The sequence below is a fragment of the Anaerofustis sp. LCP19S3_F7 genome (genome assembly GCF_052119445.1).
GTDB lineage: Bacteria > Bacillota > Clostridia > Eubacteriales > Anaerofustaceae > Anaerofustis > Anaerofustis butyriciformans.
Genome location: NZ_JBQKFF010000006.1, coordinates 1 through 113106, shown reverse-complemented (window position 1 = coordinate 113106; position 113106 = coordinate 1). Strand labels below are relative to the sequence as shown.

General features: G+C 29.8%; 128 protein-coding genes, 9 tRNA genes, 1 pseudogene, 1 riboswitch and 1 other annotated feature. Of the genes and pseudogenes, 94 read left to right on the top strand and 44 right to left on the bottom strand.

The window, feature by feature from the left end:
• Window positions 1-279 precede the first annotated feature (279 nt).
• The 4 genes from ACTQYZ_RS07530 (at window position 280) to ACTQYZ_RS07515 (ending at window position 3261) form a co-directional block, all read left to right on the top strand.
• The gene (locus tag ACTQYZ_RS07530) at window positions 280-1803 is read left to right on the top strand and encodes a L,D-transpeptidase family protein (protein ID WP_441022681.1); all 1524 of its coding nucleotides are present in this window, start codon (window positions 280-282) and stop codon (window positions 1801-1803) included.
• Between the two features lie 93 nt (window positions 1804-1896).
• Entirely contained in the window at window positions 1897-2070 is a 174-nt protein-coding gene (locus tag ACTQYZ_RS07525; protein ID WP_441022679.1) for a hypothetical protein, read from the top strand.
• 57 nt (window positions 2071-2127) lie between these two features.
• Window positions 2128-2595, top strand: coding sequence for a CBS domain-containing protein (locus ACTQYZ_RS07520; protein ID WP_441416324.1), 468 nt, complete (start codon window positions 2128-2130; stop codon window positions 2593-2595).
• Window positions 2596-2607: 12 nt separating this feature from the next.
• On the top strand, window positions 2608-3261 hold the full coding sequence (locus ACTQYZ_RS07515) for a trimeric intracellular cation channel family protein (RefSeq protein WP_441416323.1): 654 nt from the start codon (window positions 2608-2610) through the stop codon (window positions 3259-3261).
• A gap of 36 nt (window positions 3262-3297) precedes the next feature.
• Here the strand turns inward: ACTQYZ_RS07515 and ACTQYZ_RS07510 are convergent, their stop codons facing one another.
• A complete protein-coding gene (locus tag ACTQYZ_RS07510; protein ID WP_441022673.1) occupies window positions 3298-3756 on the bottom strand; it encodes a DUF1307 domain-containing protein in 459 nt (152 codons plus the stop codon).
• Window positions 3757-3899: 143 nt separating this feature from the next.
• Between ACTQYZ_RS07510 and ACTQYZ_RS07505 the strand changes: the two genes are divergently transcribed.
• The 11 genes from ACTQYZ_RS07505 (at window position 3900) to ACTQYZ_RS07455 (ending at window position 12234) form a co-directional block, all read left to right on the top strand.
• Window positions 3900-4286: a GntR family transcriptional regulator gene (locus ACTQYZ_RS07505; RefSeq protein ID WP_441022692.1), complete on the top strand. Its 387-nt coding sequence runs from the start codon at window positions 3900-3902 to the stop codon at window positions 4284-4286.
• A complete protein-coding gene (locus tag ACTQYZ_RS07500) occupies window positions 4273-5115 on the top strand; it encodes an ABC transporter ATP-binding protein (RefSeq protein ID WP_441416322.1) in 843 nt (280 codons plus the stop codon). The genes ACTQYZ_RS07505 and ACTQYZ_RS07500 overlap by 14 nt, the downstream gene beginning before the upstream one ends.
• A 1-nt stretch (window position 5116) precedes the next feature.
• Window positions 5117-5749: an ABC-2 transporter permease gene (locus ACTQYZ_RS07495; protein WP_441022669.1), complete on the top strand. Its 633-nt coding sequence runs from the start codon at window positions 5117-5119 to the stop codon at window positions 5747-5749.
• Window positions 5750-5857: 108 nt separating this feature from the next.
• Entirely contained in the window at window positions 5858-6397 is a 540-nt protein-coding gene (locus ACTQYZ_RS07490) for a DUF1697 domain-containing protein (RefSeq protein WP_441416321.1), read from the top strand.
• 630 nt (window positions 6398-7027) lie between these two features.
• Window positions 7028-8143 (top strand): hypothetical protein, encoded by a 1116-nt coding sequence (locus ACTQYZ_RS07485; RefSeq protein WP_441416320.1) that lies wholly within the window; start codon window positions 7028-7030, stop codon window positions 8141-8143.
• The gene (locus ACTQYZ_RS07480) at window positions 8103-9173 is read left to right on the top strand and encodes an MBG domain-containing protein (RefSeq protein WP_441416319.1); all 1071 of its coding nucleotides are present in this window, start codon (window positions 8103-8105) and stop codon (window positions 9171-9173) included. The genes ACTQYZ_RS07485 and ACTQYZ_RS07480 overlap by 41 nt, the downstream gene beginning before the upstream one ends.
• 159 nt (window positions 9174-9332) lie before the next feature.
• Window positions 9333-9539 carry a hypothetical protein gene (locus ACTQYZ_RS07475; protein WP_441022659.1) on the top strand — a complete coding sequence of 69 codons (207 nt, stop codon included), beginning with the start codon at window positions 9333-9335 and terminating at the stop codon, window positions 9537-9539.
• 321 nt (window positions 9540-9860) lie between these two features.
• Window positions 9861-10307 carry a MarR family transcriptional regulator gene (locus ACTQYZ_RS07470; RefSeq protein ID WP_441416318.1) on the top strand — a complete coding sequence of 149 codons (447 nt, stop codon included), beginning with the start codon at window positions 9861-9863 and terminating at the stop codon, window positions 10305-10307.
• Entirely contained in the window at window positions 10294-10866 is a 573-nt protein-coding gene (locus tag ACTQYZ_RS07465) for a hypothetical protein (protein ID WP_441416317.1), read from the top strand. The genes ACTQYZ_RS07470 and ACTQYZ_RS07465 overlap by 14 nt, the downstream gene beginning before the upstream one ends.
• Window positions 10867-10877: 11 nt before the next feature.
• Entirely contained in the window at window positions 10878-11372 is a 495-nt protein-coding gene (locus ACTQYZ_RS07460) for an FUSC family protein (RefSeq protein ID WP_441022653.1), read from the top strand.
• A 415-nt stretch (window positions 11373-11787) separates the two neighbouring features.
• Complete coding sequence (locus tag ACTQYZ_RS07455; RefSeq protein ID WP_441416316.1) at window positions 11788-12234, top strand: Hsp20/alpha crystallin family protein; 447 nt, start codon at window positions 11788-11790, stop codon at window positions 12232-12234.
• A gap of 11 nt (window positions 12235-12245) precedes the next feature.
• Here ACTQYZ_RS07455 and ACTQYZ_RS07450 read toward each other — a convergent pair whose 3' ends face one another.
• The 3 genes from ACTQYZ_RS07450 to ACTQYZ_RS07440 all read right to left on the bottom strand — a co-directional run bounded on the left by ACTQYZ_RS07450 (window position 12246) and on the right by ACTQYZ_RS07440 (window position 14090).
• Complete coding sequence (locus tag ACTQYZ_RS07450; RefSeq protein ID WP_441022650.1) at window positions 12246-12413, bottom strand: hypothetical protein; 168 nt, start codon at window positions 12411-12413, stop codon at window positions 12246-12248.
• Window positions 12414-12433: 20 nt separating this feature from the next.
• Window positions 12434-12661 (bottom strand): helix-turn-helix domain-containing protein, encoded by a 228-nt coding sequence (locus tag ACTQYZ_RS07445; RefSeq protein ID WP_441022648.1) that lies wholly within the window; start codon window positions 12659-12661, stop codon window positions 12434-12436.
• 145 nt (window positions 12662-12806) lie between these two features.
• Entirely contained in the window at window positions 12807-14090 is a 1284-nt protein-coding gene (locus ACTQYZ_RS07440; RefSeq protein WP_441416315.1) for an NAD(P)H-dependent oxidoreductase, read from the bottom strand.
• Window positions 14091-14293: 203 nt separating this feature from the next.
• On the opposite strand from ACTQYZ_RS07440, the gene spoIIP reads away from it, so the two are divergent.
• The 9 genes from spoIIP to ACTQYZ_RS07395 all read left to right on the top strand — a co-directional run bounded on the left by spoIIP (window position 14294) and on the right by ACTQYZ_RS07395 (window position 22364).
• On the top strand, window positions 14294-15280 hold the full coding sequence (spoIIP, locus tag ACTQYZ_RS07435) for a stage II sporulation protein P (protein WP_441022645.1): 987 nt from the start codon (window positions 14294-14296) through the stop codon (window positions 15278-15280).
• Between the two features lies 1 nt (window position 15281).
• Window positions 15282-15518 (top strand): hypothetical protein, encoded by a 237-nt coding sequence (locus tag ACTQYZ_RS07430; protein ID WP_441416314.1) that lies wholly within the window; start codon window positions 15282-15284, stop codon window positions 15516-15518.
• Window positions 15519-15637: 119 nt separating this feature from the next.
• A complete protein-coding gene (locus ACTQYZ_RS07425) occupies window positions 15638-16282 on the top strand; it encodes a redox-sensing transcriptional repressor Rex (protein ID WP_441022641.1) in 645 nt (214 codons plus the stop codon).
• 174 nt (window positions 16283-16456) lie between these two features.
• Window positions 16457-17638: an acetyl-CoA C-acetyltransferase gene (locus ACTQYZ_RS07420; RefSeq protein ID WP_329384639.1), complete on the top strand. Its 1182-nt coding sequence runs from the start codon at window positions 16457-16459 to the stop codon at window positions 17636-17638.
• Window positions 17639-17668: 30 nt separating this feature from the next.
• On the top strand, window positions 17669-18439 hold the full coding sequence (locus tag ACTQYZ_RS07415; RefSeq protein ID WP_138268743.1) for an enoyl-CoA hydratase-related protein: 771 nt from the start codon (window positions 17669-17671) through the stop codon (window positions 18437-18439).
• 66 nt (window positions 18440-18505) lie between these two features.
• Window positions 18506-19342, top strand: a complete 837-nt coding sequence (locus ACTQYZ_RS07410; protein WP_138268744.1) for a 3-hydroxyacyl-CoA dehydrogenase family protein — start codon at window positions 18506-18508, stop codon at window positions 19340-19342.
• A 15-nt stretch (window positions 19343-19357) separates the two neighbouring features.
• Window positions 19358-20497: an acyl-CoA dehydrogenase gene (locus ACTQYZ_RS07405; protein ID WP_138268745.1), complete on the top strand. Its 1140-nt coding sequence runs from the start codon at window positions 19358-19360 to the stop codon at window positions 20495-20497.
• Between the two features lie 21 nt (window positions 20498-20518).
• Window positions 20519-21301 carry an electron transfer flavoprotein subunit beta/FixA family protein gene (locus ACTQYZ_RS07400; RefSeq protein WP_138268746.1) on the top strand — a complete coding sequence of 261 codons (783 nt, stop codon included), beginning with the start codon at window positions 20519-20521 and terminating at the stop codon, window positions 21299-21301.
• Between the two features lie 25 nt (window positions 21302-21326).
• Window positions 21327-22364, top strand: coding sequence for an electron transfer flavoprotein subunit alpha/FixB family protein (locus tag ACTQYZ_RS07395; protein WP_441022637.1), 1038 nt, complete (start codon window positions 21327-21329; stop codon window positions 22362-22364).
• A gap of 90 nt (window positions 22365-22454) precedes the next feature.
• On the opposite strand, the gene ACTQYZ_RS07390 is transcribed toward ACTQYZ_RS07395, so the two are convergent.
• The 3 genes from ACTQYZ_RS07390 to ACTQYZ_RS07380 all read right to left on the bottom strand — a co-directional run bounded on the left by ACTQYZ_RS07390 (window position 22455) and on the right by ACTQYZ_RS07380 (window position 26504).
• Window positions 22455-23759, bottom strand: coding sequence for an acetyl-CoA hydrolase/transferase family protein (locus tag ACTQYZ_RS07390; protein ID WP_441022635.1), 1305 nt, complete (start codon window positions 23757-23759; stop codon window positions 22455-22457).
• 49 nt (window positions 23760-23808) lie between these two features.
• Entirely contained in the window at window positions 23809-25257 is a 1449-nt protein-coding gene (locus ACTQYZ_RS07385) for a 4-hydroxyphenylacetate 3-hydroxylase family protein (RefSeq protein WP_441022633.1), read from the bottom strand.
• Between the two features lie 170 nt (window positions 25258-25427).
• Window positions 25428-26504, bottom strand: a complete 1077-nt coding sequence (locus ACTQYZ_RS07380) for a polysaccharide deacetylase family protein (RefSeq protein ID WP_441022631.1) — start codon at window positions 26502-26504, stop codon at window positions 25428-25430.
• A 73-nt stretch (window positions 26505-26577) separates the two neighbouring features.
• Between ACTQYZ_RS07380 and ACTQYZ_RS07375 the strand changes: the two genes are divergently transcribed.
• The 15 genes from ACTQYZ_RS07375 (at window position 26578) to atpD (ending at window position 37510) form a co-directional block, all read left to right on the top strand.
• Window positions 26578-27246, top strand: a complete 669-nt coding sequence (locus ACTQYZ_RS07375) for an HAD family hydrolase (protein ID WP_441022629.1) — start codon at window positions 26578-26580, stop codon at window positions 27244-27246.
• A 21-nt stretch (window positions 27247-27267) separates the two neighbouring features.
• Window positions 27268-27984: an HAD family hydrolase gene (locus tag ACTQYZ_RS07370; RefSeq protein ID WP_138268752.1), complete on the top strand. Its 717-nt coding sequence runs from the start codon at window positions 27268-27270 to the stop codon at window positions 27982-27984.
• 280 nt (window positions 27985-28264) lie between these two features.
• Window positions 28265-29287, top strand: a complete 1023-nt coding sequence (locus ACTQYZ_RS07365; protein WP_441022627.1) for an L-threonylcarbamoyladenylate synthase — start codon at window positions 28265-28267, stop codon at window positions 29285-29287.
• Between the two features lie 54 nt (window positions 29288-29341).
• Entirely contained in the window at window positions 29342-29794 is a 453-nt protein-coding gene (gene rpiB / locus ACTQYZ_RS07360) for a ribose 5-phosphate isomerase B (RefSeq protein WP_138268754.1), read from the top strand.
• Window positions 29795-29808: 14 nt separating this feature from the next.
• On the top strand, window positions 29809-30267 hold the full coding sequence (locus tag ACTQYZ_RS07355; protein ID WP_138268755.1) for a deoxycytidylate deaminase: 459 nt from the start codon (window positions 29809-29811) through the stop codon (window positions 30265-30267).
• Window positions 30254-30487, top strand: a complete 234-nt coding sequence (locus ACTQYZ_RS07350; protein WP_138268756.1) for an AtpZ/AtpI family protein — start codon at window positions 30254-30256, stop codon at window positions 30485-30487. The genes ACTQYZ_RS07355 and ACTQYZ_RS07350 overlap by 14 nt, the downstream gene beginning before the upstream one ends.
• 68 nt (window positions 30488-30555) lie before the next feature.
• The gene (locus ACTQYZ_RS07345) at window positions 30556-30963 is read left to right on the top strand and encodes an ATP synthase subunit I (RefSeq protein ID WP_171020588.1); all 408 of its coding nucleotides are present in this window, start codon (window positions 30556-30558) and stop codon (window positions 30961-30963) included.
• 21 nt (window positions 30964-30984) lie between these two features.
• Window positions 30985-31791, top strand: coding sequence for a F0F1 ATP synthase subunit A (locus tag ACTQYZ_RS07340; protein WP_441416313.1), 807 nt, complete (start codon window positions 30985-30987; stop codon window positions 31789-31791).
• A gap of 76 nt (window positions 31792-31867) precedes the next feature.
• The gene (atpE, locus tag ACTQYZ_RS07335; protein WP_441022620.1) at window positions 31868-32122 is read left to right on the top strand and encodes an ATP synthase F0 subunit C; all 255 of its coding nucleotides are present in this window, start codon (window positions 31868-31870) and stop codon (window positions 32120-32122) included.
• Window positions 32123-32158: 36 nt separating this feature from the next.
• Window positions 32159-32677 carry a F0F1 ATP synthase subunit B gene (atpF, locus tag ACTQYZ_RS07330; RefSeq protein ID WP_441022618.1) on the top strand — a complete coding sequence of 173 codons (519 nt, stop codon included), beginning with the start codon at window positions 32159-32161 and terminating at the stop codon, window positions 32675-32677.
• Entirely contained in the window at window positions 32670-33212 is a 543-nt protein-coding gene (gene atpH / locus ACTQYZ_RS07325) for an ATP synthase F1 subunit delta (RefSeq protein WP_441022616.1), read from the top strand. Before atpF ends, atpH begins: the two co-directional genes overlap by 8 nt.
• 14 nt (window positions 33213-33226) lie before the next feature.
• On the top strand, window positions 33227-34735 hold the full coding sequence (gene atpA / locus ACTQYZ_RS07320; RefSeq protein WP_441416312.1) for a F0F1 ATP synthase subunit alpha: 1509 nt from the start codon (window positions 33227-33229) through the stop codon (window positions 34733-34735).
• Between the two features lie 14 nt (window positions 34736-34749).
• A complete protein-coding gene (gene atpG / locus ACTQYZ_RS07315; RefSeq protein WP_441022612.1) occupies window positions 34750-35619 on the top strand; it encodes an ATP synthase F1 subunit gamma in 870 nt (289 codons plus the stop codon).
• Between the two features lie 12 nt (window positions 35620-35631).
• Complete coding sequence (gene atpC / locus ACTQYZ_RS07310; RefSeq protein ID WP_441022610.1) at window positions 35632-36072, top strand: ATP synthase F1 subunit epsilon; 441 nt, start codon at window positions 35632-35634, stop codon at window positions 36070-36072.
• A gap of 31 nt (window positions 36073-36103) precedes the next feature.
• Window positions 36104-37510: a F0F1 ATP synthase subunit beta gene (atpD, locus tag ACTQYZ_RS07305; protein ID WP_441416311.1), complete on the top strand. Its 1407-nt coding sequence runs from the start codon at window positions 36104-36106 to the stop codon at window positions 37508-37510.
• 96 nt (window positions 37511-37606) lie between these two features.
• On the opposite strand, the gene ACTQYZ_RS07300 is transcribed toward atpD, so the two are convergent.
• From ACTQYZ_RS07300 to ACTQYZ_RS07285, 4 genes are all read right to left on the bottom strand, one after another.
• Window positions 37607-37682 (bottom strand) — tRNA-Lys (locus ACTQYZ_RS07300).
• A gap of 81 nt (window positions 37683-37763) precedes the next feature.
• Complete coding sequence (locus tag ACTQYZ_RS07295; protein ID WP_441416310.1) at window positions 37764-38861, bottom strand: sn-glycerol-1-phosphate dehydrogenase; 1098 nt, start codon at window positions 38859-38861, stop codon at window positions 37764-37766.
• A gap of 91 nt (window positions 38862-38952) precedes the next feature.
• Entirely contained in the window at window positions 38953-39669 is a 717-nt protein-coding gene (locus ACTQYZ_RS07290; protein ID WP_441416309.1) for a GntR family transcriptional regulator, read from the bottom strand.
• Window positions 39670-39770: 101 nt separating this feature from the next.
• On the bottom strand, window positions 39771-39992 hold the full coding sequence (locus tag ACTQYZ_RS07285) for a hypothetical protein (protein ID WP_138268770.1): 222 nt from the start codon (window positions 39990-39992) through the stop codon (window positions 39771-39773).
• Window positions 39993-40179: 187 nt separating this feature from the next.
• Here ACTQYZ_RS07285 and ACTQYZ_RS07280 point away from each other — a divergent pair, with 187 nt between their 5' ends.
• The 4 genes from ACTQYZ_RS07280 to ACTQYZ_RS07265 all read left to right on the top strand — a co-directional run bounded on the left by ACTQYZ_RS07280 (window position 40180) and on the right by ACTQYZ_RS07265 (window position 43768).
• Window positions 40180-40599, top strand: a complete 420-nt coding sequence (locus tag ACTQYZ_RS07280) for a hypothetical protein (protein WP_441416308.1) — start codon at window positions 40180-40182, stop codon at window positions 40597-40599.
• A gap of 78 nt (window positions 40600-40677) precedes the next feature.
• Window positions 40678-40921: a binding site (T-box leader), on the top strand.
• A 62-nt stretch (window positions 40922-40983) separates the two neighbouring features.
• Window positions 40984-41997 carry an ABC transporter substrate-binding protein gene (locus ACTQYZ_RS07275; RefSeq protein WP_441022601.1) on the top strand — a complete coding sequence of 338 codons (1014 nt, stop codon included), beginning with the start codon at window positions 40984-40986 and terminating at the stop codon, window positions 41995-41997.
• 116 nt (window positions 41998-42113) lie between these two features.
• The gene (locus ACTQYZ_RS07270) at window positions 42114-42992 is read left to right on the top strand and encodes an ABC transporter permease (protein WP_441416307.1); all 879 of its coding nucleotides are present in this window, start codon (window positions 42114-42116) and stop codon (window positions 42990-42992) included.
• Window positions 42989-43768, top strand: coding sequence for an ABC transporter ATP-binding protein (locus ACTQYZ_RS07265; RefSeq protein WP_441416306.1), 780 nt, complete (start codon window positions 42989-42991; stop codon window positions 43766-43768). The genes ACTQYZ_RS07270 and ACTQYZ_RS07265 overlap by 4 nt, the downstream gene beginning before the upstream one ends.
• 26 nt (window positions 43769-43794) lie before the next feature.
• On the opposite strand, the gene glpK is transcribed toward ACTQYZ_RS07265, so the two are convergent.
• The 5 genes from glpK to ACTQYZ_RS07240 form a co-directional block, all read right to left on the bottom strand.
• Entirely contained in the window at window positions 43795-45291 is a 1497-nt protein-coding gene (gene glpK / locus ACTQYZ_RS07260) for a glycerol kinase GlpK (RefSeq protein ID WP_441416305.1), read from the bottom strand.
• 125 nt (window positions 45292-45416) lie between these two features.
• Window positions 45417-45776: a hypothetical protein gene (locus ACTQYZ_RS07255; protein ID WP_441416304.1), complete on the bottom strand. Its 360-nt coding sequence runs from the start codon at window positions 45774-45776 to the stop codon at window positions 45417-45419.
• 740 nt (window positions 45777-46516) lie between these two features.
• Window positions 46517-46810: a hypothetical protein gene (locus ACTQYZ_RS07250; protein WP_441022592.1), complete on the bottom strand. Its 294-nt coding sequence runs from the start codon at window positions 46808-46810 to the stop codon at window positions 46517-46519.
• A 335-nt stretch (window positions 46811-47145) separates the two neighbouring features.
• Window positions 47146-47856 (bottom strand): purine-nucleoside phosphorylase, encoded by a 711-nt coding sequence (gene deoD, locus ACTQYZ_RS07245; protein WP_441022590.1) that lies wholly within the window; start codon window positions 47854-47856, stop codon window positions 47146-47148.
• Between the two features lie 11 nt (window positions 47857-47867).
• Window positions 47868-50027 (bottom strand): RelA/SpoT family protein, encoded by a 2160-nt coding sequence (locus tag ACTQYZ_RS07240; protein WP_441416303.1) that lies wholly within the window; start codon window positions 50025-50027, stop codon window positions 47868-47870.
• Between the two features lie 203 nt (window positions 50028-50230).
• Between ACTQYZ_RS07240 and metG the strand changes: the two genes are divergently transcribed.
• The 3 genes from metG to ACTQYZ_RS07225 are packed head-to-tail and all read left to right on the top strand — an operon-like array spanning window position 50231 to window position 53682.
• The gene (gene metG / locus ACTQYZ_RS07235; protein WP_441022586.1) at window positions 50231-52186 is read left to right on the top strand and encodes a methionine--tRNA ligase; all 1956 of its coding nucleotides are present in this window, start codon (window positions 50231-50233) and stop codon (window positions 52184-52186) included.
• Window positions 52187-52191: 5 nt separating this feature from the next.
• Window positions 52192-52830 (top strand): cyclodeaminase/cyclohydrolase family protein, encoded by a 639-nt coding sequence (locus ACTQYZ_RS07230; RefSeq protein ID WP_441022584.1) that lies wholly within the window; start codon window positions 52192-52194, stop codon window positions 52828-52830.
• 3 nt (window positions 52831-52833) lie between these two features.
• Window positions 52834-53682 carry a bifunctional 5,10-methylenetetrahydrofolate dehydrogenase/5,10-methenyltetrahydrofolate cyclohydrolase gene (locus tag ACTQYZ_RS07225; protein ID WP_441416302.1) on the top strand — a complete coding sequence of 283 codons (849 nt, stop codon included), beginning with the start codon at window positions 52834-52836 and terminating at the stop codon, window positions 53680-53682.
• 13 nt (window positions 53683-53695) lie between these two features.
• Here the strand turns inward: ACTQYZ_RS07225 and ACTQYZ_RS07220 are convergent, their stop codons facing one another.
• Window positions 53696-55075: a sigma-54 interaction domain-containing protein gene (locus ACTQYZ_RS07220; RefSeq protein ID WP_441022580.1), complete on the bottom strand. Its 1380-nt coding sequence runs from the start codon at window positions 55073-55075 to the stop codon at window positions 53696-53698.
• A 132-nt stretch (window positions 55076-55207) separates the two neighbouring features.
• Between ACTQYZ_RS07220 and ACTQYZ_RS07215 the strand changes: the two genes are divergently transcribed.
• The 5 genes from ACTQYZ_RS07215 (at window position 55208) to ACTQYZ_RS07195 (ending at window position 57432) form a co-directional block, all read left to right on the top strand.
• Entirely contained in the window at window positions 55208-55498 is a 291-nt protein-coding gene (locus tag ACTQYZ_RS07215) for a NifU family protein (RefSeq protein ID WP_441416301.1), read from the top strand.
• A 1-nt stretch (window position 55499) separates the two neighbouring features.
• Window positions 55500-55766, top strand: a complete 267-nt coding sequence (locus ACTQYZ_RS07210) for a hypothetical protein (protein WP_441022578.1) — start codon at window positions 55500-55502, stop codon at window positions 55764-55766.
• A gap of 2 nt (window positions 55767-55768) precedes the next feature.
• The gene (locus ACTQYZ_RS07205) at window positions 55769-56005 is read left to right on the top strand and encodes a helix-hairpin-helix domain-containing protein (protein ID WP_441416300.1); all 237 of its coding nucleotides are present in this window, start codon (window positions 55769-55771) and stop codon (window positions 56003-56005) included.
• A 68-nt stretch (window positions 56006-56073) separates the two neighbouring features.
• Window positions 56074-56174, top strand: a riboswitch (TPP riboswitch).
• Window positions 56175-56207: 33 nt separating this feature from the next.
• Window positions 56208-56870 carry an energy-coupled thiamine transporter ThiT gene (locus ACTQYZ_RS07200; RefSeq protein ID WP_441416299.1) on the top strand — a complete coding sequence of 221 codons (663 nt, stop codon included), beginning with the start codon at window positions 56208-56210 and terminating at the stop codon, window positions 56868-56870.
• Between the two features lie 118 nt (window positions 56871-56988).
• On the top strand, window positions 56989-57432 hold the full coding sequence (locus ACTQYZ_RS07195) for a helix-turn-helix domain-containing protein (protein WP_441416298.1): 444 nt from the start codon (window positions 56989-56991) through the stop codon (window positions 57430-57432).
• Between the two features lie 10 nt (window positions 57433-57442).
• On the opposite strand, the gene ACTQYZ_RS07190 is transcribed toward ACTQYZ_RS07195, so the two are convergent.
• From ACTQYZ_RS07190 to ACTQYZ_RS07175, 4 genes are all read right to left on the bottom strand, one after another.
• A complete protein-coding gene (locus tag ACTQYZ_RS07190) occupies window positions 57443-57619 on the bottom strand; it encodes a DUF6440 family protein (protein ID WP_253229575.1) in 177 nt (58 codons plus the stop codon).
• A 2-nt stretch (window positions 57620-57621) separates the two neighbouring features.
• Window positions 57622-58965: a butyryl-CoA:acetate CoA-transferase gene (locus ACTQYZ_RS07185; protein WP_441022571.1), complete on the bottom strand. Its 1344-nt coding sequence runs from the start codon at window positions 58963-58965 to the stop codon at window positions 57622-57624.
• 91 nt (window positions 58966-59056) lie between these two features.
• Window positions 59057-59998, bottom strand: a complete 942-nt coding sequence (locus ACTQYZ_RS07180; RefSeq protein ID WP_441022569.1) for an ATP-binding protein — start codon at window positions 59996-59998, stop codon at window positions 59057-59059.
• A gap of 2 nt (window positions 59999-60000) precedes the next feature.
• Window positions 60001-60987 (bottom strand): DnaD domain protein, encoded by a 987-nt coding sequence (locus tag ACTQYZ_RS07175; RefSeq protein WP_441022567.1) that lies wholly within the window; start codon window positions 60985-60987, stop codon window positions 60001-60003.
• Window positions 60988-61081: 94 nt separating this feature from the next.
• Between ACTQYZ_RS07175 and ACTQYZ_RS07170 the strand changes: the two genes are divergently transcribed.
• The 13 genes and pseudogenes from ACTQYZ_RS07170 to ACTQYZ_RS07110 all read left to right on the top strand — a co-directional run bounded on the left by ACTQYZ_RS07170 (window position 61082) and on the right by ACTQYZ_RS07110 (window position 73238).
• Window positions 61082-62035, top strand: a complete 954-nt coding sequence (locus tag ACTQYZ_RS07170) for a 3'-5' exoribonuclease YhaM family protein (RefSeq protein ID WP_441022565.1) — start codon at window positions 61082-61084, stop codon at window positions 62033-62035.
• Between the two features lies 1 nt (window position 62036).
• Complete coding sequence (locus tag ACTQYZ_RS07165; RefSeq protein ID WP_329384756.1) at window positions 62037-62627, top strand: hypothetical protein; 591 nt, start codon at window positions 62037-62039, stop codon at window positions 62625-62627.
• 161 nt (window positions 62628-62788) lie between these two features.
• On the top strand, window positions 62789-64165 hold the full coding sequence (mnmE, locus tag ACTQYZ_RS07160; protein ID WP_441022563.1) for a tRNA uridine-5-carboxymethylaminomethyl(34) synthesis GTPase MnmE: 1377 nt from the start codon (window positions 62789-62791) through the stop codon (window positions 64163-64165).
• Window positions 64166-64173: 8 nt separating this feature from the next.
• Window positions 64174-66060, top strand: a complete 1887-nt coding sequence (mnmG, locus tag ACTQYZ_RS07155) for a tRNA uridine-5-carboxymethylaminomethyl(34) synthesis enzyme MnmG (RefSeq protein ID WP_441022561.1) — start codon at window positions 64174-64176, stop codon at window positions 66058-66060.
• A 1-nt stretch (window position 66061) separates the two neighbouring features.
• A complete protein-coding gene (locus tag ACTQYZ_RS07150; protein WP_441022559.1) occupies window positions 66062-66841 on the top strand; it encodes a ParB/RepB/Spo0J family partition protein in 780 nt (259 codons plus the stop codon).
• Window positions 66842-66967: 126 nt separating this feature from the next.
• Window positions 66968-68368, top strand: coding sequence for a polysaccharide deacetylase family protein (locus ACTQYZ_RS07145; protein WP_441416297.1), 1401 nt, complete (start codon window positions 66968-66970; stop codon window positions 68366-68368).
• A 160-nt stretch (window positions 68369-68528) separates the two neighbouring features.
• Window positions 68529-69485, top strand: a complete 957-nt coding sequence (locus ACTQYZ_RS07140) for a sugar-binding transcriptional regulator (protein ID WP_441416296.1) — start codon at window positions 68529-68531, stop codon at window positions 69483-69485.
• Between the two features lie 14 nt (window positions 69486-69499).
• A complete protein-coding gene (locus ACTQYZ_RS07135; protein ID WP_441416295.1) occupies window positions 69500-69940 on the top strand; it encodes a transcriptional regulator GutM in 441 nt (146 codons plus the stop codon).
• A 61-nt stretch (window positions 69941-70001) separates the two neighbouring features.
• Window positions 70002-70528, top strand: a pseudogene (gene srlA, locus ACTQYZ_RS07130) (PTS glucitol/sorbitol transporter subunit IIC).
• A gap of 14 nt (window positions 70529-70542) precedes the next feature.
• Complete coding sequence (gene srlE, locus ACTQYZ_RS07125; protein ID WP_441416294.1) at window positions 70543-71529, top strand: PTS glucitol/sorbitol transporter subunit IIB; 987 nt, start codon at window positions 70543-70545, stop codon at window positions 71527-71529.
• A 39-nt stretch (window positions 71530-71568) separates the two neighbouring features.
• Window positions 71569-71940 (top strand): PTS glucitol/sorbitol transporter subunit IIA, encoded by a 372-nt coding sequence (locus tag ACTQYZ_RS07120; protein ID WP_441416293.1) that lies wholly within the window; start codon window positions 71569-71571, stop codon window positions 71938-71940.
• Entirely contained in the window at window positions 71940-72377 is a 438-nt protein-coding gene (locus ACTQYZ_RS07115) for a hypothetical protein (protein WP_441416292.1), read from the top strand. The genes ACTQYZ_RS07120 and ACTQYZ_RS07115 overlap by 1 nt, the downstream gene beginning before the upstream one ends.
• A gap of 21 nt (window positions 72378-72398) precedes the next feature.
• Window positions 72399-73238: an NAD(P)H-dependent oxidoreductase gene (locus tag ACTQYZ_RS07110; protein ID WP_441416325.1), complete on the top strand. Its 840-nt coding sequence runs from the start codon at window positions 72399-72401 to the stop codon at window positions 73236-73238.
• A 400-nt stretch (window positions 73239-73638) separates the two neighbouring features.
• Here the strand turns inward: ACTQYZ_RS07110 and ACTQYZ_RS07105 are convergent, their stop codons facing one another.
• From ACTQYZ_RS07105 to ACTQYZ_RS07070, 8 genes are all read right to left on the bottom strand, one after another.
• The gene (locus ACTQYZ_RS07105) at window positions 73639-74067 is read right to left on the bottom strand and encodes a hypothetical protein (protein ID WP_441416291.1); all 429 of its coding nucleotides are present in this window, start codon (window positions 74065-74067) and stop codon (window positions 73639-73641) included.
• A gap of 98 nt (window positions 74068-74165) precedes the next feature.
• Window positions 74166-74254, bottom strand: a tRNA-Leu gene (locus ACTQYZ_RS07100).
• A gap of 11 nt (window positions 74255-74265) precedes the next feature.
• A tRNA-Cys gene (locus tag ACTQYZ_RS07095) sits at window positions 74266-74339 on the bottom strand.
• A 9-nt stretch (window positions 74340-74348) separates the two neighbouring features.
• Window positions 74349-74423: transfer RNA gene (locus tag ACTQYZ_RS07090), tRNA-Gly, on the bottom strand.
• A 6-nt stretch (window positions 74424-74429) separates the two neighbouring features.
• Window positions 74430-74505 (bottom strand) — tRNA-Phe (locus tag ACTQYZ_RS07085).
• A gap of 6 nt (window positions 74506-74511) precedes the next feature.
• Window positions 74512-74588, bottom strand: a tRNA-Asp gene (locus ACTQYZ_RS07080).
• A 24-nt stretch (window positions 74589-74612) separates the two neighbouring features.
• Window positions 74613-74688, bottom strand: a tRNA-Val gene (locus tag ACTQYZ_RS07075).
• Window positions 74689-74768: 80 nt separating this feature from the next.
• Entirely contained in the window at window positions 74769-75938 is a 1170-nt protein-coding gene (locus ACTQYZ_RS07070; RefSeq protein ID WP_441416290.1) for a polysaccharide deacetylase family protein, read from the bottom strand.
• A 345-nt stretch (window positions 75939-76283) separates the two neighbouring features.
• On the opposite strand from ACTQYZ_RS07070, the gene ACTQYZ_RS07065 reads away from it, so the two are divergent.
• From ACTQYZ_RS07065 to ACTQYZ_RS07040, 6 genes are all read left to right on the top strand, one after another.
• On the top strand, window positions 76284-77612 hold the full coding sequence (locus ACTQYZ_RS07065; RefSeq protein WP_441022543.1) for a RuBisCO large subunit C-terminal-like domain-containing protein: 1329 nt from the start codon (window positions 76284-76286) through the stop codon (window positions 77610-77612).
• Window positions 77613-77749: 137 nt separating this feature from the next.
• Complete coding sequence (locus tag ACTQYZ_RS07060; RefSeq protein WP_441416289.1) at window positions 77750-78580, top strand: GIY-YIG nuclease family protein; 831 nt, start codon at window positions 77750-77752, stop codon at window positions 78578-78580.
• 83 nt (window positions 78581-78663) lie between these two features.
• Window positions 78664-78978 carry a YlxM family DNA-binding protein gene (gene ylxM / locus ACTQYZ_RS07055; RefSeq protein WP_441022537.1) on the top strand — a complete coding sequence of 105 codons (315 nt, stop codon included), beginning with the start codon at window positions 78664-78666 and terminating at the stop codon, window positions 78976-78978.
• A gap of 10 nt (window positions 78979-78988) precedes the next feature.
• On the top strand, window positions 78989-80311 hold the full coding sequence (ffh, locus tag ACTQYZ_RS07050) for a signal recognition particle protein (RefSeq protein WP_441022535.1): 1323 nt from the start codon (window positions 78989-78991) through the stop codon (window positions 80309-80311).
• Window positions 80312-80379: 68 nt separating this feature from the next.
• Window positions 80380-80622 carry a 30S ribosomal protein S16 gene (gene rpsP, locus ACTQYZ_RS07045; RefSeq protein ID WP_138268652.1) on the top strand — a complete coding sequence of 81 codons (243 nt, stop codon included), beginning with the start codon at window positions 80380-80382 and terminating at the stop codon, window positions 80620-80622.
• 12 nt (window positions 80623-80634) lie between these two features.
• Window positions 80635-80865, top strand: a complete 231-nt coding sequence (locus tag ACTQYZ_RS07040; protein WP_138268653.1) for a KH domain-containing protein — start codon at window positions 80635-80637, stop codon at window positions 80863-80865.
• A gap of 18 nt (window positions 80866-80883) precedes the next feature.
• On the opposite strand, the gene ACTQYZ_RS07035 is transcribed toward ACTQYZ_RS07040, so the two are convergent.
• Complete coding sequence (locus ACTQYZ_RS07035) at window positions 80884-81258, bottom strand: DUF4186 domain-containing protein (RefSeq protein ID WP_441022533.1); 375 nt, start codon at window positions 81256-81258, stop codon at window positions 80884-80886.
• A 148-nt stretch (window positions 81259-81406) separates the two neighbouring features.
• Between ACTQYZ_RS07035 and ACTQYZ_RS07030 the strand changes: the two genes are divergently transcribed.
• The 5 genes from ACTQYZ_RS07030 to ACTQYZ_RS07010 all read left to right on the top strand — a co-directional run bounded on the left by ACTQYZ_RS07030 (window position 81407) and on the right by ACTQYZ_RS07010 (window position 85832).
• Entirely contained in the window at window positions 81407-81790 is a 384-nt protein-coding gene (locus ACTQYZ_RS07030; RefSeq protein WP_138268655.1) for a VOC family protein, read from the top strand.
• Between the two features lie 162 nt (window positions 81791-81952).
• Window positions 81953-82735 carry a ZIP family metal transporter gene (locus tag ACTQYZ_RS07025; protein WP_441022530.1) on the top strand — a complete coding sequence of 261 codons (783 nt, stop codon included), beginning with the start codon at window positions 81953-81955 and terminating at the stop codon, window positions 82733-82735.
• Between the two features lie 17 nt (window positions 82736-82752).
• The gene (mazG, locus tag ACTQYZ_RS07020; protein ID WP_441416288.1) at window positions 82753-84096 is read left to right on the top strand and encodes a nucleoside triphosphate pyrophosphohydrolase; all 1344 of its coding nucleotides are present in this window, start codon (window positions 82753-82755) and stop codon (window positions 84094-84096) included.
• A gap of 78 nt (window positions 84097-84174) precedes the next feature.
• On the top strand, window positions 84175-84447 hold the full coding sequence (locus tag ACTQYZ_RS07015) for an HU family DNA-binding protein (protein ID WP_329384807.1): 273 nt from the start codon (window positions 84175-84177) through the stop codon (window positions 84445-84447).
• A 104-nt stretch (window positions 84448-84551) separates the two neighbouring features.
• The gene (locus ACTQYZ_RS07010; RefSeq protein WP_441022526.1) at window positions 84552-85832 is read left to right on the top strand and encodes a hypothetical protein; all 1281 of its coding nucleotides are present in this window, start codon (window positions 84552-84554) and stop codon (window positions 85830-85832) included.
• A 26-nt stretch (window positions 85833-85858) separates the two neighbouring features.
• Here ACTQYZ_RS07010 and ACTQYZ_RS07005 read toward each other — a convergent pair whose 3' ends face one another.
• The 6 genes from ACTQYZ_RS07005 to ACTQYZ_RS06980 form a co-directional block, all read right to left on the bottom strand.
• Window positions 85859-86296, bottom strand: coding sequence for a nucleoside deaminase (locus tag ACTQYZ_RS07005; protein WP_329384813.1), 438 nt, complete (start codon window positions 86294-86296; stop codon window positions 85859-85861).
• Entirely contained in the window at window positions 86296-86775 is a 480-nt protein-coding gene (locus ACTQYZ_RS07000) for a QueT transporter family protein (RefSeq protein WP_441022523.1), read from the bottom strand. Before ACTQYZ_RS07000 ends, ACTQYZ_RS07005 begins: the two co-directional genes overlap by 1 nt.
• Window positions 86776-86975: 200 nt before the next feature.
• Window positions 86976-88805, bottom strand: a complete 1830-nt coding sequence (gene glmS / locus ACTQYZ_RS06995) for a glutamine--fructose-6-phosphate transaminase (isomerizing) (protein ID WP_441022522.1) — start codon at window positions 88803-88805, stop codon at window positions 86976-86978.
• 324 nt (window positions 88806-89129) lie between these two features.
• Window positions 89130-89516: a holo-ACP synthase gene (acpS, locus tag ACTQYZ_RS06990; RefSeq protein WP_441022520.1), complete on the bottom strand. Its 387-nt coding sequence runs from the start codon at window positions 89514-89516 to the stop codon at window positions 89130-89132.
• 68 nt (window positions 89517-89584) lie between these two features.
• Window positions 89585-89848: a 30S ribosomal protein S20 gene (gene rpsT / locus ACTQYZ_RS06985; protein WP_138268663.1), complete on the bottom strand. Its 264-nt coding sequence runs from the start codon at window positions 89846-89848 to the stop codon at window positions 89585-89587.
• A 109-nt stretch (window positions 89849-89957) separates the two neighbouring features.
• Window positions 89958-91220 carry a pyridoxal phosphate-dependent aminotransferase gene (locus ACTQYZ_RS06980; protein WP_441416287.1) on the bottom strand — a complete coding sequence of 421 codons (1263 nt, stop codon included), beginning with the start codon at window positions 91218-91220 and terminating at the stop codon, window positions 89958-89960.
• A 338-nt stretch (window positions 91221-91558) separates the two neighbouring features.
• On the opposite strand from ACTQYZ_RS06980, the gene ACTQYZ_RS06975 reads away from it, so the two are divergent.
• The 5 genes from ACTQYZ_RS06975 (at window position 91559) to ACTQYZ_RS06955 (ending at window position 96121) form a co-directional block, all read left to right on the top strand.
• Complete coding sequence (locus ACTQYZ_RS06975) at window positions 91559-92674, top strand: CobW family GTP-binding protein (protein ID WP_441416286.1); 1116 nt, start codon at window positions 91559-91561, stop codon at window positions 92672-92674.
• A gap of 13 nt (window positions 92675-92687) precedes the next feature.
• Window positions 92688-93632 carry a TIGR03943 family putative permease subunit gene (locus ACTQYZ_RS06970; protein WP_441022514.1) on the top strand — a complete coding sequence of 315 codons (945 nt, stop codon included), beginning with the start codon at window positions 92688-92690 and terminating at the stop codon, window positions 93630-93632.
• A 127-nt stretch (window positions 93633-93759) separates the two neighbouring features.
• Window positions 93760-95121 carry an endolytic transglycosylase MltG gene (gene mltG, locus ACTQYZ_RS06965; RefSeq protein WP_441416285.1) on the top strand — a complete coding sequence of 454 codons (1362 nt, stop codon included), beginning with the start codon at window positions 93760-93762 and terminating at the stop codon, window positions 95119-95121.
• A gap of 3 nt (window positions 95122-95124) precedes the next feature.
• The gene (locus tag ACTQYZ_RS06960) at window positions 95125-95766 is read left to right on the top strand and encodes an O-methyltransferase (protein WP_441022511.1); all 642 of its coding nucleotides are present in this window, start codon (window positions 95125-95127) and stop codon (window positions 95764-95766) included.
• Between the two features lie 91 nt (window positions 95767-95857).
• Window positions 95858-96121, top strand: coding sequence for an HPr family phosphocarrier protein (locus ACTQYZ_RS06955; RefSeq protein WP_138268669.1), 264 nt, complete (start codon window positions 95858-95860; stop codon window positions 96119-96121).
• 56 nt (window positions 96122-96177) lie between these two features.
• Here ACTQYZ_RS06955 and ACTQYZ_RS06950 read toward each other — a convergent pair whose 3' ends face one another.
• Window positions 96178-97308 carry a 5-methyltetrahydropteroyltriglutamate--homocysteine S-methyltransferase gene (locus tag ACTQYZ_RS06950; protein WP_441022688.1) on the bottom strand — a complete coding sequence of 377 codons (1131 nt, stop codon included), beginning with the start codon at window positions 97306-97308 and terminating at the stop codon, window positions 96178-96180.
• 89 nt (window positions 97309-97397) lie between these two features.
• Window positions 97398-98309, bottom strand: coding sequence for a LysR family transcriptional regulator (locus ACTQYZ_RS06945; RefSeq protein ID WP_441022508.1), 912 nt, complete (start codon window positions 98307-98309; stop codon window positions 97398-97400).
• A gap of 118 nt (window positions 98310-98427) precedes the next feature.
• On the opposite strand from ACTQYZ_RS06945, the gene ACTQYZ_RS06940 reads away from it, so the two are divergent.
• The 6 genes from ACTQYZ_RS06940 to ACTQYZ_RS06915 all read left to right on the top strand — a co-directional run bounded on the left by ACTQYZ_RS06940 (window position 98428) and on the right by ACTQYZ_RS06915 (window position 103754).
• Window positions 98428-99033 carry a DedA family protein gene (locus tag ACTQYZ_RS06940; protein WP_441416284.1) on the top strand — a complete coding sequence of 202 codons (606 nt, stop codon included), beginning with the start codon at window positions 98428-98430 and terminating at the stop codon, window positions 99031-99033.
• Window positions 99034-99145: 112 nt separating this feature from the next.
• Complete coding sequence (locus ACTQYZ_RS06935; protein WP_441022505.1) at window positions 99146-100681, top strand: sodium/proline symporter; 1536 nt, start codon at window positions 99146-99148, stop codon at window positions 100679-100681.
• A gap of 127 nt (window positions 100682-100808) precedes the next feature.
• Window positions 100809-101273 (top strand): transcriptional regulator NrdR, encoded by a 465-nt coding sequence (gene nrdR, locus ACTQYZ_RS06930; protein WP_441022503.1) that lies wholly within the window; start codon window positions 100809-100811, stop codon window positions 101271-101273.
• Window positions 101273-101809: an NUDIX hydrolase gene (locus tag ACTQYZ_RS06925; RefSeq protein WP_441416283.1), complete on the top strand. Its 537-nt coding sequence runs from the start codon at window positions 101273-101275 to the stop codon at window positions 101807-101809. The genes nrdR and ACTQYZ_RS06925 overlap by 1 nt, the downstream gene beginning before the upstream one ends.
• Before the next feature lie 85 nt (window positions 101810-101894).
• On the top strand, window positions 101895-102527 hold the full coding sequence (spoIIM, locus tag ACTQYZ_RS06920; protein ID WP_441416282.1) for a stage II sporulation protein M: 633 nt from the start codon (window positions 101895-101897) through the stop codon (window positions 102525-102527).
• Between the two features lie 54 nt (window positions 102528-102581).
• Window positions 102582-103754, top strand: a complete 1173-nt coding sequence (locus tag ACTQYZ_RS06915; protein WP_441022497.1) for a D-alanyl-D-alanine carboxypeptidase family protein — start codon at window positions 102582-102584, stop codon at window positions 103752-103754.
• Window positions 103755-103821: 67 nt separating this feature from the next.
• On the opposite strand, the gene ACTQYZ_RS06910 is transcribed toward ACTQYZ_RS06915, so the two are convergent.
• Window positions 103822-104703, bottom strand: coding sequence for a PHP domain-containing protein (locus tag ACTQYZ_RS06910; RefSeq protein WP_441022495.1), 882 nt, complete (start codon window positions 104701-104703; stop codon window positions 103822-103824).
• Window positions 104700-105983, bottom strand: a complete 1284-nt coding sequence (gene mtaB, locus ACTQYZ_RS06905; protein WP_441022493.1) for a tRNA (N(6)-L-threonylcarbamoyladenosine(37)-C(2))-methylthiotransferase MtaB — start codon at window positions 105981-105983, stop codon at window positions 104700-104702. Before mtaB ends, ACTQYZ_RS06910 begins: the two co-directional genes overlap by 4 nt.
• Before the next feature lie 199 nt (window positions 105984-106182).
• On the opposite strand from mtaB, the gene ACTQYZ_RS06900 reads away from it, so the two are divergent.
• Window positions 106183-107217, top strand: a complete 1035-nt coding sequence (locus ACTQYZ_RS06900; RefSeq protein ID WP_138269648.1) for an alcohol dehydrogenase catalytic domain-containing protein — start codon at window positions 106183-106185, stop codon at window positions 107215-107217.
• Window positions 107218-107264: 47 nt separating this feature from the next.
• Here ACTQYZ_RS06900 and ACTQYZ_RS06895 read toward each other — a convergent pair whose 3' ends face one another.
• The 4 genes from ACTQYZ_RS06895 to ACTQYZ_RS06880 form a co-directional block, all read right to left on the bottom strand.
• Complete coding sequence (locus ACTQYZ_RS06895; protein WP_441416281.1) at window positions 107265-107690, bottom strand: hypothetical protein; 426 nt, start codon at window positions 107688-107690, stop codon at window positions 107265-107267.
• 142 nt (window positions 107691-107832) lie between these two features.
• Window positions 107833-108405 carry a manganese catalase family protein gene (locus ACTQYZ_RS06890; protein WP_329384870.1) on the bottom strand — a complete coding sequence of 191 codons (573 nt, stop codon included), beginning with the start codon at window positions 108403-108405 and terminating at the stop codon, window positions 107833-107835.
• A complete protein-coding gene (locus ACTQYZ_RS06885) occupies window positions 108405-108734 on the bottom strand; it encodes a spore coat protein CotJB (RefSeq protein WP_138269642.1) in 330 nt (109 codons plus the stop codon). Before ACTQYZ_RS06885 ends, ACTQYZ_RS06890 begins: the two co-directional genes overlap by 1 nt.
• Window positions 108725-108922, bottom strand: a complete 198-nt coding sequence (locus ACTQYZ_RS06880) for a spore coat associated protein CotJA (RefSeq protein ID WP_441022487.1) — start codon at window positions 108920-108922, stop codon at window positions 108725-108727. The genes ACTQYZ_RS06885 and ACTQYZ_RS06880 overlap by 10 nt, the downstream gene beginning before the upstream one ends.
• Window positions 108923-109080: 158 nt before the next feature.
• Between ACTQYZ_RS06880 and ACTQYZ_RS06875 the strand changes: the two genes are divergently transcribed.
• The 7 genes from ACTQYZ_RS06875 to ACTQYZ_RS06845 all read left to right on the top strand — a co-directional run bounded on the left by ACTQYZ_RS06875 (window position 109081) and on the right by ACTQYZ_RS06845 (window position 112882).
• Window positions 109081-109677 (top strand): HD domain-containing protein, encoded by a 597-nt coding sequence (locus ACTQYZ_RS06875; RefSeq protein ID WP_441416280.1) that lies wholly within the window; start codon window positions 109081-109083, stop codon window positions 109675-109677.
• Between the two features lie 15 nt (window positions 109678-109692).
• The gene (locus ACTQYZ_RS06870; protein ID WP_441022484.1) at window positions 109693-110064 is read left to right on the top strand and encodes a RidA family protein; all 372 of its coding nucleotides are present in this window, start codon (window positions 109693-109695) and stop codon (window positions 110062-110064) included.
• 84 nt (window positions 110065-110148) lie between these two features.
• Window positions 110149-111057 (top strand): magnesium transporter CorA family protein, encoded by a 909-nt coding sequence (locus tag ACTQYZ_RS06865; protein ID WP_441022482.1) that lies wholly within the window; start codon window positions 110149-110151, stop codon window positions 111055-111057.
• Between the two features lie 12 nt (window positions 111058-111069).
• Window positions 111070-111765: a M48 family metallopeptidase gene (locus tag ACTQYZ_RS06860; RefSeq protein WP_441022480.1), complete on the top strand. Its 696-nt coding sequence runs from the start codon at window positions 111070-111072 to the stop codon at window positions 111763-111765.
• 13 nt (window positions 111766-111778) lie between these two features.
• Window positions 111779-112591 (top strand): pyrroline-5-carboxylate reductase, encoded by an 813-nt coding sequence (gene proC / locus ACTQYZ_RS06855; RefSeq protein WP_441022478.1) that lies wholly within the window; start codon window positions 111779-111781, stop codon window positions 112589-112591.
• Between the two features lie 74 nt (window positions 112592-112665).
• Window positions 112666-112754: transfer RNA gene (locus ACTQYZ_RS06850), tRNA-Ser, on the top strand.
• Between the two features lie 36 nt (window positions 112755-112790).
• A tRNA-Ser gene (locus ACTQYZ_RS06845) sits at window positions 112791-112882 on the top strand.
• Window positions 112883-113106: the final 224 nt, after the last annotated feature.

Below are 113106 nucleotides of genomic sequence, written 5' to 3'. Positions count from 1 at the left end.
GGAGGGTAGGTAGTCGCGGGGTTTTTTTTATTCCTGTGAACCTGCTTTTTAGGTTCTTTTTTTATTTCCTTGTCTTGTATTATATCTTTATCTGGTTGTATGTTACTTTACTTAAATAACTCTTGATATTTTTTATATGTTTTATTCTATTTGATTTGAATTTTTATATAATTAAATAATATGTTTATATTTTTTTATATATTTTTGATATATAAATAAATTTTTGTGTTATAATAAGTCGAATATTCATTTAAAATGTCGATATTTAAGGGTAAGTTAATGAAATTTAAGAAGAAGTATTTATTAATTTTTATAGCAATTATTTTTATTTGTTTTTATTTTGTTTTTTCAAGTTTTAAATATGAATCAAATGTTTTTCCAGATGGAATAAGCATAAACGGGGTTGACTGTTCCGGACTTACAGTAAAAGAAGCAGAAAAGAAAATAACTAAAGAATGGAATAATAAAGAATTTATTTTTAAATCACCAAATACAGCATTTAAGTTTGATATTCCTAGAACTTGGTCAACTAAAGAAATAATATCACCAAATGAACAAATTGTAAAATCTATGGAAGAAGAATTGATTTCATCTAAATCAAATGAAAAAGTACTTGGTACAATATCTGATTTTGGTTTTACATATGATATAGAAGACAATTTGAATAATATATTAAATAAAAGTAAATTTGAATTTTTCTTAATAAAAGTAGGTTTATTTAGTGATAATATTAGAATTAACATGAGTATAAGCAAAATACCTGATGAATTTAATAAAAAAATAAATTCTCTAGATATTTATAATTTAACAGGTAAAATAACAAAAACAAAAAATGCTTATATTAACTTGGAAAGTGCTAACTTTGATATAGTAAAGGAAGTTTACGGTAATAATATTGATAAAGAATTACTTACAAAAGAAATAGTAAAATATATTTCAAGTGGTAAATTTTCTATGAACTTTATTCCTGAAGATTTCTATGTTAAACCTGATATTTTATCTACAGATAAAGAGCTTTTAGAAAAGCAAAGTTATTTAAGAGAATTAGACATACCATCAATTACATATAAAATGTACTGTGGAAATGTAGAAGTAAATAAAGTTGATATTTTAAAAATGTATGGTATAAGTGAAGAAAACCTATATGATAATTTCAGTATTGGTGAATTAAAAGTTGATGAAGAAAGTGTTAAAAATTTTGTTCATGAACTTGCACAAGAATATGATACTGCTTGGTCAGATCATACTTTCAATTCAGCAAAACAAGGAAAAATAACTGTAAGCGGTGGGGATTATGGTTACTTTATAGATGAAGATAAAGAAACAGAGAAATTAATATCGGAGCTAAAGAATAAAAAAGATATCACAAGAGAACCTAAATATTCCCAAGAAGGATATAAAAATGCTAACGATATTGGAGACAGCTACGTTGAAATTGATTTAACATATCAGACATTGTGGCTATATAAAGATGGAAAACTTATTATTTCAATGCCTGTTGTAACAGGAAATATATATGCAGGACATGATACACCTCCTGGTGTTTATATATTAAAATATAAGACAATGCATGTTACTTTAAAAGGTCAAAATGCTGACGGTAGCGATTATGCTTCTCCTGTAACTTATTGGATGCCTTTTAACGGAGGTATCGGAATGCATGATGCTAATTGGAGAAGTACATTTGGCGGAGAAATTTATAAGGGTGGGGGAAGTCATGGATGTGTAAACATGCCGCCAAGTAAAGCAGGAATCGTTTATGATAACATTGAGGCAGGATATCCAATCGTTGTTCATTATTAATTTTAAAAGAGGTATTTTCAAATACCTCTTTTTTTGTTATAAATTAAGTATAATAACAAAGAAATAGTTTTATTAATATAAAAGGATAAGAAAATGAATCGTACGGAAAAATTTATACAACTTTATACTAAGCTTGAACAAATAGCAGTATTAGAATACGGCTTTCCAAAGGATGGAAAAAGTATTACAAGATTAATGAATTTAAAATGCTATAAAGATATTAGAAGAGAACTTGCGTATTGTAAGGAAATAAGAAATATTTTATAGCATAATCCTAAAATAAATAATGAGTATACCATAGAGCTAAATGAAGCAATTTTAGCCTTGTTAGAAAGTATTATAAAAAAAATAGAATTACCAAAAAAAGTTGTTGATTTTTATAAGCCAATAAGTAAAATAATAAGTGCTCATATTGGAAATAATGTAATGGAATATATGCAAAAAATGGAGCAAAATCAAATTAGTTATATACCTATTCTTGATGATAAAGGATTCGTTAGAGGAGTATTGGGAGAAAGTACGGTATTTCAATGTGTATTGGATGAAGGTATAAATGAAATAAACGAAAATACAAAATTTTATCATATAAAGAAATATTTAAGTTTGGATAACACCATAACAGGTAGTTTTATTTTTACAAATGAACATACACTAATGATTGAATTAGAAAATATACTTTATAAAGCTTATAAAAGTAACAAAAGAATAGGTGTTATATTCATTACAAAAAACGGAAAAGAAAATGAAAGGCTTATGGGGTTGATTACTCCATATGACATAATAGGTAATTAATAGGGACATAATATGGAATATACTTTTACTCAACAGCTTGTAAATATATGTGAAATTATAGGTATAATTGCATTTGCAATATCAGGTGCAATGGTGGCTATAGAAAAAGATTTAGATATTTTTGGAGTAGTTGTTCTTGGAGTAACAACAGCTCTTGGGGGAGGAGTTATTAGAGATTTGATACTTGCAATAAATCCTCCAACAATGTTCATAAGCAGTAATTATGCGGCATTGGCTGCAATATCTTCTCTTATAATTTTTTTTATTTCATATTATAAATATAAATATATACAAAAAAATAGGAAAATATTTGATAATGCTTTAAATTTTTTTGATAGTATAGGACTTGGTGTTTTTGTTGTTCTTGGAATAAACACTGCAATGTATAGTGGATATAGTGATAATAATTTTCTTATTATGTTTATAGGAGTCATAACAGGTATAGGTGGTGGAATACTTAGAGATATAATGGTTAAAGATATTCCTTTTGTTCTTAGAAAGAGAATATATGCACTTGCAGCAATACTAGGAGGCGGGGTGTATATCGTTCTTTTAAAAAATGGAATTAATTCAAATTTTTCATTGGTCATAGGTATATTGATTATAATTTTAATTAGAGTTTTATCAAAAAAATACGAATGGTCACTTCCAAGGGTAAAAAAATAAAAGGTAAGAAATTAATCTTACCTTTTTTAATTTTTGTTATTCAACTTTTTCCCATCCCATACTGTCAAATTGTTCAACTGTTTTTTCAAAAGAAAGATAATCAACATTTGTTCCTGTAACAGGAAGTAAATTTGAACTAATTAATTCTTGAAGATTTTCATTATCTAATTTAATATCAATAATTTCAGTTAAGCTATTGCTTTCTTCTTTCATTTCGTAAGTAACGCCATTTACTTTTGCAAATTTGCTTTTATAACTATCAGATGTTTGTTTTAATGTATCAATTTGAGATGATGAATAATTTGATGTGTCTATTATAGATTCTTGATGTATGTTATCTATTTTATCACCAACAGCATGAAATGTCATTTTCATTTCAACACCATTTGAAGATGTTTTATATGTTGCAGTTTGTTCTTTCCCACCGCATCCGGTTAGAGAAAATAAAGATAAAATTAACGTACATACAATAATGGCTTTAAATAGTTTTTTCATAATTTCCCTCCAAAATATTTTTATTAATATAATAATACTATATTTGAAAACGTTTTTCAATAAAAATATAATTAAGTTATTGACAAAACTGATTATACTATATATACTGTATATATACAGAAAACAGAGAAAGGATGAATGCTTTGGATATAATTATAAGTAATATAGACGATAAACCAATATATGAACAAATATATGTACAAATAAAAAACATGATTGTATCCGGTAAATTAAAAGAAGGTGATTCTCTTCCTTCTATAAGAAATTTAGCAAAAGATTTAAGAATAAGTGTTATAACCACCAAAAGAGCTTATGAAGAACTTGAAAAAGACGGATACATTTATACGGTTAAGGCAAAAGGTTCCTTTGTAAATAAAAAGAACATAAAACTAATTAAAGAAGAGAACTTAAAAAAGATTGAATTTCATATTAAAGCGATATTGGAGCTGGCAAAAATAAATGAATTAAAAATAGAAGACATCTATGAGATGTTTGATATTATTGCGGAGGATAACGATGAATGCGATTGAAGTAACAAACTTGACAAAAATGTATAGTGATTTTACTCTTGATAAAATAAGTTTTACACTTCCAATGGGATGTATAATGGGGTTTATCGGAGAAAACGGAGCCGGGAAAAGTACGACAATAAAATTACTTCTTGATGCAATTACAAGAGATGATGGAGAAATATTTATTTTAGGTAAGAATAATAAAGATAATTTTAAAGCAACCAAAGAAGATATTGGCGTTGTTCTTGATGAAGCTCACTTTCCTGAAAGTATTAACCCAAAACAGGTTAATTCCATTATGAAAAACACATATAAAAATTGGGATGAAAATACATTTTTTAATTATATGAAACAGTTTGAGTTGCCTTTAAAGAAATCTTTTAAAGATTTTTCAAGGGGAATGAGAATGAAACTTATGATTGCTGTTGCATTGAGTCATGATGCAAAATTACTTGTTTTAGACGAAGCAACAAGTGGTCTTGATCCAATAGTAAGGGATGAAATTTTAGAACTTTTTTATGAATTTACAAGAAGGGAAGACCACTCAATTTTAATTTCTTCACATATTGTTTCTGACCTTGAAAAGCTTTGTGATTATATAGCTTTTATTCATAAAGGTAAAATGTTATTTGTAGAGGAAAAAGATGTGCTTCTTGATAATTATAGAATATTAAAATGTTCAAAAGATGATTTTGAAAATGTTGATTCAGACTGTATTGTTGGACTAAGGAAATCTCCTTATGGAGTAGAAGCTTTAGTTTTAAAAGAAAAAATTAATCCTGTATTTAATTTAGAAAAGCCAACCATTGAAGATATTATTGTTTTTATGGCAAAGGAGGCAAAATAAGATGAAAGGTTTACTTTTAAAAGATATGTATGAACTTATAAAACAATGTAAATTTATTTTACTTTTTTGTGTAGTATATGTTTTTTTATCTTATACAGAAAGTGGATATTTTTTCTTAGCTTTTTCAATAATATTTTTCTCTTTACTGCCTACTACAATTATGGCGCTAGATGAGAGGAGTAAGTGGGAAAGTTATGCGATAACAATGCCTTATACAAGAAAAGAAATGGTATTAAGTAAATATATATTGTCATTAGGCGGTGTAATATTTATGTCTGTTTTATATGAACTGGTAAATATTATTATTTATTTTATAAATTCAAGTTATGCAATGAGTATTGTGGATTCTTTTAATATTATCCTTCCATTTTGTCTTATGGCGATAATAATAAGTTCAATTAATCTACCTATTAATTTTAAATTTGGTGCTGAAAAGGGAAGACTTGGAACGATTTTGATTTGTGTTATTATTGGTGCAATTGGTGGAGGACTTTTTTCTCAGTCATCAGGCAGTGTTGAATTAATAAATTATTTTATTAATATACCTTCTTTTGTGTATTTAGTTTTAATTGCTGTTTTATGGATAGTATCATATTTTATTTCGGTTAAAATATATGAAAAAAGAGCTTTATAAGAGATACTTTGGGGTATCTCTTTTTTTTAATGTGATTAATTTTATGTTATAAATTTATGTGAGAAGAATGATATAATTTTTATTAATTAAAAATAGGAGATTTATTATATGAAAAAATATATTGCCTTATTAAGAGGTGTTAATGTAAGCGGAAAAAATAAAGTGCCAATGGCAATGTTAAGAAAATATTTTGAAGAAATTGGTTTTGAAGACGTAAAAACTTATTTGAATAGTGGTAATGTGATTTTTACAAGTAATGAAGATAGCACAAAAAAAGTTAGCGAACAAATTGAGGTAATGATTAAAAATCAATTTAATTTGGATATTCCTGTTTTAGTTTTATCAAAAGAAGATCTTGTTGATATTTTACAAAATGTGCCTGAATGGTGGGGGAATGATAATAAAGAGATTTATGATAATTTAATTTTTATTATTCCACCTATGACTTTTGATGATATTTATGAAAAGATTGGACAGCCTAAGAGAGGATTAGAAAAAATTCAAAATTACAAAAATGTCATCTTTTGGTCTTTTGTTCGTAAAGATTATCAAAAGACAAACTGGTGGGCTAAAACAGCAAGTGGAGATATCAGTAAAAAACTAACTATAAGGACGGCAAATACTGTTAGAAAAATCGTTGAAATGTAACATGTTAAAAATTGTATATATAGAATACTTATAATGCATTTCTAACATATATTTATTTTATTTTCTATTAAGTATATGTATAAATGCTTATAACAACAATATTAAAAACAAGTAAACAATTTTAAGATTTAATATAATGATAATAATCGTATAAAATATAATGTTTCCTTATTATAATGTTTATTATCTTAACTAAAAAGACAAATAAAATTCAATTATATATCCCCCATTTTTCATCAAAAACGAGTGTACTCAAGAAAAAATAATTATGCTAAAATATATTTAATAATAATGTAGAGGAACAGCATAAAAATATTTTCTAAGTATATTTTATTCTCTTTTTATGATTCTTTATTAGACTAAAAGAAAAATTATTTATAATTTTTAAATAGAATGTTAATGCACATAATTTATTTTAACAAATGGAAAATAAATAAAAATAATCGATAAAATAAGATAAGTATTTGATTTTATTATAAAGATATAATAAAAAGTCTATTTTTAATTATTTGTTATGTATGTGCTTTAATAACGAATGGATAAATAGTTAAATAAAGAAAGGGGCTGTTTTAATTGAAACAAAAACATAACTGGAAAAGAGTGGAATTAATTTTTTTCGCTTTTATGTTTATGCTAACAATCGTATTTCAATTTAATACAAATGTTTATGCAGCAGAAAGTCCGAGTATTACTGAGTTTGCAACTGTTTCTCAGTTGAGGTCGTTTAATACTGATGATACTGATGGTTCGGTTAATCCTGCAAAAGTATACTTTGGGAATAACAATCAGCAGTGGTGGATAGCAGGTAGTCAAAGTGATAATAGTATGACGCTTTTTAGTACAACTTTATTGGAAGATGGTGTGAAATTTGGATCCGATGGTATAGTTGGTTTTATGAAGAAAGACTATGATCCAAGTTGGAACTGTGAATATCCAAATGGAAATAGTATTACAAAAGTAAATGCAAGTCATTACGGTGGAAGTCCGTTAAGGGATAGATTAGATGAATTGCAAAAAAGCTTTTTTTCAAGTTCGGAGCAAAAACTAATGAAAGAAACAACAGTTTATACTGAAGATACAGGAAATAGTACTTATTATTCTACAGCTGATATTTTATATCTTGGATATTGTTCTCGATTTAATAAAGATGATTATATAACTGTTGGTAAAAACGTCTATGTCGAAGAAAATCAGGATCTAAATAATGGTCTTCGTGTTGATCGAAACTATTGTGGACCAAAAACTTTCTGGTTACGTACATCAAAAGGGACTTTACCAGGTGCAGCACGTACATGGTATGGATATATTGGAGGCTCTTCTTATACATCGGATCGAGCTGTTGAACAACCATGTGGGTTAGCTCCTGCTTTTGAATTGGATTTATCATCTGTTATTTTTGCATCTGCTGCGATGCCGGCAACATCTGATGGTTCTATGACTTTATCTGATACTAATGGAGATGGTGCTTTCACAATCAGATACCAAGGGAATGTCGGAAATGCACAGATTAGTGGTGAAAAGTTGAGTGTTTCAATAAGTGGAATTACAAATGATAATACATATTTGGTTGTACAAAATAGTGAAGGTGCATGGGCAAAAAAAGTTTCTAATAATGACTTATTGTTTGCAAGTGAAATTTCTGAGTCTTTAGCTTCTTTTGCAAACTGTAAGGTATGGTTGGAAACAACATCTGATAGAATAACATATGCAAATTTGGCGAGTTGGCGAGTTGGCGAGTTACAATAAAAGAGCTATTAATGTAAAATTTAAAACTGGGGTTAGTATGAATATTACATCCAATAATGGTTCTCAAGCAGGCGTATGGGGTAGTATTGAGCCTATCGAGGTTGCAGTAAATGATGGGTATTATCTATCTGATGATTATATTGATAATATTATCACATTAAATGTATTAGAGACGCTACAAATAACAGAAATAGATAATGGCTTTATGATTCAAGGTACTCCAAATAGTGATGTATATCTTTCTTTTACTGAAGCAACTGTGTATTACGATGGAAATACTATTATAAATCCTCCAACTAATTTAACTGGTGTTTATGAACAAAAGTTATCAGATATTAATTTGCCACAGGGGTGGAAATGGGTAGATGAAAATACCAATGTTGCTGTTGGAGAAAATGCATATCCTGCTCGTTTTGATACTTCAGGTTATGAAGATAAATATAGCTTTGTAAGTGTAGATGGATATAATGCACAATGGCATTATGTAGAACGTAATTTAACAGTTAATATTGCTAAAGCTGATAGTAAGATTACAATTAAAAACCAGAGTCTTGATAAAGAATTTGGTGGAAATGCTGTAAATACTCCTGATATAAATAAAATAGGAAGCAGTAAAGATTATACAATTAGATGGTTTGAAAAAGATAATAATTCTTGGATTCAAATTGAATCTGCTCCTATTGACGCAGGAAATTATAAGGTTATTGCAAGTGTAGAAGCTGATAATAACTATAATGGTGCTTCTGATGAACTGGAATTTACTATAAGTAAAATGTCAAATGAGTGGATAGATGAGCTTGCTATTTCAAACTGGACTTACGGAGAAAAAGAAAATTTTCCTACCGCAGTGGCAAAACACGGTACAGTTAAGTTTTCGTACAGTGATAAGGAAGATGGCACCTATAAAGAAACAGTTCCAACAAATGCAGGAATATGGTATGTTAAGGCAACAGTAGAAGAAAATAGAAACTATGTGGGTTTGGAAACTGTTAAAACTTTCGAGATTAAAAAAGCCGTTCCTGAATATTAAGTTCCGAACAATTTAACTATTGAAAAAGGAAAATCTCTTTCAATTATAAAACTTCCTGAAGGATTTTCATGAAAAGATGAAAATCAGATAGCTGATAGATCAGGTGTACATGCTTTTAAAGCCATTTATACACCAGCTGATACTCAAAATTATCAAGTTGTGGAAACAGATATTATCGTAAATGTTGTTGAAAAAAATGTACCACCAAGTGATACAGATAAAACCGATAATACTAATCAATCTGATACATCTGAAAAAGTATCAACAAGTGATAATACAAATGTTTTTGTTTGGTATGCTTTATTATTGGTATCACTAGCGGGAATCGTTTCATTAGCTTTATTTAAACAAATAAAAAATAGATAAGTTATAAATATTATTACAAGAATGATATACACTGAATATAAAACAGCTCATAAAAAAGATTAAGTGGGCTGTTTTTATTTTGAAAATATTATCAATCATATCATAGTTTATTTAATGTAGGTTTGTTCTACTATATTTTATGGTTTTATTTTTATATTTGGATTATTTTATAAGTATTTATGGAATTTGCTTATTTCATATTAAATATCAAGCTAGATTTTAAACACATGTATCATGATTTTTTAGAAAAAGTTAGATATTGACAAATGAAATAAACATCCATATAGTTAACAATGTTAACTATATGGATGGAGAGATAATATGATTGATTGGAAGGAAATGTTAACTATACATCAAGAGCTACATCAGTTTGCAAGAGTGATGCTAACAAAAAAACAAAAACAATTTTTGACGTCCAGTGAAAGAGAATTGTTGGCATGGGTTTATCTGAGTAAGGATAACTGCACTCCTTTATATTTAAGTAAAGTAACAGGGATGAAAAAAGAAGCAGTTAGTCGCTGTTTAAAAAGTCTTTATGAAAAAGGATGTGTTAAACGGGAAAGGAAATTTACCGATGAACGAAGCTATGCTCTTTATCTGACAAGTGAAGAAGAAAAAGCTCTACAAAATGACTTTGAGATTATGTTACAAAAATTTTATGATTTATATAGGGAAATGGGGGAGGATTTTGAAACTTTATTCAGTCTGATTTCAAAAGCAAACAAAACGATGGTTATCTATAAGGAGGAAAAGAATGAAGTTCTATGATATTCTTCAATGGGATCCTCAGGTGACTAAAACGTTAATGAGTAAAAAAACTTCAAAAAAAGAAAAAATAAAGTTAGGTATCGGAATGTTCATGCGATCCATATTGATTGTGTTGTTTGCTATAGCGTTTATTTCAGGCTTGACCTCTATTTTTGGAAGTAAAAACACTCCTATGGCAGTTGCTATATTTTGTATATTATTAGGTGTACGATTTGTTGATTTTGGTTACATCATTAGAGACTCATTAGTAACATTATTTTTTGTATTTTTTCTTTTGCTTGTTTCTCCTGTAATTGCAAATATTGCTTTTCCTTTGTTAGGATTTATTATTCATTTTATATCCTTCTTTGCCATTTTATTTATTAATTGTGATAAACCCGAGATGGGCAATGGAGGGTTATTTAGTTTTTCTTATATTTATCTTTCCGGAAATTCGGTATATGGGCAAGATTTTATATATAGAATTTATCTTACTATTACAGGATTTTTTATATGCGGACTGATTTTTTATGTAAAACATAGAGATAAAAACACAGATATTAGCTTTTTCGAAAAATAAAACAGGTGGATATGAAAGAGTTTAAATATCAATGGATGTTTAGAATGTCTATGGGTGTAAGTGCAATATTATCATTAGGTCTTGCCTTTAACATTGAGAGGTTTATGTGGGCCGGCTTTGCCTGTGGTTCTTTGCTTTCAGAGTATTCTAAGCAATCAAAAATAAAAGAGAGATTCATGCAAAGATTTATAGGTGTGATAGCAGGATCGGTTCTGTTTTATTTTGTATATTGCCTACTTCCTATGGAATTACATAGTATGATAGGTCCTTTGGGTGGATTTTGTTTAGGTTTTTGTGTAGACTATAAATATAAGACAGCATTGAATTGTTTTGGAGCTTTAATGATAGCATCTCAAATATATGGATTGCAATCGGCTATTTTGTTAAGAATTGCAGATACAATTATAGGGATTATTTTTGCGTTTCTATTCTATTATATATATGAAAGATATATTTATGAAAAAGTAAGTTCAATTAGGTGGAGATCACTTAACATTACGGAATAATAGCTTTAATAAATTAACAAAATCTAACTATTTGATTCAAATAATCATATATTAGCATATTTTAAAGTTAATTAAGTGTGTTTTTGTATTATAAAAAGATATATGAATAGTAGCTTATATTGTTCTTAAATAAAATAGATGAAGTTTAAATTAAGTGATTGATATTATAGGGGGATTACCTAGTATTCTATTGGAAAAAATCAAAAATTGGAAAGCCTGAAAAGCTTATAAAATTAGGCTTATTAAAGGTTTTCCAAAAAATTATTAAAAAAAATAGCACTCACCTCTTGACAGTGCTAACAAAAAGTACTATATTATACTTGAACAAAGAGGAGAACCTCAGAAAGATTCAAACCCCATAGTTCAAAAAAACTAGTGACATAGATAGAATGTCTAAGAAGAGGAGGAATGACTTATGATGTTACCTAGTATTTTTGGAGAAAACTTATTTGATGATTTAATGGACTTGTCTTTGGATAGAGATTTCTTTGGTGGTAAAAATCCACTATACAAACAAGAAACAAATTTAATGAAAACTGATGTTAAAGAAAATGAAGAAAATTATGAAGTATATATTGACTTACCTGGATTTAGTAAAGATGAAATTTCAGCTCATTTGAAAGATGGTTATTTAACAGTAAGCGCAAGCAAAGATGTAAATAATGATGAAAAAGACGAAAATGGGAAATATATAAGAAAAGAACGTTATAGTGGTTCTTGTTCAAGAAGTTTTTATATAGGAACTGAAATTAAAGAAGATGAAATTAAAGCTAAATACGAAAATGGTATTTTGAAATTAACTGTTCCTAAAAAAGATCAAAAACAAGTTGAAGAAAAGAAAACTATAGCGATTGAAGGATAATTTAAATAAGGCTACCTTTTAGGTAGTCTTATTTTTTGTAAAAGAACAATACTAAAGCATACTATACAAAGGCTTAATAATATTATACTGTCGTTTACAGATATTTCTTTTAATATATTTAAAACAAGTACTCCAATGCCAAGAGCTAATCCTACGCATTTTGCTGTTAAGTTAATCATTTCTGAAAAGTCTGATTTGTTTAAGTTTTAAAATCTAACTTTTTTTGCTCTAAACCTAAAAAATCATTTGTATCCATATCAAGAATTTCGCAAAGGAGAGGTGTTATTGAAATGTCAGGATATGATAAATTCCTTTCCCACTTTGACACCGCTTTATCTGTAATATTTAATTTTTTTGCAAGTTCTTGTTGTGTCATGTTTTTTTCTTTTCTTTTTTGTTTTATTTTTTCACCTATATTTGAATTCATATTTTTCTCCTTAGGTAGTTATTTATAAATATATTTTAATTCATTATAAATAAATAGTCTATCTACTTATAAGAGAAAAAGGTAAACCGACAGTTTACATAAAAAAAGACAAAATATAATTTATATTTTGTCTTTTAATTTATTATTATTCCCAAATCTTATCTTGTTCTCTTCTTAGTTTAACAAGTAAAGAATCTTCATCTAATATGACATCATCATAAGTTATAATTTCACCTTTTTTAACATCTTTTGCCATTTTTGTATTTTTATTTATAAGACCTATTGGAAGTGCATTTAGTTCTTTTGCAACTTCTCTTTTATCAATTGTTCCGTAAGTAGAAAAACCTCCTATACCATCTACTGATTCTCCTTTTTTAAGATCTTTTTTTGCAACTGTTATAGTTTCACATACAAGCCCATCCATAGGAACGATTGTTGGTGCTTTATCTAAAACTGCTCTTGCTATTGTAAGTGGTGTTTCCATTCCGCATAAGTGATAAGGTCTGTATAATACGTAATTTGGACCATCTCCGATTCTTAAGTATTGCATTTCATGATGTATAAACTCAAGATCTGATGAAACTATTACAAACACACCAGGGGCAATACCATTTACCCATTCTACAACACCATAATTATTTAAAATGCCGCCTTCTTCTTTTAAACAAAGAACTTTATCTAAGTTTTTAATGTCACATTTTGGGCCATGTCCACCTCTAACATCTGGAACAAGTCCTGTAGAGTTTGCCATACAGCAAAGTTCAACCATGTTTTTTGTTCCGTCAGAGAAAGAACATTGCATTTTAGGGCTTACGCCTCTGCTTATTGCATAATCTCTTATATTGTCAGGTGTGCAGCTGTGATCAACTTCATTATTTTTTCCTTTTCCTATTACTTTTATATCAAAGCCCAAAGCTTCACTAAAGTCAAACATTTCTTTAACTGCTCCGGGTTCATCTCCTGCACTTCCTGTATAAATTACACCTGCTTTGTCAGCTTTTCTTTTTAAAATAGGACCAACAACAACATCTGCTTCAACATCAAGCATTACAATGTTTTTACCATTGTTTATTGTATCAATTGCAATTTCTGCCCCAATATCAGTAAAACCTGTTGCATCAACAACGCAGTCTGTTGCTTCAACAAAAGAAGCAATTTGTTTATCTTCACTTACTACAATTTTACCTTTTTTGATAGCATCATTTGCTTGTGATAAATTGTTTGTAATGACATAATCATTTTCTGTAATATTTGATTTTGAAAATGCATGTAAAACTTTATTTACGTCTATGTCACATACAACGCTTGGTGTCATTCCTTTCATTTTGTATAACTGGCTTATTAAACCTCTTCCCATTTGTCCGGCACCTATTATGCCGACTTTAATAGGATTATTTTTTTCATGTAAATCTTTTAATCTGTAATTCATGCCTAGCATAGATAATTTTCCTCTTTCCTTCTATATTAAATATGTTCATCCCCTCAAATGTACATATTTTAAGCAGAACAATTATAGCACTATAATATTTAAAATTATATATTTTTAATTAAATTCTAATTTTAATATGACAGGTATATACAAACTTCTTTTTTATTAAGTTTTATTATTTTCTAAAAGGAAAAGGTGAACAAGTGTTAAGTGGATTAGTTAAAAATAAAGGGTTAATTTTAATATGTTTATTAATTTTTAATTTTTCGATTCCTTTTGGTATAAAGAGTCAAATAGAGGAGAAGACTAACGGTACGACTGTTTTTAAAGACATTATAAAAAAAACTGTTGTAGTAATGAATGATGAATCAAACAGCAATGAAGAAACAGGAAGTATTTATGGTTTTACGAAAAATATTCTATCTCTTACAGTGCCTTGTCTATCTTTGAATGATATAGGGTATGAAGAAGTTGAAGTAGATAAAGATAAAGAAGAAACATCAAATAGTAGCGAGCTTAAGATTGCAAATAAAAAGATGAATGATGATAAAACCGTAAGTAAAGTTAATGATGGGAAACCTCTTGTTTTAATATATCATACTCATGCTACAGAATCTTTTAAAGACAAAACTTCAAAAGGAACTTATCGTTCAAGAGAAAATGACGAAAATATGGTAAGTGTAGGAGAGGAAATGGCAGAAGTTTTAGAAAAAGAATATGGTATTATTTGTATTCATGATATTTCTTTACATGATTATCCAAGTTATAATGCAGCGTACGATAATTCTCTTGAGAGTGCAGAGAAAATATTAAAAGAAAATCCAAGTATAAAATACGTTTTTGATATACATAGAGACGGACTTCCTTCTTCTAATAATAATGAAAAATATAATGGGAAGGTTGGAAGTAAGTCTGCTGCAAAAGTTATGACTGTTCTAGGGATGAATCACAAAAATTCTAGTAAAAATTTAAGTTTTGCAAATAAAATAAATAAACAGTTTAGCAGTATGTATCCTGATATTAATCTTGGAATAATAAAAAGAGAACCATATAGATACAATCAGTGGTTAAGTCCAAACAGTCTGCTTTTTGAAATAGGGAGTAATTTAAATAATTTGGAAGAAGCAAAATATTCGGCAAAGCTTCTTGGAAGAGTAGTTGGAGAGGTTATAAAAGAGGATATGAAATAATATGTATAAACGAAATATTTCTTTTAAAACAATGATTTTTTTTCTTGTTTTGATAATTATAGCAGGAATATATATGTTCTTTTATCTAAAAAATATGTATTATGATAGTTTTAAAGAACATGAAACAAGTGTTTTTCTCGACCAAAATAGCACTGAAGATAGCAATAATGAAAGTAATATTATTAATATTTTTGGATATGAAATTAATATTGATAATTTTAAGATTTTCACAAAATAGGATTGTGGGAATCTTTTTTTTATTTTAAATTTAAATTAAATTTGGTTGACATAAACGTTATATATCAGTATAATTATACTGATAAAAAAATACTGATATAAGGAGGAAAATCATATAAAATGGAAAGAAATTCTGTTTCAAAACAAGCTCTCCAAAGATTACCTTCTTATTTGAATTATCTTAATTGGGCAAAGAGAGAAAATATAAAAAACATATCTTCTCCGACAATTGCAAGTGATTTGAGATTGAATGAAGTCCAAGTCAGAAAAGATTTGGCGGCAATAAGTTCTACCGGAGGTAAACCAAGGCTTGGCTATGACGTTGATACGTTAATAGGAGATATAAAAAATTTCCTTGGTTATGATGAAACGGATAAAGCCGTATTAATAGGGGCAGGACAGCTTGGAAGAGCGCTTCTTTCTTATAACGGATATGCGGATTATGGACTTGAAATTGTTGCTGCTTTTGATGTAAATAAGGATATTATCGGTAAGAGATTTAAAGGAAAACCAATTTATCATGTAAACAAGCTATATGATGTATGCAAAAAAAATAACATTCATATCGGTATAATAACAGTATCGGCAAATGAAGCTCAAGATGCATGTGATATGCTTGTTGAATGTGGGATTTTAGCTATATGGAATTTTGCTCCATCTCACTTGGTAGTTCCTGATAATATTCTTGTTCAGCATGAAAATACAGCTGCTTCTTTAGCACTGTTATCTATGCATTTACGTGAAAAAATGGATAAAGATAAATAAATAATATTGTAAAGTTTTTGATATTATTATATAATCAAAATATAAATAAAACCTTTATTTATAGGGGTTTAAATAATTAAGTTTATAAAAGTTTGGTAATATATACCAGCTTATATATAAGTTCATAGCTTTGCCTTTTGCTATGATTAAAGTTTAAATTTAGGAGGAAAAAAAATGGCAAATAAAGTAGTTATAGCAGGTGCTTGTCGTACTGCAATCGGTACAATGGGCGGTACATTAAGCACTACACCTGCTGCAAAATTAGGTTCAATTGTAATAAAAGAAGCTTTAAAGAGAGCTAATGTTCCAGCTGATCAAGTTGATCAAGTATATATGGGTTGTGTTATCCAAGCTGGTTTAGGTCAAAACGTAGCAAGACAAGCTTCAATCAATGCTGGTTTACCAATTGAAGTTCCAGCTGTTACTGTAAACGTAGTTTGCGGTTCTGGTCTTAACTGTGTAAACATGGCTGCACAAATGATTAAAGCAGGGGATGCTGATATCGTTGTTGCAGGTGGTATGGAAAACATGTCAATGGCTCCATATGCAGTAATGAATGGTCGTTATGGTTACAGAATGAACAATGGTACTTTAGTTGATACAATGGTAAATGATGCTTTATGGGATGCATTTAACCAATATCATATGGGTATTACAGCTGAAAACATTGCTGAACAATGGAATTTATCAAGAGAAGAATTAGATGAATTTGCTGCTAATTCTCAACAAAAAGCTGTAGCTGCTCAAGAAGCAGGTGCTTTCGATGATGAAATCGTACCTGTAGAAGTTAAAAAGAAAAAAGAAACAATTATCTTCAACAAAGACGAAGGTCCTCGTCCAGGAACAACAGCTGAAGGTATTGCAAGACTTCGTCCTGCATTCAAACCAGACGGTGTTGTAACAGCTGGTAACGCTTCAGGTATCAATGATGGTGCTGCTGCAGTTGTTGTAATGAGCGAAGAAAAAGCTAAAGAACTTGGTGTTAAACCAATGGCTACATGGGTAGCAGGTGCTTTAGGCGGTGTTGATCCTAAGATCATGGGTATCGGTCCTGTTGCTGCTACAAAGAAAGTTTTAGCTAAAACTGGTATGAGCGTTGATGATTTCGATATTATCGAAGCAAACGAAGCTTTCGCTTCTCAATCAATCGCTGTTGGTAAAGAATTAGGATTTGACTTAAATAAATTAAATCCAAACGGTGGTGCTATCGCTCTTGGTCACCCAGTAGGTGCTTCAGGTTGTCGTATCCTTGTAACATTATTACATGAAATGCAAAAAGCTGATGCTAAAAAAGGTTTAGCAACACTTTGTATCGGTGGTGGTATGGGTTGTGCTACTATCGTTGAAAGAGACTAATTTATTGATTAAATTAAGGAGATTATAAAAATGGGTTTTGTTAGATATGAACAAGATGGTTTTGTAGGTATAGTTACTATTGACCGTCCAAAAGCTTTAAATGCTTTAAACGAAGAAGTTTTAAAAGATTTAGAAGCTACTTTTGATGCTATTGATTTAGATAACACAAGAGCAGTTATCGTAACAGGTGAAGGTAAATCTTTCGTAGCAGGTGCTGATATTGCATCTATGAGCACAATGACTGCTGAAGAAGGTGAAGCATTCGGTAAATTCGGTAATGACATCTTCAGAAAAATCGAAACTTTCCCAATTCCTGTAATCGCTGCTATTAACGGTTTTGCTTTAGGTGGCGGAAACGAACTTGCTATGAGTTGTGATATCAGAATTTGTTCTGATAAAGCATTATTTGGTCAACCTGAAGTAGGACTTGGTATTACTCCTGGATTTGGTGGAACACAAAGACTTGCAAGAATTATCGGCGTTGGCATGGCTAAAGAATTAGTATATGCTGGATACAACATTAAAGCCGATAAAGCTTTGGAAATCGGCCTTGTAAATGCTGTTTATGCTCCTGAAGAATTAATGGAACAAGCTAAAAAATTAGCAGGTAAAATTGCTAAACAAGCTCCTATTGCTGTAAGAAATTGTAAAAAAGCAATGAACGAAGGTTTACAAGTAGATATGGATCAAGCTATCGTAATTGAAGAAAAATTATTCGGAGATTGCTTCAATAGTGAAGACCAAAAAGCAGGCATGAAAGCATTCTTAGAAAAAGGAAAAGCTGAATTCCAAAACAAATAGTGTTTTAATTTAAGTAAATATAGTCCGGATTTTTCCGGACTTAAAAAAATAATTTGGAGGATAATAATGAAAGTAGGTATTATTGGTGCTGGAGCTATGGGTTCTGGTATAGCTCAAGCTTTTGCACAAACAGAAGGTTATGAAGTTTGTTTATGTGATATCAATGAAGAATTCGCTGCAAACGGTAAAAAAAGAATTGAAGCAGGATTTGCTAAAAGAGTAGCAAAAGGCAAAATGGAACAAGCTAAAGCTGATGAAATTTTAGCTAAAATTACAACAGGTGTTAAAGATATCTGTGGTGACTGCGATTTAATCGTAGAAGCTGTTCTTGAAGTTATGTCTATCAAACAAGAAACATTCCAAGAATTAGATAAAATTTGTAAAGAAGATTGTATCTTTGCTACAAACACTTCTTCTTTATCAGTTACAGAAATCGGAGCTAAAGTAAACAGACCACTTATCGGTATGCATTTCTTTAACCCAGCTCCTGTAATGAAATTAGTAGAAGTTATCGCAGGTTTAAATACTCCTGTAGAAATTGTAGACAAAATTAAAGCAATTTCTAAAGAAATCGGTAAAACTCCAGTAGAAGTTGCTGAAGCTCCAGGATTCGTTGTAAACAGAATTTTAATTCCAATGATTAACGAAGCTGTTGCTATTTATGCAGAAGGCGTTGCCAGCGTTGAAGGTATCGACGCAGCTATGAAACTTGGTGCTAACCACCCAATGGGACCTTTAGCATTAGGTGACTTAATCGGTCTTGACGTTTGTTTAGCTATTATGAACGTTTTATATGATGAAACTGGCGACCCTAAATATCGTCCACACACATTACTTAAGAAAATGGTTCGTGGCGGCAAGTTAGGTCAAAAATCTGGTCACGGATTTTATGATTATAAATAGGAGGATTCAAAACAAATGGATTTTACATTAAGTAAAGAGCATGAAATGGCGAGATCTCTATTCAGAGAATTTGCTGAAACAGAAGTAAAACCTCTAGCTCAAGAGGTAGATGAAACAGAAGTATTCCCAAGAGAAACTGTTGAAAAAATGCAAAAATTAGGATTCTTAGGAATTCCTATGCCAAAAGAATACGGCGGACAAGGTTGTGATTCTTTAACATATGCAATCTGTGTTGAAGAATTATCTAGAGTATGTGGTACAACAGGCGTTATCGTTTCTGCACATACATCTTTAGGTGCTGAACCAATTAAAAAATTCGGTACACCAGAACAAAAAGAAAAATTCTTAAGACCACTTATCAGTGGTGAAAAACTTGGTGCTTTTGGTTTAACAGAACCAAACGCTGGTACAGATGCTTCAGGTCAACAAACAAAAGCTGTTTTAGACGGAGATGAATATGTACTTAACGGTTCTAAAATCTTTATCACAAACGGTAAAGAAGCTGATACATATGTAATCTTTGCTATGACAGATAAATCAAAAGGAAATCACGGTATTTCTGCATTCATCGTAGAAAAAGGAACACCTGGATTTACATTTGGTACTAAAGAAAAGAAAATGGGTATCAGAGGTTCTTCTACATATGAATTAATCTTTACAGACTGCAGAATTCCAAAAGAAAATCTTCTTGGTCAAGAAGGTAAGGGATTTGCTATTGCTATGCAAACACTTGATGGCGGTAGAATTGGTATCGCTTCTCAAGCTCTTGGTTTAGCTCAAGGTGCTTTAGATTCTACAATTGAATTCGTTAAAGAAAGAAAACAATTCGGTAGACCTATCGCTAAATTCCAAAATACTCAATTCCAACTTGCTGATATGGCAACAAAAGTTGAAGCTGCTAGATTATTAGTTTACAAAGCTGCAAGAGCTAAAGATAATCAAAAGAGATTCTCTTTCGAAGCTGCTCAAGCTAAATTATATGCTGCAGAAGTTGCTATGGAAGTTACAACAAAAGCTGTTCAACTTCACGGTGGATATGGTTACACAAGAGAATATGATGTTGAACGTATGATGAGAGATGCTAAGATTACTGAAATTTACGAAGGAACTTCAGAAGTTCAAAGAATGGTAATCTCAGGTAACTTATTAAAATAATAGGAAAAGGAGATAATTATAGTGAAAATCGTAGTTTGCGCTAAGCAAGTTCCAGATACAAACGAAGTTAGAATAGATCAAAAAACAGGTACTCTAATCAGAGAAGGCGTACCTGCTATTATGAACCCAGATGATAAAGCTGGTCTAGAAGCTGCACTTCAAATTAAAGATAAAACAGGTGCAGAAGTAACTGTTATAACAATGGGTTTACCAGCTGCAGAAGAAATTTTAAGAGAAGCTATGGCTATGGGTGCTGATAAAGGTGTATTAGTAACAGACAGACCATTCGGTGGTGCTGATACTCTTGCAACATCTAATACATTAGCTGCTGCTTTAAAAACAATGGAATATGACCTAATCATCACAGGTAGACAAGCTATCGATGGTGATACAGCTCAAGTAGGTCCTCAAATTGCTGAACATTTAGGAATTCCAAACATTTCTTATGTTCAAAAAGTTGTTGAAGTAACAGATGATAGCATCACTGTTGAAAGACAATATGATGATGGTTATCATGTAGAAAAAGCTCAAATGCCTTGCCTAATCACAGCTCTTGGCGATTTAAACAAACCAAGATATATGACACCGGGCGGAATCTTTGATGCATTTAAAGAAGACATCCAAATTATTACAAGAAAAGATGTTGATATCGCTGATGAAAAAATCGGTAAAGCTGGTTCTCCTACAAATGTTGCTAAATCATTCCCTAAACCTGTTAAAGCTGCAGGTGAAAAAGTTGAATTAGATGCTGATGCTTCAGCTGATTACATTTTAGGAAAATTAAAAGAAAAACATATTATCTAATTAATTAGGAAAGGAAATTGAAATAATGAGTTTTGAAGAATATAAAGGCGTATTTGTCTTCGCACAACAAGTTGATGGTGTTATCAACAATGTTGCGCTTGAATTAACAAGTGAAGCTACAAAGCTTGCTGCTGCTTTAAACACAGAAGTTACAGCTGTTCTTTTAGGAAAAGATGTAAAAGGATTAGCTGATGAATTAGCAGCTTATGGTGCTGATAGAGTTTTAGTTGTAGATGATCCTGCATTAGAAACATATACAACAGAACCATATGCACATGCTATGGATGAAATTATTAAACAATATAAACCAGATATCGTTCTTTACGGTGCTACTGCAATCGGTAGAGATTTAGCTCCTAGAGTTTCTGCAAGAGTTTCTACAGGTCTAACAGCTGACTGTACAGTTCTTGAAATCGGTGAATTCAAAAATGCTTTAGGTAACGTAAACAAAGGTTATGAAGGTCAAATGTTCTTAAACGCAACAAGACCTGCATTTGGTGGTAACTTAATGGCTACAATCGTATGTCCTAACAACAAACCTCAAATGGCTACAGTAAGACCTGGCGTTATGCAAAAAATTGAACCTAAAGAAGGTGCTAAAGCTAACGTAGAAGAAGTTAAAGTTGACTTTACTAAAAACAACAAATATGTAGAAGTACTAGATGTTGTTAAAGCTGTAAAAGACAAAGTTGATATTTCTGAAGCTAAAATCTTAGTATCAGGTGGTCGTGGTGTAGGTAGTGCTGAAAACTTCAAATTATTAGAAGATTTAGCTGATGCTATTGGTGGTGAAGTTTCTGCTTCAAGAGCTTGCGTTGACGCTGGTTGGGTTCCAAAAGATATCCAAGTAGGTCAAACAGGTAAAACTGTTCGTCCACAAGTTTACTTTGCTATTGGTATTTCAGGTGCTATCCAACATGCTGCTGGTATGGAAGAATCTGATATTATCATTGCAATCAACAAAGATGAATCTGCTCCAATCTTCAGCATTGCTGATTATGGTGTAGTAGGCGATTTAAACAAAATCGTTCCATTATTAACAGAAGCTATTAAGAATGCTTAATATAATCATAAAATCTAACTACTAAAAAGGAGTGTATTATTACACTCCTTTTTTTATGAATAAAACCACGTAATATATACGTGGTTTTGTTTATATGCTGAATTTTTCTTTAAATCTGTTTTCGTATTCAATAATCAGTTCTTCTCTAAATTGAGGAGCAGCAATATTTATAAGATTTTTTGCTCTTGTTCTTAATGTTTCACCTTTTAAATGGGCAATCCCGTATTCGGTGACAATATAATCTACATCGGTTCTTGATGTGGTTACAGCACTTCCTTTTTGAAGAAACGGAACAATTTTTGAAATTGTGCCGTTTCTCGCGGTTGCAGGAAATGCAATTATGGATTTTCCGCCTTTTGAAAAAGCAGAACCTCTTACAAAGTCAACCTGTCCTCCAATTCCGCTAAACTGTTTTAATCCTATTGCTTCAGCACAAACTTGTCCCATTAAATCAACTTCCAATGCTGAGTTGATGGAAATCATATTATCATTTTGTCCTATTACAATTGGATTATTTACATATTCAATATCCATCATGCTTATAATAGGATTATCGTGAACAAAGTCATATAATTTTTGAGTTCCCATTAAAAATGCAACAACCATTTTATTCTTATGTAAAGTTTTCTTTTTACATGTTATTACACCTTTTTCGTATAAGTCAACTACGCCATCAGAAATCATTTCTGAATGTATGCCTAAATCATTTTTATTTGTAAGAAATTTTAACACTGCATCAGGAATAGCACCTATGCCAAGTTGAAGTGTATCTCCGTCATTAATTAATTTTGCACAATTTTCTCCTATTTTCATTTCAACATCTGTTATTTTAGGATTTGGAAGTTCTGGAATTTGCTCATCGTGTTCAACTAAGATGTCAATATCACTAATATGCAAGAAATTATCTCCTAAAGTTCTTGGCATTTTTTTGTTTACTTGTGCAATTGTTAATTTTGCAGCTTGTGCTGTTGGTTTTGTGTAGTCACATGATGTCCCAAGGGAACAAAATCCATCTTTATCAGGAGGAGAAACAGTAACTAAGGCAACATCAACAGGTAGGGAAGATCTGAAAAGAGTAGGAATTTGATAAAAGAAGCATGGTGTGAAATCTCCTCTTCCTTCATAAACAGCATCTCTTGTATTCCCTCCAAGAAAGAAAGCATTTAATTTAAAGTGTTCTTTCATTTCTTCTTTTGCATAAAGAGAATGTCCCATAGGAACAAGTTGAACAATTTCAACATTCTTATATGCTTTATAATTTTCTACCATTTTATCTACAATATAAATAGGTTCTCCTACCGCATGGGCAATAACTACTCTATCGTTTGATTTTATATAATTTACAGCTTCCTCAGCGGTCTTTAATTTACTTTTATATAGTTTATTTATATCCATCTTTTACTCCTTTCCTCTTATTTTGATTAAGGTAAAAGAAAAATATAAGTTATTCTTTTATATTTGCAATATTTTTTGCAAGTTCTTTTTTCATATTTAAATTACCTTGTCTTGCTATCATGATTCTTTGAGCTTGAGGTGAGCCTGCTCCGTGTAGGGACTCTGTTCTGTAACCTACTGCTGCTGTTCCAAGTGTTAGATTTTCTATAAGTCTTAAAATTTTTAGTCTGTCTTTTGTAGGTATATTAGCTACACCTTTTAAATATTTTTCTACGTATTTTCCTACAACAGGACTTTCTAAATCTTTTTGTGAAGGAGCTGTAACCATTATTCCTCCTGCAATGTCTTCTGCAAGTCTTGCAATTTCATAAGGATATCTTGTTACGTTTTGTTTACATACATTTGCAAGAAGTAAATCAATCATATAATTACCGGACATTGTTTCATATCCTTGAGATGAACAAGCTATTCCACAGCTGTATAAAGTTTCATTTAGGTGTGTCATTTCAATTAATTTATCTTTTATGTGAGAAGCTTTTGCTGCTCCGTTATATTCTGCAACCACTGCTGCTGCACCTATAAGAACATCTCCTACACCAACTTTACATCCTCCGTAAGATTGTCTGTGATAACCTGCAAATCTTTCAACAAGCATTCCTGAAAAATCATATTCTCCATTTAAAAATATTCTTTCATTTGGAACAAAAACATTATCAAAAATAACAAGAGCTTCCATTCCTCCAAATTCTACATTTCCTACATCCATATCAGAATCTTCAAGTTTTCTGGTGTCACAAGATTGTCTGCCTACAATCATTAAAATACCTTCAGTATCTGTTGGAACCGCAAAGGAAATAGCATAGTCCTTGTCTTGTTCTGTCATATTTATCGTAGGCATAACCAAAACTTCATGAGAGTTAACCATTCCTGTTTGATGCGCTTTTGCACCTCTTACAACAACTCCGTCTTCTCTTCTTTCAACAACTCTTAAATATAAATCGGGATCTTCTTGTTTAGAAGGAGGAAGTCCTCTGTCTCCTTTAGGGTCTGTCATTGCACCGTCAATAACGAGGTCATTATCTTGGCAGTATCGTAAGAACTTTTTAAAGTTTTCATGATAATTTGTTCCATGTGCTTTATCTGTTTCGTAAGTTGTACTATATACTGCATTGAATGCATCCATTCCTACACATCTTTGGAAGCATGATGCTGTTTTCTGTCCGCATAGTCTTTGCATTTTGACTTTTTTAATTAAATCATCTGTGCTTTGATGAATATGTGTAAATCTATTTATTTTTCTGCCGTCTTCTAATGTTACTGTCATTAAATCTTCATATTCTGGCATTTGTGCTAAGTCATAAGTAGCTCTTACTGAATTCAATGAAGGTCGTAAAATTGGATTGTCCACTGGATTTTCAATTTTTTCTCCAAACATATATACTTGTAAATTTAATTTTCGTATACTTTCGATATATTCTTTACCTGTCATTAAAGCCATAATATATACCTTCCTTTCGAATGTTTTATGTTAGGGTAGTTGGGTTTTATAATATATAATGCAAATATCGTGCCAATAATTTCATATTAAAATAGGTATATTTTAATGAAATTTATATTTTTGTTGCAAAAATGCAATGCAAAAATACAAAAAAAAAGGCGTTGGGCCTTTTAATTTGCAGGTGAGAATTTTATTTCCATTGAAAGATTGTCTACTGTATCAAAGGTATATCCTTGTTTTTTTAGTTGTTTTATTACGTTATCAAGTCCTTTGGGTAAACTTTTATTTCTGTCAAATACATGAATTAAAACAACTGTTTCTTCATTCCATTTTGCTTGTTTTATTATAATATTATATTGTTTTGTTGAAACTTTTGATATTGTATCATTAGGGAATGCATTCCAATCTACATAATCATATCCGTATTCTTTTGACAGTTTTATTATATTTTTGATTACTTTTTTTCCTCCATAAGAGAATGATACTGTATTGTTTGTTCCTCCAGGAAATCTAAAAATTCTACAATCATATCCTGTTATGTCTTTAAAGTTTTTTCTGTTTTTTTCTAAATCTTCAATAAAAGCTTTGGGATTTTTATAAATTTTTTTGTAATCATGAGAATAAGTGTGTAGAGCAAGAAGGTGTCCGTCGTTTACTATTTCTTTAATTATTTTTTCATCTTCTTTATCTTTTGCAGCATTAAAGAAAAAGGTCGCTTTTACATCATTTTTCTCTAATACGTCTAATACTTCCTTTGTCATTTGTGTAGGGCCGTCATCAAATGTTAAATAAATTTTTTTTAACTTTATTTTTTGTATGCTGTCGCTATTAATGCTACCTATTGTTAATATATGAAAAGGAAGGTTTTTTATTTTATAAAAAGTTTTTGATAGTGATATTTTTTTTGTATTTGCAAAAGCTATTATTTTTTTATCATTATTACTTTTTATTATTTTGATTTTATTACCTTTATCTATAAATCCTATGCATTCATTTCTTTCGTTTGTTAATATACTTTCTTTTACAATAATATAGTTTGAATTTTTATTTCTTTCATAATTTATAGGATTAGAAGAACTTTTGCTTATTGAAGTTATTTCATTTTTATTTTGTAAATTTTTACATACTTTGTTATAATTATTAATATACGATATGTTTAAAACCCACAAAATTAAAAGAATATATATAATAATAAAAAAATATATTAAATTGTTTTTTTTCGTTAGTTTTGTTAATAAATTTTTCATACTTGTATTATTATATCAAAAAATAAAATAAATAAAATATTAAAATTATAAAAGTATAGAGGGGAAAATATTTATGATTAAAGCAGCAATATTTGATTTAGACGGAACAATAATAGATACTCTTGAAGATTTGGCTCAAGCAGGTAATTATGTATTAAAACAAAACGGATTTGAAGTGCATGATAAAGAAAAATACAGATTTTTTGTTGGAAGCGGCATAAGGAATTTATGTATAAGAATGTTACCGGAAGAAAAGAAAAGCGATGAAGAATTAATAAATAAAATATTTAATGATTTTAATGCATATTACGGTAAACATTATATGGATAATACAAAGGCATATGATGGTGTTGAAAGTATGCTTAAAAAACTTGTAGATATGAACATAAAAGTAGGAGTTCTTACAAATAAAGGTCATGAATTTACTGTTCCTATGCTAAAAAAAGTTTATGGAGATTTCCCATTTAGTGTGATTTTAGGTAAGACTGATAAATTCCCCGTTAAACCAAGCAAAGAATGTATTGATTATGTAATGAATAAATTAGAAGTAAGTGGTGAAGAATGCATTTATATTGGAGACAGCAATGTTGATATGCAAACAGCAATAAACGGAAATATTAGTGAAATAATTGGTGTAAGCTGGGGCTTTAGACCTGTTGAAGAACTTAAACAAGCCGGGGCAAAATATATAGTGCATAGCCCAGAAGAAATTATTGATATAGTAAATAAATTAAATAATTAATAATATAAAAGGAGAAGAAATATGATAAAAGCAGCAGTATTTGATTTTGATGGAACGTTAATGGATACTTTGGTGGATACTGCAAACAGTATTAATCATGTATTAAAAGCTCATGGATTCGATGAAGTTCCAATTGAACAATATAAGGATGTATTTGGAGGAAGCTGTTATGATATGATAAACATGGTTACTCCAAAATCAATGAACGACCCACAACTTTTACATGAAATGGATGTTGAAGTACAATATTATTATTCAAAACATTTTAATGAAAATTGTAAACCTTATAAAAATATAAGACATGCATTAAGAGGACTTAGAAAAAAGAATATAGACTTATGTGTTATAACAAATAAGCCTTCAAGATTATTGGTTCCTTTATTAAACGAATTTTTTGAAGATATTGAATTTAAACATATTATAGCAGCAGATTCAGGATTTCCTTTAAAACCAAATCCTGCATCTTGTAATCAATTGATGCAAACACTTGATATTCATCATGATGAAGTTGTATTTATAGGAGACAGCGAAGTTGATATTCAAATTGCAAAGAATGCAAGAGCTTTCTCTATTGGCTGTGGTTGGGGCTTTAGAGGTGGTGAATCCTTGATTAAGGCTGGTGCTGACTATGTTATTCATGAGCCTATGCACGTATTGGAAGTAGTAAATATTCTTAATAAGAGAAGTCTTAAAAATATTATGGATGAAGCTAAATTGATACTAAAAATATTAAAATAGTTTTTAATTTGATAAATTTTTAAAGGTTATTTTAAGAATTGTAATTATAATGATTATTAATTGATAATGAGTATTAATTACTGAGATTAAAAAAAATTTAATATTTTTTACAAGGGTGTAATTTTTATAATTGGCACCCTTTTAGTTTGGATAGATATATATAATAAAATTTTATCATACACTAAAATTTATTTTATAAATAATGTAATATATTTGATTATAAATTGTATGTAAATGAAAAAATTAATGATATAATTTAGAAAAATGTTTTAGGAATATTATGGAAACAAAAATATATGATTTAACAAATAATGACAATTTAACAGATATTTTTAATGAAGCCGCTAGGGTTATAAATGGAGGGGGAACTGTTGTTTTCCCAACGGAAACAGTATATGGTCTTGGAGCAAATGCCTACGATGATGAAGCTGTTAAAAAGATTTTTAAAGCCAAAAACAGACCTATGGATAATCCTTTAATAGTCCATATTAGTGATTTTGGTATGCTTGAGGGATTAGTTAGAGAAGTAAGCGATGATGCAAAAAAATTAATGGATAAATTTTTTCCGGGTCCTCTTACTTTAATCATGAAAAAATCAGATAATATTCCAAACAGCGTATCAAATAATTTGGATACCGTTGGAATAAGAATGCCAAGTGACAAAGAAGCAAATGCTTTTATAAAAGCGTGTAATGTTCCAATAGCAGCACCAAGTGCAAATATATCAAAAAGACCAAGTATAACTAATAAAAAATATTTGGTAGAGGAACTTAGTGGTAAAGTAGATATGATTCTATGTTCAAAGGAATCTCAAATAGGTTTGGAATCTACGGTTTTAGATGTTTCGACTGATAAAGTAAAATTACTTAGACCAGGGAAAATAAGTGCAAAAGAAATTGAAGAGGTAATAAACAAAAAAGTTTATGGATACAGCAAAGAAGATGCACTTCTTCCAAAATCTCCGGGAATGAAATATGAACATTATAAACCTAAAACAAAAGTGGTTGTTTTGAGTGGTGAAGATAAATCTATTATAGATTATCTAAATAATTTGAAAGAAGATCATATAGGCTTTTTAGGGTTAAATAATATTTTAGATAAAATTGAAAATGATAAAGTATTCCTTAGGTCTTTAGGAGAAGATATAAATGATGCAAGTAAAAATTTATATTTTCTTTTAAGAGAAATGGATAAAAAAAAGTTAAATGTGATTTATGCTCAGGCTATGAATACAGAGGGTATCGGGCTTGCGTATATGAACCGACTTCTTAAGTCTGCATCAGGAGATATAATAAATTTGTAAATAGTTAATAACTGCTTTGCAGTTTAAATAAATTAATTTTAAAGGAGAAAAATTATGAAAATAGTTATTGCTAGTGATCATGGTGGTTATGAATTAAAACAATTCTTAATCGACACATTCAAAAAGGAAGGTTACGATTTCGTAGATTACGGAACAGATTCTGCAGATAGTGTTGACTATCCTGACTATGCAATTAAAGTTGGCGAAGCTGTTGCTGCCGGTGAATTTGACAGAGGTATTTTAATTTGTGGTACTGGTATTGGTATCAGCATTGCTGCTAATAAAGTAAAAGGTATCAGAGCTGCTCATTGTACAGATACATTCTCTGCTAAAATGTGTAAACAACACAACAATGCAAACATCATTGTTTTAGGCGGAAGAATTACAGGTCCTGAACTTGCTGCTGAAATCCTTAGAGCATATTTAGATGAAAAAGAATTCTTAGGTGGAAGACACGAAAACAGAATTAACAAAATTAAAGCATACGAAGAAAAAGTATACAAATAAAAAAGGGAAAAATAATGGAAAATAATCAAAGACCTTCGTGGGACGAATATTTTATGGATATGTTGGAAGTTGTAAAAACTCGTTCAACTTGTATAAGAAGACAAGTTGGAGCAATAATAGTAAAAGACCATAAAATTATTTCTACCGGTTATAACGGAGCTCCAAAAGGTCTTAAGCATTGTACAAAAGATACTTGCATAAGACTTAAAAACAATATAAAAAGCGGAGAAAGACATGAGCTTTGCAGGGCTACCCATGCAGAACAAAATGCTATTATTTCTGCTGCAACCATGGGAGTAAGTGTAGAAGGAGCAGATATTTATATAACTGATTCTCCTTGTATTCTCTGTTCAAAAATGTTAATAAATGCAGGTATTAAAAGAATTGTATATAAAGGTAATTATCCTGATGAATTTAGTATGGAATTATTAAAGGAAGCAGGAGTTGAGGTTGTTAAATATGACGGAAAATAATAAAAATAATGATATCTCAAGTATTGCAAAAGCTTTGGCTATATTTTTTCAGCTGGGCATTACTATTGTTGTAACAATAGTTTTATGTTTGTTTTTTGGAAAATTCTTAGATACAAAGTTTCAAACGGGTAATATTTGGACGTTAATATTTTTATTTCTTGGTATATTGGCAGCCATTAGGAATATGTATTATATTCTTAAAAATGTAATGAAAAAATAAAATAAATTGGTGGTTTGCTTTTTGCAAACCACCATATAAGCAATACAAAAAGAAGAATGAGGCTTAAAATGAATAAGGAAAATAACGAGAATTTTACTATTGAAGATTTACTAAAAGAGCAAATTCAAATAAGTATATTTACTTTGATTTTAAATTTTATTTTTATAATTTTTGTATTGCTTTTTAAATTAGATAAGAGTATAATTCTTGGAATAATATCAGGATGTCTTGTTGCTTTAATATTTCATTGGATGTTATTCAATGATTTAAGAACGGCAATAAAGATGGATAAGGACAGTGCCGTAAATTATGCCAATTTACATGCTGCCATAAGAAAAGTACTCTTGATATTGGTATTAGTTTTTCTTGTTGCTAATAAGTGGATAAAAGTAAATGTAATAGGACTAATAATAGGGTTATTATCTTTTAGAGCCGTGTTATATGTTTATAATCTTATTAGTTTAAAAAACAAGTAATAAAAAAATGGAGAAGAGAAAATGAATGTAAGTATTAGTACTGTTGATAATATTTTTAATATCGGCAAAATACCTATATCTAATACAATTATTTGGACTGTAATTATTTTAGCTTTAACCTTCGTTTTTTTAATGTATTTAGCAAAAGGTCTTGAAATTAGACCTGATTCTAAAAAACAAGTTATTGCTGAATATATGGTAAGTGCTTGCAGAGATTTTGTAAGCAGTACTATGGGTAAGAAAAACATTGGTTTTACACCATACTTTTTTGCCTTGGCTGCTTTCTTGTTTGTTGCAAACTTAAGTAGTTTTGTATTCCTTGGGATAGTAAGACCTCCTACTGCGGATTTGGCTACAACACTTACACTTGGAATTATAACTTTTGTATTAACTCAATATTATGGATTAAAAACAAAAGGTATAAAAAAATACTTGAAGGATTTTACAGAACCGGTATTTTTCTTTTTACCTATAAATATTATTGGTGAGATCGCAAATCCTGTTTCACTTGGTTTCCGTTTATTCGGTAACATTACAGGTGGACTTATAATATTATCATTGGTATATTCTATATTTGTCGGTTCCGCAAAAGTTGCAATGCTTGTTTTCTTTACATCATTGATTTTATGTCTTTACTTATGTTTTGGGAAAGTAAATAAATTTACGGAAAATAAGATTGTTAGAATTATTGCCATATTATTACTTATACCATCATTCTTTGTAGCATTCTGTCACGGTTACTTTGACTGGTTTGCCGGAATACTTCAAACATTTATATTCTGTATGTTATCGATGGTATTCATTTCATCCGCAATGGATGAAGAATAATTTGCCTTTACCCGATTTTTAATCGGATAAAATATAAAAATAGAAAAATGCTTTTTTATTCAAGGAGGAAATAATAATGAATATTTCAGGAAGTGATTTGATTTTAGCATGTTCAGCAATAGGTGCCGGTCTTGCCATGATAGGTGCATTAGGTACTGGGATTGGACAAGGTAATGCAACAGGTAAAGCTTGTGAATCAGTTGCAAGACAACCAGAAGCAGAAGGAACAATATTAAAAACATTATTAACAGGTTGTGCTGTTGCGGAAACATCAGCTATTTATTGTTTGGTTATCGCTTTAATTTTATTATTTGTTAAACCTTTTAGCTAAACAAAACAACGATAATAAAGGTAAGGTGGTGATTATATGCTAGCTGGATCATTAATAAACTTTTCAACTGAAATGCTTTATCAAATGTTAATTCAGGGTGCAATATTTTTACTATTCTTTATTTTGGTAAAGAAATTCTTTTATGATAAAGTCGTAGAAGTTATTGATAAAAGACAAAGTATTATAACCGAAGAATTTGACAAAGCGGAAAATGAAAATTTAAAAGCAAACGCTTTAAAACAAGAATATGAAAAGAAAGTAAAAAGTATAAATGAAGAGGCTTTAGCTATTACAAATCAAGCTACCAAAGAAGCTAAAGAAATAAAAGAAAATATTATTTCTGAAGCAAATGAGGAAGCTAGGAAGATTAAAGCTAAATCTAAAAAAGATATTGAAAGTGCAAAAGAACTTGCAATGAAAGAAATGAAAGATAATATTATCGATATTTCTTTAGATATAACAAATAAAGTTATAGATGCAAAACTTGATAAAGATGCTGATGAAGCATTGATTAAAAAAGCTATTGCAAGTTTGGATGAGGTGCATTATGAGTAATGCTGCTTACAGATACGCTTATTCTTTATCATCTTTATGTATAGAAGAAAACATAATAGATACTATATATGATAAATTTACATCATTTTATGATTCATTATTAAGTAACGAAGAACTTTATAACGTTCTTTCAAACGAAACAATAATGAAAGAAGATAAAAAAGGTATCATTAACAATATTCTTAGTGATGAAGATAATAAAATACTTAAAAACTTTTTTAATATTTTAGTTGATAAGGATAGGATTTGCGAAATCAAAATGATATATCTTAATTTTAAGAAAATGTACTTAGAATATAAAGGTATTTTAGATGCTGAGGTTGTAAGTGCAAATCCGTTAAGTGATGAATTAAAAGAAAGTTTAAAAAATAAGTTATCAAAAAAACTTGATAAAACAATTATTTTAAATGAAAAAATAGATAAAGATATCATTGGTGGTATCGTACTATTTATTAATGGAAAAATGATTGATTTATCAGTAAAAAATGAACTAAATCAAATAAAAAGACAGTTAAAAGAAACAAAGATAGTTTAAGAAGGGAAATAAAAATGAATTTAAAACCCGAAGAAATCAGTAGAATTATAAAAGACCAAATTAAAAACTATGACAAAAAAATAGAAACTACTTCAGTAGGTACTATCTTAAGTGTGGGTGATGGTATCGCCAGAGTTCATGGTTTAGATGGCGCAATGATGGGTGAACTTATTTTGTTCCCTGGTGATGTTTATGGTATGGTTTTAAACCTTGAAGAAGACAATGTTGGTTGTGTTCTACTTGGTGATGATACAAATATCGTAGAGGGAGACACTGTAAAATGTACAGGTAAAATTATGAGTGTACCTGTAGGAGAAGGTGTTATCGGAAGAGTTGTAAATGCTCTTGGTGAACCTATTGACGGTAAAGGAAATATCATAGCTGAAGAATACAGAAGAGCCGATGTAAAAGCTAGCGGTGTAATTGAAAGAAAAAAAGTAAGTGTACCGCTACAAACAGGTTATAAAGCTATTGACTCTTTAATTCCAATCGGAAGAGGACAAAGAGAACTTATCATTGGTGATAGACAAACAGGTAAAACTGCTTTAGCAGTTGATACAATTTTAAATCAAAAAGATGAAGACGTAATTTGTGTGTATGTTGCTATCGGACAAAAAGCAAGTACAGTAGCGCAAATTGTAGGAACACTTGAAGAATATGGTGCAATGGATTATACAACAGTAGTATGTGCCACAGCCAGTGAAATGGCACCACTTCAATATCTTTCTCCTTATTCAGGATGTGCAATTGCAGAATATTTTATGGATAAAGGAAAAGATGTATTAATAGTTTACGATGATTTAAGTAAACATGCGGTGGCTTATCGTTCAATGACATTACTACTTCGTAGACCACCAGGAAGGGAAGCTTACCCAGGGGATGTATTCTATTTACATTCAAGACTTCTAGAAAGAGCTGCTAGACTTGAAAAAGGCGGTTCAATAACTGCTCTTCCTATTATTGAAACTCAAGCCGGGGATATATCTGCTTATATTCCAACAAACGTAATTTCAATTACAGATGGACAGATATTCCTTGAAAGTGAACTTTTCCATGCTGGTGTAAGACCAGCTGTAAACCCTGGTATTTCAGTTTCAAGGGTTGGGGGAGATGCACAAATTACAACAATGAAAAAAGTTGGCGGACCTCTTAGAATAGAGTATGCACAATATAGAGAACTTGCTTCATTCGCACAATTCGGTTCTGATCTTGATAAGTCAACTAAGGCAAGTCTTGAAAAAGGTAAGAGAATTGTTGAAATGTTAAAGCAAGAACAATATTCTCCTATGAAAGTAGAAGAACAAGTGCTTGTTATTTATGCTATTACAAATAACTTTGCAAGAGATGTTAAAGTAGATGACATAAAAGAATTTGAAAAAGGATTGGTTGAATATGCACATGTAAATGCTGCCGGTACTTTAGAAAAATTAAAAGTTGCAAAAGGTTTTGATGATGAATTAAAAGCAGAAATGACAAAACTAATTAACGACTATAAAGATATGTTTCTAAGTGGTCGAGAATAAAGGAGCTATGAGTTATGGCTGAAAATATGGCAGACATTAAAAGAAGAATAAAAAGTGTGTCAAGTACAAAGCAAATAACTAAAGCAATGGAACTTGTTGCAAGTTCAAAATTAAGAAAAGCAAAAGAAAGAGCTATAAGCAGAAGTCATTACACAGATGCAACATATCAACTTCTTCTTAGAATAGCAAAATATACTTCTCATATAAACAATTTATATTTTAATGTAAGAGATGATGCTAACAAAATAATATATATTGTTTTAAGCGGTGATAAAGGACTTGCCGGCGGTTTTAATTCTAATGTTATTAAAGAAGCCGTAAGTCAAATAGGCGATAAAAAAGAAGATGCTTATATTTTTGCACTTGGAGCAAAAGGAGCGGACTATTTTAAGAAAAATGGTTATGATGTTGTAGGTGAATATATTGGAATAAGCGATGACCCTAACTATGGTGTTGCTAAAAAGATTATCGGTACAGTAATTAATCTTTATAGCAGCAATAAAGATGTTAGAGGGGTAAGAATGATTTATTCTAAATTCAACTCTGTTGTATCTCAAGGTGTATTAAGTGCAAAAGTTCTTCCTATATCAAGAAAAGCGAAGAACAGCGACGGCACTGATGTTAAAAGTGAATTAGTCATTGAGCCGGGGGGAGAGGAATTATTGGAAGAATTAGTTCCTCAATATATAACAAGTCTTCTTTATGGTGCTATGATTGAAAATCATGCTGGTGAAGAAGCATCAAGAAGAATGGCCATGAGTGCAGCTACAGACAATGCAAATGAGCTTTTAGATGAACTTGAAATAAGATACAATTCAGCCAGACAGTCAAGTATTACAAATGAACTTATAGAAATAGTTTCAGGTGCAGAAGCCTTGAAGTAAAGGAGAAAAACAATGAATGATGAAAATTTACATTTAGAAATTGCAACTCCTACAAGGACTTTTTATAAAGATTATGTAGAGAAATTTACTTTTAGAGCTACAAGCGGAGAAATGACAGTACTGCGTAATCACGTGCCTACAATGACTGTTGCTGATATTGGGATAATGCATATAACAAATTTAGAAGGTGAAAAAAGAGAAGCAACATTGTTCGGAGGAACTGTTTTAATAGAAAACAATAAAATCCTTGTTGTAACAGATGATGCTTTATGGCCTGAAGAAGTTGACATAAAAAGAGCTGAAGAAGCTAAGAGAAGAGCTGAAGAAAAACTTCATTCAAGCAAATATAATCGTCAAGAATTTGTTCATGCAGAACATAAGTTAAAGAAAGCTTTAGTAAGAATAGATTTAGCAAATACGTATGAAGGTATTTCTAGACATAAGAAATATTAGTCACATGAATTAAAGGAGACAAAAAAGTCCTATGGAAAATATAAAAGGAAAAATAGTCCAAGTTGTAGGACCGGTTGTTGATGTTCAGTTTAACGACGGAGAGTTACCTAAATTAAACGAAGCTATCAAAATTGATAATCACGGTGAAGAATTAATCATCGAAGTTAGTGAACATATCGGAGATAATACAGTAAGATGTATTGCTATGGATACAACTGATGGGCTAATCAGAGGAATGGAAGCTACTGCTACCGGTAATCCTATTATGGTTCCGGTAGGAGAAAAAACATTAGGCAGAATGGTTAATGTTTTAGGACAACCAATAGATGGAAAAGAAATGGATATGGATGGAGTTAAACTTTCTCCAATTCATAGAGATCCTCCATCTTTTGAACAACAACAAACTGTTCCTGAAGTATTTGAAACAGGAATTAAAGTTGTAGACTTAATTTGTCCTTACACAAAGGGTGGTAAAATTGGTTTGTTCGGTGGTGCCGGAGTTGGTAAAACTGTATTAATCCAAGAACTTATCAGTAATATTGCCACAGAACATGGTGGTCTTTCTGTTTTTGCCGGTGTAGGTGAAAGAACAAGAGAAGGAAACGACCTATATTATGAAATGAAAGATTCAGGAGTTTTAGAAAAAACTTCATTATGCTTTGGTCAGATGAATGAGCCACCTGGAGCAAGAATGAGAGTTGCTTTAACAGGGCTTACTATGGCAGAATATTTTAGAGATGAAGAAAATCAAGATGTACTTTTATTCATTGATAACATCTTTAGATTTACTCAAGCTGGAAGTGAAGTTTCTGCTTTACTTGGTAGAATGCCTTCAGCCGTAGGGTATCAACCAACACTTGCTACAGAAATGGGTGCATTACAAGAAAGAATTACATCTACAAAGAATGGTTCAATTACATCGGTTCAAGCGGTATACGTACCTGCCGATGACTTAACAGACCCTGCTCCAGCAACAACATTCGCTCACTTGGATGCTACAACTGTACTTTCAAGAGCAATCAGTGAAAAAGGTATTTATCCTGCTGTTGACCCTCTTGAATCAACAAGTAGAATCTTGGATCCAAAAGTAGTTGGTGAAGAACATTATCAAATTGCAAGAGGAGTTCAAGAAATACTTCAAAGATATAAAGAACTTCAAGATATCATTGCAATTTTAGGTATGGAAGAATTAAGCGAAGAAGATAAACTTATCGTTGGAAGAGCAAGAAAAATTGAAAGATTCTTATCTCAACCATTCCATGTTGCTGAACAATTTACAGGTTTACAAGGAGCATATGTTCCTATTTCAGAAACTCTTAGAGGCTTTAAAGAAATCTTACAAGGTAAACATGATGATTTACCTGAAGCTGCATTTTTACTTGTTGGAACAATTGATGATGCAGTTAAAAAAGCAAAAGAAATTGAAGAAGCTGAATAATAATAAAAAATACATTTATGATTTTCATAAATGTATTTTTTTATTGTAAAAAATAAAAAAGCCTTAAGAATATCTTAAGGCTTAAATTTCAAAAAATGGTGATCCGTCAGGGGATCGAACCCTGGACACCCTGATTAAGAGTCAGGTGCTCTACCAGCTGAGCTAACGGACCATTTATCATGCTTTATTATTATAATAAAGTATGATAAAAAAGTCAATAATTTACATTTATAAAAGATTTCTTTTTAAATATTTAATATATTTCATCAGTAATTATTTTTGCACACTCTTCAAGTTTTCCTCTATCTAATGCAAATTTGAATATACTGTAACGGTCTCTTATTGTATAGCATTTTAGCATACTTTCATAAAATAAATCTTTATCTATACCGATATCTTTTGGTAAAACCGGATTTCCCATTATTTTTAACATATTTTCTATATCTTCGGGAGTATAAACATTTTCCATTATATTGTTAGGTATAATATCTCTTAATAGGTAAAACATTTTTGAAACAATAGGAGTGGCAATTCCTACTTTGATTCCATGCAGCTCGGGGAATCTATTATTTTTTATAAAATCTACTTCCCAATAATGTGAAAGCATATGTTCTGCTCCTGATGCATGACGAGAAACACATACAAGTCCCATTGCAACTCCTGTAAGTGTAAGGGCTTCAATTAAGTATTTTATTGCATCTTCATCCCTGTCTTTTAATTTGTCAGCGCTATTAATTGTTTTTTGAACAGCTTCTTTTGTTAATTGAATACAGGTTTCGCAGTAGTATTCATCGTTTATTTCTTTTGATAATTCCCAGTCCATTAAAGCAGTTATTTTACCTATTATATCTCCATATCCAGCTCTTATAAGTTTCATTGGAGCATTTTTCATTATGTTTATATCTCCTATGATTGCATAAGCTAAAGTTGCATTAAAAGATATTTTCATTCCGTTACATATAAGAGGAGCGCCGTCTGATGCATAACCGTCCATTGAAGGAGCCGTGCATATAATTATATATGGAATACCTGTTTTTACAGATAAAAATTTACCAATATCATTTATACTTCCACTTCCTATGGCTATAATAAGTTTTGTATCGTTGTCCATTTCCATAAAAAGTCTGCCAACAACTTTTTCATCAGGGATTAATATTTCTTCTCCTGTTTCAATTACAAAGTTTTTATAATTATAATTGTTTTTATCAAGTTCATTTAAAGTTTCTTTTCCTGCTGCTTTAAAAGTATTAGTATCACTGAATACAAAAATCTTATTATCTTTAAAAGGTGATATTATTCTATCAAGTTCTTCTATTGCATTTTCTTTTATACATATATCGTGTATGTTCAAAGTATGGTGTTTTCCTCATTTACAATCAAAACTTAGGTTTGACATTTCATTTATACTCATTTCTAATATATCTTTCATTTTAATCTCCTTTTTATTTTCTATGGTATACTTCCATTTCGTATCTTGTTTTGTATGCGTTTGATTTTGCTTCGACATATTCGATTGGTTCATTTGTAATTGTATAAGTTGTTGATTTTAATAAACTTATTGGATCATTTAATTTAATGTTTAAATGCATTGCATCATATTCATCAGCTTTAATTATTACTAGTTCCTGTTTTCCCTTATAAGGTATTATGCCTATATTTGATAATGTTTTGTATAAAGATGCATTTGTAAAATCTTCTTTCATTAAATATTTTGCATATTTTTTTAACAAGTAAGAAGTTGTAAGGGAAAATAATTCATCATCTATATATCTTTGTCTTTCCAGTTTAAAAACTTCATCACCTTCATTTATATTTAATTTTTTTGCAATATATTCATCAGCTTTCCATATGTTTTGGAATAAAACTTTACTTTTTATTTCCTTACCTTGAAGTTTTGCATCACTGTAAAAACCTAATGTTGAAGTAAGTTGATGGTCTATATAAGGGCTATTGCCTAAATAGAAAGTACCTTTTCGCTCTCTTTTTTCTATTAATCCTTCTTCTTCAATAAGTTTTAATGCAGATTTTATAGTAGATCTGCTGACATTATATTTTTCACAAAGTTCTCTTTCGCTTGGTAGGATTGAATAATATTCTAAATTTTTAAAGTCTGATATTAATTTATCTTTTATTTGTTTATATAAAGGTTCTTTGCTCATCGTACCTCCTTTATATATCCAGTGGATATATTACAATTATATATTATATCAAGAAATAAAAAAAGTCAATAAAAAAGTATACCCAGTGGATATACTTTTAATTATTTTATATTATTGGTTTTTTCATATATATATCTATATCTGTCACATAGTTTACTTTCTAAAAATTTATTTTCAAATTCTTCAACATTTTTACAATTTTCGGCCATTTTTTCTATTTTCTCAAATAAAAAATCAGTAAATTTTTTTATTTTGCTATTATAGCAATGATTAAATATTAAATTTTTTCTTGCATCAATGGTCGCTTTTATATATGTATCCATCTCATCACTCCTTTAATATTTATATACATATGTTATCATTTCTTTTTGTCATTTATTTGTATATTATCTGATAATTAAAAATTAATATTGTGAGATTTTATTATTGTTATAAAATTATATACCTTTTTTTATTAAAGATTTGTCTTTTTTTGATATAATAAACCTATAAAATTTTAAGGAGATAACGTTGAATAATTTTGTTGATTATTTTGAAGAAAATGAAATAAGTGAATTAAGCATTATTAATTTTGAAAATCCCGAAATTGGTTTTGATGTGGATTTTAAAATAAATGACCATATAGAAATTATCGATGTAAATGATAAAATGTTAACCATAGAATTTACAAGAAGTCTTATTGAATTGGATCTTGATGAATTATTCCTTGAAATAAGCGTTTTGATTACATTCAAGGTTAAGAAAGAATTTGATAATACAATTGTTTTTCTATCTAAAATAAAACAAGAGGATTTGAAAAAAGTGATACTCGAAAATGAGGATTTCTTTTTAAGCTGTTCAATTTGTACAGTTTCTCTTTTAATTTCTCAAATTTTGTCTGCATTTGGTCGAATTCCACCAATTACGCCGCCTTTATTTATAAAAGAATAAATTTTAATATTGTCTAAATTTTCAAAAAACTATTGACAATTCTTTTAAAAGGTAGTATCATCAAAACAACATTAATATAGAAAACCGTAGAGAAAGAGTAGTAGACAAGATAAGAATGATTTACAGAGAGTTATAAGACGGTGAGATTATAGCATGATTTCCTTGTTGAATGGACTTTTGAGGGTGGCTTTGAAATGAAAAAAGTATGGGCCATCGGGCACCCGACCCGTTATCATAAAGGGCGTATATGATGGTATACGAATTTGAGTGGGCATATTATATATGTCAATTTGAGTGGCAACGCGGATATTTCGCCTCAAGCAATTTTGCTTGAGGCTTTTTCTATATTAAAATAAAAATTTTTAATAAAGAGAGGAAAGACAAATGAAAATGAAAAAAGTATTAATGGTAGGACTAAGTTTAATGTGTATGGCAGGAGTGCTTGCAGGATGTGGTAATTCATCAGGATCAAGTGACGGAAATTATGAGATAGGTATTTTACAATTTGCAAATCATGGTTCTTTGGATAACTGCAGAGAAGGTTTTTTACAAGGATTAAAGGAAGAAGGAATTGAAGAAGGAAAGAATTTAACAGTTACATATAAAAATTCTGGTTCAGATATGGCAACTGATAATCAAATTGCATCAAGTTTTGCTTCAAAAGATTATGATCTTATTTGTGCAATAGCAACTCCAAGTGCACAAAGCGCATACAACGCAACTAAAGATAAGGATATTCCCGTTGTTTACACAGCTGTTACATCTCCAAAACTTGCTGGATTTGTAGATGATAATAATAAAAATGTTGGAAATATAACAGGTACATCTGATTTGATTTTGGCAGACGAACAATTAAAATTAATAAAAGATATGATGCCTGATGTTAAAAATGTAGGAATTCTTTACACTACAAGTGAAGTTAATTCACAGTCAGGTATTGAAGCATATGAAAATGCAGCTTCAAAATATGGAATAACTATTGTTACACAAGGTATAAGCTCTTCTGCTGATATTCCTATGGCAACAGACAGTTTACTTAAAAAAGTTGATTGCATAACAAATTTAACTGATAATACTGTTGTAAGCAATCTTCCAACAATTTTAGATAAAGCAAACAAAGCGAAAATTCCGGTTTTCGGTTCTGAAGTTGAACAAATAAAAAATGGTTGTATTGCTTGTGTCGGTATTGATTATGTAAAACTTGGAAACCAAACAGGAAAAATGGCTGCAAAAATATTAAAAGGTGAGGCTACAGCAAAAGATATGGAATTTGAAACATTTAATGCTGGCGAAATTGTTATAAATACAAAAGTTGCATCTGATCTTGGAATAACAATTCCTGATAGTGTAAAATCAAGTGCTTCACAAACTTTTGATAGTGTTGCTTCTGAAGAATAATAATAATTTAATTGCCATATATAAGTTTCTTATATATGGCAAACTATAAAAGTTTATAAATATAAGATTAATATTTAATTTCATATTTATACATTTTAAGAAAAGAGGAGAGTGTTTTGGATTTATTACTTAGTATTTTTGAACAGGGCTTTATATATGCAATAATGGGGCTTGGTGTATATATTACATATAAAATTTTGGATTTTCCGGATTTATCAGTTGACGGAACTTTTCCCCTTGGGGCTGCAATTACTGCAGTACTTATTACAATGGGAGTTAATCCTTATGTAACTTTAATCATTTCTCTACTTGGGGGAGCTTTAGCTGGAGTGTTTACGGGTATAATACACGTAAAGTTTAAAGTAAGGGACTTGCTTTCAGGTATTATTATGATGACAGCTTTATATACTATAAATCTACGAATAGCCGGTGGAGTGGCAAATGTTCCTATTTTTAATTATAAAACTATTTTTGATAATGATTTTATAAATGGTATTTTCCCTGATTCCATATCACAGTTTAAAACAGTTATAGTAGTTTTTATTATACTTTTAATTGCTAAATTATTACTTGATTTATATTTAAAAACAAAATCAGGATATTTATTAAGAGCAGTAGGAGATAATGAAAAAATAGTTACTTCTCTTGCAAAAGACAGTGGAATAACAAAGATAATTGGGCTTGCTCTTGCAAATGGGCTTGTTGCTCTTGCGGGAAGTGTAATGTGTCAGCAACAAAGATTTTTTGAAATTACAATGGGAACGGGAACAATCGTTATAGGTCTTGCAAGCGTAATTATAGGTATGAATGTTTTTAAAACAAATAAGTTAAAAGCAACTACCGCAGTTGTTTTAGGTTCTGTTATTTATAAGGCATGTGTTGCAATAGCTATTGAATGTGGACTTGAAGCTTCTGATTTGAAACTTGTAACGGCTGTTTTATTCTTTATTATTTTAGTATTCAGCATGGATAGGAAGAAGAAGGTGAAATCATGATAAAACTTGAACATATAGATAAGTATTTTAATATTGGAACAATAAATGAAATATGTTTATTTAAAGATTTTAATTTAAACATAAATGATGGTGATTTTATTTCTGTTATAGGAAGTAACGGTTCAGGAAAAACTACGGTATTAAACTTAATATGTGGAAGTTTAGAACCTGAAAATGGTAAAATTATATTAGATAATGAAGATATAACAAAACAAAAAGAATATATAAGAAGTAGAAAAATAGGAAGAGTATATCAAGATCCGTCAATGGGAACTTGTCCAAGCATGACTATACTTGAAAATATGTCCTTAGCTGATAATAAAGGAAAATCTTATGGGCTTGGAATGGGGACAAATAAGAAGAGAGTAAATTATTATAAAGATCTTTTGTCTAGATTAAACCTTGGACTTGAAAATATGCTAGATACGAAAGTTGGTGCATTATCAGGAGGGCAAAGACAGGCAATGACTCTTTTAATGACAACAATGTCAGATATAAAATTCTTAATTTTAGATGAGCATACAGCTGCGCTTGATCCTAAAACTGCTGAACTTATAATGAAATTTACAGATGAGATTGTAAAAGAAAAGAAGATAACTACAATAATGGTAACTCATAATCTTCGTTTTGCTACTGAATATGGAAATAGAATTTTAATGATGCATAAAGGTAATGTGATTATTGATAAAGCAGGGGAAGAAAAAGAAAATATAGATATAGATGATCTTCTTTCTAAATTTAATGAAATAAGCATTGAACTTGGAAATTCAATATAAAAAAAGACCTTATATAAGGTCTTTTTTTATATTTCATCTTTTTTTGTTAAACATATTTTTACAGAATGTTTCCAGCCTGCATATAATTCTTTTCTTTTCTCTTCTGTTATTTCACTATTAAAAAGTTTGCTTGTTTTTCTTACTTCTTTTAATTCTTCTTCACTATTCCATACTCCTGTTGCAAGTCCAGCAAGGAATGCTGCTCCCATTGCTGTAGATTCTATGCAGTTTGGTTTATTTACAGGGCAGTTTAGTATATCTGATTGGAACTGCATTATAAAGTCGTTTTGACAAGCACCTCCGTCAACCATAAGTTCTTTTAGAGGAATCTTACTGTCATCTTCTATTGCATCAAGGAGATCTTTTGTTTGATAGCAGATGCTTTCAAGAGCCGCTCTTACAATATGCGCTTTTTTTGCTCCTCTTGTAATTCCGGTTATAATTCCTTTTGCATACATATCCCAATAAGGAGCTCCGAGACCTGTAAATGCAGGCACTATATATACATCATTAGTATCATTTACACTTGTTGCGATTTGATATGTTTCTGCTGCTGTTTGAATCATACCAAGTTCATCTCTTAGCCACTGAACAACAGCGCCCCCTATAAATACGCTTCCTTCAAGGGCATAAGTGATTTTTCCGTCAATACCATAAGCGATAGTTGTTAAAAGTCCGTTATGAGATTTTATTGGTTTTTTTCCTGTATTCATAAGTAGGAATAGTCCCGTACCGTATGTATTTTTTGCTTCTCCTACATTGTAACATCCTTGACCAAATAAAGCAGATTGTTGGTCTCCAGCAACTCCTGCAATAGGAATTTCTTTTCCTAAAATTTCTTTATCCATATATCCAAGTATTCCACTGCTATTAACAACTTCAGGTAAGATATTTTTAGGAATATCTAAAGCTTCCATTATTTTTTCATCCCATTTTAGATTATGGATATCATAAAGCATTGTTCTTGATGCATTTGTGTAGTCTGTTGCATGTACTTTTCCTTTTGTCAGATTGTATATAAGCCATGTATCAATGGTTCCAAAAAGAATTTTCCCTTCTTCGGCTTTTTTTCTTGCTCCCTCGACATTATCTAAAATCCATTTAATTTTTGTTGCAGAGAAATAAGCATCAATCTTAAGTCCTGTTGTATTTATTATATGTTGCTCAAGACCTTTTTCTCTTAGGTCTTCGCATATATCTGCAGTTCTTCTGCACTGCCATACTATTGCGTTATATATTGGGTATCCTGTATCTTTATCCCATAAAACAGTGGTTTCTCTTTGATTAGTTATACCGACTCCTTTAATATTATCAATATTTATATTAGCTTTTTGAACACATTGTTTTATGGTAAACAATTGTGTCATCCATATTTCCATTGCGTCATGCTCAACATATCCTGCCTTTGGATAAATTTGTTTGAATTCTCTTTGTTCAACACTGACTATGTCTGCGTTTTCATTAAATAAAATCGTTCTACAGCTTGTTGTGCCTTGGTCGATTGCCAATATATATTTTTTCATAGGCTCACCTCTTTATGTTTATATATACTATTATACTTCATTATGTATACGTTTAGCAATGAGAATTTAAATATGTATATAAATAAAAAAACACCTATATTATAAGGTATTTTTTATTTATATTTTTAGGCAAATTTCTTTTTTATTATGGCTAAAAGAGAAATTAAACTTATAAATGCACTACCATAGAAAAGAGTTAAATTATTATTATCATAAGTGTTAGGAGATTGTACATCTTGTTTATCTGTTGTTGGTTTATCGCTTGTTCCTGTACTTGGATTATTGTTTTCATTGTTATTTTCTGTGATAATTCCTGTGTCATCAACTTGTTTGTTATTTACAGTTACATTACCATCACCTTTATTAACTATACTAACGCCACCATTTTCTACATTTAAATCAAGATCTCCATTTAAAATCTCAATTGAATCACCTTTCTTAGCTGACTCAATTATTTCTTCTATTTCAGCCTTTGTCCCTACCATATATGTAGTATTATTTTCTCCTGCTTTTTTGTAGCCTATTGCTATTAAATCATCAGCAAGAAATTCAGTATTTATTTCTTTTTCGTAAGTACCGCCAGAAATTAAAATATTTGCATCTTCAACTGTTTTAGTAATATTTCCTGAAACATTTCCACCTTTTAATGCTACGTTAGCTTTTTCTTTCGCTGAAATATTTCCGTTTATGTCTCCACCATTTACTAAAAGTTCAGGGCCCTTTACACCGCTATCTATATAGTTTGTATCTATTTGTACAGTTATATCTCCTTTTATTTTTGCATTGTCATTAATAGTTATTTTAGAATCGGCATATTGAGGATCCCATGAAAGTGCATATATAGCAAGTGCGTCATCTGCTGCTTTTAAAGTTCCGCCGTTTATTTCTGCTGTTGCCCAGTTTTGTACTGCAGAACCACCTGCACCAGTAGTTTCTATGAATCCTCCATTTATATTAAGAACTCCGTTATCATCGTTTTTAACTGCAATAAAAGTATTTCTTAATGTGCTTCCAGATTCAATATTAAGTGTGGCTCCTAGGTACGAATTAAAGAACTAAAACCAGATGTATTTTCAACTGTAGCATTTGCTATTGTCATTGAACCTTGGTTGTCTATTACATACCAAGAGTTCCCTCCTGAACTTCCAGATACACCTTTTTCTTGTGAACGTGTAAAAGTTCCGCCAGTAATGTTAGCTATTCCACCTTTGTTATTTACAAGAGCTCATTTTCCATGAACAATATTATCAACTTTACCATTCCCTTGAATTGTAAGGTTTCCGTTATTTGTTATTGTATGGTTGTTACCAGCATTAGTTATTGTGTATTCACCTAAATCGATTGTTACAGTTTTGCCGCTTGGTATTGTTACACTTTCTGTAACATTATCTAAAAGTGTAACAGTTTTTCCATCTGCATTGTCAATTGCAGCTTGTAGTGTTTGGTATTTTGTTCCATCAACTTCTGCAACATCGTTATCAGCAGCAAAAATATTTGATGTTAAAGCAAATGAAATCATACATAAATCATAATACCTGCTAAAATTTTGTTTTTAACTTTTTTCATAATGTCCTACTATAATTGTATCGTCATATTTTATATAATACAAAAGTTTTTTGTAATTAATAAAATAAAAATTTACAAAATAAATAATAAACTTTGTATTTTTAAATATGAATCTATGTTATTATGATTATAAACCAAATAGTATAATGTGTAAACATTTAAAAATAATTTTATATATTGTTTTTATATCATTGTTAAAAAAAATGTGTGTTATGAAATATTTGCGTTCTTATATTTTGCATTAAATAAAAGAAAGCACATAAAATGTGCTTTCTTTTATTATTATAATTATTCTGCAAAAGTTTCAAGGGCAAGAGTTATCATATCGTTTAGTTTTGTTTCTCTTTCTTTACTTGACAATATAGTATCAGTATAAATAAAATGATCACTTACCGTAAAAATTCCAAGAGCTTTTTTATTTAAGGCTGCTGCAACACTATATAAGCCTGCTGCTTCCATTTCCACTCCGAGAATTCCAAGATCTTTCCATTTCTTCCAACCGTCACTGCCTTGTGCATAGAAGTTATCGCTTGAAAGAATATTTCCTACCTTTATGTCAATATTAAGTTCTTTTGCTTTATTGTAAGCTTTAATAAGTAAATCAAAATCAGCAAGGGGAGCGAAAGTTCCATTTAAATAGAATTGAGAAGCAAAGTTTGAATTTGTACTTGCACCTTGTGCTATTAATACATCGTTAACTTTTACATCTTCGCTGTATCCTCCGCAGCTTCCTATTCTTACTATATTTTCAACTCCGTAAAAACTATATAATTCATGTGAATAAATTGATATTGAAGGTATACCCATTCCTGAACCCATTACGGAGATGTTTTTACCTTTATATTGTCCGCTATAACCTAGCATTCCTCTTACGTTTGTTACTTCTCTTGCATTTTCCAAAAAGTTTTTTGCAATATATTTTGCTCTTAGAGGATCTCCCGGCATTAAAACAGTTTTATAAAAATCGCCATCTTTTGCATTAATATGAGGTGTTGTCATTTTTATTCCTCCTAAATTCTGTAAACTTCTTTTACTCCGTTAATATTTTTAAGTTTTCTGAATAAATCTTCTAACTCTTTAGTATTATGAACATTTAAACTTATATTTACAACAGAGCCGTATTTTTTATCTGATGTAGCCGAGAAGTTAGACATATTAAAGCCTTCGTTACTTATTATTGTTGTTATTTCAGCTGATAAACCAATTCTATCATGAGCGGTAATTCTTACATCAGCTTCAAAAGTTTTATTTTCTTTTAATTCTGCTGTGTTCCAAGATACGTTTATAAGTCTTTCTCTGTTGATTGAATTACTTACGTTAATACAGTCTGCTCTGTGAATTGATACCCCTCTGTTTTTTGTAATATACCCTACAATATTGTCTCCCGGAACCGGATTGCAACAGTTTGAGAAAAATACTGCAAGGTCTGTATATCCCTGAACATTGATTGCATTGCTATTTTTGCTTTTTTGGTTCTTTACAAGTTTAATTTCTTTTTCTTTTGCTTCATTTTCAAATTCATCTTTGAAATGTTCTTTTATTCTTTGGAATACCATTCCGCTTTTAAGTCCACCGTATCCAATAGCTGAATATAAGTCATCCCAAGTATTTACGTTGAAACGTTTTTTTACGAATTCTAAATGACCGTTTGTAGCGATAGTGTTAAGAGAGTATCCGTCTTTTTTAACTTCTTTTTCAAGGGCTTCTTTTCCTCTAATGATGTTTTCTTCTTTGTCTGCCTTTTTAAAGAAAGATTTTATTTTTGTTTTAGCATGAGAACTTTTTACGATATTAAGCCAGTCTCTGCTTGGACCTTTAGAGTTTGGAGAAGTTATTATGTTTACAATATCTCCATTTTGAAGTTTATATGTTAAAGGTACCATTTTCCCGTTTACTTTTGCGCCTACACACTGATTACCTATATCTGAATGGATTCTATATGCAAAGTCAATAGGGCAGGCTCCGTTTGGAAGCTGAATAACTTTTGAATTTGGAGTAAAAACGAAAACTTCATCAGTAAATAAGTCAAATTTTACTCCTTCCATAAACTCATCAGCATTTTCGAGTTCATTTTCCATTTCCATTAATTCTCTTATCCAAATGAGTCTTTTTTCAAAACTGTCTTCTTTTTTATTTGTTGTTCCTTCTTTGTATTTCCAGTGAGCAGCGATACCGTATTCTGCCGTTCTGTGCATTTCATAGGTTCTTATTTGTATTTCAAAAGGTTCTGAGCCTTTTGTGAATACAGTTGTATGCAAAGATTGATACATGTTTGGTTTCGGCATTGCTATATAATCTTTAAATCTTCCAGGCATTGGGTTCCATAGTGTATGGGCCATACCAAGAACTCCATAACAGTCTTTTACTGTTTTAACTAGAACCCTTATTGCAAATAAATCATATATTTCTTCAAAGGCTTTTCCTTTTTTCATTTTTCTGTAAATTGAATAAAAATGTTTAGGTCTTCCTTCTATTTTTGCTTCGATATCGGATTCTTTTAAAACCTTACCTAACATATATTTAACATTATCTATAAAAGCTTCTCTTTCTTCTCTTTTTAGTGCAACTTTTCTTGCTATGTCGTGGTATGCTTCAGGATCTAAATAAAGAAGAGCCAAGTCTTCAAGTTCCCATTTTATTTTAGAGATACCAAGACGATGGGCAATAGGCGCATAAATATCAAGAGTTTCTCTTGCTTTTTGTTTTTGTTTATCTGGTCTCATGGCTGATAGCGTACGCATATTATGAAGTCTGTCGGCTAATTTTATTATTACGACTCTTATATCGTTTGCCATCGCTATGACCATTTTTCTTAGGTTTTCGGCTTCTCTTTGTTCTTTTGTTATAAATTGAAGTTTGCCTATTTTTGTAACTCCGTCAACTAAATTTGCTATTGTTTGATTAAAGTTTGTTTTTATCATTTCGTAACTAGCAGGAGTATCTTCTATAACGTCGTGGAGAATTGCCGCACAAATGGTATCCGTATCCATGTGTAAATCCGTTAAAATAAAAGCTACTTCAAGAGGGTGAGATATATAAGGCTCCCCTGAGTATCTTGTTTGGTTTTTATGTGCATCTTTTGCAAGTAAATAAGCTCTCTCTATAATTTCAAAATTTGCATCTTTTGAATATTCTCTTATACTGTTTTCAAGTTTTCTAAGAAGTTCCATAGGCATCCTCCCAACCGAATAAACATTACATGTTTAGTCCTTATTTGTATTTTTTATAATAACACAAAGCGAGCATCTGTTCAACTTTATTTAATGTAAAATAAACGTGCAGATTAAATATTTATTTAGTATATAATTGATTTTAAAGGGTATATTTGGTAATATAAATTATTATAGCTTTTTATTTAAGGAGAGTGTGATAGATGAGTAAAAAACCATATTATATTTCAACAGCAATCGCTTATACATCAGGTAAACCTCATATTGGAAATACTTATGAAATTGTATTGGCGGATAGTATAGCAAGATATAAAAGAATGACTGGATATGATGTTTATTTCCAAACAGGAACAGATGAACATGGTCAAAAAATAGAAACAAAGGCAAATGAAGCCGGAATTTCACCAAAAGAATTTGTAGATAACGTATCAGGCGAAATTCATAGAATTTGGGATATTATGAATACAAGCTATGATAAATTTATCAGAACTACAGATCCTTATCATGAAAAGAAAGTTCAACAAATCTTTAAGAAATTATATGAAAAAGGGGATATATATAAAGGTGTATATGAAGGAATGTACTGTGAACCATGCGAATCTTTCTTTACAGAAAGTCAGCTTGTTGACGGAAAATGTCCTGACTGCGGAAGAGAAGTTACTTATGAAAAAGAAGAAGCTTATTTCTTCAAATTAAGCAAATACGCTGACAGATTAATGGAATATATAGATTCACACCCTGAATTTATTCAACCTGAATCAAGAAAAAATGAAATGGTTAATAACTTCTTAAAACCTGGACTTAAAGATTTATGTGTATCAAGAACAAGTTTTAAATGGGGTATACCTGTTGATTTTGATGAAGGTCATGTTGTATACGTTTGGATTGATGCTCTTTCAAACTATATTACATTCCTTGGATATGATGTTTATGGAAATCATGAAGATACATTTAAGAAATACTGGCCTGCAGATGTTCATTTAATTGGTAAAGATATTTTAAGATTCCATACAATATACTGGCCTATAATGCTTATGGCTCTTGATATCCCTCTTCCAAAACAAATTTTTGGACATCCTTGGTTACTTCTTGGTGAAGGTAAAATGAGTAAATCAAAAGGTAATGTTATTTATGCTGATGATCTTGTAGATGTATTTGGTGTTGACAGTGTAAGATATTATCTTTTAAGAGAAATGCCGTTTGCTCAAGACGGTACACTAACTTACGAACAACTTATTGACAGAGTTAACGGAGAACTTGTAAATATATTAGGTAACCTTGTAAACAGAACTTTAGCAATGAGTAAAAAATACTTTGACGGTAAAGTTACAAACCCTAATGTTAAAGAAGATGTTGATGACGATTTAATTAAACACGTTACAGATACACCAAGACTTGTTGAAGAAAAAATGAATGAATTAAAAGTTGCTGATGCAATTAATTTAATTATTGGGCTTGCAAGAAGAAGCAATAAATATATTGATGAAACAATGCCTTGGGTACTTGCTAAAGATGAAAGCAAAGCAGACAGACTAAAAACTGTTTTATATAATCTTTTAGAATCAATAAGAGTTATTGGTATTTTAATTACACCTTTCTTACCTCAAACAGGTGAAAATATCATTAAAATGTTAAATACAAAAAATGATTCTTATGAAAGTGCGTTAAGTTTTGGCGGTTTAGAAGAAGACATAGTTTTAAATGAATCATTTGTATTATTTAACAGACTTGATCCAAAAGAAATTATGAAACAAGTTGGTAAAGAAGAAAAACAAGAAAAGAAAAAAGATAAAAAAGAAAATAAAAAAGTAAAGAAGGAAGAACAAGAAAATACAGAAATTACCATTGATGATTTTGCAAAAGTTAAGTTAAGAACGGGTAAAATAGTAAGTGCAAGAAAACATCCTAATGCTGATAAATTATTGGTATTTGAAGTAATGGTTGGAGAAGAAAAAAGACAGATTGTTTCAGGTATTGCCAAATTCTTTACACCTGAAGAAGTTATAGGAAAAAATGTTGTTGTAGTTGCGAACTTAAAACCTGCAAAACTTAGAGGTGAAGTTTCTGAGGGAATGTTACTTCTTGCGGAAGATAAAGACGGAAAACTTACTTTTGTATCTCCTGAAGAAGATGTTGAAAGCGGATTAGAGGTTAGATAATTAATATGGCTTATAAAGATTATACTTTACAAGATTTTGTTAATAAAACTTACAGCAAAGACCCTGCTCCCGGAGGGGGCGGGGTCTGTTCTTTATGTGGCTCTTTAGGTGTAGCATTATCGGGAATGGTTTCTAATTTTACTACCGGAAAGAAAAAGTATGCACAGTATGAAGAGGACATTCAAAAAATAATAAAAGATGCAAAAAGACTTCAAGAACGATTTTTATCTTTAATAGATGAAGATGAAGAGAATTTTATACCTTTGTCAAAAGCATATGGTTTAAAAGCAGAAAGTGATGAAGAAAAGAAATTTAAAGATGATGAAATTTCAAGATGTTCCATTATTGCATGTAAGGCACCAATAGAGATTATAGATATATCTTATGAAGCAATATTACTTCATAAAGAACTTTTAACAAAAGGTTCTGTGTTGTTAATAAGTGATGTTGGAGTAGGAGTTGAATGCTTAAGAACAGCTTTAAAAGGTGCTTACTTGAATGTATTGATAAACATGAAAACAATAAAAGATTCTTCTTTTATAGAAAAAAATTTAAAAGAATGTAAAGATAAAGTTGATAGTGGCTTAATTTTGTGCGACGAAGTATATGATAAAGTTTTAGATAGACTAAATATAGGAGAATAAAAAATGACAAAGAAATTGCTTGGCAGCAAAGTTGTAAATGAAATAATAATAAACAGCAAAAAAGAATGTAGTGAATTAAAAGAACAAGGAATAAATCCTCAAATAGCAGTTGTCAGAGTGGGTAATAATGCAAGTGATATTTCATATGAAAAAAGCATAATGAATTTTATGGAAAAAGCTGATATATCCGTAAAATCAATAGTATTGGATGAGAATATTAAAGAAGATGATTTTATTAAATCATTAAAAGAAGTAAATGAAGATGAAAGTATAAATGCGATTTTGGTATTTAGACCTCTTCCTGCTCAGCTTGATGAAGATAAAATAAAATACATTATTTCTCCAAGTAAAGATATTGACTGTTTTTCTCCTGTAAATATGGCAAAACTTTTTATTTCAGATACAAGTGGTTTTTATCCTTGTACGCCTCTTGGAGTTATGGAAATGCTAGATTATTACAGAATAAATCCAGAAGGGAAAGAAGTTGTAATCGTAGGTAGAAGTCTTGTTGTAGGCAAGCCTTTAAGTATGATGCTTTTAGACAGACATGCTACTCTTACGATTTGTCATTCAAGAACAAAAAATTTAAAAGAAGTTTGCAAAAAAGCAGATATTTTAATTGTTGCTGTTGGAAGAGCAAATATGGTAGATAAAGAATATATTAAAAAAGATGCTGTTGTCATAGATGTAGGAATTAATTTTTATGATGGTAAATTGACAGGTGATGTTGATTATGAAAGTGCAAGTGAAGTTGCAGGTATGATTACTCCTGTTCCAGGAGGAGTAGGCAGTGTAACAACGGCTTGTCTTGTTAAAAATGTTTTAAAAGCATGTAAACAAAAAAACGGATAATCTATCCGTTTTTTTATTTTGAATATTTTTTTCTTTTTCTTACAAATGTAGACGGATCCATATTTAAACTTGCCGCTGCCTGTCTTACATTTTTATATTTTTCATAAGCCTTATTTATATATGCAAGTTCAATTTGTTCTATAAGTTCTTTTAAATTGTCTGTTTTAGGAAGTTTAAAATCTTTTATAATGTCTTTATTATATTTAGGGAAGTTTAAATCTTTTGTTGTTACTACATTATCAGAAAGTATTAATCCTCTTTCTACTACATTTCTCAATTCTCTAATATTTCCTGGCCAATCTTGTTCTCTTAAAAACTCAAGTGCCTCATTTGAAAATGATTTGTTAAAGCCGTATTTATTATTAAATGTATCTTTAAATAAATTTATAAGAGGGATAATATCTTCTTTTCTTTCTTTTAAAGGCGGAATATATATAGGGAAAACCATTAGTCTATAATATAAATCTTTTCTGAATAAATTATTTTCCACAAGTTGTTCAAGGTCTGCATTAGTTGCGGCTATTATTCTAACATTAACTTTTATCGATTTTGTTCCACCGACTCTTTCTATTTCTCTTTCTTGAATGACTCTTAAAAGTTTTACCTGCAATGAAAGAGGAAGTTCTCCAACTTCATCTAAAAATACGGTTCCGTTATTTGCCGCCTCGAATATACCTGCTTTTCCTTTTTTGTCGGCTCCTGTAAAAGACCCTTTTTCATATCCAAAAAGTTCACTTTCCGCAAGAGATGGAGATATAGCACCACAGTTGACTTTTATAAAAGGTTCATTTTTTCTGTTACTATTATTTAAAATATAATTTGCAAAAAGTTCTTTACCTACTCCGGTTTGTCCAATAAGCATTACAGTTGTATCAAGACCTGCAACTTTTTTTGCTATATTTAATACTTGTTTTGAATTCTCATCAACGCAAATAATTTTTTCATTTTCTTTAATACTTGTTGATTCTATATTTATATTTTTTTTTGTCAGTAAGCTGTTTTTTTCTGCTTCTTTTTTTAATTTATAAATTTCCGTTAAATCTCTTACATTTGTTACAACCATTATTATATTACTCTTTTTGTCAAAAACAGGAGAGCTTGTTATTAATGCTTTTTTTCCTGTTTTAAATTCTTGTTGAAGGGTTATTGGTTCTTTTTTTTGAAGAGCCAAGACCGAACCTGATATAGATATTACATTATTTTTTATAAGATCAATCATGTTCTTTCCTAGAACTTCTTCTTTTTTTAATCCGGTAATTACCTCATAAGATTTATTTACTTTTATTGTATTTGCCTTATTATCTGTTATATAAATACCGTCAAATGAGTTTTCTATTATTGCATCAAGTCTTTCATTTGCTTCTTGAAGATTATTAAAGATATTATTTTCCATTTTACACCTCATATATAAATTTATTTTACTATGCATGTTGCAAAAATGCAACAATCTATTTTTAGTAATATAAGCAATAAATATATTTGAAAAAAATATAATTGTTTTATATAATTGGGTAGAGGTAGAGTTATGTTAAAAGATGATAAAATAATAGAAATAGAAAAAGTTTTAAATGATAAAGTTCGTCCTTATTTAAAAAATCATGGTGGTAATGTTGTTATAAAGGAATATAAAGAAGGAATACTTAAAGTAAAATTAATAGGTCAATGTGCAAACTGTGTAAGTGCAAAGACAACAAATGAAGAACTTATAAAATATAACGTATTAAAAGAAATACCAAGCATAAAAGATGTAATTCTTGTTGAGGGAGTAAATGATGAACTTCTAGATTTTGCAAAAAATTTTCTAAAAGGGAAATAAAATGAATGTGTATTTAAAATACTGTGGCGGCTGCAATGAAACATATAACAGGGTTAGTGAAGTTGAAAAATTAAAAAAGGAATTCCCTAATGTTTGTTTTTATTATGATGATAATCACATTTGTGATATTGCGCTTATTGTATGCGGATGTAATAATGCTTGCGTTTGTATGGATAAAATAAAAATTGAAAATAAATATATTTTAAAGGATAAAGAAGATTTTTATAAAATAAAATCTGTTTTATTAAATAAATTACAAGGGAATTGATTATGGGTGAACTTAGAAAAATACCAGGTGTAGGGAAGAAAACAGAAAAAGATTTAATAATGTTAGGATATAAAAATATTGAGTCCTTAAAAGGAGAAGATCCTGAAAAAATATATTTAAAGGAATGTGAACAAAAAGGCTGTAAAGTTGACAGGTGTCAGCTTTATGTATATAGATGTGCTGTTTATTATGCGAACGAAGGAGAAGATAGAGAGAATAAAAAGTGGTTGGGATTTTAAAGATAAATAATACTAGTATTTGACATATTATGTTGTCAGTGGTAAAATATTGTGAAATTAAAATAATACAAATAAGCTAGGGGAGCCTATGGGCTGAGAGAACTATTCGTGTTTACCCTTACTACTTGATCCGGGTTATGCCGGCGTAAGGAAGCTAAATATTTTCTTAACCCCTCCTATGTTTATAAAAGGAGGTATTTTTATGTCAATTTTTGTATCATCTACACCTGACGGTTATATGCCAACAACAATAGGATATATAGCATTAGCAGTTTTACTTATTGCGGCATTGGTTATAGGTGTATATTTATCAAAATCAAATAAGAAAGAAAAACAAAAAAGTATCAGTACAAAAAAAATGGTTTTTTGTGCAATGATTATTGCTCTTGGAACAGTAGCATCAATGCTTAAAGTATATGAGTTTCCATTTGGAGGTTCCGTAACTTTATGTAGTATGTTATTTGTATGCTTGGCGGGTTATTTTTTTGGTCCTGCAACAGGTATTTTTACAGGTGCTTCATATGGTATTTTGCAACTGATTATTGAGCCTTACATAGTTTTTCCTTTGCAAGTAATAGTTGATTATTTACTTGCTTTTGGTGCTCTTGGTTTATCCGGAATATTTTATAAATCAAAAAACGGTTTGTTAAAGGGATATATAGTTGGTGTTATCGGAAGATATATTTTTGCAGTCCTTTCAGGGTTTATATTTTTTGCTGAATATGCTTGGGCAGGCTGGTCGCCACTTGCTTATTCTTTGGTATATAACGGAATATATATAGGAGCTGAAGCAATTCTTACAATCATTGTAATTTCAATACCAGCTGTAAAAAAAGGATTTGAAAGAGTTAAAAATAATATTTAAGGAAGAAGTATTTTACTTCTTCTTTTTTATTATTAAGGAGTGCTTTTTGAACTTTGTAATATATTTATAATTTAGTGTTTAGTGTTATAATTATTTTAATATAGTTTGGAGAAATGTTATGAGTATAGGACAAAGAATAGCATGTGAAAGAAGAAATCTTAATTTAACACAAGAACAGCTTTCAGAAAAACTTGGAGTATCAAGACAAACAGTTTCAAAATGGGATCAGGATATTATTTTAGTTGGTACAAATAAGCTTATAGAACTTTGTGATATACTTGAGGTAAGTATAGATTATTTATTAACAGGTGAAGAAAAAAATAATAAGCTTGAAGTAAAAAACGGAGAGAAAGGGCTTGAAATAGACTGGACTAAAATTTATCCTATTTTAACTAAATATCAAGATGAAATAGATATGGATTACTATTTGGCTCATTTTGAGAATATGATAAAAGAAGCAATGAAAAAATATGATTATTCTCTTGAAGATGATGTGCTTGTTTTAAAAGATGTATTTTATAAAGCATTTTTAAATATTGAAAAAAAGAAAAGGACTGTTTAACAGTCCTTTTTTATTCGTCATATATTGGAGTAACTAAAGGTTTTCCGTCTTTGTTTAGTAAAGGGGTAAGTCCACTTGCTGTTCCGTCGAAATGGAATAAATAATTTACTCCTGTTTCTCTGTCAACCCAAATTTCATTACCTTTTATTGTTCCTTCACTATGAACTTTTATGAATCTTTTTTTCATTGTTATTTATTGCTTCTTCTCCAGATGTTCATTTTTTCTGCTTCTTTAATAAGTTCTTCTCTGAAGTCAGGATGAGCAACACTGATTAAAGCTTCAGCTTTTTGCCATGTAGAAAGTCCTTTTAAGTTTACTTTACCATATTCTGTTACAACATAGTGAGTATTTGCTCTTGTATCTGTAACTACTGAACCAGGGTGAAGTGTTGGTAAGATACGAGATTTTAATTCACCTTGTTTGTTTTTGAATGTAGAAGATAGGCAGATAAAGCTTTTACCGCCTTTTGATAAGTAAGCACCAAGAACAAAGTCAAGTTGTCCGCCTGCTCCAGAAATTTGTTTTGTTCCTGAAGATTCAGAGCTTACTTGTCCGAATAAGTCAATATCAACAGCATTGTTGATTGAGATGAAGTTATCATGTTCAGAGATAACTCTTGCGTCGTTTGTATAATCAACAGGAGCTGACATACATTCTGGGTTGTCATTTAAGTAATCATATAATTTTTTTGTACCTGCTGCGAATGCATATGTTTGACGGAATCTGTTTAAGTTCTTTTTAGAACCATTGATTTTGCCTGCGTTTGCAATATCAACAAAACCGTCTACAAACATTTCTGTATGAACACCAAGGTCTTTTAAGTCTGATTCTGCGATTAAAGAACCAACTGCGTTTGGCATTCCACCGATACCAAGTTGTAAACAAGCTCCATTAGGGATTTCTTCAACGATTAGTTTTGCAACTGTTTTATCAACGTCTGTTGCAGCTCCACCGCCACCCATTTCAGCCATTGGAGGGTTGTCTCCTTCGATAATCATATCTACATTTGAGATGTGAACTGCAGATTCAAATCCGCCTAAACATCTTGGTACATTTTCGTTTACTTCAACAATAACTTTTTTTGCTGTTTCGCATACAGCCATTAAGTGTGAAGCACTTGGTCCAAAACTAAAGTATCCATGGTTATCCATTGGAGAAACTTGCATAATAGCAACATCTGCTCCTGGAGTATTTCCATCTCTATAGTATCTTGGAAGTTCTGAATAACGAATTGGAGAATAGAATGAAAATCCTTTTGCTACAGCTTTTCTTTCAATTCCTCCCATATGCCATGAGTTCCATGTGAAATGATCCTTTGCATCTTCAAGTTTGAAGATTTCAGGTTCCCACATTAAGATACCGCCTCTTACGTTTACGTCTTTTAAGTTAGGCATAATTTTTGCTAGTTCTTTGTCGAATGCAACAGGAGTTGTTGCTGTCCAACCGTAATCAATCCAATCGCCTGATTTTACTGTTTTTGCTGCTTGTTCAGCACTTACTAATTTTTGTTCATATTCTTTTTTATAATCCATATTAGCATCCTCTCGTTTATTTGAATTATATATATTTTATCATTAATAACTATTAAGGGTCAATAGCTTAAAGTTTTAAATCAGTAAAAAATTACTTATTTTTTAATTTTTTTATTATTCTTATATCAGGACCAAAAAATTTTAAATATTTAAAGCTGCCTATTATTCTTGAATATATTCTTGATTTGTATTTTTCTCTTATTTCATTTAGATTAAGATTTGTTGTTATTATCATTTTTTTATTATAAGTAATTTTATATTCTATTAATTTTAAAATTTCATTGTTAACATATTCACTTTGAGTTTCTATTCCAAGGTCATCAAGAATTAATAAATCTGCATTTAATATATTTTGTTTATCATCTTCTAAAGATGGATTAGAGAAATTTTTTATAGCATCTTCAAATTCTCTTGCAGTTAAACAAACAACACTATATCCTTTTTTTAATAGATTTTTTCCTATAGCGGCTGCAAGGAAAGTTTTTCCGCTTCCTACCGAGCCTGACATAAGTAATCCAATAGTATCATTATTGTCATTAAATTCATTTATAAACCTTAAAGCTTGTTGTTTGTTTTTTAAAATATTTTCTCTTGGTGATATTTCTCCTTTTTTTGCTTCATTAATAAACAGATTTTCATCAAATTCATCAAAACTTCCTTTTCTAAAAAGTAAGGGGTGAGGTTTTACATTAAAATGTAAAAATTCTTTTAAGCAATCGCACATATGTCCGTTTATATATCCTGTATCTTTGCATTTATTACAGTCGTATTTTACTTCCAAGAAATTTTCATCAAAACCTTTTTTTATTAATTCTTCTCTTAATTGATTATTTAGTTTTATTTCTTTTTCTTTGTATTCTTTACTACTAAGATTACCAAGACAAGCGCTTATTCCAAGCTCATTAATTTCGTTAAGGATTTCTTTTATCTTAGGATAATTTTGTTTGATATAATCTATTTTTCTTTCTAATTCTTTTTCTTTTAATTTTCTTTTTTTGTTAAAATCAATCATTTTTTTTTCGTTAATATCCATGATTAATCCTCACTCATAATTCTTTCTATATCTTCTTCGTTATAAAATTCATAATCAATATCAGATTGTATTGTTTCCTTTTGAGGTTTTGATATTTTATTTTGAGGTTTTGTGTTTTTATCTTTGTTTATATACATACTATAAATTACACTATCAACATATTTAAAGCTTGGTTTGTTTGTTGCAATGGTTTCATCGCAGGCTTTTAAAATTTGTTCCATACTTAATTTATATTCATCAAGCCATTTATCCACAAGGTTTTCTTCAGGTTTTGTAATAAATGTACCTCTTGTATTAAGTCCAAGATATTTGAATATTTTTTGATATTCTTGATATCTCTTATCGCTTTTGTTAAATTCCATTGCGGCTTCGTCAAAGGTTTTTATTCCTTTTGAGTGAAAGTCCATTGCCACTGCATTCCAATATTTTCTTTGTTTTATTTTTCTTTTAACAAGACATGTATTTACTATTAACTTAACGGTTTCTGTACTAAAAGAATAATCTTCCATCCAGTCAGAGAACATTTCCATTTCTTGATGTGATATTGGTCTTCCAAGTCCACCTTCTTCAATTGATGCTTCAAATTCTTTACTAAGTTCGTCAAATAAACTTTGTTTTTTTGTGTTATATTCTATTGTTTCGCTGTAAGAACCGTTTTTCTTGAATTTTTCTGGAGTAAATATCATAGTAGATATATTTTTATATTGAATTACATAGTTTCTTTTATCTGTATGAATAAAAGTTAATACCTGTTTGTCATGCCAATATTTAAATGCCTTTACTACATCACCTTCACTCATTCCAAGAGTGTTTGCGATTTTTTTATTTGAAGGCATTTCAGAGATTGGATTTTGTGTACATTTTAGTCCATATAAATATACTTTGACATAATCTCCTCTTGCCATTGGCATAAAGTGGTTTATAAAAATGTTTTCTACTATTGTTACACCTATATCATCGTTGTTGTTTATAAATTCAAATCTATTCATTTAAAATTTCTCCAAAATAAAGTAAAACAATTATAGCATATTTTGTAACTTTAGTGTAGAATATAATATGTATTTTAATTTTACGAGGTAGTAAATGATTAGTAATTTAAAAGTTAGCGATAAGGTATTCGATAATTTTATTTTAAAGAGCGTTATGCTTAGAAAGACAAGAACAGGTAAGGATTATCTTGATATAATCCTTAAAGATAAAAGCGGTGAAATTGCCGCAAAATTATGGAATGTGGAAGAAGAACAAAAGGATAGTTTTAAATCCGGTGATGTTGTAAAAGTAAGTGGAGAAGTAGACAGCTTTGGTTCAAATCCTCAAGTTAAGATTGAACATATTGAAAAAGTTAAATTGAACGATGAAGAAATGAATAAGCTTGTTGAAGCCGCTCCTTTGAATGCTGATAAGATGTTTGAAGAAATTATTTTAACTATAAATAATTTCAAAAATGAAGATGTTAAACTTATCACAAAGACTTTAATTGATAAGTATGAATACAAATTTAAAACATATCCTGCGGCAAAATCTTTTCATCATGCTATGAAAAGTGGACTATTATTTCATACTTTCACAATGCTTACAAATGCAAAAAAACTTAGTGCTACATATACATTTTTAAATACAGATTTGCTTTTTGCAGGCGTTATACTTCATGATATATGTAAAACAGAAGAGATGGAATGTAACGATTTGGGAGTTGTTGAAAACTATACAAAAGATGGACAACTTCTTGGTCATATAATTCAGTGTATTTGTGAAATAGATAATGTAAGCAGGACATTAAATATTGAAAGTGAAGTTCCGCTTTTGCTTAAACATATGGTTCTTTCTCATCATTATCATCCTGAGTTTGGATCTCCAAAGTATCCTATGATACCGGAAGCAGAAATGCTTCATTATCTTGATATTTTGGATTCAAGAATGAATCAAATGCAAACTGCTTTTAATGCTACAAAAGAAAATGAATTTTCAAGCAGGGTAAGAATGCTTGATAATAGAAATATATATCATTATAATATAGAAGGTATGGAGGAGGAATAACATGAGTGTACAACTTGCAGCTTCATTAGTTATTTTTTGTATAGGCTACTTTGGTATGCTTGCAATAAAAATTATAGGATTTTCAAAAAACAATAAAAAATTAGGTAAAATGGTTTACGCTGCACCGAAAGGACTTGGGAATACTGATTTTAAATGGCAGGTTTTATATTTTGTTTTGGTAATTGCTGCTATATTGATTATTGATATTCTTGGTTTCTTAAATGCAACAATATTCTTTTATTGTATGGGATTAATTGGTGTTTATTTTGGATTTGCAACTTATTCTATTTTTATGTGTATACTTGGAGGAAGAGGTCTTTATCAATATGGTGTAAGATCAATGACTGGTGCATTGGTATATGAAAAAATAGATTCATACGAAATTTTACAAAGAAAACAACATAAAGGTCTATCATTAAAGGTAAAACCTAAATCAGGAATGTTAAATGCAACTCAAATTATGTTTTTAGATTATGAAGATAAAGACGATGTTGATAAAATTCTAAGGGTTAATGTTGGAGTAAAAGGTAAACCTGCAAATTATTATGGAGTAAGACCTAATAAGAAAAAAAGAGGGAAAAGAAGAAAATGACATTATAAAACCATGTCTAATAGACATGGTTTTAATTTATTTTACAAAATATATTCTTTAATTTAAAAGAATATAGCTTTTTAAAAATCTGTATGATATAATTTAAAAGTTATACGGGAAATATTTATAAATTTTTAGGAAATATTTTAAAGAGGTAAATTATGTTTAAAGAAGATACAATTGCTGCTATTGCAACTCCTTCAGGTTATGGGGGCGTTTCTATAATAAGAATAAGCGGTAGTGATGCTTTTGATGTTACAGATAAAATTTTTAAAATGAAAAATAAAACCATACATGATGTTAGTAAAAACACCATAAATTATGGACATATAATAGATCCAAAAACAAACGAAGTTGTTGACGAAGTTTTGGTATCAAAGATGTGTGCACCACATTCTTTTACGGCAGAAGATATAACTGAAATAAACTGTCATGGGGGAATGAGTGTAACTTCAAGGGTTTTAGCATTGGTTTTGGAAAGCGGAGCAAGACTTGCCGAAGCAGGAGAATTTACAAAGAGAGCTTTCTTGAATGGCAGAATAGATTTGGTTCAAGCTGAGGCAATAAGCGATTTGATTATGGCTAAAACAAATAGTTTTGCAAAAAGTGCCATGAACTCTTTAAAAGGTGATTTATCAGGAAAAATAGATGAAATAAAAGCGGATATTACAAATATGCTTGCGAGACTTGAAGTAACAATTCAATATCCTGAATATGATGAAGAAGATTTAACGGATAATGAAATTGTTGATTTAATAGAAAAAATGTCTTTTAAGTTAAAGAAAATTATATCAACTTTTGAAAAGGGTGAAATTCTTAAAGAGGGGATAAAAGTTGCCATAATAGGTAAACCCAATGTAGGGAAATCTCAGCTTTTAAATGCACTTATAAACGAAAATAAAGCAATTGTAACAGACGAGGCAGGAACAACAAGGGATATCGTTGATGAAGTTGTAAATATAAAAGGTGTTCCTGTTAAATTCATTGATACCGCTGGAATAAGAAATGCCGATAATAAAGTTGAGCAAATAGGAATAGATAAGTCTATATCAATGCTTGAAGATAGTAATATAATTTTATTTTGCATAGATTCTTCTCGTGCTTTAGATAGTGAAGATATTGAAATAATAAAAATGCTTCCTGAAAATAAAGATATAATCGTTGTTTTAAACAAAATGGATTTAGATGTAAATGAAGAAACAATAAATGCTTTTGAAAATTATAAAACAATAGAAATATCTGCGCTAAAACAAGAGGGAATAGAAAAAATCGAAAATGCAATTTATGATATAGCCAAAGTAAATGATAATGATGAAGTTGGAGAAATACTTGTAAGTAACGTAAGACATAAAAATCTTTTGCTTGGAGCAAAAGAAGATTTTGATCATGCAGTAGAGATGGTGCACTCCGGATTAGAAGTTGATTTGGTTGAAATAGACATAAATTCAGCTCTTTCAAAACTGGGAGAAATTACTGGAGAAACCACAAGTGAAGATATTATAGATGAAATATTTAAGAATTTCTGTTTAGGAAAGTAGAGGTAAATATGAGTTTTTTAGCTGGAGAATATGAAGTAATAGTTATCGGTGCCGGTCATGCAGGCTGTGAAGCTGCTCTTGCAAGTGCAAGAAAAGGAAGTAAGACTCTTCTTTTAACATTGAATTTGGAAGCTCTTGCAATGATGCCTTGTAACCCTTCAATAGGCGGTACTGGTAAAGGTCATTTGGTAAGAGAAATAGATGCATTAGGCGGTGAAATGGGTAAAAATATAGATAAAACTTTTATCCAAATCAAAACTTTAAATACCGCAAAAGGTGTAGCCGTACAATCTTTGAGGGCACAAGCTGATAAAAAAAGATATCAAGAAGAAATGAAGCTTGTAATAGAGAATACTGATAACCTTGATTTAAAACAACAAGAAGCTGTTGAAATTTTAACAGAAGACGGAAAAGTAAAAGGTATTGTTACAAATACAGGTGCAATATATTATACAAAAGCAATTGTTCTTTGTTCAGGAACATACTTAAAAGGAAGAATAATTATAGGTGATGTAAGTTATTCTGGAGGCCCTAATGGTATATTTGCTGCAAATAAGTTAAGTGACAGCTTGAAAAATTTAGGTTTTAAATTATTAAGATTAAAAACAGGAACTCCTGCTAGAGTAAATAAAAGAAGTATTGATTTTTCGAAAATGGAAATTCAATATGGAGATAAGGAAATAACTCCTTTCTCTTTTGAGAATGAAGGTAAAGATATTGAATTTGATGAACAACCTTGTTACCTTGCTTATACAAACAAAAATACACATGATGTAATAAAAGCAAATCTTCATCGTTCACCATTATTCAGCGGTAATATAAAAGGTGTTGGTCCTAGATACTGCCCAAGTATTGAAGATAAAATAGTTAGATTTGCAGATAAAGAAAAACATCAGCTTTTTGTAGAGCCTGAAGGCTTAAATACAAATGAAATGTATCTTCAAGGCATGAGCTCTTCTTTGCCGGAAGATGTTCAAGTTGCTTTTTTAAGAACAATTAAAGGACTTGAAAATGTTGAGATAATGAGGGTTGCTTATGCAATTGAATATGATGCAATAGAACCTACGCAAATAAGCCTTTCTCTTGAAAGTAAGGTACTTAAAGGCTTTTTTACAGCCGGACAAATAAACGGTACAAGTGGATACGAAGAAGCTGCAGCACAAGGTATAATAGCAGGAATAAATGCTTCTAATTATGTTCAAGGGAAAGAACCTTTAGTGCTTGACAGAGCAAGCAGTTATATAGGTGTATTGATTGATGATATTACAACAAAGGGAACAAAAGAACCTTACAGAATGTTTACTTCAAGGGTTGAATATAGATTATTATTAAGACAAGATAATGCAGATTTAAGACTTACTCCTTATGGTTATGAACAAGGTCTTATAAGTGAAGAACGATATAATAATTTAATAAAATATAAAAATGCCGTTGAAGGTGAAAAAGAAAGATTAAAAGGAATTAAAATAACTCCTAATAAAGAAAATAATCAAAAACTTGTTGAAATTGGAACAACTCCATTAAGAAATGCCGTTACTTTATATGATTTGATTAAAAGACCTGATCTTTCATATAAAGATACAATTATTTTTGATGAAAACAGACCGTCTCTTTCTAAGAGAGCTTGTGAGCAGGTAGAAATTCAAATAAAGTATGAAGACTATATTTTAAAACAACAGGCAAGTATTGAAAAATTCAAGTCAATGGAAAAGAAATTATTGCCTGATGATATAGATTATAGCGAAATAAAGAATTTAAGATTGGAAGCAAGACAAAAGCTTGAAGATATAAGACCGAAGAATTTAGGACAGGCTTCAAGAATATCAGGAGTTTCTCCTGCAGATATAAATGTGCTTTTAATCGAGCTTGCAAAAAATACTAAAAGGGGAGAATAAAGTGTCAGATAAAAATATAAATGAAATTAACATAGAATTAATCAAAGCAAATAAAGAACAACCAAGAAAATTTTTTGATGAAGAAAGTATAAACGAACTTGCCGAATCAATAAAAAGTTTAGGTATAATTCAACCCATTACCGTAAGAGAAATTGAAGATGGTTTATATGAGGTTGTAAGTGGTGAAAGAAGATTAAGAGCAGCTAAAATTGCAGGGTTAGAGAATATTCCTTGTATTATTGCTAATATAAACAATGAAGAAAATGATTTAATAGCTTTAATTGAAAACATTCAAAGAGAAGATTTGAACTTTTATGAAGAAGCTTTAAGTTATAAAAAGATAATGAGTGAATATGGTATTAGTCAAGAAGCATTATCAAAAAAGATAGGGAAAAAACAGTCTACAATTTCAAATTTGGTAAGACTTTTAAATCTTGATGAAGAAGTTTTGGAAATAATAATAAAAAATAATCTTACTCAGCGTCATGCAAGATGTCTTTTATCTCTTCCTGACAGAAAAATGAGAGTAAAGGCTGCAAAGGAAATGGCTAAAAAAGATTTGAATGTTAAAAATTCAGAGCTTTTGGTTGAAAGATTAAAACAAGAAGTTATTGTTAATTCTTCAAAAACAAACGTAAAAAATATTTTCAATTATAAAATATACACAAACACCATAAAACAAGCTTATAAAAGTATTTTTAATACAGGGCTTGATTGTGATTATAAAGAGAAAGATTATGACGATAGAATTGAAGTTGTTATAACAATTCCTAAAAAATAAAGCATACTTTTAAGTATGCTTTTTTTAGTTAATAAAAATTTAATATTTACTTAATTATTTGTTTATTGCATGTTATGTCGAAATTTGATATAATCACTCCACTGAATGAGAAAGAGGCACTTTATTATGAGCATAAATATAAATAAAAAATACATCTTATTTGCTATATTAATACTTATTTGTTTGTTTGCTGTGTTTAAAATGTTTGTTAGTCCATTATCTTTAAAAGATAAAAATATTGAGGTAGAAGTTAAGCATGAGTTTAATCCTGAAAGTAACATAAAGTATGTTGTGTTTGGGGATAAAAAAGATGTTGTAATAGATAAGAAGGATTTAGATACAAATAAAGTAGGAGAATATTCTATTACTTATAAATATAAAAATAAAGAATATCCTGTTAGTGTAAATGTTGTTGATACAACACCTCCTGTTTTTAATGTAAAAGAAATTACAATAGAAAACAGAGTTAAATTAGATCCAAAAGAATTGGTAAAAAATGTAAAGGATGCAAGTAAAACAACAGTATCTTTTAAAGAAGATTATAATTTTGATGAAATAGGCGATTATGAAGTAGAGGTTGTTGTCAGCGATATTTATGATAACAGTACAAGTAAAAATACTACTGTTCATGTAATTAAAGATAATAAAGGTCCTGAGATAAAAAATATATCTGCAATTGATGTTGTTGTAGGTGGAGATAATGGTTGGGAAAAAGATGTTATTGTAAAAGATGATCATGACCCAAATCCTAAACTTATTTTGGAAAAGGGAGATTTTAATCCTAATAAAGAAGGTAAATATTTTGTTACATATAAAGCTATTGATAGAGCAGGGAATGTTAGTATTGTAAAAAGAGAGGTTAATGTTGTAAAGGCGATAGGCACAACAGATGAAAGCGAAGAAAAAATAGTATATTTGACTTTTGATGACGGACCTTCTTCTAATACAAAGAAGATACTTGATATACTTGACAAATATGATGCGAAAGCAACATTTTTTGTAACCGGAAACAATAAGCAATATAATTATTTAATAAAGACAGCTCATGATAAAGGACATACAATTGGGCTTCATACATATACACATGATTATGCAAGAGTATATAAATCTAAATATTCGTATTTTGATGATTTAAACAAACTTGAGAATATGTTAAAAGGAATTCTTGGTTATTCTCCTAAATATATAAGATTTCCAGGGGGGGCATCTAACACAATAAGCAGTGCATATAAAAAAGGCATTATGACATATCTTACAAAAGAGGTTCAAAATCGAGGATATCAATATTATGATTGGAACTGTGATTCTACGGATGCTTCCGGAAATAATGTAGCTGTAAGTAAGCTTGTTAAAAATGCAACTAATTGTAGTGAAAATAATATTAATATACTTTTTCATGATACAGATGCGAAAGATACTACTGTTGAAGCCCTTCCTAAAATAATTAAATATTACAAAGACAGAGGTTATAAATTTAAGGCTATAGATGATAACTCTTTCGCACCTCACCATAGAGTTAATAATTAAAAACACGTCTATTAGGCGTGTTTTTTTATTATAAATTTTGCAAATAAAGGTTGGCTTTTGATTGGTTTTGATTTATTATAAGAGCATAAAAAGAACATTTTTTCAAATATTGAACAAATGTAAAAATAAATTAAATAGAAATATTTTTCAACGGAAAGGGATGAGAAGAATTTTGAAAAAAGTTTCTGATGATACTAAATTAATGGTAAAAGTATGTGACTTATACTATAACAATGATATGAAACAAGAAGAAATTGCTTCCAAACTTTCAATATCCAGAGCGACAATATCCAGAATTTTAAAAAATGCAAAAAGTGAAGGGATTGTTAAAATAGAAGTTATAAATCCTTTGAAAAATGATTATTATAAGCTAGAAAAACAATTAGAAGAAAAATTTCACTTAAAAGAAGTTATTATTGCTGAAGATGTTACGGATGCTTCTTATGAAAGAGACGCTCTTGGTAAAACTTGTGCAGAATTTTTGCAAAGAGTTTTGAAAGATGGGGAAATTGTTGGGTTATCAATGGGAAAAACAATAAAAACAATAGCGCAATATGTTCATCAAGATAAGCCAAGAGATATTTCTTTTGTGCCTCTACTTGGAGGAATGGGGCAAGTTGGTATTGAACTTCATTGTAATCAAATAGTAATTGATTTCTTTAGAGCTTTTGGAGGAGAATATCATCTTCTTCATGCACCGGCAATGATAGCAGATCCAAATTTAATGCTTAGCCTAAAAAATGATATTCACATAAAACAAGTTTTTGATTTATTGGATAGAATTACGACTGCAGTTGTTGGTATAGGTACAGCTGTTCCAGGTTCAACAATGATGGAAACTGGATATTATAAAAAAGAAGATATTGTTGAAATGAAAAATAGCGGAATTGTAGGAGATATATGTCTTCAAATGTATGATATAGAAGGTAATACAGACTATTCATATAATAATGATATATTTGGAATAAATTTAGAGTCTTTAAAGAAAGTAAGACGAGTTGTTGGGATAAGCGCAGGGGAAGAGAAAGTTAAGGCAATAAAAGGAGCTTTAAACGGAAAGATTGTAAATGTTCTTGTAACAAATTCAAGCACTGCAAAATTATTGCTTGAAGATTAAATCGGAGGAATATTATGTGGAAGATTTTTGCTGTAGCTTTTGTTCTTATGGTTTTTAATTCAATTTTAACTTATAAACAAGCTAAAGATTTTACTACATCATTTAATGAGATTCGAAAATATGGAAATGTAAGTGTAGGCAAAGATAAGCAATATTTTATATATGGAGTTATTCTGATTTTGGCTTGCGACAACAACGGTTATATTACAAAAGGTAAAATCATGGAAGGGTTTAGTGTTTTTGCCAGATTTAAAGATTTCGATGTATTAAATGGACAGTCCATTTATGACTTAAAAGAAGAAGAAGAGAAAATGAAAAAAATCAGAAGTAAGAGAAGAAAGAAAAAAGGCAGTTCTTTACTTCAAGTTGTAAACGGTTTGATTGGGATAATAGAAAAAAATAATTCTCAACAGGTTGAGGATGAAGGAGATGAATTAAAAGAAGTACTTGAATAAATTGTATGTTAAGGCAGAAGTTGTCTTTCATAAATAAAAAATATAGAAAGGAGAATTTTTTATGGAATTCTTGACAAAACTTGCAGAAGGTTTTATCGGACTATTTAACGCAGGAGGTGAAACTTTTGTTGGATGGGTTACAGGTATAATACCTACTCTTATCGTTTTAATTACAGCTATTAATGCTTTATTAAAATTATCGGTGAAGAAAGAGTAGATAAAGCTATGAAAGTATTATCTAAAAGTTTTATAACAAGATATACTTTAATGCCTGTTTTAGCTATGTTTTTCTTATGTAATCCAATGGCGTATTCATTTGGTCGTTTCTTAAAAGAAGAACATAAAGTTGCATTTTACGATTCTACGGTTTCATTCTGTCATCCAATAACATGTTTATTCCCTCATGCAAATGCTGGTGAATTATTTGTTTACTTAGGTATTGCAAATGGTATTACAGCATTAGGCTTAAGTACTACACCACTTGCTTTAAGATATTTCTTGGTTGGTGTTGTTGTAATCTTAATCAGAGGTGTTGTTACTGAAAGATTATATGCAATTATGAGTAATAAGAAAAGTGCAGATGCGTAGAAAGGGGAAAAGATATGAGTAATTATAAAGCAGTTAAGATCGAAAAAGGTTCTCAAGGTTGGGGTGGACCGTTAATTATAAAATCAACTGAAAAGAAAAATAAAATTGCCAGTGTTACAGGTGGTGGAATTCATCCCCTTGCACAATACATTGCTGACTTAACAGGTGCAGAATCTATCGATGCTTTCTCTACAGGTGTACCTGACGAAGAAATGGCTGTAGTTATCGTTGATTGTGGCGGTACTGCAAGATGTGGTGTTTATCCTAAAAAAGGAGTTTATACAATTAACCTTAACGCTGTAGGAGCTGTTGGACCACTTGCACAATATATTAAAGAAGAAATATATGTATCAGACGTTAAAGAAAATAACGTAACATTATATGAAGGTGAAGTTAGTGATGAAGAAGCTTCAGCTGTTATAGAAGAAGTTAAACCATCATCTAGTCAAAATAACGGACCAGAACAAAAAGGTTTAGTTGGAGTTATTGCAAAAATAGGTAAAGCCGTTGGTGGAGTTGTAAATAAATTCTTCGCAGCAGGTAGAGATGCTATTGATACTACAATAAGAAATATTTTACCATTTATGGCATTCGTTAGTATGCTTCTTGGTATAATTTCTGCATCAGGTATTGGTGATGTAATAGCAAAAGCTATAAGTCCTCTTGCTGGTTCTCTTCCAGGAATGATTGTTTTATCAATAATCTGTGCAATTCCATTCTTATCACCTGTTCTTGGACCAGGGGCAGTTATTGCTCAAGTAGTAGGTGTATTAGTTGGTGCTGAAATTGCAAAAGGAACTATTCATCCAACATATGCATTACCATCATTATTTGCTATAGATGCTCAAGTTGGTGCTGACTTCGTTCCTGTTGGATTATCTTTAGGGAAAGCTGAACCTTCTACAGTTGAAATCGGGGTTCCTGCAATGTTATTCTCTAGACTTATTACAGGACCTATTGCGGTTATAATCGCATACTTCTGTTCATTTGGATTATATTAATAGACATAAAAAATTTTAAACGTAAGGAAAGTACATAATATGAATTATATATCAAAAATAACCGGATTTGGCGACATGACTTTAGATTTTTTACAAGAAAATATGCTTATACTGTTTAATGATGATGCTCCAGTTGAACTTGCGGAATTATCTATTTTACATGAAAAGCAAGAATTAACAAGAGATGTTTGTGTGGGTGACATTATTTCTCTTGGTGAAGATGATTATCTTGTTACTGCCGTAGGCTCAGAAGCGAAAGAAACATTAAAAATGTTGGGACATTGTTGTTTGGTATTTGGAGGTAAAGACAGCGTAGAAATTCCTGGACAAATCCAATTAAAAGGTGAAAAACTTCCAGATTTAAAGGTGGGAGATTACATTAAAATACAATTTTTAGGAGGAAACGAATAATGTTAAGAATGAATTACAAATTAGCAGAGCTAGAAGAAAAAAATGCTCCTATTATGACCAGTATAATAGGAGCAGGACAAATGGGCAGGGGCATGACCAGTCAAATGATCAGGATGAAAGGTATGAAGCCCGCAATTGTTGCTGACATTAATATTGATAATGTCATTGCCGCATTTGAAAACTCTGGATTAACCAAAGATGATTATATTATAACAAATAAATTAAGTGAAGCCAATGCATATCTTGAAAAAGGTAAGTATATTGCAACAGAAAATTCAGAACTTGGTGCAAAAGCAAACCTTATTCAAGCTGCAGTTGATGCTACAGGTGTTCCTGAAGTAGGTGCAAGAGTTGCTATTGATGCAATAAACGAAGGTAAACATATTTGTATGTTAAATGTTGAAACAGATGTTGTTATTGGACCTATGCTTAAATAATTATCTGATAATGCAGGTGTTATCTATACAGGTAGTGCAGGGGACGAACCTGGTGCTGTTAAAGAATTATATGACTTTGCAACAGCTGCCGGATTTGATGTAAGAGTTATAGGTAAAGGTAAAAACAATAAAATCGACTATGATGCAAATCCTACAACATTAGCTGAATATGCAGCTAAGAGAGGTGTTAGTCCTAAGATGCAAACAGCATTTACAGATGGAACAAAAATAATGGTTGAACTTACTGCTATGGCTAACGCAACAGGCTTTATTCCTGATATCAGAGGAGGTCATGGATCTGAAGCTGAAATAAAAGATTTACCTAACTTATTCAGACCTACTGAAGAAGGCGGTATTCTTCAAAATGGATATGGAAAAGTTGAATGGGTAAACGGTATTGCTCCTGGAGTATTTGTAATCATTTCAAGCGATCTTCCTTTTGTTAAACATGAAATGAATTACCTAAGCATGGGCGAAGGTCCTAACTGGGTATTATACAGACCTTATCATTTATGTTCTTTAGAAACACCTTTAACAGTAGCAAAAGCAGTTGTTGACAATACTTCAACATTAGTTCCTATGGACGGTGGATTAGTTTGTGAAACAGTAGCAGTTGCTAAAAAAGATTTAAAAGCAGGCGAAATGCTTGACGGTATTGGCGGATACACTGTATACGGTGTTGTTGATACACACGAAAACATGCTTAAGGATAACGGAGTTCCTTTGGGCGTTATTACAAAGAATACAAAACTTCTTAAAGATGTTAAAAAAGGACAAACAATCACATATGATATGGTTGATTTAGATGATAATTCATTAATTGTACAACTTAGAAAATTACAAGATAGATTTTTTGGATAAAATAATATAATATTTTGATTTAAATAAACCCAAATATGAAATTTAATTCATATTTGGGTTTATTATTTTAATTATATTAAAAACATAATAAATAATGTTATTAATATAAGTATATAATGAATACAGTAATAAATGATATATATTTTAATAAAATATGATTAAGAGCATTGTATATATTTTAATTTGTATTTATGGCTTTGTAAGCTTTATTTGAAGGAGGATATATATAACTAACAACTCTAACCTATGTATTATTTATTTTGTTTAAATGGCTTTTTATGAAGTCTTATAATGTTTTTCAAAAATGATTAAATGTATGTTGTTTAAGAAAAGTTTTTAATATAAAAAAATAAAAAAAGCGGTTTTATTATAAAACCGCTTTTTTGTAATATATCATTTATTATTGTAATCTGTTAAATAAGTCAAGAACAGCATCATGTTGTGGGAAATCTGCAGGAAGTATAATAGCATATCCGTTTGCAACTGTAACATTTTCTGTTATTTCACTTCCAAGAGATTCCATTGTTAATTTACCATCTTTTTCAGCATTTTTATATGCATCTGAGTCTTTATCAAATGTATATAATTCTAAAGTTTTATCATCGGCTGTAAGTTGAAAACCTGCTGTTGCTCCTACAAGTTCGTAAATTGTTTCTTCTTCTGTTCCTTCAATGCCAAGGTTTTTAAGTTCAGTTTTGAATTCTTCTACTGTGATTTTAGGTTCACTTGTTTTTATTTCTTCTGTATTGTTTGTTTCTCCTCCGCATGCAACAAAAGAAACAGCCATAAGAGCAACAATTAATAATGCTAATAATTTTTTTAGTTTCATAATTTATTCCATCCTTGAAACTTATATTATAAGTTAATGATATCACAAAGGAAGAGAAAAAACATAAAAAAAAGACCTTGAGGTCTAACATAAAAGGATGGTGCCGAAGACCGGAGTCGAACCGGTACGATCGGTAAGGATCGCAGGATTTTAAGTCCTGTGCGTCTGCCAATTTCGCCACTTCGGCTTAAGATAAAATGGAGGCGGCACCCAGACTCGAACTGGGGATACGGGTGTTGCAGACCCTTGCCTTACCACTTGGCTATGCCGCCTAAAAAAAATGGAGCGAAAGACGAGATTCGAACTCGCGACCCTCGCCTTGGCAAGGCGATGCTCTACCACTGAGCCACTTTCGCTTAAGATGGTGCCCAAGGGCGGGATCGAACCACCGACACGCGGATTTTCAGTCCGCTGCTCTACCGACTGAGCTACCTGGGCATAAAATGGCGACTCGGAAGGGACTCGAACCCTCGACCTCTAGCGTGACAGGCTAGCATTCTAACCAGCTGAACTACCGAGCCGCATTCTTAATATTAATTTTTTAATGGTGGTCGCAATAGGGCTCGAACCTATGACCCCCTGCTTGTAAGGCAGGTGCTCTCCCAGCTGAGCTATGCGACCATTTTTTTGTTGCCACTTTTTCAGCGCTGATTTATTATATAACAATGCAAAGATTATGTCAAGTATAAATTAACATTTTTTTAATTTATTTTTTCAAAAGTTTTTTCGTTATAATAGATAACGTTGAAACCCTTTATTTTAGCAGTGTTTATGCTTTCTTTATAATTTGATGGAATAGATAAAACACTTTTATCTCCGTCTGAAATATATTTTTTATCCGGATTTTTTTTATAATAATCAAAATACCAGTACATATCTTGGTGTTGTCCTTTATTTGCTATAGCTCTGCTTATATAATAAGGATCAAAGTCATTTTTTATTGGATTTGTAAAATAAGGTTTTTCCGGTGCTGCAAGAACTGCGCTTTCTATATTGTATGAAATGTCTTTATATGTTCCGCTTTTTACAGCTTTTAATCCATTTTTGTTTGGTTTATCACCATATGGATAAGCTAAATAAACAGTCTTGTTTTTATTTGTGTTGTTATAAACTAAATTATTTACTTTTCCTATTTCTTTTGTTATCTCGCTGTTACTTAGCTCATTCATATTATAATGGCTATAAGTATGATTTCCTATCTCGTATCCTAATTCCTGTAAAACTCTGAATTTATCCTCATAGGTGCCTTCTGATTTACTGTTATGGTAGGCATCATATTCAAATGGATTGTCTGTTATATATAAAACTCCTCCATTTCCAAAATCGGGATGCTCGGCTTTAAAATTTTCAAGAATCCCTATAAGGGTATCATCATTTACTACAAGTTTTCCTTCTTTATTTTTTACAAGGGAAAAACAGCTTTTTAATCCATCATCAAAAGTTAGCAAAATAGGGGTTTTCCCCGCAGGTATATCTATATCATTGCTTAAATACTCTTTCATGGAAATTAAAACATATCCGTTTTGGTACATATATTCCAAATCTTCTTTAAATTCTTTTTTGCTTCTGTGCCATGGATAGTGATTCTTTTTATCATCTATACTGTGGTACATAACAACTAAAATATCACCGGCTTCATTTGGTTTAATATTTTTATAGTCAATATCTGTCTTTGATACATCTTCTTTTATTTCCACTTCGTTTTGAGTATTTATATAAGCTGAAAATTTATTTATATTAAAAGATACTAACATGGCAATAAAACAAAGAAGTACTAAAATTATAATGTAATACCTTTGTTTTTTTATAAACATATTTAGATTGGTAATCTTTTTTTTAAAATCATTATTATGTTTATTTTTGTTTGACAATTGTTTTTACCTCTCTTTTTATTTGTTACATTAAAATATATGTTAAGTAGAAAAAAATATTTTCTAATTTTAAGATGTATTTTGCTTTTTAACAATATATATGTTTTTATAATGGTGTATATAACCATTATAGTTTATTTGTTGTTTTTATTTTGTTACTTGTTAATAATATTATAACATTAAGTTATTTTAAATAGAAATAAAAGTAAAATATAAATTATAATATTGACAAAACATCATTACCATGTTAATATAAAAGCGTAAAGACAGGACTATGTTTATAAAGTTGTTTTTACATTTAAGGGTAGACGGTTAAATACTTAAAGTTTAAGGAGGATTTTTATAATGAAACAAAAATATAACCCTTTGATGTTCCAATGTAGTGAAAGTTTAGATATGAGCAAATATATTGTTGCTACATATTATATGAGAGGTAAAGGAAATAATCCTATGGAACTTGACCTTGCCAAATTTGCAGAATCAATAGCTGCAGAACAAGCAACAGGTACATGGATTGATGTTCCTTTTGAAACAGATGACATTGTTGAAAGACATGCTGCAAAAGTTATTGGTATTTATGAAACACCTGCTTATGACAGAGAACTTCCTGACGGAATACAATACAGAGATATGATAGTTAGACTTGCTTTCCCTTGGGAAAACATAGGAACTAACTTCCCAATGATTTTTACAACTGCAATAGGTAATATTTCTGCTGCAAGATTAAAACTTTTAGATCTTGAATTCCCTAAAGAATATACAGACCATTTCCAAGGCCCAAAATTTGGTATAAAAGGCGTAAGAGAAATTCTTGATATTCCTGAAAGACCACTTACTTGTGCAATGATTAAACCTGATACAGGTTGGACTCCTGAACAAGGTGCAATAATGGCAGGGGATGCTTATGTTGGCGGTATTGATGTAATAAAAGATGATGAACTTCTTGTTGCGGATCCTGCATGGTGTCCTATTGAAAAAAGAGTTAAAGCAATAACAGAAGCTGGTCTTCGAGCTTATGAACAAACAGGTGAAAAACATTTATATACTGTTAACTTAACAGAAGACAGCTTTAAAATTAAAGACCTTGCATACAGAGCTTTAGATGCAGGTGCAAATGCTTTAATGATTAATACATATACAGCAGGTTTCTCAGCTCTTAGAATGTTAGCTGAAGACCCTAATATTCAAGTTCCTATTATGTCACATCCTGACTATGCTGCTGCACAATCTTACTCTCCTGATACAGGTGTTGCCGTAGCATTACTTTGGGGTAAACTTGTAAGACTTGCCGGAGCTGATATGGCAATAACAACAAACTATTATGGTAAGATTCCTGTACTTAGAGATTCATACTTAAGAACTTGTAGAGATCTTAAGATGAAATTCCATAATATTAAAGATTGTCTTCCTGCACCAAGCGGTGGAATGTATCAAGGTGTTGTTCCAGAAACAATTTATGAAGTTGGTACTGATGTTATGATTGCAGCAGGCGGTGCTGTTCATGGACACAGAAACGGTGCTACAGCAGGTGCAAGATCTCTAAGACAAGCAATTGATGCTGCTATGGCTGGTATTCCATTAAGAGAATATGCAAAAGATAAACCGGATCTTCAAATCGCTCTTGATGATTGGGGATGTGGTGAAAAAGAAGATTTATTTGATATGAAAAAATAAACTTTTAAGTTTATAACATAACGTCATGTTTTCCTCTTAAAAAAGAATATAATTATTACCCCCAACTATCGTTGGGGGTTTTGTTTTGTTAAAAATTTTTGTAATATTAATATATATTTTATTTATTAGGATCATGTATGTTTAATAAAAGTGTTAATATATTGATGTTTGAAGGAAATCCAAAAGGCTTAATTATGTGTGAATTATCTAATTGGAACGGGCGCGCATATAAATTTTCAAGAACACACTTAAAAGATTTCCTAAAAAGAAGTGATGCAAATTATACAGGTGTTTATTTTTTATTTGGAAAAGATGATATGAATGAAGATACGGTATATATTGGTGAAGCTGAACAAATTGCAAATAGAATTAATCAGCATTTAAAAGATAGAGATTACTGGACAGAGGTTATTGTATTATTAAGTAAAGATGATTACTTAAATAAAGCTCATGTTAAATATTTAGAACATTGTTTTTTTAAAAAAGCAAAAGATGAAGATAGAACAAAAGTTATAAATAATACAATTCCAACTAGGTCATCTGTTTCAGAGTATGATGAATCTATGTTAAAAGAATTTTTTGAGAACTCTTTATTATTAATTAGTTTATTAGGGAAAAAAGTATTTGATCATATAGCTGATGATGTTGTTATGTCTGATGACAAAAATATTATGTATATAAAAGCTATTCGTGGAGCAGATGCAAAAGGAATACCTACAAGTGATGGATTTGTTGTTTTTAAAGATTCTCAAATTGCTAATGATACAACACAAAGTATTTCTACTTCATTGTTGAATTTAAGAAAAAGACTTATTGAAGAAAGAGTAATTGTAAATTATAAATTCACAAAGGATTACTTGTTTACAAGCCCTTCTCTTGCTGCATCTTTTGTTATGGGAAGAAGTGCAAACGGGAGAATGGAATGGAAAACAAAAGACAAAAAAGCTATAAATGATTTAGAAAGTTAAATAAAAAGACATTGTCAAGGTTTTTTACTTGACAATGTCTTTTTATTTTGTTATAATCCTTTAGTCAGTATAAGGAGAGTAGTATGGAAAAATATTTTAAGATGTCGTATTTAATAGATATATATGCATCTCTTCTTACGGAAAAACAGTATAAAGTGCTTGAATATTATTACAGTGATGATATATCACTAAGTGAAATTGCAAGTATTTTGAATATCTCTAGACAAGGTGTTTATGATACTTTAAAAAGGGCAGAAAAAATAATATCTGATTATGATGATAAATTACAGTTATTAAATAAATATGAACAAAACATTAAAATGCTTGAAAAAGCAGAAGCTTTGATTGATAATAAAGAGGCTTTATCTTTAATAGAGAAGGTAAAAGAAAACCTATAAGGAGGTTTCTATGTTTCAGGCTTTAGGTGATAAATTACAGGAAACTTTTAAAAAGTTAAGAGGAAAAGGAAAACTTACAGAAAAAGATATCGATGCAGCTTTAAGAGAAATAAGAATGTCCTTACTTGAAGCTGATGTAAACTATAAAGTAGTAAAAACATTTGCAAAAAATTTAAAAGAAAAATGTATGGGGGAAGAGGTTTTAAAATCTTTGACTCCGGGACAACAAGTTATTAAGATAGTTAACAATGAACTTATCGATTTGCTTGGAGGGGAAAGCAGAGATATAAATTTTTCATCCACTTCTCCGACTGTTATTATGGTTGTCGGGGTACAAGGTAGTGGTAAAACGACAAGTATCGGTAAAATGGGTAACTATTTTAAAAATAAAAAGAATAAAAAAGTTGTGTTTGTAGCTTGTGATATTCACAGAGCTGCAGCGGTAGACCAACTTAAAATTCTTGGTGAAGGTCTTGATATTGAAGTATTTTCACTTGATAGTAAAGATGCAGGAAAGATTGCAAAAAAAGGTGTTGAATATGCAAAAAGTAAAGGCGCTGATATTGTAATCGTGGATACGGCCGGTAGACAACATGTTGACAGTGAAATGATGGAAGAAGCCGTAAAGGTTAAAAAAGTTATTAATCCTGACGAAACACTATTTGTAATAGACTCTTTAATGGGACAACAAGCCGTTGATGCAGCAAAGGCTTTCGATGAAAATCTTGAAATCACAGGTTTTATTCTTTCAAAACTTGACTCTGATGCAAGAGGCGGTGCGGCACTTAGTGTTACTTATATAACAAATAAGCCTATTAAGTTTTCTGCATTTGGTGAAAAAATGGAAGACTTTGAACCTTTCCATCCTGACAGAGTAGCTTCAAGAATTCTTGGTATGGGCGACGTTCTTTCTTTGATAGAAAAAGCGGAAAGCGTATATAATGAAGAAGAAGCTAAGAAGATGGAAGCAAAATTAAGAAAGAACTCTTTTACTTTGGAAGATTTTCTTGATCAAATGGAAAGCATGAGTAAAATGGGCGGAATTGAAAGTATACTATCTATGCTTCCGGGGGCCGGAAAGCTTAAGAATTTATCAATAGATGAAAGAGAGCTTGTAAGACAAAAGGCAATAATACAGTCAATGACAATAAAGGAAAGACAAAATCCAAGTATCATCAATGCCAGCAGAAGAAAGAGAATAGCTGCTGGAAGCGGTACAAAAGTAAGTGATGTAAATAAACTTTTAACGGGATTTGAACAAAGTAAAAAAATGATGAAACAGCTTAATTCAGGTAAGATGAGATTACCTAAGATGAAATTCCCGTTTATGTAATAAGTCAAAAAAGAAATTTAATTTCTTTAATATAAAAATATAATTATTAAAATAAAAGGAGAAAAAACATGGCAGTAAAAATCAGATTAAAAAGAATGGGTTCAAAAAAACAACCATACTACAGAATCGTAGTAGCAGATGAAAGAACAGCAAGAGATGGTAAAAGCATCGACTTAATTGGTAGATATAAACCAGTTGGAGAAAAAAGCATTGAAATTAATGCTGAAAAAGCTCAAGAATGGTTAAACAAAGGTGCTAAACCAACTGATACTGTTGCTAAGTTATTCAAACAAAACGGTATTATAAAATAATAGGAGACCAATATGGTTGAATTAATTGAAACAATTGCAAAAGCTTTGGTTGACAGTCCCGAAGAAGTTTGTGTAAAACAAATTGAAAAGGAACATTTAACAGTAATTAAGCTTAAAGTTGCTAAAGATGACATGGGTAAAGTTATCGGAAAGCAAGGTAGAATTGCGAAAGCAATAAGAAATGTTTTAAAAGCTGCTGCAATAAAAGCTGATAAAAGGGTTGTTTTAGATATTGAAGAATAAAAATAAGAACTCAAACTATTATTGTTTGGGTTCTTTTTTATATTCTTTTTTTATCCATTCCATTATTACTTTTACTATGTATTCTTGTTCTTCTTGATTAAGTTGTTTATTTTTTTGTATATGGTGCCATTTATATAAACAATTTCTGCAGCATGTTGCTGTAGCATGCTGAGCGATGAATACAGGGTGGTTTTTAGTTGGTGTTTGTTTTCCATCGTTTTTTATGTACTGTGGTGCTATTCTTTTTTCTATGAAGTCAAAAGCATGGCTTTTTATTGTATCTATACCTTTTTTATCAATATATTCTATATCTTTTTTCTTTAAATGAAAACTGCTTCTAAATTTAGATTTTGATAAAGCATTTAATTTATCTTGAATGTATTTTTCGTTCATTATATATTCCTTTTATAATATTTATTAGATATATTTATGTTATACAAGTCATTATATGTTTTGTCAATATTGTAGCTTTTTTTTTAATTTATTTATTGGGGGATAAAATTTTATGATATAATAAAAATAATTAAAAGGAGGTACGAAAATGAATTTTAGATTTGGGCATACAAGCATAAGAGTCTTTGATTTAGATAAGAGCTTGGAGTTTTACGTAGGAGCTCTTGGAATGAAGGAAACAAGAAGAAAAGATTATCCTGGAGATTTTTGTTTAGTATTTTTGGAAGATGTTAACAAAACTTGTGAAGTTGAACTAACATATAATTATGATCCTGAAAAACCATATGAAATCGGAAACGGATTTGCTCACCTTGCATTTTATGTTGAAGATTTAGAAGCTGCGCACGATGAACTTGCCAAAAAAGGATACAAGGTAACAGATTTTTATGGATTAAAAGGAAATAAACCAAATTATTTCTTTGTTACAGATCCTGACGGTTATGATATAGAAATTATCAGAGAGAAAAAATAATTTAAAAATTTAAAGAGGTAAATTTTTATTTATCTCTTTTTTTATTATTAATTTGTTGACATAATATTTATATAATAGTATATTGTTAAAAAATATAGTAAACAGTAAATTTTTATATGATATTGTTAGCAATAACTAATGTTTAGAATAAGGAGGGGAGTTATGTTTAACATAAATACAATAATAGGAATTCTAATTCCGTTTTTAGGCACTTTTCTTGGTGCCGGATGTGTTTTTTTATTAAAAAAGGATATGAAGCGAAGTATGCAGAATTTACTTCTTGGGTTTGCCTCAGGAGTTATGGTTGCGGCTTCTGTATGGTCTTTATTAATTCCTTCAATAGATATGTCAGAAAGCTTGGGTAAATTTTCTTTTTTACCTGCGGCAATAGGTTTTATTCTTGGAATACTTTTTTTACTTTTAATTGATAAACTTATTCCGCATATGCACATAGATAATTCTAAAGAGGGGATGGAAAGCAGTCTTAAAAAATCAACAATGCTTGTTCTTGCGGTAACTCTTCATAATATACCTGAAGGAATGGCTGTTGGGGTAGTTTTTAGTGGTTTTTTAACAAACAGTGCAGGTATAACTCTTGCGGGTGCAATTGCATTATCAGTAGGTATAGCAATTCAAAACTTTCCGGAAGGGGCTGTTATTTCAATGCCTCTTATAAATGAAGGCGTAAGTAAAAAGAAGGCTTTTTCATATGGAGTATTGTCGGGCATTGTAGAGCCAATAGGTGCGTTTATTACGATTTTATTATCGTCATATATAGTATCATTTTTACCGTATTTATTGTCTTTTGCTGCAGGTGCAATGATATATGTTGTTGTTGAAGAGCTTATTCCAGAGTCTTCTATTGGAAGTCACTCCAATTTGGGAACTATAGGTTTTTCTATAGGGTTTTTAATTATGATGATTTTAGACGTTGCTTTAGGTTAATATAACGAGGTATACAAATGAAAAAAAATATTTTTGTATTAAATATAAAAGATATAAATGAAATAACATTAAAGATCAAAAATAAAATTGAAACTATGGATAATGTTATTATTCAAAAAGATTTATATGAGAATAATATTCTAAAAAAAAGTATTAGTTTTGATTTTAATGATTATAATAACTTTAAAAATGAAATTGCTAATAATAAAGATATAACTGTTATTTTTGATACAAATAAATACCGTGATTTTGTTGAGTTAATGTTTGATGATGATTTGCTTAATATAACTTTAGATGAAAATAATCTAGTAAATATTTTATTTGGTAAAAATAGTAATTATAAAATAATAGATTTAAGAATTGACGAAAATATAAATATAGATTTTAGCGGTATAAATATTATTAAAAATATTGATAAAAATAATTTCTCTTCTTTAAAAGAAAAACTTTTAAAAAGTTTTAGTGAAAACATAATAATATATGTAATAAAAGAAGATAAAACAGACAAAATAAAATTAAAAGATTTTGATGAATCTTTTACAGAAGGGGTTTTTACATTAGCCATAGATAAGCAGAATTTTACTGATGTAAAAGGAAGTTTTGATGCATTTATGGAACTTATTGATTATCTTAGAAGTGATAATGGTTGTCCTTGGGATAGAAAACAGACTCATAAGAGTTTAAAGAAACATTTAATAGAAGAGTCTTATGAGGTTCTTGATGCTCTTGATAAGGAAGATATGAATGCCTTAAGCGATGAACTTGGAGATTTACTTATGCAAATTGCTCTTCATAGTCAAATAGCTAAAGAAAGTAAAGAATTTGATTATAAAGATGTAATTTTAAATGTTTCAAGCAAGTTGATAAGAAGACATCCTTATGTATTTTCAGATACTATTTTAGAAGGGGATGACACTGCAGCTGTTTGGAATAGTGTTAAAAAGGAAGAGAAATCTTTTGTAAATTTCAGACAGACTTTATTAGATGTTCCCAAAGGTTTTCCGGCACTTTTGTATGCACAAAAAATTCAAAAAAGAGCAGGAGATGCAAATTTTGATTTTGCAGATTATAAAGAGGCCATAAGCAAACTTTATGAAGAAATTGAAGAGTTTAAAAATGAAATAGGGAAAAATGAAGATAACCTATTTATGGAAGCCGGGGATTTACTTTTTAGTGTGGTAAATGTTTTAAGGTTAATAGGAATAAACTCTGAAGAGGCTCTGAATTCTTCTACAAACAAGTTTATAAGACGTTTTGTTTTAATGGAAGAATTGATTGAAAAAGATAACAAAAACATGATGTATTTTGACCAAGAAAATTTGGAAAAATATTGGGAAATGGCTAAAATACTATTGAAATAAATATTTTTTTTGGTAAAATATAATCTAGAGTTTAAAAGTTGATATATCAACAAAAATTATTTTGGAGGAAAATTTAGAATGAATAAATCAGAATTAGTAAGCGCTTTAAGCGAAAAAACTGGACTTACAAAAAAAGAATGTGATAACTGTTTAGGAGCATTTATTGAAACTGTAACAGAAACATTAAAAAAAGAAGATAAAGTTTCATTAGTAGGTTTCGGTACTTTTGAAGTAAGAGAAAGAGCAGAAAGAAAAGGTATCAATCCTCAAACTAAAGAACAAATTACTATTCCAGCAAGCAAAGCTCCAGTTTTCAAAGCAGGTAAGGCTTTAAAAGATTCTTTAAACTAATTAAATTTTTTAATATAATAAAATAAAAAGATACCTAATATATAAGGTATTTTTTTATTGTTCTTTATGCTATAATAATCTTACTAAAAAATAGGAGTGATACGATGCCTGATTACGATGCAATTATACTTAATTTAGATGGCAGTAAAAAGTTTTATGAAATAGGCTCATTTGCCGCATTTATGGAAAGTGATATGAAGTTTAAGGCTGTTTGTGCGGGAGGTATGGGGGCTATAAATGCTGCTTTTTTTTCTATGAAAGATATGGATAAGATTGTTAAATTTTGGACAATGGCAGTTGGAAAGAATTTATTTAAAGTAAGCAATCTTATAGCAGGCTTATATGAATATTCATGGTCTAAGTTATCTAAAAAAGGCTTTGTTAAAGAGTTTGCAAAATTTCTATCTACAGATAAAAGATTAAAAGATCTTAAAAAAGCTTTAAGAGAATATATAAATGAAGATGATGTAAGAAATAGCGATATTAAGCTTTTTTTTGATGTAATAGATTTAAACACAATGGAGTTTACATCTTTAAGTATTGATGATATTCCCAAAGGCCAGCTTCATTCATATATTCTACTTTGTGTATGTTTTCCTGAAATTTCAAATATGGACTCAAATATGGGAGGAATGCAAAATTATAATGGTAATTTAATAGATGTCCTTTTGGAAAATGGATATGACAACATAATTTCAACAGAGGAAATGTTAGATAAATCTTCATTGAAAAAAATAACAATAATTAAAAGCAGCGACTTCTTAGAACTTGAAGATAAATACAATACTGACGTAATGAAAGAGCATATAAAAATAGGGTATTTAAATACATTAAAAGTTTTAAAAAAAGTTTGGGGAAAATACTATTATATAAATTTTGAAAATGATTCTTCTTATACTTTATTTGAAAAACATATGGGAGATAGTTTTAATGATAATAAAGATTATCTGATTATGGAGCTTTTAGCTTTAGATTCAAATAATAAAAATTTAATAAGAAAAACTCTTTGTGATATGATAAGATTTTCCGAATATAGAAAAGAAAGTAATGCTTTGATTTCTTTAATGGAAAATTTATCTAATATATTTGGTATTGAAGAAAAAGAAAAATATACTTTTACGAAGTTAAAAAATGAAATTGAGAAAACATATAAAAATGAAGTTAATTCTCATTTAAGAAAAATTGAAGATAAAAACTATTTATCAAAAATGATAAATGGTAAAGAGGAAATTTTGTGTGTAGACAAAGATAATTTCTTGGATTATTTTTTAGTTCTTATAAGTGCAAATCCAAGAAATTATGAAAGACTTTATGCTAATATTTTTAATAAAATAAACGATAAAATGAGACTTGGCATTGTAACATTATTATATTTACTATATTAAAAAAGCAAGGTGGGTACCCCTTGCTTTTATTTTTTTCTTATTGTTTTAAAAAAATCTTTTATTATTGTTTTACATTTATCTTCTTCTATTCCCGCATATACTTCTATTTTCTTGGCTTTATTGTTATTTAAGAGATTATATTTACTTCCACAAGCTCCATAGCTTGTGTCCATTGCTCCATATACTACTTTATCTATTTTTGCGTTTATTATAGCTCCTGTGCACATAGGACAGGGCTCTAATGTTGAATATATGGTGCAACCGCTTAAATTATAGGTATTAAGTTTTTTGCAAGCCTCTTTAATTGCTATTATTTCTGCGTGAGCCGTTGAATCATTTCTCTTTATAACTTCATTGTGGGCTTTTGATATTACTTTATTGTTTTTTACAATAACTGCGCCCACAGGAATGTCATCATTGCTTTTTTTAGCTTCTTCTAAAGCCAGAAGTATATATTCATTCATTAGTGAGATAAAAGTGTCCTTAATTTTTCATTTTTTTCTATTACTAATAATAGAGGAAGTCCTATAACATATAGGCTTATCGCTTGTCCTATGCATACGCTTATGAATCCTGCAATGAATGGAACTGCTGACATTTTATATAAAACAAATCCAACAAATACACCGTTAAAAAGAATACTTGGAATTCCTACAAGGTATTTGTTTTTTATTTTGCTTGCAATCATTCCTGCAAGTAAAGTAGCAAGAGAACCGAAAGCGATATCGATGATTCCAAAAGGACTTGCAAGGTTTGATAAAATGCATCCTACAAATAATCCTGGAACAGCCGATGGTGTAAAGTATACCAATACATTTAAAGCTTCCGATATTCTTACTTGATTTTCTCCAAAAGCAAGTGGAGAGATAAGCATTGTGCATACTGTGTAGATAGCTGCTATTATTGCAGCTTTTGTGATAAATTGAATTTTACTGTTTTGCATAATTGGCTCCTATCCACCACAAAAAAGCTCTTATAAAAAGAGTTCGTGGTATTTGTTATATATAATAACAAGTATAACAGCCTTAGGTACCCCTAAAGGGTATATGAAAAACCATGAAACCACGACGTTTCATATACCAGTAAAAACAAGAGGGAAGTCCCTCTTGTTTTTGCCTCTTATACTAAATGTTATTAACCTTATTATTCTACTGTAACAGATTTAGCCAAGTTTCTTGGTTTATCAACGTCACAGTTTCTTGCAACTGCAAGGTAGTATGCAAGAGTTTGAAGATATACAACTGTAGGTATTACAGTTAAGTCATCAATTACATTATCTATATACATTACTTTATTTGCTTCTTTTTCAACATTTGAGTTTTGTTCTTTTGCAAAAGCTACGATATAAGCACCTCTTGCAACAACTTCTTTAATGTTGCTTAACATTTTTTCAAATAAAGCATCTTGAGTACAAAGAGCTATAATAAGAGTTCCTTCTTCTACTAAAGCAATAGGTCCGTGTTTTAATTCTCCAGCTTGATAAGCTTCTGAATGAATATATGAAATTTCTTTCATTTTTAGAGAACCTTCAAGTGATAAGAAGTAATCAAGACCTCTTCCAAGGAAGAATACGTCATGTACTTTGAAATGTTCATAAGCTATTTTTTTGATTTCTTTTTCTCTTGCAAGAACATTTTCAACGTTTTTATCTATTGACATTAAGCCGCTTGCTATAGTTTCAAAATCTTCATCACTTAATTTTCCTGTAAGCTTACCGAATAATAAAGCAATTAAGTACATACTTACAACTTGTGTAGAATATGCTTTTGTTGAAGCAACTGCAATTTCAGGACCTGCCCATGTGTATAGTACGTCGCTTGCTTCTCTTGAAACAGTACTTCCTACTACGTTTGTTACTGCAAGTACTCTGGCTCCTTGAGCTTTTGCAAGTCTCATTGCTGCAAGAGTATCTGCTGTTTCTCCTGATTGAGAAATTGAAATAAGAAGAGTGTGTTCATCTATAATTGGATTTCTATATCTAAATTCACTTGCTATATCAACTTCAACTGGAATTCTTGCATATTTTTCTATTACGTTTTTACCTACGTTTCCTGCATAGAAAGCAGTACCACAAGCTACAATATAAATTTTGTTGATTTTATCTAAATCTTCTTTTGTTATTGTTATATCATCAAGTTTTACTTCGTGTTTTTCAACATCAAGTCTTCCTCTTAATGTATCTCTGATAGCTCTTGGTTGTTCGTGGATTTCTTTTAACATGAAATGTTCATATCCGCCTTTTTCTGCACCGGCAGCATCCCAGTTAACTTTTAGAATTTGTTTTCCAACTTTGTTACCTTCGTTATCATAAATTGAAATATTATCTTTTGTTATTACAGCAATTTCATCATCATCAAGTAGATAGATATCTCTTGTATGTTTTAATACTGCAGGTATATCACTGGCGATAAAATTTTCGCCTTCTCCTTTACCAATAATTAAAGGACTGTCTTTTCTTACTGCAACAAGTTCTTCAGGGTCATCTTTGCACATAACAGCTAAAGCATATGAGCCTGATAATTTTTTTGTAGCTTCTTTTACTGTTGATAATAAATCACCATTATCTAAATCTTCAAGTAAATGAGCAACAACTTCTGTATCTGTATCTGAAATAAATCTAAATCCTTTTTTTACAAGATCTTCTTTTAATTCAATGTAATTTTCTATGATACCGTTATGAACTATTACAAATTTACCATTATGACTTGCGTGTGGATGAGAGTTTATGTCTGATGGTTCACCGTGTGTAGCCCATCTTGTGTGTCCAATACCTACATGACCGTTAATGTCTTTTTCTTTTAAACTTTCTTTTAAATTGTCAAGTCTGCCTTTGTGTTTTCTTATTGTTATTTGTCCATCTTCAAAAACAGCGATTCCTGCTGAGTCATATCCTCTATATTCAAGTTTTTCCAGTCCATCTACTAAAATGTCGCTGGCTTTTTTGTTACCTATATACCCTACTATTCCGCACATATTATACGATCTCCTTAAAATAATTTTATTTTTTATAAAGTATTAAGCTAAGTTTTGTCCTTAAAATTACTTTTAAGTTTTGTCTTAAGCTGTAAGGAATAACTTCAAATCCCAAAGGGTATCCGCCGAAAAATCGATAAGCCCTTTACCTCGTCAACCTTAAAATATATTTGGGAATTCGGTTCTGGCGCTTTTATTTATTAAATTCCCAGTCTACAAACCTCCTTTATACATTATAACAAAATAATATGTAATATAAAACTAAATTAATTGTTTTTTAATATTCAGAAAATTTGCAAATAAAAAAATGCTTAAAAAGCATTTTTATACTGCGATTACAAACGCAATGGCGTATTCTTTTTCATGAGAAATGGATATTTTAAAATCTTTTATGTTATTTTCTTTCATATATTTCTTTGCATTGCCTTGTAGCTTTATATATGGACAGTTATCTTCAGTTTTAAGTATTGTTATATCTTTAAAACTGGTTTTATCCATTCCTTTTTTTAAAGTTTTCATAATGGCTTCTTTTACAGCAAAATATCCTGATATGCTTTTTGCATCATATTTATTGTTTTTAAAATATTCAATTTCTTCTGTGTTAAATATTTTCTTTAAAAAGGCGTCTTTATAAGGTCTTTTTAATATTTTTCTAATTCTATCTACTTTTATTATATCAACACCGTTTGATATTATTTCTTTATCTATCATAAAATAATTCCTTTAACTGCAAAAAGACCTCTCTAGTATGAAAGGCCTTGAATAGTCTATATATAATACTAACCTAAAGCATTGACTTTTTTTGCTAATTGAGCTTTTTTTCTGTTTGCAGCGTTTTTATGAATAATACCTTTGCTTGCAGCCATGTCAAATTTTTTGCTTGCTAATTTGCATGCTTCATTAGCTTTTTCAACATCATTAGATAAAATAGCTTTTTCAAAATCTTTTTCAACTGTTTTTAAGTTAGTTTTGATAGCTTTATTTCTAAGTCTGCTTTTTTCGTTTGTAATTGCTCTTTTCTTTGCAGATTTAATGTTTGCCACTTGCTACACCTCCACTTTAAATAGTCTCGCGAATGATATTATAGCACCTATATATACCAAATGCAAGCATTTTTTTACTTTCTTTTCATGTTTTCTTATTGTTTATATATTAAATAGCAGGTTGTTCTTTTGCTATTAAAATTTTACTTTTTTTCTTCGTTGTTTCAACTACTTTATTTGTATTAAATACTTTTTGATATTCCGTAAGTCCTTTATCTAAAATATTAACTGCATTTATTAAGTCTTCTTCTTTTAATACATATGCAATTCTTACTTCGTTTACTCCAAGTTCTTTTGTTGAATAAAATTCGCTTGCAGGGCAAAGCATAACTGTTTCGTTGTTATAATCATAATTTTCAAGTAACCATTTTGAGAATTCATGAGCATTTTCAACAGGAAGTTTTGCTATTAAATAAAATGCTCCTGCAGGTTTTTGTACTTGGATACCTTTTATTTTCTTTAGTCTTTGATAAATTGTATCTCTTCTGTGTTTATATTCTTTTATTACATTTTCTATGTATTCTTTACTTGTGTGTTTTAAAACTGCTGCTGCTCCAACTTGATCTATATAAGGAGCACAAAGTCTTGCTTGTGCAAGTTTTAAAACATGAGCCATAAATTCTTTGTTCTTTGAAGCGATTAGACCTATTCTTGCTCCGCATGCAGAAAATCTTTTTGATATGCTGTCTATTATTACAACTCTATCTTCAACTTCTTTTATAGATGAAAAACTTATGAACTTACCGTCATAAACAAATTCTCTGTAAACTTCATCTACTATTATAAATAAATTATTTTCCTTTGCGATATCACATAATAACTTTATTTCTTCTTTTGTATAAACTCTTCCTGTTGGATTTGAAGGATTTGTTATACAAAAAGCTCTTGTTCTATCTGTTATTTTTGATTTTATTTCTTTTTTGCTTGGAAGTCTGAAGTTTTCTTCAGGTTTTGTTGTTATTGAAACCATGTTTATTCCAGCTTGAGTAGCAAAAATATTGTAGTTTGTATAATAAGGTTCAAAAACGATTATTTCATCTCCTTCATTACAAAGAGTTAGGAAAGAAAATAATATGGCTTCGCTTCCTCCGTTTGTAACTATCATGTCTTCTTTTTTCATATTTGAACCAATTTCTTTGTAATATTCTTCAAATGCTTCCAATAGTTCAGGAATACCTTTTGAGTTTGTATATGATAATATGTTTTCATCAAAGTTTCTTACTGCGCTAAAAAATTCCTTTGGTGTAACTATATCAGGTTGCCCAATATTTAATTGATATACATGAGTTCCTTCTTTTGTTCTTTTTTCTTGTATTGGGGCAAATTCTCTTATTGGAGATTGTCCAATTGATGTAACTTTATTTGAAAACATAACTTTCTCCTTTATTTTATTATCTTACTATAAGATATATTATCATAAAATAAATCATATTTCAAGTATTAATTTGATAAGTAAGGTACTTTTTTATTTACACATTATTATAATATGTCAAATTGTAAAAATGGTTAATTAAATTATGTATTATTTATTGTAAATGTTTTCTATCTTAAATAAATGAAGTATTTACTCAAAAAAAATTATTTTTATAAGTTGTTGAATTAAAATTATTTTATGTTATAATGTTAGTAAATGCTAACATTATTTTTGTTTGTATTTTTTTTGTTTTTGGTATAAAATAGATATATTTAATAATAGAAAGAAGGGTTTTTATGACAAAAGTAAATATAATATCCGGATTTTTAGGAGCCGGTAAAACTACATTTATAAAAAAATTGGTAAGTGAAGTATTTACGGATGAAAAAGTAATTTTAATAGAAAATGAATTTGGAGAAATTGGAATTGATTCAGGCTTTTTAAAAGATGCCGGAATTGAAATAAAGGAAATGAATTCTGGATGTATTTGTTGTTCTTTGGTAGGGGACTTTAGTAAATCTCTTGAAGAAGTAATTAACACATATTCTCCTGATAGAATCATTATTGAACCTTCGGGGGTTGGTAAACTTTCAGATGTTGAAAAGGCAATTGTTGATGTTAAAGATAAACTTGATCTTTCTGTAGACAGTAAAATAACTGTTGTTGATGGAAAGAAAGCAAAAATCTATATGAAGAATTTTGGAGAATTCTTTAATAATCAAGTTGAAAATGCAAATGTTATTGTTTTAAGCAGAACTCAACTTATGAAAGAAGAAAAGATAAATGAATGTTTTGAAGAATTAAAAAAACATAATAATAAAGCAAATATTATTACAACTCCTTGGGACGAGCTAAATAAGGAAGTAATACTTGATGCATTTACAAATTTTGATAAAGAAAATAAAATGCTTGAAGAATTAAAAAGAGAAGAAATGGAAAGTCATGAACATCATCACCACCACGAACACTGCGAATGTGGACACAACCATGAACACCATCACCACCATGAACACTGTGAATGTGGACATGACCATGAACACCATCACCACCACGAACACTGTGAATGTGGACACGATCATGAACATCATCACCACCATGAACATTGTGGATGTGGGCATGACCATCATGGACATGATGCAGATGAGGTTTTTGAAAGCTTTGGAATGGAAACAATTCATAAATTTACAAAGGATCAGTTAAATGATATTTTGGAAGATTTGGCAGATGGGAGTAGTTATGGGGTTATTTTAAGAGCTAAAGGTGTTGTAAGCGGAGAAGATGAAAACTGGTATGAATTTGATTTAGTTCCTGGTGAATACGAAATTAGAGAAAGAAATGCTGATTATATAGGTAAAGTTTGTGTAATTGGTTCAAACTTGCTTAAAGATAAATTAGAAAAAATATTTAAATAACAGAGGTGATATTATGGTAACACCGGTTTTTGTTATATCAGGTTTATTAGATAGCGGTAAAACAACTTTAATAAAGAATATGTTTAGAAGTCCTGATTTTAGAAATAACGGACCTACTCTTCTTATTATGTGTGAAGATGGGGAAGAAGAGTTTGAAAGAGAATTTTTAAGTGAATGCCAAATAACAAAGGTAACAATTGATGATATGGAGAAGTTTACTCCAACACTTTTTCAAAATTATGAAGCATTATATAGACCAAATCAGGTTGTTATGGAATACAACGGGACATGGAGTATGGATACGCTTCTTAAAACAGATTTTCCTGAAAATTGGCAGATTGCAAGCGTGTATTCTTTGGTTAACTGTGAAACAGCAGAAATATATATGCTTAACATGAGAGCAATGTTTATGGAGCCTCTTAATTTATCAAGTCTAATAATATGTAACAGATATGAAGATGATATGGACAGAGCTAAACTTAGAAGAAATATTAAAGCTTTAAATCCAACAGTCCAAATTGTATTTGAAAGAAGCGATGGAAGCGTTGTTGAAGAAACCGAAGAGGATTTACCTTTTGATATAAATGCAGATATTATAGATGTAAGTGATGTGGATTATGGCGTATGGTTTATTGATACACTTGATAATCCGGGACATTATATGGGCAAAAAGGTAAGGTTTAAAGCTCAGGTTTATACTGATAAGAGTTTAGGTAGAAATACGTTTGTTCCTGGAAGATTTGCAATGACTTGCTGCGCTGATGATATACAATTTTTGGGACATGAATGTAAGTATTTTTTGAAAAACTTCAGTTATAAAAATAGAGACTGGGTTGAGGTACTTGTGCATGTTGAGTATGAATTTAACGTTGAATACGGCGAAGATGTTCCTGTGTTATATCTTGAAAGTATAAAAAAAGCAGCTAAACCTGAAGATGAGATTGTATATTTTATGTAGTATTAGAAGATATATGTTTTCATATATCTTCTTTTTTATTTCTTAAAAATTGTTAAATAAAAGTTAAAAATATTGTGTTATTTGTCAAATACATATATAATTTAAGTATGCTAAAAGGAGAGGATGTATGGAAAAAAGAAAAAGAGTCGTAAAAGTAAAAAAAACGATGAGAAGACCAAAAAAGAAAAAAGTAAATAAAGATAATAATATAAATCTTATGGATAATAATCTTTTTGAAGATGAAAAAGTACTTTCTAACATTGCAGTTGATGAAGGAACAAAAGAAAATATTGATATCAAAGATGATGTGCTTTTTGAAGATGTAGATGTAAAAACAGAGGATTTTTCTAATACAAAAGAAAATCAATTTGATGATGTAAAACAAAGTAAAAAAGATGTTGTTTTAAATAACAAAAATAGCAAAACTAAGAAAAATAATAAAAAAGCAAGCAAGAAGAAATATATACTTGGAGGAATAGGGGCGTTTGTTTTAATATGTGTTGTAGCTATTATTGTAAGTTATAACGTTTTATTAGGAGCTGTTGATTCTTCAAATACAAATAAAATGGATGTTACAATTGAAGAAGGTTCATCTCTTTCAGGTATTTCTCAGACACTTAAAGATAAAGATTTAATAAGAAGTGAACTTGCATTTAAAGTTTATGTTAAATTAACAGGAAAATCAAATGATTTAAAGGCCGGATATTATTCTTTCTCTCAAAGTCAATCAGCAGGAGATATTGTTTCTATCATGATGGAAGGCAGTAATAGCGATACAGCAACTGTTACAATAAAAGAAGGTCTTGACCTTAACAGAATTGGTGATACTTTAGAAGAGCAAGGAATATTTACAAAAGAAGAATTTTTAAGTGAAATTAAAAATAATGCGGATTATTACAGAGAAAAATATGATTTCTTATCAAGTGTTCCAAAGGATAGAGAATATATTTTGGAAGGATACTTATTTGCGGATACATATAATATTTATGTAAATTCTACACCAAGAGATTTAATAGAAAAAATGCTTGATAGATTCGATCAAGAATATACAGACGAATATAAGAAAAGAACAAAAGAAATGGGTAAAACCATTGATGAAATTGTAACTATGGCATCGGTTGTTGAAAGAGAAACAATACTTGATTCTGAACTTCCGACTGTTGCCGGGGTATTTTATAACAGACTTGAAAAAGGTATGATGCTTCAGTCTTGTGCAACGCTACAATATATTTATAAGGATTATCAATTCTCTTTTACAGAATCACAAAAGAATATTGATTCTCCATATAATACATATAAATATGAAGGGCTTCCTGCAGGACCTATATCAAACTTTAGAGCAGCTTCTCTAAAAGCTGTACTTTATCCTGAAGATACCGATTATTTGTATTTCTGTACAAAAAATGACGGTACGGGAGCAAGTGCTTTTGCTAAGACTTATGAAGAGCATGAAGCCAATATACAAAAATATAGTGGGAACTGGGAATAAAAAATGATAGATGAAATAACAAAGGAATATTTAGAGGCTCTTCTTCACTTAAGTAGTGAAGAAGATGCTCTTTTAGAATTTAGAAAAGAAGCAAAAGGAAATAATATACCTATTATTACGGAAGATGTTGAAAGGCTTGTAAAAATTATTTTAAAGTCAAGTTCTTCAAAGTCTCTTTTTGAAGTAGGAAGCGCTGTAGGTTATTCTTCCTGTGTGTTTGCAGATACGATGGGTAAAGATAGTTATGTGAAAACTATAGAAAGAGATGAAATAAGATATATCGAAGCTAAAAATAATATAAAGAAATACGGTTTTGAAGATAATATTGATTTATGTCTTGATGATGCAGGAGAAGTATTAAAAAATGAAGAAAAGACATATGATGTTGTTTTCCTTGATGGAAATAAAGGACATTATATCCATATGCTTGAAGACTGTAAAAGGATATTAAAACCAGGCGGGCTTTTGATATGTGATAATGTTTTATTTAGAGGAATGATTGATAAAAGTAAACCTTTAATCAGAAGAAAAATAACTATTGTAAAAAGGCTTAGAAAGTTTTTAGATGCTATAAGCGAAGATAGTGAATTAACTACTTCTGTTCTTCCTATAGGGGATGGCTTAAGTATAAGTATAAAAAAATAAGTAATTTGTTAAAATTTTAATAGTATTTTGATAAATTTATGTTATAATCTAATTAATATCGATAAAAGAAAAAAAATAGGAGGAATTATATATGTATTCAAAAAATGTAACAATTACAAATCCTACAGGTCTTCATGCTAGACCAGCATCTCAATTTGTACAAACAGCTGCAAAATTCTCATCAGAAATTCTTTTAGTTAAGAATGGAAATGAAATCAATGCAAAATCTATCATGGGCGTTATGGCTGGTGGATTATCTCAAGGTACAGAATTAGAAATCAGAGCTAACGGTGCTGACGAACAAGAAGCTGTAGATACATTAGCAGCTTTAATCGAAGACGGTTTTGGTGAATAATTTAATTTTATATAAAAAATAAGACATATTGTTATATGTCTTATTTTTTTATACCTTTATTTCCAAACTTCTTTAGCTATTTCTTCTATTAATTTTAATTTTTTCCATTGATTTTCTTCTGTTAAAATATTTCCTTCTTCAGTTGAAGCAAATCCACACTGGGGACTTAGACAAAGATTATCTAAATCTATGTATTTTATTGCTTCATTTATTCTTTTCTTTATAGCCTCTTTATCTTCTAAATTTCCGCTTTTTGATGTTATAAGACCAAGTACAACAAACTTATCTTTTGGTACAAATCTTAAAGGTTCAAATCCTCCTGAACGTTCATCATCAAATTCAAGATAAAATGCTTTTACGTTTTCTTCTTTAAATAAAATTTGTGCAATAGGTTCATAACCTCCTTCACTAGCATATGTTGAGTGATAATTACCTCTACAAACATGAGTGGTTATAATTAAATCTTCTGGTAAATTTTCTATTGCTTTATTGTTTAACTCTACATATAATTTTGCTGTTTTAGTTACTTCTTCTTCACTTAGCCCTATTAGTTTTACTGCATTTTTGTCGCAAAGCATTCCCCATGTACAGTCATCAAGTTGAATATTTCTGCATCCAAGTTCATAGAATTTCAAGATTGTTTTATTATAAGCGCTTGCAATATCTTCAATTAATTTGTTTGTGTCATTATAGTATTTTTTTACCTCTGATGCATTATCCGGTCTTTGTAATTCTGCGAAAAATTGAGCAGGAGCCGGTATCGTTTGTCTTGGAAGTACATCGTTGTTTAGGGCAGTTTTATGTAAAAATTGATAACTTTCAAAGAAAGGATGGTTTTCATTATATTCTACTTTGCCTTCTAAAGATACTGTTTCAGCTCTTGTTTCTTCATCTTTAAATTGATATCCTTTTTCAAGTTCTTTCTTTTTTACTCCGCCTAGTCCCCACATGAAATCCAAATGCCACCAGCTTCTTGTAAATTCTCCGTCTGTAACTGACTTTAATCCTACTTCTTTTTCTTTTTTTACAAGCTCTTCAATACATTTGTTTTGGATTTTAGTTAATTCATCTAAATTAATTTTTCCTTTTATATAATCTTCCTTAGCATTTTTTAGTTCTAAAGGACGTAGGAAACTTCCTACGATATCATTTCTAAATGGTACGTTTGTTTTTTTGTCATAATTAATTTCTCCTTAAGTTGCTTTGTTAGTATATCATGTTTTTTTATCATGTGATAATATACATTTTTTATATTTTTATATAGAAAAAAGGAATATCAATATTGATATTCCTTTATGTAATCTTCTAATTTTTCAATGTATTTTTTTGCCGGTATGCTAAGGCTTGCATTTTTATGCTTTATATATCCAAGTCTTATAATTTCATCAGATTCAAGAGGTATTGAAACAAGATTACTTCCGTTAAGTTCAACACTTAAAATACCCGTTGTTATCGTGTATCCTTGAAGCCCTATAAGAAGGTTGGAAAGCGTTGCTCTGTCACTTACTAAAAGATTTTTCTTATGAGAAAGTGTACTTAAAATTTCTTCCGAAAAATAAAAAGAATTATATGTACCTTGTTCAAATGAAACTCTTGGATATGGATCAAGATCTTCTATTTTTAGTTTTTTCTTTTTTGCAAGAGGATTATTAGAACTTATAAAAATATGAGGTCTTGCATCAAATAAGTGCGTAAATACTAATCCATTATCTTTTAAGATTTTGTTTATTACTTTTTCGTTAAATTCGTTTAAGTAAATTACGCCTATTTCACTTCGAAGATTTTTTACATCCTCTATTATTTCATGGGTCTTGCTTTCTCTTATAGCAAATTCATATTCATCTTTATCAAATTCTTTAACCATATTTACAAAGGCATGAACGGAAAAGGCATAATGTTGTGTTGAAACAGAGAAGATTCTTTTTGATGGAGTTTTATTCATATATCTTTGTTCCAAAAGTTCTGCTTGTTCTATAACTTGTCTTGCGTATCCTAAGAATTCAACACCATCTGAAGACAGAGATATACCTCTGTTTGAACGGACAAATATTTCAATACCAAGTTCGTTTTCAAGTTCTTTTACGGATTTTGAAAGGCTTGGCTGGGTTATGAATAATCTGCTTGCAGCTTCGTTTATTGAGCCGCAGTTTACTATTTCTATTATGTATTTAAGTTGTTGTAATGTCATTTCACTTTACCTAAATTTTACATTCCTTTAATTTTTCTTTAATTAGTATGAAATATATTATAGCATACAAAAATATAATATACATATAAATTGTTTTAGAAATTAAATGAGGGTATTTATGCAAGAGACACTGTTAAGTTTTATTAGATACTATGGTTATATTGGAATAATGCTTTTAATACTTGTTGAAAATATTTTTCCACCTATTCCTTCTGAAGTTGTATTATTGTTTGGCGGGTATATGGTAGTTGCAGCCGGGTTGAATCCGATTGTTGTAATTATTTTTGCCACAATAGGTGCAATTTTCGGAGCAATTATACTTTATACATTAGGATATATATTTAAAAGGGAAAAGCTTAGAGAATTATTTTCCAGTAGGATTGGGAAATTTTTACATTTAAAACCTGAATATATTGATTTAGGTTTTAACTGGTTTTTAAAATATGAAAATAAAGCTGTATTTATATGCAGGTGTATACCGGTGGCAAGAAGCCTTATATCAATACCTGCCGGGCTTTCTAGAATGAAGTTTTCTTATTTTATTATATTAAGTACATTTGGTACATTGATATGGAATACTTTACTTGTTTTTCTTGGTGTTATTCTTGGAGATGCATGGGAAAGTTTTCTTCCTTATTTTAAAAGCTATTCAAACATAGTTTGGATATTAATTTTTGCTTTCATTATTATTTATATTTTAATATACAAAAAAGGTAAAAAGTAGCCGATATATAGGCAAATCTTGACAAAAAAATAAACTTAATATAAAATATTATAAAGGTACTATTTTTATAGGACCTTTGTTTTTTATAATTAAAAAGATAGGAGAAATTGTAATGGAAGCAAACCAAATAGGAATGCTTGCGGTCATATTTATTTATTTAATAGGTACGGTTGTTATTGGAGCATTTTTATCAAAACAAAACGAGACGGCTCACGATTTTTATTTAGGAGGAAGAAAACTTGGACCTTTTGTAACGGCTATGAGTGCCGAGGCCTCTGATATGAGTAGCTGGTTACTTATGGGACTACCTGGAGTTGCTTATTTATCAGGTATAGCCGATTCAGGATGGACAGCTTTAGGTCTTGCAATAGGTACATATGTAAACTGGCTTATTATAGCAAAAAGAATAAGATTATATACGGAAGTTTCAAAGAACTCTTTTACTCTTCCTGATTTCTTTTCAAATAGGTTTAGAGATAAAAAGAAGATTTTAATGCTTATATCTTCATTATTTATAATTATTTTCTTTATTCCTTATACTGCTTCAGGATTCGCTGCTTGTGGTAAATTATTCTCAAGTTTATTTGGTATTGATTATTTTACCGCAATGGTTGTAAGTGCAGTGGTTATTATTTTATATACAGCAATGGGAGGTTTCCTTGCTGCAAGCACCACAGACTTTATTCAAAGTATAATCATGTCAGTTGCCCTTGTTATTATTCTTGTTTTTGGAATAAGTGCTGCAGGTGGTATAGATATGGTAATAAACAACGCAAAAGAACTTCCCGGATATTTAAGTATGGTTTCAACTCATAATATGACAACGGGTTCTGCTGAAAGTTACGGCTTTTTAACAATCGTTTCAAAAATGGCTTGGGGACTTGGTTATTTTGGAATGCCTCATATATTACTTCGTTTTATGGCTATTGAAGATAAAGACAAACTTAAAATTTCAAGAAGAGTTGCTTCTATATGGGTTGTAATTTCTATGTTTGCTTCTATTTTGATAGGTATAATTGGTTATGGAATGACAAAAGCATCTGTTATTCCTTTCCTTGAAGGAACATCTTCTGAAACAGTAATAGTTCAAATTGCAAATGTACTAAGTACACATGGATGGATATTTGCTTGTTTTGCCGGTGTAATACTTGCAGGTATTCTCGCTTCAACAATGTCAACTGCGGATTCACAACTTCTTGCTGCTTCTTCAAGTGTATCTGAAAACATTATAGGTGGTTTCTTTGGTAAAGAACTTGATGGTAAAAAAAGAATGATTGTAGCAAGAGGATGTCTTATTGCAATTGCTGTTCTTGGTATTTTCCTTGCAAAAGATCCAAACAGCTCAGTATTCTCTATTGTATCATTTGCATGGGCAGGTTTTGGTGCTGTATTTGGACCAGTTGTATTATTTGCTCTTTTCTGGAGAAGAGCTAATAAATACGGTGCAATTGCTTCAATGATTTCCGGTGGGGCTATGGTATTCTTATGGAAATATGTTATAAGTAATTTAGGTGGTTTATTTGATATTTATGAATTATTACCTGCTTTCTTAACAGGTTGTATATTTATGGTTGTGGTAAGTCTTCTTACTCCTGAACCTGAAAAAGAAATAACTGATGAATATGATAAAGTACAAAGTTTATTATAATTTTTGTTAAAAGCGGAGTTATCCGCTTTTTTATTTTTGTTTGAATAATTTATATATTCTTAAGGTTGAGTTAAATAAAAATATATTATATAATTTTTATATATTTTAGGAACGAAAGGTGATAAAAATGAAGTGTCCACATTGCGGTTTTAGCGAAAGTAAAGTTATAGATTCAAGACCTACTGATGATAATACGGCTATAAGAAGGAGAAGAGAGTGTTTATCTTGTGCAAAAAGATTTACAACTTATGAAAAAATAGAAACGATACCTTTAATTGTAGTTAAGAAAAATGGTACTAGAGAAGCTTTTGACAGAAATAAACTTATGAATGGTATAATAAAATCGTGTGAAAAAAGACCTGTTTCTATTGAGCAGATAGAACATGTTGTAAATGAAATAGAAAGTAATATTCAAAAAATAGCAAAGAAAGAAATATCATCAAATTTAATAGGGGAAGAGATAATGAAATACCTAAAAGATTTAGATGAGGTTTCATATGTAAGATTTGCTTCTGTTTATAGGCAGTTTAAAGATGTAAACAGCTTTATGGATGAACTAAAAAGTATGTTAAACGAGCGAGGAAATAAATAATGGAAATAAAAGAAACCGTTATTAAAACCGAAAAGCTTTTAAGTGGGAATATATTTGATGTAAAAAGAGATACAGTTATACTTCCAAACGGAAATGAAGCAACAAGAGATAATGTTGAACATATGGGAGCTTGTGCTATTTTAGCAATAGATGAATATGATAATGTTATTTTAGTAAAACAGTTTAGATGCTCTGTTTATGATGTTACAGATGAAATTCCCGCTGGTAAATTAGAAAAGGGAGAAGATCCTGATGTTGCAGCTTTAAGAGAACTTGAAGAAGAGACAGGGTATACTTCTCGTAATATAATCCCATATATGAAATTTTATCCTGATATAGGATTAGGTAATCAATTAATACATGTATATTTAGCAAAGGATTTGGTTAAAACCTGTCAATATTTGGATGATGATGAGTTTATAAATGTATATAAAATAAATATAAAAGAATTAAAACAAAAGATTTTTGAAGGAAAAATAACAGATTCAAAAATTATTGTTCCCTTTCTTAAATATTGTTTAGAAAATAATATTTAAACAGTCATAAAATATAAATAAGGACATACCCTTTATTAATAGGGTATGTCTTTTTTATGTCACAAAAAATAAGGAATAATATTTTATGATTAGAGAATTTATAAATTATCATTTTATGGAAAACAAAAATAAATATTTATTTTTTCTTCTTGTTTTTCTTCTTGGAATTATAATAGGAGGAGTCAGTATATATTTTTTAAGCTCTACACAATTGGAGGAACTTAAAAATTACATAGGTTCTTTTTTTGAACTTCTTACAAAAGATACATCAAGTATAGACAGTAAAAAGATTTTTACTCAAACAATGTATTCAGATATAAAAATATATATTTTTCTTCTTATTTTGGGGCTTAGTGCAATAAGCATTTTATATTCCATAAGTATAATGTTTTACAAAGGTTTTTTGTTTGGTTTTGTAATAACGTTTTTTATATCTTCTTATGGTTTTAAAGGAGTTTTATTTTTAATTTGTGTTTTGATAATTCCAAATATAATTAAAAATTTTGCCTTGATGTTTGCCTTTGTGATGTCTTCTTGTTTTAAAAGCTCAATTCAAAAAAACAATAAAAACAAATATGGTAAAGTGAAAAATTCTTCTTTTTATTTTAGATATACTATATACATAGTAGTGGCTTTTTTATTTAATGTTATAGGTATATGTTTTGAAAGTTATGTTGCTCCTATACTTATGGTATTATTTTCTTCTTCTTTTTTGTAATAATATTAATATTTATATTTTACTTTAATAAATATTAAAAGGGAGGAGAAAATTATGTTAAAAAGAATAAGTTCCATAGTATTAATATTTGCTTTTTTGTTTAATATTATGCCTGCTTTTGTAAAAGGGGCAGAAAAGGAAAAAGTAGATTTGAACATAAAAAGTAAGGCTGTAGTTTTAATGGATTCGTCAAGCGGAAAAGTTTTGTATCAAAAAAGCATGAATAAGAAACTTCCTTTGGCAAGCGTTACAAAAGTTATGACGATACTTTTGATATTAGAAGCTATTGATAATAAAACCATAAATATGTCCGATATGGTTACAATATCTGATTATGCAAGTAATATGGGAGGGAGTCAGCTTTATCTTGAACAAGGAGAGATGCGAAGTGTTGAAGATCTTTTGAATGCAATTATAATTGAAAGTGCAAACGACGCTTGTGCTGCAATGGGGGAATTTATAGGGGGGAGCATTGAGAAATTTGTTCTTATGATGAATGAAAAAGCAAAGAGTCTTGGAATGAAAAATACTCATTTTGTAAATTCAAACGGACTTCCTGTGGATAAACACTATTCAAGTGCTTATGATATTGCATTAATGACAAAAGAAGTGTGTAAGTATCCTGATGTTTTTAAAATAAGTGCCACTTGGCAGAAAACCATAAAAATAGGTAAAAATAATGATAAAGAGAGACTTCTTAATAATACAAATAAACTTTTAAAAATGAATGATAATGTTGATGGGTTAAAAACAGGGTATACAGCTGATGCGGGACACTGTATTTCTGCTACGGGTAAAAAGGGCGATCTTCGTCTTATTGCGGTTGTTTTAAATGCTCCCGATTCAAAAACAAGATTTGAAGAAGCAAACAAGCTTTTAAACTATGGTTTTAGTAATTACAAAGGAACAAATATTGTAACTAAGGGAGGAGAGTTTGGAGAAATTAAAATAAATAAAGGTTATGAGGATAATGTTAAGGTAGTTGCAAAGGATAATTTTACAGTTTTGAGCGGTAAAAATGAAAATGAAAAATATACAACCGATATAAAATTAAACAGTAGTGTGATTAATGCACCTGTAAAAGAAGGGCAGAAAGTAGGGGTAATAAATGTAAAAGAAGGAAGTGACATTATCGGAAGTGTGGATTTAGTTCTTTCTAAAAAAATTGAAAAAATAAATATGATAACATATGTGTTAAATATGTTTAAAGAATTTATCAGTGTATAGCTTTAATATTTTATTACATAAGTTCATTATAAAAATAAAATCCCGAAATATATCGGGATTTTATATATTAATTTAATTTTAAATTTTTTGAATGCTCGTATATTCCTTTTATAGCCTGTTCGTTATTGTCTGTTTGTACACATCCAAGTGCGTTTTTAGGTTTGAAACTTCCGTGAAAATCACTTCCACAGGTGTAAAATAAATTATTTTTTATTGCATAATTTTTGTACTTTTCACTTTGCTCGTTTGTATGAGATGTATAATATGCTTCAACACCGTCAATTCCATATTCCTTAAGCTCGTCAAGTATATGTGTTTCATCTTTTATGTCGACTCCCGGATGAGCTATTACACAGGCTCCACCTGCATTTTTTATAACTTTTATTAAATCTTTACTACTTGGCATATAAGTAGGGGCATAAAGTTCTTTGCCTACTCCGAAAGCTTCTCTGGAAAGAGTTATTATGCTTTCAATATTTGGCTGTAATCCATGTATTAATCGGTGGTTTCTGTTTTCTTCTTCAATTAATATAGCATGAATATATGCTGATAAAAGAGGTATATCGCCTGTTGCATAATCAAAGACCTCTTTTTCATTTATTTTTAGTCCTTTTTCTCTAATTAAATCAATTTGTTTTTGTCTACCGTCTTTTCTTCCTTGCCATATTTTATCTATTTCTTCATTTAAAGCTTTATCTTCTACATCTATTCCATATCCAAGCATATGAAGAAGTTTACTATTGTGTGAGACAAATATTTCCGTTGCAGGTATAACGGTTATGTCTTTGTTTTTTGCGTATTCTAAAGCTTTTTTTACGTTTGCTATGCTTTCATGGTCTGCTATTGCAATATATTTAAGTCCTTCTTCAATTGCCATATCAATTATTTTTTCGACTTCTACTTCACCATCAGAACTTGCGTTTGAATGGATGTGTAAATCTATTTTCATAATAATTCCCCTTCCAAATGTGTTTGGTTTTGACCTGTTATTTTTACATTTACTATTTTATTAAATATGTCTTTTTCGCTTTTAACTTCAACATATATATAATTTTCACTGTAACCTTCGTAAATATTATCGCTAAGTTTCTTTTCAATTAATACTTTTTGGGTGCTTCCTTTCATATTTTCCAAAAATTCATGTCTTTTTTTAAGCATTATTTCTTTTAATTCTTTTGCTCTTTTACTTTTTGTTTCTTTTGTGTTTTGGTTTTTCATTGTACTGGCAGGTGTTCCATGTTTTGGTGAAAATGGGAAGATATGAATATATGAAAATCCAATTTCTTCTGCGAATTTTTTTGTTGTTTCAAAATCTTCATCATTTTCATTTGGGAAACCAACTATAATATCTGTTGTTATTCCGGGATTATCGAAATACTTTCTTACTTTTGTTACTATGTCAAAGTATTCTTTAGTGTTGTAATGTCTGTTCATTTCCTTTAATGTTTTATCACATCCGCTTTGAAGAGAAATATGGAAATGAGGACAGAAAGATTTAAGTTTGCTTAATCTTTCTAGAAAATTATCGCTTAATAATTTAGGTTCAAGTGAACCAAGTCTTATTCTGTCAACTTGGTTTTGTTTGTCAATTATTTCAAGTAAGTCTATAAGGTTTTCTCCTGTGTCTGCTTTATATGATGCAATGTGGATACCTGTGATTACAACTTCTCTATATCCTCTCTTGCTTAGTTCTTCAATTTGATTTAAGACTTTTTCAACTGATGCATTTTTTAATACGCCTCTTGCATAGGGGATAATACAGTAAGAACAAAACATATTGCATCCGTCTTGAACTTTTATAAAAGCTCTGCTTTTGCCTTCATATGTTGTAATTCCTACTTTATCAAAATCTTTACTGTCTTCTTCTATGTTATATACTTTATTTTTACTTAATTTGAATTCATTAATATAATCTATAATTTTTTCTCTTTTATGGGTTCCGCATACGATATCCGCACTTTCTACTTTTTGTGCTTCTTCAAAGTTACTTTGAGCAAAGCATCCTGTTAATACTGTTATGGCATTCTCGTTTTGGTGCTTTAATCTCCTAACAATTTGTTTGCTTTTTCTTTCGCTTTCGTTTGTTACCGCACAGGTATTTATAACATATACATCGGCTTTTTCATGAGAGTCAACTATTTCGTATCCGTTTTCTTTGAATAATTCTATCATTGCTTGTGTATCGTAACTATTTACTCTGCAACCCAGAGTGTAAAATGCTGCTTTCAAAATGTATCTCCTTTTTTTCTGTTTGTTTTATTATATCACAAATTAAAATATAATGCATTTGTAAAATATATTACAAATGTAACAATTTGATTAAAAATTACATTACAAAAGTACTAAAAATTATTGACTATAAAAAAATTGGTGGTATAATATAGGTAATGATAACGAATTAATAAAGGAGATTTTTAAGATGAGCAAAATGAAAAGAGCCGTTGTTTACGGACCTGAAGATTTGAGAATTGAAGAAATTGATATTCCGGTTCCTGGTCCTGGTGATGTGGTAATCAAAAATGAAATATCGTTAACTTGCGGTACTGACGTAAAAAGTTATAAAAGAGGATATCCTCTTATGACACCTCCTTTCCCTTTGGGGCATGAATCAAGCGGAACTGTTTATGCTGTAGGAGAAAATGTAACAAAATTCAAAGTAGGAGACAGAGTTGTTTCTCATAACTCAGCTCCATGTAATGAATGTTATTTTTGTAAAAAAGGACTTCACTCAATGTGTGAAGATTTAATTATAAACAACAAAAATAACAGTGCCTTTGCTCAATACATATTGATTCCGGAAAGAATTGTAAATCAAAATATGTTCCATATTCCTGATGATATGAGTTATAGACAAGCAGCATTATTGGAACCATTCTCTTGTGCTGTATATGGAACAGCAAATGTTCCTGTAGAACAAGGTGATTATGTTGTTGTTAACGGATGTGGACCAATAGGTTTAATGTTTGTAAGATTATTATATTTGAAAGGTGCAAGAGTTATAGCTTGTGATATGAGCGAAAATAGACTTGAAATGGCTAAAAAACTTGGTGCATTTGATATTGTAGATTTAAACAAAGTTGATGATCAAATACAAGCAGTAAAAGATTTAACACCTGATAAGAGAGGTGTTGACGTAGCTGTTGAAGCAACAGGACTTGCAAAAGTTTGGGAGCTTGCAATTCAAATGGCAAGACCTGGCGGATTTGTTCTTTGCTTCGGAGGTACAAAAGCAGGAGATACAATAACAGTTGATACAAAATTACTTCATTACAGCCAAATTACAATTAAAGGCGTTTTCCATACAACACCTTTATATGTAAATCAAGCATTTGAGCTTTTGAAAATGCACGTTATTGACGAAAAAGATTTTGTTCAAAACGAATATAAACTTGATGATTTGGAAAAAGCTCTTATTGAACATTCTGAAGGTAAAGTTATTAAAAACTTTATTACATACAATTAAAGTCTATTTGTTTTCTTCAAAGCAGGTCATTTTATATGACCTGCTTCCTATTGCATTTTTTTCTTTTTATAAAATTTCTCCAATGTTTCTATAGATTTTTTATGGTGTGCATGTGCGGTTTGATAGGTTATTGATAAATCTTCTGAAATTTTACTCCATGTTTCATAATTTAAATAATGTTTTTTCATTATAAGTTTATCAAGTTCACTTTCAAGAGAATTTATAATATTGTTTACGTCCATTTTATGTTTATATAATGTATTTATTTCCTTTATAAGCTGTTGTTTATATAAAATTAAATTAATTATGCTTTCTGTCTTTTTGTCTTTGTTTTTTTCTGTTTTTATTCCACTTTCATTTATATATGAAGAAATCCTTTCTATGTACATTTCACACTCTCTTATTTGATTTGTGGTATATTCTATTTTTTCGTTCATAAGATATGGTTTTGATAATTTTTCTTTAATATTCATTTTTCCACCTTTAATTTAATTTTATTTAAAAAGGACTTAATAAATATGTTTTATCAAGTCCTTAATTTTTTCATTATAATGTTAGCATAAAGGAGATATAAAAATATATAAATTTGTCGAAAAAGTTTAAAGGTTTTATTATTTAAAATATTTTTTTCTTTTCTTTGTCTTCTTGAACCATTCTCAATACTTCTCCGAAACGTTGAAAATGAACGATTTCTCTTTCTCTTAAGAATTTTAAAGTATTTATTAAAAGAGGGTCATCTGTCATCTTTATTAAGTTTTCGTAAGTTATTCTGGCTTTTTGTTCCGCAGCCATGTTTTCATACATGTCTACTTCTGGATCTCCCTTTGAGCCGATATAGCTTGCAGTCCATGGTACACCATCTACATTAATATAGAAAGGATTGCAACCATGTTCTATATTGTATCCTCCAAGACCGCTGTTTATAAGTTCGTCTTTAGTTGCTCCTTTAACAAGTTCTGAAAAAATAGTTCCTATCATTTCAAGATGCCCAAGTTCTTCGCTTCCTATATCTGTAAGTGTGGCTGTGCCTTCTTTTAGTGGCATATAAAATCTTTGTGTTAAATATCTTAAAGACGCACCAAGTTCACCGTCAGGTCCGCCGTATTGTGTTAATACGTTTTTTGCCATTCTCAAATCTTTTCCCGAAACTGTAACGGGATGTTGCAACATTTTTTTATAAATCCACATTATTCATTATCCTCCCAGTTCATGTTTTGAGCGGCCCAAGGACCTTCTATATATTTCCAAAATCCCTCACTGCTACCTGTATTGTCAATAGGGTTATTGAATTTTTCATAAGCTTCGTTTACTTCTTTTAATTTCTTTGAATATTCGTTGTGTCTTTTTAGTACATCCATGTCCCCTGGATGTGTATTTAAATAAAGAGCGGTATCTTGAGTTGCAAAAGTATATATTTTTATTTTATTGTAAATTTCTTCCATGCTCATATTATTTATATTTTCGTTATTATTTGTTCCGTCTGCTCCGCTGCATCCGTGTCCCATATCTATTTGCATACTGTATCACTTCCTTTTAAATTTGTGTTAAATGGTGAATATAAAGCTTCAAACATTGTTCCTTTTTTCATTAAACCTTCTTGTGCATCATACATATCGCTGTTTAATTGAAATGGCACATATGCATTTGCAATTTTAGGGATTAAAGGCATATAAGGAACCATTGGTTTGTAATTTCTTTCATTCAATTTTAAATCCTCCCGATAAATTTGATTTCAATATAATATATTCATTTATTTTTTTTATTGTGATAAATTAAATTTAATTGTCGCAATTTTTTGTAAATTTTTATGTTGATAATGCTTTTAAATGGGTTTATAATATTTTTTAACGTATAGGAGGAAAAATGGAAAGTAATATTACATTTGATGAAGCCTTTGAAATATTAAAAAAATACAATAAAGATATTTTTCATATAAGACATGCAATTACGGTATCTTTGGTTATGGGGTGGTACTGTGATAAATTAGGTATAGAAGGTGATAAAAATTACTGGGAAATTGTAGGACTTCTTCATGATGTTGATTTTGAACTATATCCAAATGAACATTGTAAAAAGGCTGTTATGATATTAAAAGAAGAAAATGTAAATGATGATATAATACATAGTGTTTGTTCTCACGGTTATGAAATATGCTGTGATATAGAGCCCACAGAAAAAATGGAAAAAGTTTTGTTTGCAACAGACGAACTTACTGGAATTATAAATGCTTCTGCTTTAATGCGTCCTTCTAAAAGTACTAAAGATATGTCCCTTAAAAGTTTAAAGAAAAAATTTAAAAGCAAAGGTTTTGCTGCAGGGTGTGACAGAGATGTTATACAAAAAGGTGCAGAAATGATGGGTGTTGAATTAAATGAACTTTTAAGTGACACTTTGGAAGCTATGAAAGCAAATGAAGACAGAATAAATGAATTTATGGAAAATTTTGAAAAAAATTTATAAAAGAGAGGTAATAATATGAAAGTAGTATCAACAAAAAAGGCTCCTGCCGCAATAGGACCATATTCACAAGGAATTATAGTAAATGGAATGTTATATGCATCAGGTCAAATTCCAATTATTCCCGAAAGTGGAGAAATAATGGAAGGAGATATTAAGGTTCAAGCAAAGAGAGTTTGTGAAAATATTGGTGAAATTTTAAAAGAATCAGGAAGTGATTTTTCTAAAGTAGTAAAAACTACTTGTTTCTTAAGTGATATTAATGATTTTAATGATTTCAACGAAGTATACAGCGAATATTTTGTAAGCAAACCTGCTCGTTCATGTGTAGAAGTAAGCAAGCTTCCAAAAGATGTTTTAGTTGAGGTTGAAATAATAGCTTTAGTTTAAAAGGATGATTCTTTCATCCTTTTTTATTATTTATATGATAAAAGTTTATAATATGTGGTATCATAATTTTAATGAGGTGATAGGATGTATTATAGAGTTTCTAATGTACTTGAACAAATAGACAGTATAGAAAATTTATCTGACAGTGAGGATATTCTAATTGTTCTAACACTTGACGAATGGAAAGAAACATGTAAACAAAATGATTTATATACTTATTATATAGATTTTGAAAATATTAGTTTTTCAAAGTCTGAAGTGTATAAAGATATAATAGCTGGAACTTTTTTTATTCCTAAAAAGGGAGAAGAATGTTTAAACGGAAAGTTTGGATACTATCTAAAAAAACATAGGATTTATTTTATTGATAATGATAATATAGTTCTTCCTATTATTGAAAAAATAAGCAAACAAAGACAGTGGAAAAATCCATCAATAGCTCATTTTTTATATGATTTTTTGGATATTTTAATTAGTGAAGATTTACATTATTTAGAGCATTTTGAAAAGACTATAAATAACCTTGAAGATAAAGTTCTTGACGGCGATTTAAGGAACTTTAATTATCTTATTGTTTCAATGAAAAGACAGCTTTTGGTTCTTAATAATTATTACGATCAGCTTGTAGATATAGGGCTTGTTTTTGAAGAACATGAAGAGGATATCTTTAATAATTCTTATAAAGGACTTTTTAAAATTTTTACAAATAAAGTCAGCAGGCTAAACTCTAAAGTTGATACATTAATGGAGTATACCAGACATCTTAGAGATTTATATCAAGCTCAAGCTGATATTAGGCAAAACAAGACAATGCAGACTTTAACAGTTATTACGGCTGTGTTTTCTCCACTTACATTAATTGTAGGGTGGTATGGTATGAATTTTAAATATATGCCGGAACTTACATGGAGGTATGGATATTTTTTTGTAATAGCTCTTAGTTTATTCGTGGTAGGACTTGGATATTATCTTATAAAGAAGCATTTTCATTAAATGGAGAAGAGTATGGATTATAATGTGATAATAAACAGAAAAAAAATCAAAAATGTTTATATAAGAGTTGATGATAATGGAAATGTTGTTGTAAATGCAAATAAAAGGGTAAAAGACAAATATATTTATGATTTATTAAATGAAAAAGATGATTGGATTCAAAAACGTTTAAAGGCTATAAATAATAAAAGTGAAGTTTATGATATTAATGGAAGAAAAATGTCTATATTTGGTAAAAAGTATATAATAAAAGTTATTAAAGATAAGAAAAATAAAATAGAATTAAAAGAAGATTATTTTTTTCTTTATACAAAATATGATGATGTTGAAAGTATGGTACAATTAATCAATAAATATTTAAGAGAGTTGTTTCTTAATAATTTAAACTGCTATATTATTAAAGAATGTATGCAAGAAGCTAAAATTATTGGAATAAAAAATGATTTTAATATTAAAGTGCGACTTATGAAAAGCAGGTTTGGAAGTTATTCAAAAAAAACGAATTCAATATGTTTAAATCTTGCTTTAATGAAATATGATATAGAAATTATAAAAAGTGTTTTATATCATGAGATTTGTCATATAAAACAAATGAATCATCAAAAAAGATTTTATGAACTTCTTTACAAGGTTTGTCCCAATTATGATGAATATTCAAATTATTTAAAGAGAAATTTTAATTATTCAAATAAATGGTTTTTAATATAAAAAGGAGATAGTTATGAATTTAAAAATAGGATTTATAGGCAGCGGAAATATGGCACAAGCTATTATTGGAGGTATGATTGATAGTAATCTTGTAAGTAAAGACAATATATATGCCACTGCGGTTTCTGATAAGACGATAAATTTGGTTAAAGAAAAATATGGTGTAAATACAAGTAAAGATAATAAAGATGTTGCCAATAAAACAGATATTATTTTCTTAGCAGTTAAACCAAATGTTTATAAAACTGTTATAGGTGAAATAAAAGATGTTGTTGATGAAAACAAGCTTATTGTAACAATTGCAGCAGGGCAGACAATAGAAAATATAGAGGATATGTTTGGTAGGGAATTAAGAATAATAAGAACCATGCCAAATACGCCCGCACTTGTTGGAGAAGGAATGGGACTTATAACTGCGAATAAAAAAGCAACAAATGAAGATGTAGAAAATGTAGTAAAAATATTTAATAGTTTTGGTAAAAGTGAAATAGTGGAAGAAGCACTAATTGATACAGCCGGAAGTCTAAGCGGATGTGGTCCTGCTTATACATATATGTATATTGAAGCTTTGGCAGACGCCGCTGTTGAAAGTGGAGTTAAGAGAGATTTGGCATATAAGCTTGCTGCACAAATGGTTCTTGGTTCAGCAAAGATGGTTTTAGAAAGTGGGGAACACCCAGGTACATTAAAAGATAATGTTTGTTCTCCAGGTGGGACTACAATAAAAGGTGTAAATTCTCTTGAACAGGCTGGTTTTAGAGGAGTTGTAATAGATGCATTACTTTCAAGTATAAATAAAACTTTAGAAATGAGTAATAATAAATAAAAATATAAAAAAAGATAAAAAAGATATTGACAAAGTATTATCCATATGATAATATAATTAAGCTTGATGAAAACCGAGAGGTACCGAAGTGGTCATAACGGGGCGGTCTTGAAAACCGTTAGGGTGCAAGCCCACGTGGGTTCGAATCCCACCCTCTCGGCCATTAAGAATTTAATATCTTTTTTTTTATATAGAATTCGGAGAAGTACTCAAGTTGGCCGAAGAGGTGCCCCTGCTAAGGGTATAGGTCGCGCAAGCGGCGCGAGGGTTCAAATCCCTCCTTCTCCGCCATTTGCTTTTAATCTGGAAACACTTTGTTATAAAGAGTTTTCAGTTTTTTTTTATTATTAAAGGTCTAATATAGAAAACTTCTTTAATTATTTTTATATTTAAACAAATTTTCAATTATATATTTTATTAGTTTTTTGATTTTGAAATTCTATTAACCACAATATATTTATAAATATTATCTATTCTTCTTCTATTATTTTAAGTATTAAATTATTTCTATAATT

Coding starts and splice junctions, on each gene's coding strand:
- atpC (WP_441022610.1), top strand. CDS start 35,632: ATGAATGATGAAAATTTACATTTAGAAATTGCAACTCCTACAAGGACT.
- ACTQYZ_RS07415 (WP_138268743.1), top strand. CDS start 17,669: ATGGGTTTTGTTAGATATGAACAAGATGGTTTTGTAGGTATAGTTACT.
- ACTQYZ_RS07480 (WP_441416319.1), top strand. CDS start 8,103: ATGCAAATTTGGCGAGTTGGCGAGTTGGCGAGTTACAATAAAAGAGCT.
- ACTQYZ_RS07395 (WP_441022637.1), top strand. CDS start 21,327: ATGAGTTTTGAAGAATATAAAGGCGTATTTGTCTTCGCACAACAAGTT.
- ACTQYZ_RS07230 (WP_441022584.1), top strand. CDS start 52,192: ATGGCTTATAAAGATTATACTTTACAAGATTTTGTTAATAAAACTTAC.
- ACTQYZ_RS07515 (WP_441416323.1), top strand. CDS start 2,608: ATGGAATATACTTTTACTCAACAGCTTGTAAATATATGTGAAATTATA.
- deoD (WP_441022590.1), bottom strand. CDS start 47,856: ATGACAACACCTCATATTAATGCAAAAGATGGCGATTTTTATAAAACT.
- ACTQYZ_RS07285 (WP_138268770.1), bottom strand. CDS start 39,992: ATGGATACATATATAAAAGCGACCATTGATGCAAGAAAAAATTTAATA.
- ACTQYZ_RS06865 (WP_441022482.1), top strand. CDS start 110,149: ATGTATTATAGAGTTTCTAATGTACTTGAACAAATAGACAGTATAGAA.
- ACTQYZ_RS07265 (WP_441416306.1), top strand. CDS start 42,989: ATGATAAAACTTGAACATATAGATAAGTATTTTAATATTGGAACAATA.
- ACTQYZ_RS07175 (WP_441022567.1), bottom strand. CDS start 60,987: ATGAATAGATTTGAATTTATAAACAACAACGATGATATAGGTGTAACA.
- atpE (WP_441022620.1), top strand. CDS start 31,868: ATGAATATTTCAGGAAGTGATTTGATTTTAGCATGTTCAGCAATAGGT.
- ACTQYZ_RS07120 (WP_441416293.1), top strand. CDS start 71,569: ATGAATTATATATCAAAAATAACCGGATTTGGCGACATGACTTTAGAT.
- ACTQYZ_RS06925 (WP_441416283.1), top strand. CDS start 101,273: ATGGAAATAAAAGAAACCGTTATTAAAACCGAAAAGCTTTTAAGTGGG.
- ACTQYZ_RS07015 (WP_329384807.1), top strand. CDS start 84,175: ATGAATAAATCAGAATTAGTAAGCGCTTTAAGCGAAAAAACTGGACTT.
- ACTQYZ_RS07420 (WP_329384639.1), top strand. CDS start 16,457: ATGGCAAATAAAGTAGTTATAGCAGGTGCTTGTCGTACTGCAATCGGT.
- ACTQYZ_RS07140 (WP_441416296.1), top strand. CDS start 68,529: ATGAGAAGAATTTTGAAAAAAGTTTCTGATGATACTAAATTAATGGTA.
- ACTQYZ_RS07250 (WP_441022592.1), bottom strand. CDS start 46,810: ATGATTTCATTTGCTTTAACATCAAATATTTTTGCTGCTGATAACGAT.
- rpiB (WP_138268754.1), top strand. CDS start 29,342: ATGAAAATAGTTATTGCTAGTGATCATGGTGGTTATGAATTAAAACAA.
- mnmE (WP_441022563.1), top strand. CDS start 62,789: ATGTTTAAAGAAGATACAATTGCTGCTATTGCAACTCCTTCAGGTTAT.
- ACTQYZ_RS07375 (WP_441022629.1), top strand. CDS start 26,578: ATGATTAAAGCAGCAATATTTGATTTAGACGGAACAATAATAGATACT.
- ACTQYZ_RS07040 (WP_138268653.1), top strand. CDS start 80,635: ATGGTTGAATTAATTGAAACAATTGCAAAAGCTTTGGTTGACAGTCCC.
- ACTQYZ_RS07165 (WP_329384756.1), top strand. CDS start 62,037: ATGAGTGTACAACTTGCAGCTTCATTAGTTATTTTTTGTATAGGCTAC.
- ACTQYZ_RS07035 (WP_441022533.1), bottom strand. CDS start 81,258: ATGAACGAAAAATACATTCAAGATAAATTAAATGCTTTATCAAAATCT.
- ACTQYZ_RS06960 (WP_441022511.1), top strand. CDS start 95,125: ATGATAGATGAAATAACAAAGGAATATTTAGAGGCTCTTCTTCACTTA.
- ACTQYZ_RS07065 (WP_441022543.1), top strand. CDS start 76,284: ATGAAACAAAAATATAACCCTTTGATGTTCCAATGTAGTGAAAGTTTA.
- ACTQYZ_RS07215 (WP_441416301.1), top strand. CDS start 55,208: ATGTTAAAAGATGATAAAATAATAGAAATAGAAAAAGTTTTAAATGAT.
- ACTQYZ_RS07340 (WP_441416313.1), top strand. CDS start 30,985: ATGAATGTAAGTATTAGTACTGTTGATAATATTTTTAATATCGGCAAA.
- ffh (WP_441022535.1), top strand. CDS start 78,989: ATGTTTCAGGCTTTAGGTGATAAATTACAGGAAACTTTTAAAAAGTTA.
- ACTQYZ_RS07180 (WP_441022569.1), bottom strand. CDS start 59,998: ATGGATATTAACGAAAAAAAAATGATTGATTTTAACAAAAAAAGAAAA.
- ACTQYZ_RS07200 (WP_441416299.1), top strand. CDS start 56,208: ATGTCAATTTTTGTATCATCTACACCTGACGGTTATATGCCAACAACA.
- ACTQYZ_RS07510 (WP_441022673.1), bottom strand. CDS start 3,756: ATGAAAAAACTATTTAAAGCCATTATTGTATGTACGTTAATTTTATCT.
- acpS (WP_441022520.1), bottom strand. CDS start 89,516: ATGATAGATAAAGAAATAATATCAAACGGTGTTGATATAATAAAAGTA.
- ACTQYZ_RS06975 (WP_441416286.1), top strand. CDS start 91,559: ATGACAAAAGTAAATATAATATCCGGATTTTTAGGAGCCGGTAAAACT.
- ACTQYZ_RS07460 (WP_441022653.1), top strand. CDS start 10,878: ATGAAAGAGTTTAAATATCAATGGATGTTTAGAATGTCTATGGGTGTA.
- ACTQYZ_RS07255 (WP_441416304.1), bottom strand. CDS start 45,776: ATGGTAGGGACAAAGGCTGAAATAGAAGAAATAATTGAGTCAGCTAAG.
- ACTQYZ_RS07060 (WP_441416289.1), top strand. CDS start 77,750: ATGTTTAATAAAAGTGTTAATATATTGATGTTTGAAGGAAATCCAAAA.
- ACTQYZ_RS07390 (WP_441022635.1), bottom strand. CDS start 23,759: ATGGATATAAATAAACTATATAAAAGTAAATTAAAGACCGCTGAGGAA.
- atpG (WP_441022612.1), top strand. CDS start 34,750: ATGGCTGAAAATATGGCAGACATTAAAAGAAGAATAAAAAGTGTGTCA.
- ACTQYZ_RS07490 (WP_441416321.1), top strand. CDS start 5,858: ATGAAAAAATATATTGCCTTATTAAGAGGTGTTAATGTAAGCGGAAAA.
- ACTQYZ_RS07190 (WP_253229575.1), bottom strand. CDS start 57,619: ATGAAAAAAAGATTCATAAAAGTTCATAGTGAAGGAACAATAAAAGGT.
- ACTQYZ_RS07025 (WP_441022530.1), top strand. CDS start 81,953: ATGTTTAACATAAATACAATAATAGGAATTCTAATTCCGTTTTTAGGC.
- ACTQYZ_RS07430 (WP_441416314.1), top strand. CDS start 15,282: ATGTATAAACGAAATATTTCTTTTAAAACAATGATTTTTTTTCTTGTT.
- ACTQYZ_RS07145 (WP_441416297.1), top strand. CDS start 66,968: ATGAGCATAAATATAAATAAAAAATACATCTTATTTGCTATATTAATA.
- ACTQYZ_RS07465 (WP_441416317.1), top strand. CDS start 10,294: ATGAAGTTCTATGATATTCTTCAATGGGATCCTCAGGTGACTAAAACG.
- ACTQYZ_RS06970 (WP_441022514.1), top strand. CDS start 92,688: ATGGTAACACCGGTTTTTGTTATATCAGGTTTATTAGATAGCGGTAAA.
- rpsP (WP_138268652.1), top strand. CDS start 80,380: ATGGCAGTAAAAATCAGATTAAAAAGAATGGGTTCAAAAAAACAACCA.
- ACTQYZ_RS07370 (WP_138268752.1), top strand. CDS start 27,268: ATGATAAAAGCAGCAGTATTTGATTTTGATGGAACGTTAATGGATACT.
- mnmG (WP_441022561.1), top strand. CDS start 64,174: ATGAGTTTTTTAGCTGGAGAATATGAAGTAATAGTTATCGGTGCCGGT.
- ACTQYZ_RS06895 (WP_441416281.1), bottom strand. CDS start 107,690: ATGAATATTAAAGAAAAATTATCAAAACCATATCTTATGAACGAAAAA.
- ACTQYZ_RS06900 (WP_138269648.1), top strand. CDS start 106,183: ATGAAAAGAGCCGTTGTTTACGGACCTGAAGATTTGAGAATTGAAGAA.
- ACTQYZ_RS07275 (WP_441022601.1), top strand. CDS start 40,984: ATGAAAATGAAAAAAGTATTAATGGTAGGACTAAGTTTAATGTGTATG.
- ACTQYZ_RS07105 (WP_441416291.1), bottom strand. CDS start 74,067: ATGAAACTAAAAAAATTATTAGCATTATTAATTGTTGCTCTTATGGCT.
- ACTQYZ_RS07455 (WP_441416316.1), top strand. CDS start 11,788: ATGATGTTACCTAGTATTTTTGGAGAAAACTTATTTGATGATTTAATG.
- ylxM (WP_441022537.1), top strand. CDS start 78,664: ATGGAAAAATATTTTAAGATGTCGTATTTAATAGATATATATGCATCT.
- ACTQYZ_RS07240 (WP_441416303.1), bottom strand. CDS start 50,027: ATGGAACTTCTTAGAAAACTTGAAAACAGTATAAGAGAATATTCAAAA.
- ACTQYZ_RS07225 (WP_441416302.1), top strand. CDS start 52,834: ATGACAAAGAAATTGCTTGGCAGCAAAGTTGTAAATGAAATAATAATA.
- ACTQYZ_RS07135 (WP_441416295.1), top strand. CDS start 69,500: ATGTGGAAGATTTTTGCTGTAGCTTTTGTTCTTATGGTTTTTAATTCA.
- ACTQYZ_RS07365 (WP_441022627.1), top strand. CDS start 28,265: ATGGAAACAAAAATATATGATTTAACAAATAATGACAATTTAACAGAT.
- ACTQYZ_RS07170 (WP_441022565.1), top strand. CDS start 61,082: ATGATTAGTAATTTAAAAGTTAGCGATAAGGTATTCGATAATTTTATT.
- ACTQYZ_RS06885 (WP_138269642.1), bottom strand. CDS start 108,734: ATGCAAATAGATATGGGACACGGATGCAGCGGAGCAGACGGAACAAAT.
- atpH (WP_441022616.1), top strand. CDS start 32,670: ATGAGTAATGCTGCTTACAGATACGCTTATTCTTTATCATCTTTATGT.
- ACTQYZ_RS07425 (WP_441022641.1), top strand. CDS start 15,638: ATGGAAAGAAATTCTGTTTCAAAACAAGCTCTCCAAAGATTACCTTCT.
- ACTQYZ_RS07345 (WP_171020588.1), top strand. CDS start 30,556: ATGAATAAGGAAAATAACGAGAATTTTACTATTGAAGATTTACTAAAA.
- ACTQYZ_RS06955 (WP_138268669.1), top strand. CDS start 95,858: ATGTATTCAAAAAATGTAACAATTACAAATCCTACAGGTCTTCATGCT.
- atpD (WP_441416311.1), top strand. CDS start 36,104: ATGGAAAATATAAAAGGAAAAATAGTCCAAGTTGTAGGACCGGTTGTT.
- ACTQYZ_RS06945 (WP_441022508.1), bottom strand. CDS start 98,309: ATGACATTACAACAACTTAAATACATAATAGAAATAGTAAACTGCGGC.
- ACTQYZ_RS06870 (WP_441022484.1), top strand. CDS start 109,693: ATGAAAGTAGTATCAACAAAAAAGGCTCCTGCCGCAATAGGACCATAT.
- ACTQYZ_RS07350 (WP_138268756.1), top strand. CDS start 30,254: ATGACGGAAAATAATAAAAATAATGATATCTCAAGTATTGCAAAAGCT.
- ACTQYZ_RS07450 (WP_441022650.1), bottom strand. CDS start 12,413: ATGATTAACTTAACAGCAAAATGCGTAGGATTAGCTCTTGGCATTGGA.
- proC (WP_441022478.1), top strand. CDS start 111,779: ATGAATTTAAAAATAGGATTTATAGGCAGCGGAAATATGGCACAAGCT.
- ACTQYZ_RS07410 (WP_138268744.1), top strand. CDS start 18,506: ATGAAAGTAGGTATTATTGGTGCTGGAGCTATGGGTTCTGGTATAGCT.
- glmS (WP_441022522.1), bottom strand. CDS start 88,805: ATGTGCGGAATAGTAGGGTATATAGGTAACAAAAAAGCCAGCGACATT.
- ACTQYZ_RS07405 (WP_138268745.1), top strand. CDS start 19,358: ATGGATTTTACATTAAGTAAAGAGCATGAAATGGCGAGATCTCTATTC.
- spoIIM (WP_441416282.1), top strand. CDS start 101,895: ATGATTAGAGAATTTATAAATTATCATTTTATGGAAAACAAAAATAAA.
- ACTQYZ_RS07205 (WP_441416300.1), top strand. CDS start 55,769: ATGGGTGAACTTAGAAAAATACCAGGTGTAGGGAAGAAAACAGAAAAA.
- atpF (WP_441022618.1), top strand. CDS start 32,159: ATGCTAGCTGGATCATTAATAAACTTTTCAACTGAAATGCTTTATCAA.
- ACTQYZ_RS07220 (WP_441022580.1), bottom strand. CDS start 55,075: ATGGAAAATAATATCTTTAATAATCTTCAAGAAGCAAATGAAAGACTT.
- ACTQYZ_RS06860 (WP_441022480.1), top strand. CDS start 111,070: ATGGATTATAATGTGATAATAAACAGAAAAAAAATCAAAAATGTTTAT.
- ACTQYZ_RS06915 (WP_441022497.1), top strand. CDS start 102,582: ATGTTAAAAAGAATAAGTTCCATAGTATTAATATTTGCTTTTTTGTTT.
- ACTQYZ_RS06980 (WP_441416287.1), bottom strand. CDS start 91,220: ATGTTTTCAAATAAAGTTACATCAATTGGACAATCTCCAATAAGAGAA.
- ACTQYZ_RS07005 (WP_329384813.1), bottom strand. CDS start 86,296: ATGAATGAATATATACTTCTGGCTTTAGAAGAAGCTAAAAAAAGCAAT.
- ACTQYZ_RS07485 (WP_441416320.1), top strand. CDS start 7,028: ATGCTAACAATCGTATTTCAATTTAATACAAATGTTTATGCAGCAGAA.
- ACTQYZ_RS07525 (WP_441022679.1), top strand. CDS start 1,897: ATGAATCGTACGGAAAAATTTATACAACTTTATACTAAGCTTGAACAA.
- ACTQYZ_RS07010 (WP_441022526.1), top strand. CDS start 84,552: ATGCCTGATTACGATGCAATTATACTTAATTTAGATGGCAGTAAAAAG.
- ACTQYZ_RS07380 (WP_441022631.1), bottom strand. CDS start 26,504: ATGAAAAATTTATTAACAAAACTAACGAAAAAAAACAATTTAATATAT.
- metG (WP_441022586.1), top strand. CDS start 50,231: ATGAGTAAAAAACCATATTATATTTCAACAGCAATCGCTTATACATCA.
- ACTQYZ_RS07000 (WP_441022523.1), bottom strand. CDS start 86,775: ATGCAAAACAGTAAAATTCAATTTATCACAAAAGCTGCAATAATAGCA.
- ACTQYZ_RS07185 (WP_441022571.1), bottom strand. CDS start 58,965: ATGGATTATAAAAAAGAATATGAACAAAAATTAGTAAGTGCTGAACAA.
- ACTQYZ_RS07440 (WP_441416315.1), bottom strand. CDS start 14,090: ATGAATTACAGATTAAAAGATTTACATGAAAAAAATAATCCTATTAAA.
- ACTQYZ_RS07030 (WP_138268655.1), top strand. CDS start 81,407: ATGAATTTTAGATTTGGGCATACAAGCATAAGAGTCTTTGATTTAGAT.
- ACTQYZ_RS07290 (WP_441416309.1), bottom strand. CDS start 39,669: ATGAGCAAAGAACCTTTATATAAACAAATAAAAGATAAATTAATATCA.
- ACTQYZ_RS07115 (WP_441416292.1), top strand. CDS start 71,940: ATGTTAAGAATGAATTACAAATTAGCAGAGCTAGAAGAAAAAAATGCT.
- ACTQYZ_RS06875 (WP_441416280.1), top strand. CDS start 109,081: ATGGAAAGTAATATTACATTTGATGAAGCCTTTGAAATATTAAAAAAA.
- ACTQYZ_RS06910 (WP_441022495.1), bottom strand. CDS start 104,703: ATGAAAATAGATTTACACATCCATTCAAACGCAAGTTCTGATGGTGAA.
- ACTQYZ_RS06940 (WP_441416284.1), top strand. CDS start 98,428: ATGCAAGAGACACTGTTAAGTTTTATTAGATACTATGGTTATATTGGA.
- ACTQYZ_RS07195 (WP_441416298.1), top strand. CDS start 56,989: ATGAGTATAGGACAAAGAATAGCATGTGAAAGAAGAAATCTTAATTTA.
- ACTQYZ_RS07210 (WP_441022578.1), top strand. CDS start 55,500: ATGAATGTGTATTTAAAATACTGTGGCGGCTGCAATGAAACATATAAC.
- ACTQYZ_RS07355 (WP_138268755.1), top strand. CDS start 29,809: ATGGAAAATAATCAAAGACCTTCGTGGGACGAATATTTTATGGATATG.
- srlE (WP_441416294.1), top strand. CDS start 70,543: ATGAGTAATTATAAAGCAGTTAAGATCGAAAAAGGTTCTCAAGGTTGG.
- atpA (WP_441416312.1), top strand. CDS start 33,227: ATGAATTTAAAACCCGAAGAAATCAGTAGAATTATAAAAGACCAAATT.
- ACTQYZ_RS07530 (WP_441022681.1), top strand. CDS start 280: ATGAAATTTAAGAAGAAGTATTTATTAATTTTTATAGCAATTATTTTT.
- nrdR (WP_441022503.1), top strand. CDS start 100,809: ATGAAGTGTCCACATTGCGGTTTTAGCGAAAGTAAAGTTATAGATTCA.
- glpK (WP_441416305.1), bottom strand. CDS start 45,291: ATGAAAAAATATATATTGGCAATCGACCAAGGCACAACAAGCTGTAGA.
- ACTQYZ_RS06935 (WP_441022505.1), top strand. CDS start 99,146: ATGGAAGCAAACCAAATAGGAATGCTTGCGGTCATATTTATTTATTTA.
- mltG (WP_441416285.1), top strand. CDS start 93,760: ATGGAAAAAAGAAAAAGAGTCGTAAAAGTAAAAAAAACGATGAGAAGA.
- ACTQYZ_RS07500 (WP_441416322.1), top strand. CDS start 4,273: ATGAATGCGATTGAAGTAACAAACTTGACAAAAATGTATAGTGATTTT.
- ACTQYZ_RS07385 (WP_441022633.1), bottom strand. CDS start 25,257: ATGGCTTTAATGACAGGTAAAGAATATATCGAAAGTATACGAAAATTA.
- ACTQYZ_RS07495 (WP_441022669.1), top strand. CDS start 5,117: ATGAAAGGTTTACTTTTAAAAGATATGTATGAACTTATAAAACAATGT.
- ACTQYZ_RS06890 (WP_329384870.1), bottom strand. CDS start 108,405: ATGTGGATTTATAAAAAAATGTTGCAACATCCCGTTACAGTTTCGGGA.
- ACTQYZ_RS07470 (WP_441416318.1), top strand. CDS start 9,861: ATGATTGATTGGAAGGAAATGTTAACTATACATCAAGAGCTACATCAG.
- ACTQYZ_RS07445 (WP_441022648.1), bottom strand. CDS start 12,661: ATGAATTCAAATATAGGTGAAAAAATAAAACAAAAAAGAAAAGAAAAA.
- mazG (WP_441416288.1), top strand. CDS start 82,753: ATGAAAAAAAATATTTTTGTATTAAATATAAAAGATATAAATGAAATA.